Annotated in this window: 116 protein-coding genes, 1 pseudogene and 1 riboswitch (1 of these 118 running past the window's edge); of the genes and pseudogenes, 69 read left to right on the top strand and 48 right to left on the bottom strand. The window is 63.5% G+C overall.

Annotated features, from left to right (window positions below; genetic code table 11):
* The 3 genes from NCS28_RS13335 to flgA all read right to left on the bottom strand — a co-directional run.
* Positions 1-135: the 5' portion of a flagella synthesis protein FlgN gene (locus NCS28_RS13335; RefSeq protein ID WP_250514250.1), read on the bottom strand. Its footprint begins 300 nt before the window's first position; the window shows 135 of its 435 coding nt (coding positions 1-135); it begins with the start codon at positions 133-135; its stop codon lies off the left edge, out of view.
* A 99-nt stretch (positions 136-234) separates the two neighbouring features.
* Positions 235-561: a flagellar biosynthesis anti-sigma factor FlgM gene (flgM, locus tag NCS28_RS13330; RefSeq protein WP_502801189.1), complete on the bottom strand. Its 327-nt coding sequence runs from the start codon at positions 559-561 to the stop codon at positions 235-237.
* A gap of 179 nt (positions 562-740) precedes the next feature.
* Entirely contained in the window at positions 741-2,000 is a 1,260-nt protein-coding gene (flgA, locus tag NCS28_RS13325; protein WP_250514248.1) for a flagellar basal body P-ring formation chaperone FlgA, read from the bottom strand.
* A 204-nt stretch (positions 2,001-2,204) separates the two neighbouring features.
* Between flgA and flgB the strand changes: the two genes are divergently transcribed.
* From flgB to flgJ, 9 genes are all read left to right on the top strand, one after another.
* Complete coding sequence (gene flgB / locus NCS28_RS13320) at positions 2,205-2,684, top strand: flagellar basal body rod protein FlgB (RefSeq protein WP_250514247.1); 480 nt, start codon at positions 2,205-2,207, stop codon at positions 2,682-2,684.
* 9 nt (positions 2,685-2,693) lie between these two features.
* Positions 2,694-3,119: a flagellar basal body rod protein FlgC gene (gene flgC / locus NCS28_RS13315; protein ID WP_035499295.1), complete on the top strand. Its 426-nt coding sequence runs from the start codon at positions 2,694-2,696 to the stop codon at positions 3,117-3,119.
* A gap of 88 nt (positions 3,120-3,207) precedes the next feature.
* Positions 3,208-3,867, top strand: a complete 660-nt coding sequence (locus NCS28_RS13310; protein WP_284504857.1) for a flagellar hook assembly protein FlgD — start codon at positions 3,208-3,210, stop codon at positions 3,865-3,867.
* A 50-nt stretch (positions 3,868-3,917) separates the two neighbouring features.
* On the top strand, positions 3,918-5,135 hold the full coding sequence (gene flgE / locus NCS28_RS13305) for a flagellar hook protein FlgE (protein WP_250514245.1): 1,218 nt from the start codon (positions 3,918-3,920) through the stop codon (positions 5,133-5,135).
* Positions 5,136-5,178: 43 nt separating this feature from the next.
* Entirely contained in the window at positions 5,179-5,931 is a 753-nt protein-coding gene (flgF, locus tag NCS28_RS13300; RefSeq protein WP_250514244.1) for a flagellar basal-body rod protein FlgF, read from the top strand.
* Positions 5,932-5,966: 35 nt separating this feature from the next.
* Positions 5,967-6,755 (top strand): flagellar basal-body rod protein FlgG, encoded by a 789-nt coding sequence (flgG, locus tag NCS28_RS13295; protein ID WP_250477211.1) that lies wholly within the window; start codon positions 5,967-5,969, stop codon positions 6,753-6,755.
* A gap of 30 nt (positions 6,756-6,785) precedes the next feature.
* Positions 6,786-7,469 carry a flagellar basal body L-ring protein FlgH gene (locus NCS28_RS13290; protein WP_250514243.1) on the top strand — a complete coding sequence of 228 codons (684 nt, stop codon included), beginning with the start codon at positions 6,786-6,788 and terminating at the stop codon, positions 7,467-7,469.
* Between the two features lie 2 nt (positions 7,470-7,471).
* Complete coding sequence (locus NCS28_RS13285) at positions 7,472-8,599, top strand: flagellar basal body P-ring protein FlgI (protein WP_250514242.1); 1,128 nt, start codon at positions 7,472-7,474, stop codon at positions 8,597-8,599.
* A 13-nt stretch (positions 8,600-8,612) separates the two neighbouring features.
* Positions 8,613-9,662, top strand: coding sequence for a flagellar assembly peptidoglycan hydrolase FlgJ (gene flgJ / locus NCS28_RS13280; protein ID WP_250514241.1), 1,050 nt, complete (start codon positions 8,613-8,615; stop codon positions 9,660-9,662).
* 5 nt (positions 9,663-9,667) lie between these two features.
* Here flgJ and NCS28_RS13275 read toward each other — a convergent pair whose 3' ends face one another.
* The gene (locus NCS28_RS13275; RefSeq protein ID WP_250514240.1) at positions 9,668-9,931 is read right to left on the bottom strand and encodes a hypothetical protein; all 264 of its coding nucleotides are present in this window, start codon (positions 9,929-9,931) and stop codon (positions 9,668-9,670) included.
* A 10-nt stretch (positions 9,932-9,941) separates the two neighbouring features.
* Here NCS28_RS13275 and NCS28_RS13270 point away from each other — a divergent pair, with 10 nt between their 5' ends.
* Entirely contained in the window at positions 9,942-10,694 is a 753-nt protein-coding gene (locus NCS28_RS13270; protein WP_250514239.1) for a flagellar brake protein, read from the top strand.
* Positions 10,695-10,799: 105 nt separating this feature from the next.
* On the opposite strand, the pseudogene NCS28_RS13265 reads toward NCS28_RS13270, so the two are convergent.
* Positions 10,800-11,561 (bottom strand): annotated as a pseudogene (locus NCS28_RS13265) (IS3 family transposase).
* 299 nt (positions 11,562-11,860) lie between these two features.
* Between NCS28_RS13265 and flgK the strand changes: the two are divergent.
* From flgK to NCS28_RS13250, 3 genes are all read left to right on the top strand, one after another.
* Positions 11,861-13,804, top strand: a complete 1,944-nt coding sequence (gene flgK, locus NCS28_RS13260) for a flagellar hook-associated protein FlgK (protein WP_250514238.1) — start codon at positions 11,861-11,863, stop codon at positions 13,802-13,804.
* An 11-nt stretch (positions 13,805-13,815) separates the two neighbouring features.
* Complete coding sequence (gene flgL / locus NCS28_RS13255; RefSeq protein WP_250514237.1) at positions 13,816-15,051, top strand: flagellar hook-associated protein FlgL; 1,236 nt, start codon at positions 13,816-13,818, stop codon at positions 15,049-15,051.
* A gap of 314 nt (positions 15,052-15,365) precedes the next feature.
* Complete coding sequence (locus NCS28_RS13250; RefSeq protein WP_250514236.1) at positions 15,366-17,063, top strand: class I SAM-dependent methyltransferase; 1,698 nt, start codon at positions 15,366-15,368, stop codon at positions 17,061-17,063.
* A 169-nt stretch (positions 17,064-17,232) separates the two neighbouring features.
* On the opposite strand, the gene fliR is transcribed toward NCS28_RS13250, so the two are convergent.
* The 13 genes from fliR to fliF form a co-directional block, all read right to left on the bottom strand.
* Positions 17,233-18,027 (bottom strand): flagellar biosynthetic protein FliR, encoded by a 795-nt coding sequence (gene fliR, locus NCS28_RS13245; protein WP_061120242.1) that lies wholly within the window; start codon positions 18,025-18,027, stop codon positions 17,233-17,235.
* Positions 18,028-18,037: 10 nt separating this feature from the next.
* Positions 18,038-18,307, bottom strand: a complete 270-nt coding sequence (gene fliQ / locus NCS28_RS13240; protein ID WP_008352562.1) for a flagellar biosynthesis protein FliQ — start codon at positions 18,305-18,307, stop codon at positions 18,038-18,040.
* 10 nt (positions 18,308-18,317) lie between these two features.
* On the bottom strand, positions 18,318-19,088 hold the full coding sequence (gene fliP, locus NCS28_RS13235; protein WP_250514235.1) for a flagellar type III secretion system pore protein FliP: 771 nt from the start codon (positions 19,086-19,088) through the stop codon (positions 18,318-18,320).
* Between the two features lie 185 nt (positions 19,089-19,273).
* On the bottom strand, positions 19,274-19,765 hold the full coding sequence (gene fliO, locus NCS28_RS13230) for a flagellar biosynthetic protein FliO (protein ID WP_250514234.1): 492 nt from the start codon (positions 19,763-19,765) through the stop codon (positions 19,274-19,276).
* A complete protein-coding gene (fliN, locus tag NCS28_RS13225) occupies positions 19,762-20,193 on the bottom strand; it encodes a flagellar motor switch protein FliN (RefSeq protein ID WP_250514233.1) in 432 nt (143 codons plus the stop codon). The genes fliO and fliN overlap by 4 nt, the downstream gene beginning before the upstream one ends.
* Positions 20,186-21,184: a flagellar motor switch protein FliM gene (gene fliM, locus NCS28_RS13220; RefSeq protein ID WP_250514232.1), complete on the bottom strand. Its 999-nt coding sequence runs from the start codon at positions 21,182-21,184 to the stop codon at positions 20,186-20,188. The genes fliN and fliM overlap by 8 nt, the downstream gene beginning before the upstream one ends.
* A 24-nt stretch (positions 21,185-21,208) precedes the next feature.
* A complete protein-coding gene (gene fliL, locus NCS28_RS13215; protein WP_250514231.1) occupies positions 21,209-21,697 on the bottom strand; it encodes a flagellar basal body-associated protein FliL in 489 nt (162 codons plus the stop codon).
* A 776-nt stretch (positions 21,698-22,473) separates the two neighbouring features.
* A complete protein-coding gene (locus tag NCS28_RS13210) occupies positions 22,474-23,835 on the bottom strand; it encodes a flagellar hook-length control protein FliK (protein ID WP_250514230.1) in 1,362 nt (453 codons plus the stop codon).
* A gap of 34 nt (positions 23,836-23,869) precedes the next feature.
* Positions 23,870-24,319 (bottom strand): flagellar export protein FliJ, encoded by a 450-nt coding sequence (gene fliJ, locus NCS28_RS13205; protein ID WP_250514229.1) that lies wholly within the window; start codon positions 24,317-24,319, stop codon positions 23,870-23,872.
* A gap of 64 nt (positions 24,320-24,383) precedes the next feature.
* On the bottom strand, positions 24,384-25,907 hold the full coding sequence (gene fliI / locus NCS28_RS13200) for a flagellar protein export ATPase FliI (RefSeq protein ID WP_502801184.1): 1,524 nt from the start codon (positions 25,905-25,907) through the stop codon (positions 24,384-24,386).
* Positions 25,901-26,575: a flagellar assembly protein FliH gene (gene fliH / locus NCS28_RS13195; protein WP_250514227.1), complete on the bottom strand. Its 675-nt coding sequence runs from the start codon at positions 26,573-26,575 to the stop codon at positions 25,901-25,903. Before fliH ends, fliI begins: the two co-directional genes overlap by 7 nt.
* Entirely contained in the window at positions 26,568-27,563 is a 996-nt protein-coding gene (fliG, locus tag NCS28_RS13190) for a flagellar motor switch protein FliG (RefSeq protein WP_250514226.1), read from the bottom strand. Before fliG ends, fliH begins: the two co-directional genes overlap by 8 nt.
* Positions 27,553-29,334 carry a flagellar basal-body MS-ring/collar protein FliF gene (fliF, locus tag NCS28_RS13185; RefSeq protein WP_250514225.1) on the bottom strand — a complete coding sequence of 594 codons (1,782 nt, stop codon included), beginning with the start codon at positions 29,332-29,334 and terminating at the stop codon, positions 27,553-27,555. Before fliF ends, fliG begins: the two co-directional genes overlap by 11 nt.
* A gap of 244 nt (positions 29,335-29,578) precedes the next feature.
* Here fliF and fliE point away from each other — a divergent pair, with 244 nt between their 5' ends.
* From fliE to NCS28_RS13160, 5 genes are all read left to right on the top strand, one after another.
* Entirely contained in the window at positions 29,579-29,944 is a 366-nt protein-coding gene (gene fliE, locus NCS28_RS13180; protein WP_250514224.1) for a flagellar hook-basal body complex protein FliE, read from the top strand.
* Positions 29,945-30,167: 223 nt separating this feature from the next.
* Positions 30,168-30,587 carry a flagellar export chaperone FliS gene (fliS, locus tag NCS28_RS13175; RefSeq protein WP_250514223.1) on the top strand — a complete coding sequence of 140 codons (420 nt, stop codon included), beginning with the start codon at positions 30,168-30,170 and terminating at the stop codon, positions 30,585-30,587.
* Between the two features lie 28 nt (positions 30,588-30,615).
* Positions 30,616-30,945: a flagellar protein FliT gene (locus NCS28_RS13170; RefSeq protein ID WP_250514222.1), complete on the top strand. Its 330-nt coding sequence runs from the start codon at positions 30,616-30,618 to the stop codon at positions 30,943-30,945.
* Between the two features lie 42 nt (positions 30,946-30,987).
* Complete coding sequence (gene fliK / locus NCS28_RS13165) at positions 30,988-32,322, top strand: flagellar hook-length control protein FliK (protein ID WP_250514221.1); 1,335 nt, start codon at positions 30,988-30,990, stop codon at positions 32,320-32,322.
* The gene (locus NCS28_RS13160; protein ID WP_250514220.1) at positions 32,319-32,633 is read left to right on the top strand and encodes an EscU/YscU/HrcU family type III secretion system export apparatus switch protein; all 315 of its coding nucleotides are present in this window, start codon (positions 32,319-32,321) and stop codon (positions 32,631-32,633) included. The genes fliK and NCS28_RS13160 overlap by 4 nt, the downstream gene beginning before the upstream one ends.
* 132 nt (positions 32,634-32,765) lie before the next feature.
* Here the strand turns inward: NCS28_RS13160 and NCS28_RS13155 are convergent, their stop codons facing one another.
* Entirely contained in the window at positions 32,766-34,463 is a 1,698-nt protein-coding gene (locus NCS28_RS13155) for an isovaleryl-CoA dehydrogenase (protein ID WP_250514219.1), read from the bottom strand.
* 308 nt (positions 34,464-34,771) lie between these two features.
* On the opposite strand from NCS28_RS13155, the gene NCS28_RS13150 reads away from it, so the two are divergent.
* Positions 34,772-36,436, top strand: a complete 1,665-nt coding sequence (locus NCS28_RS13150; RefSeq protein ID WP_250514218.1) for an OmpA family protein — start codon at positions 34,772-34,774, stop codon at positions 36,434-36,436.
* Between the two features lie 83 nt (positions 36,437-36,519).
* On the opposite strand, the gene NCS28_RS13145 is transcribed toward NCS28_RS13150, so the two are convergent.
* On the bottom strand, positions 36,520-37,464 hold the full coding sequence (locus tag NCS28_RS13145) for a LysR family transcriptional regulator (protein WP_250514217.1): 945 nt from the start codon (positions 37,462-37,464) through the stop codon (positions 36,520-36,522).
* 111 nt (positions 37,465-37,575) lie between these two features.
* On the opposite strand from NCS28_RS13145, the gene NCS28_RS13140 reads away from it, so the two are divergent.
* The 11 genes from NCS28_RS13140 (at position 37,576) to NCS28_RS13090 (ending at position 48,888) form a co-directional block, all read left to right on the top strand.
* Positions 37,576-38,019, top strand: a complete 444-nt coding sequence (locus NCS28_RS13140) for a CidA/LrgA family protein (protein WP_250514216.1) — start codon at positions 37,576-37,578, stop codon at positions 38,017-38,019.
* 10 nt (positions 38,020-38,029) lie between these two features.
* Complete coding sequence (locus tag NCS28_RS13135; protein WP_250514215.1) at positions 38,030-38,752, top strand: LrgB family protein; 723 nt, start codon at positions 38,030-38,032, stop codon at positions 38,750-38,752.
* Positions 38,753-38,832: 80 nt separating this feature from the next.
* A riboswitch (S-adenosyl-L-homocysteine riboswitch) is annotated at positions 38,833-38,967 on the top strand.
* Between the two features lie 31 nt (positions 38,968-38,998).
* Positions 38,999-40,417: an adenosylhomocysteinase gene (gene ahcY / locus NCS28_RS13130; RefSeq protein WP_250514214.1), complete on the top strand. Its 1,419-nt coding sequence runs from the start codon at positions 38,999-39,001 to the stop codon at positions 40,415-40,417.
* Positions 40,418-40,495: 78 nt separating this feature from the next.
* On the top strand, positions 40,496-40,849 hold the full coding sequence (locus tag NCS28_RS13125; protein ID WP_250514213.1) for a phage holin family protein: 354 nt from the start codon (positions 40,496-40,498) through the stop codon (positions 40,847-40,849).
* Between the two features lie 37 nt (positions 40,850-40,886).
* On the top strand, positions 40,887-41,726 hold the full coding sequence (gene metF, locus NCS28_RS13120; protein WP_250514212.1) for a methylenetetrahydrofolate reductase [NAD(P)H]: 840 nt from the start codon (positions 40,887-40,889) through the stop codon (positions 41,724-41,726).
* A 320-nt stretch (positions 41,727-42,046) separates the two neighbouring features.
* Positions 42,047-43,678, top strand: coding sequence for an ABC transporter substrate-binding protein (locus NCS28_RS13115; RefSeq protein WP_250514211.1), 1,632 nt, complete (start codon positions 42,047-42,049; stop codon positions 43,676-43,678).
* A 125-nt stretch (positions 43,679-43,803) separates the two neighbouring features.
* Positions 43,804-44,814, top strand: a complete 1,011-nt coding sequence (locus tag NCS28_RS13110; RefSeq protein WP_250514210.1) for an ABC transporter permease subunit — start codon at positions 43,804-43,806, stop codon at positions 44,812-44,814.
* Positions 44,815-44,827: 13 nt separating this feature from the next.
* Positions 44,828-45,748 (top strand): ABC transporter permease subunit, encoded by a 921-nt coding sequence (locus NCS28_RS13105; protein ID WP_250514209.1) that lies wholly within the window; start codon positions 44,828-44,830, stop codon positions 45,746-45,748.
* 1 nt (position 45,749) lies between these two features.
* Positions 45,750-46,742, top strand: a complete 993-nt coding sequence (locus tag NCS28_RS13100; RefSeq protein WP_250514208.1) for an ABC transporter ATP-binding protein — start codon at positions 45,750-45,752, stop codon at positions 46,740-46,742.
* Positions 46,739-47,743: a peptide ABC transporter ATP-binding protein gene (locus NCS28_RS13095; protein ID WP_250514207.1), complete on the top strand. Its 1,005-nt coding sequence runs from the start codon at positions 46,739-46,741 to the stop codon at positions 47,741-47,743. The genes NCS28_RS13100 and NCS28_RS13095 overlap by 4 nt, the downstream gene beginning before the upstream one ends.
* A 44-nt stretch (positions 47,744-47,787) precedes the next feature.
* Positions 47,788-48,888, top strand: coding sequence for a TraB/GumN family protein (locus NCS28_RS13090; RefSeq protein WP_250514206.1), 1,101 nt, complete (start codon positions 47,788-47,790; stop codon positions 48,886-48,888).
* Positions 48,889-48,992: 104 nt separating this feature from the next.
* On the opposite strand, the gene NCS28_RS13085 is transcribed toward NCS28_RS13090, so the two are convergent.
* The 5 genes from NCS28_RS13085 to pxpB all read right to left on the bottom strand — a co-directional run bounded on the left by NCS28_RS13085 (position 48,993) and on the right by pxpB (position 53,310).
* Positions 48,993-49,949, bottom strand: a complete 957-nt coding sequence (locus tag NCS28_RS13085; RefSeq protein ID WP_250514205.1) for a DUF979 domain-containing protein — start codon at positions 49,947-49,949, stop codon at positions 48,993-48,995.
* Positions 49,946-50,665: a DUF969 domain-containing protein gene (locus NCS28_RS13080; protein ID WP_250514204.1), complete on the bottom strand. Its 720-nt coding sequence runs from the start codon at positions 50,663-50,665 to the stop codon at positions 49,946-49,948. Before NCS28_RS13080 ends, NCS28_RS13085 begins: the two co-directional genes overlap by 4 nt.
* A 136-nt stretch (positions 50,666-50,801) precedes the next feature.
* Positions 50,802-51,551 (bottom strand): 5-oxoprolinase subunit PxpA, encoded by a 750-nt coding sequence (gene pxpA, locus NCS28_RS13075; protein WP_250514203.1) that lies wholly within the window; start codon positions 51,549-51,551, stop codon positions 50,802-50,804.
* 65 nt (positions 51,552-51,616) lie between these two features.
* A complete protein-coding gene (locus NCS28_RS13070) occupies positions 51,617-52,657 on the bottom strand; it encodes a 5-oxoprolinase subunit C family protein (RefSeq protein ID WP_250514202.1) in 1,041 nt (346 codons plus the stop codon).
* Complete coding sequence (gene pxpB / locus NCS28_RS13065; protein ID WP_250514201.1) at positions 52,654-53,310, bottom strand: 5-oxoprolinase subunit PxpB; 657 nt, start codon at positions 53,308-53,310, stop codon at positions 52,654-52,656. Before pxpB ends, NCS28_RS13070 begins: the two co-directional genes overlap by 4 nt.
* 181 nt (positions 53,311-53,491) lie before the next feature.
* Here pxpB and NCS28_RS13060 point away from each other — a divergent pair, with 181 nt between their 5' ends.
* Positions 53,492-54,004 carry a winged helix DNA-binding protein gene (locus tag NCS28_RS13060; RefSeq protein WP_008352632.1) on the top strand — a complete coding sequence of 171 codons (513 nt, stop codon included), beginning with the start codon at positions 53,492-53,494 and terminating at the stop codon, positions 54,002-54,004.
* Here the strand turns inward: NCS28_RS13060 and NCS28_RS13055 are convergent.
* Positions 54,001-54,618, bottom strand: a complete 618-nt coding sequence (locus tag NCS28_RS13055) for a 5-formyltetrahydrofolate cyclo-ligase (RefSeq protein WP_250514200.1) — start codon at positions 54,616-54,618, stop codon at positions 54,001-54,003. The two genes, NCS28_RS13060 and NCS28_RS13055, sit on opposite strands and share 4 nt — an antisense overlap.
* Positions 54,619-54,638: 20 nt before the next feature.
* Between NCS28_RS13055 and NCS28_RS13050 the strand changes: the two genes are divergently transcribed.
* The 4 genes from NCS28_RS13050 (at position 54,639) to NCS28_RS13035 (ending at position 59,557) form a co-directional block, all read left to right on the top strand.
* On the top strand, positions 54,639-56,606 hold the full coding sequence (locus NCS28_RS13050; protein ID WP_250514199.1) for a lytic transglycosylase domain-containing protein: 1,968 nt from the start codon (positions 54,639-54,641) through the stop codon (positions 56,604-56,606).
* Positions 56,607-56,729: 123 nt separating this feature from the next.
* Positions 56,730-57,686 carry a complex I NDUFA9 subunit family protein gene (locus NCS28_RS13045; RefSeq protein WP_250514198.1) on the top strand — a complete coding sequence of 319 codons (957 nt, stop codon included), beginning with the start codon at positions 56,730-56,732 and terminating at the stop codon, positions 57,684-57,686.
* Positions 57,687-57,704: 18 nt separating this feature from the next.
* Complete coding sequence (locus tag NCS28_RS13040) at positions 57,705-58,325, top strand: glutathione S-transferase family protein (protein WP_250514197.1); 621 nt, start codon at positions 57,705-57,707, stop codon at positions 58,323-58,325.
* Complete coding sequence (locus tag NCS28_RS13035) at positions 58,322-59,557, top strand: multifunctional CCA addition/repair protein (RefSeq protein ID WP_250514196.1); 1,236 nt, start codon at positions 58,322-58,324, stop codon at positions 59,555-59,557. The genes NCS28_RS13040 and NCS28_RS13035 overlap by 4 nt, the downstream gene beginning before the upstream one ends.
* Before the next feature lie 31 nt (positions 59,558-59,588).
* Here NCS28_RS13035 and NCS28_RS13030 read toward each other — a convergent pair whose 3' ends face one another.
* Together NCS28_RS13030 and NCS28_RS13025 are read right to left on the bottom strand one after the other, a co-directional pair.
* Positions 59,589-59,783, bottom strand: coding sequence for a DUF2905 domain-containing protein (locus NCS28_RS13030; RefSeq protein WP_250514195.1), 195 nt, complete (start codon positions 59,781-59,783; stop codon positions 59,589-59,591).
* Positions 59,784-59,793: 10 nt separating this feature from the next.
* Complete coding sequence (locus NCS28_RS13025; protein WP_250514194.1) at positions 59,794-60,999, bottom strand: class I SAM-dependent methyltransferase; 1,206 nt, start codon at positions 60,997-60,999, stop codon at positions 59,794-59,796.
* Between the two features lie 13 nt (positions 61,000-61,012).
* Between NCS28_RS13025 and NCS28_RS13020 the strand changes: the two genes are divergently transcribed.
* From NCS28_RS13020 to NCS28_RS12980, 9 genes are all read left to right on the top strand, one after another.
* On the top strand, positions 61,013-61,855 hold the full coding sequence (locus NCS28_RS13020; RefSeq protein ID WP_250514193.1) for an SDR family oxidoreductase: 843 nt from the start codon (positions 61,013-61,015) through the stop codon (positions 61,853-61,855).
* 28 nt (positions 61,856-61,883) lie between these two features.
* A complete protein-coding gene (locus NCS28_RS13015) occupies positions 61,884-62,285 on the top strand; it encodes a dihydroneopterin aldolase (RefSeq protein WP_250514192.1) in 402 nt (133 codons plus the stop codon).
* Positions 62,282-63,241 carry a tRNA 2-thiocytidine(32) synthetase TtcA gene (gene ttcA, locus NCS28_RS13010; protein WP_250514191.1) on the top strand — a complete coding sequence of 320 codons (960 nt, stop codon included), beginning with the start codon at positions 62,282-62,284 and terminating at the stop codon, positions 63,239-63,241. The genes NCS28_RS13015 and ttcA overlap by 4 nt, the downstream gene beginning before the upstream one ends.
* Before the next feature lie 98 nt (positions 63,242-63,339).
* The gene (glmU, locus tag NCS28_RS13005) at positions 63,340-64,701 is read left to right on the top strand and encodes a bifunctional UDP-N-acetylglucosamine diphosphorylase/glucosamine-1-phosphate N-acetyltransferase GlmU (protein ID WP_250514190.1); all 1,362 of its coding nucleotides are present in this window, start codon (positions 63,340-63,342) and stop codon (positions 64,699-64,701) included.
* Positions 64,702-64,778: 77 nt separating this feature from the next.
* Entirely contained in the window at positions 64,779-66,596 is a 1,818-nt protein-coding gene (glmS, locus tag NCS28_RS13000; RefSeq protein WP_250514189.1) for a glutamine--fructose-6-phosphate transaminase (isomerizing), read from the top strand.
* A gap of 691 nt (positions 66,597-67,287) precedes the next feature.
* Positions 67,288-67,824: a hypothetical protein gene (locus NCS28_RS12995; RefSeq protein ID WP_250514188.1), complete on the top strand. Its 537-nt coding sequence runs from the start codon at positions 67,288-67,290 to the stop codon at positions 67,822-67,824.
* 71 nt (positions 67,825-67,895) lie between these two features.
* Positions 67,896-68,567: an RES family NAD+ phosphorylase gene (locus tag NCS28_RS12990; RefSeq protein ID WP_250514187.1), complete on the top strand. Its 672-nt coding sequence runs from the start codon at positions 67,896-67,898 to the stop codon at positions 68,565-68,567.
* A gap of 260 nt (positions 68,568-68,827) precedes the next feature.
* Complete coding sequence (locus tag NCS28_RS12985) at positions 68,828-69,448, top strand: dsDNA nuclease domain-containing protein (protein WP_250514186.1); 621 nt, start codon at positions 68,828-68,830, stop codon at positions 69,446-69,448.
* A 563-nt stretch (positions 69,449-70,011) separates the two neighbouring features.
* Entirely contained in the window at positions 70,012-70,257 is a 246-nt protein-coding gene (locus NCS28_RS12980) for a hypothetical protein (RefSeq protein WP_250514185.1), read from the top strand.
* Positions 70,258-70,327: 70 nt separating this feature from the next.
* Here the strand turns inward: NCS28_RS12980 and NCS28_RS12975 are convergent, their stop codons facing one another.
* Entirely contained in the window at positions 70,328-70,711 is a 384-nt protein-coding gene (locus NCS28_RS12975) for a GNAT family N-acetyltransferase (protein WP_250514184.1), read from the bottom strand.
* 434 nt (positions 70,712-71,145) lie between these two features.
* Here NCS28_RS12975 and NCS28_RS12970 point away from each other — a divergent pair, with 434 nt between their 5' ends.
* The 3 genes from NCS28_RS12970 (at position 71,146) to NCS28_RS12960 (ending at position 72,125) form a co-directional block, all read left to right on the top strand.
* On the top strand, positions 71,146-71,337 hold the full coding sequence (locus tag NCS28_RS12970; protein ID WP_250514183.1) for a hypothetical protein: 192 nt from the start codon (positions 71,146-71,148) through the stop codon (positions 71,335-71,337).
* Between the two features lie 272 nt (positions 71,338-71,609).
* A complete protein-coding gene (locus NCS28_RS12965; RefSeq protein ID WP_250514182.1) occupies positions 71,610-71,831 on the top strand; it encodes a hypothetical protein in 222 nt (73 codons plus the stop codon).
* 123 nt (positions 71,832-71,954) lie between these two features.
* Positions 71,955-72,125: a dodecin family protein gene (locus NCS28_RS12960; protein ID WP_502801183.1), complete on the top strand. Its 171-nt coding sequence runs from the start codon at positions 71,955-71,957 to the stop codon at positions 72,123-72,125.
* 92 nt (positions 72,126-72,217) lie between these two features.
* Here NCS28_RS12960 and NCS28_RS12955 read toward each other — a convergent pair whose 3' ends face one another.
* On the bottom strand, positions 72,218-72,919 hold the full coding sequence (locus NCS28_RS12955; RefSeq protein ID WP_250514181.1) for a FadR/GntR family transcriptional regulator: 702 nt from the start codon (positions 72,917-72,919) through the stop codon (positions 72,218-72,220).
* Positions 72,920-73,263: 344 nt separating this feature from the next.
* Here NCS28_RS12955 and garL point away from each other — a divergent pair, with 344 nt between their 5' ends.
* From garL to gudD, 3 genes are all read left to right on the top strand, one after another.
* Complete coding sequence (gene garL, locus NCS28_RS12950; RefSeq protein ID WP_250514180.1) at positions 73,264-74,049, top strand: 2-dehydro-3-deoxyglucarate aldolase; 786 nt, start codon at positions 73,264-73,266, stop codon at positions 74,047-74,049.
* A gap of 45 nt (positions 74,050-74,094) precedes the next feature.
* A complete protein-coding gene (locus NCS28_RS12945; RefSeq protein ID WP_350029786.1) occupies positions 74,095-75,003 on the top strand; it encodes a 2-hydroxy-3-oxopropionate reductase in 909 nt (302 codons plus the stop codon).
* Between the two features lie 427 nt (positions 75,004-75,430).
* Positions 75,431-76,771, top strand: a complete 1,341-nt coding sequence (gudD, locus tag NCS28_RS12940) for a glucarate dehydratase (protein ID WP_250514178.1) — start codon at positions 75,431-75,433, stop codon at positions 76,769-76,771.
* A gap of 15 nt (positions 76,772-76,786) precedes the next feature.
* Here the strand turns inward: gudD and NCS28_RS12935 are convergent, their stop codons facing one another.
* The 3 genes from NCS28_RS12935 to NCS28_RS12925 form a co-directional block, all read right to left on the bottom strand.
* A complete protein-coding gene (locus NCS28_RS12935) occupies positions 76,787-77,605 on the bottom strand; it encodes a DUF72 domain-containing protein (RefSeq protein ID WP_250514177.1) in 819 nt (272 codons plus the stop codon).
* Positions 77,606-77,611: 6 nt separating this feature from the next.
* Positions 77,612-77,878 (bottom strand): cupin domain-containing protein, encoded by a 267-nt coding sequence (locus NCS28_RS12930; protein WP_250514176.1) that lies wholly within the window; start codon positions 77,876-77,878, stop codon positions 77,612-77,614.
* Positions 77,879-77,983: 105 nt separating this feature from the next.
* Entirely contained in the window at positions 77,984-78,289 is a 306-nt protein-coding gene (locus NCS28_RS12925) for a hypothetical protein (RefSeq protein ID WP_250514175.1), read from the bottom strand.
* Positions 78,290-78,747: 458 nt separating this feature from the next.
* On the opposite strand from NCS28_RS12925, the gene arsC reads away from it, so the two are divergent.
* The 3 genes from arsC (at position 78,748) to NCS28_RS12910 (ending at position 80,983) form a co-directional block, all read left to right on the top strand.
* Entirely contained in the window at positions 78,748-79,170 is a 423-nt protein-coding gene (arsC, locus tag NCS28_RS12920; protein WP_250514174.1) for an arsenate reductase (glutaredoxin), read from the top strand.
* Positions 79,171-79,294: 124 nt separating this feature from the next.
* A complete protein-coding gene (locus NCS28_RS12915) occupies positions 79,295-79,576 on the top strand; it encodes a hypothetical protein (RefSeq protein WP_187606583.1) in 282 nt (93 codons plus the stop codon).
* 234 nt (positions 79,577-79,810) lie between these two features.
* Positions 79,811-80,983 carry a GGDEF domain-containing protein gene (locus NCS28_RS12910; protein WP_250514173.1) on the top strand — a complete coding sequence of 391 codons (1,173 nt, stop codon included), beginning with the start codon at positions 79,811-79,813 and terminating at the stop codon, positions 80,981-80,983.
* Here NCS28_RS12910 and NCS28_RS12905 read toward each other — a convergent pair.
* Positions 80,980-81,474 carry an MgtC/SapB family protein gene (locus NCS28_RS12905; protein ID WP_250514172.1) on the bottom strand — a complete coding sequence of 165 codons (495 nt, stop codon included), beginning with the start codon at positions 81,472-81,474 and terminating at the stop codon, positions 80,980-80,982. The genes NCS28_RS12910 and NCS28_RS12905 overlap by 4 nt on opposite strands.
* A 130-nt stretch (positions 81,475-81,604) precedes the next feature.
* Here NCS28_RS12905 and NCS28_RS12900 point away from each other — a divergent pair, with 130 nt between their 5' ends.
* Positions 81,605-82,003, top strand: coding sequence for a RidA family protein (locus tag NCS28_RS12900; RefSeq protein ID WP_250514171.1), 399 nt, complete (start codon positions 81,605-81,607; stop codon positions 82,001-82,003).
* A gap of 6 nt (positions 82,004-82,009) precedes the next feature.
* Here NCS28_RS12900 and NCS28_RS12895 read toward each other — a convergent pair whose 3' ends face one another.
* On the bottom strand, positions 82,010-82,606 hold the full coding sequence (locus tag NCS28_RS12895) for an alpha-ketoglutarate-dependent dioxygenase AlkB family protein (RefSeq protein WP_250514170.1): 597 nt from the start codon (positions 82,604-82,606) through the stop codon (positions 82,010-82,012).
* 181 nt (positions 82,607-82,787) lie between these two features.
* On the opposite strand from NCS28_RS12895, the gene NCS28_RS12890 reads away from it, so the two are divergent.
* A complete protein-coding gene (locus NCS28_RS12890; protein ID WP_250514169.1) occupies positions 82,788-83,189 on the top strand; it encodes a response regulator in 402 nt (133 codons plus the stop codon).
* A gap of 6 nt (positions 83,190-83,195) precedes the next feature.
* Here the strand turns inward: NCS28_RS12890 and NCS28_RS12885 are convergent, their stop codons facing one another.
* Both NCS28_RS12885 and NCS28_RS12880 read right to left on the bottom strand, forming a co-directional pair.
* Positions 83,196-84,002 (bottom strand): endonuclease/exonuclease/phosphatase family protein, encoded by an 807-nt coding sequence (locus NCS28_RS12885; protein WP_250514168.1) that lies wholly within the window; start codon positions 84,000-84,002, stop codon positions 83,196-83,198.
* Positions 84,003-84,052: 50 nt separating this feature from the next.
* A complete protein-coding gene (locus tag NCS28_RS12880) occupies positions 84,053-84,574 on the bottom strand; it encodes a hypothetical protein (protein WP_250514167.1) in 522 nt (173 codons plus the stop codon).
* A 327-nt stretch (positions 84,575-84,901) separates the two neighbouring features.
* Between NCS28_RS12880 and NCS28_RS12875 the strand changes: the two genes are divergently transcribed.
* From NCS28_RS12875 to NCS28_RS12855, 5 genes are all read left to right on the top strand, one after another.
* Positions 84,902-85,879 (top strand): AAA family ATPase, encoded by a 978-nt coding sequence (locus tag NCS28_RS12875; protein ID WP_250514166.1) that lies wholly within the window; start codon positions 84,902-84,904, stop codon positions 85,877-85,879.
* 185 nt (positions 85,880-86,064) lie between these two features.
* Entirely contained in the window at positions 86,065-87,165 is a 1,101-nt protein-coding gene (locus tag NCS28_RS12870) for an NAD(P)/FAD-dependent oxidoreductase (RefSeq protein WP_250514165.1), read from the top strand.
* 134 nt (positions 87,166-87,299) lie between these two features.
* Positions 87,300-87,617: a high-potential iron-sulfur protein gene (locus NCS28_RS12865; protein ID WP_250514164.1), complete on the top strand. Its 318-nt coding sequence runs from the start codon at positions 87,300-87,302 to the stop codon at positions 87,615-87,617.
* A gap of 197 nt (positions 87,618-87,814) precedes the next feature.
* A complete protein-coding gene (locus tag NCS28_RS12860) occupies positions 87,815-89,104 on the top strand; it encodes an MFS transporter (RefSeq protein ID WP_250514163.1) in 1,290 nt (429 codons plus the stop codon).
* A gap of 11 nt (positions 89,105-89,115) precedes the next feature.
* Positions 89,116-89,427, top strand: coding sequence for a cupin domain-containing protein (locus tag NCS28_RS12855; RefSeq protein WP_250514162.1), 312 nt, complete (start codon positions 89,116-89,118; stop codon positions 89,425-89,427).
* A 4-nt stretch (positions 89,428-89,431) separates the two neighbouring features.
* Here NCS28_RS12855 and NCS28_RS12850 read toward each other — a convergent pair whose 3' ends face one another.
* Both NCS28_RS12850 and NCS28_RS12845 read right to left on the bottom strand, forming a co-directional pair.
* The gene (locus NCS28_RS12850; protein WP_250514161.1) at positions 89,432-89,701 is read right to left on the bottom strand and encodes a hypothetical protein; all 270 of its coding nucleotides are present in this window, start codon (positions 89,699-89,701) and stop codon (positions 89,432-89,434) included.
* 61 nt (positions 89,702-89,762) lie between these two features.
* Positions 89,763-90,518, bottom strand: a complete 756-nt coding sequence (locus tag NCS28_RS12845) for a Mut7-C RNAse domain-containing protein (RefSeq protein ID WP_250514160.1) — start codon at positions 90,516-90,518, stop codon at positions 89,763-89,765.
* 44 nt (positions 90,519-90,562) lie between these two features.
* On the opposite strand from NCS28_RS12845, the gene NCS28_RS12840 reads away from it, so the two are divergent.
* From NCS28_RS12840 to NCS28_RS12825, 4 genes are all read left to right on the top strand, one after another.
* Positions 90,563-91,507 (top strand): NAD(P)-dependent oxidoreductase, encoded by a 945-nt coding sequence (locus tag NCS28_RS12840; RefSeq protein ID WP_284504841.1) that lies wholly within the window; start codon positions 90,563-90,565, stop codon positions 91,505-91,507.
* Between the two features lie 96 nt (positions 91,508-91,603).
* Positions 91,604-92,233, top strand: coding sequence for a LysE family translocator (locus tag NCS28_RS12835; RefSeq protein ID WP_250514158.1), 630 nt, complete (start codon positions 91,604-91,606; stop codon positions 92,231-92,233).
* 154 nt (positions 92,234-92,387) lie between these two features.
* Positions 92,388-92,819: a hypothetical protein gene (locus tag NCS28_RS12830; RefSeq protein ID WP_250514157.1), complete on the top strand. Its 432-nt coding sequence runs from the start codon at positions 92,388-92,390 to the stop codon at positions 92,817-92,819.
* Positions 92,820-92,826: 7 nt separating this feature from the next.
* Positions 92,827-93,192, top strand: a complete 366-nt coding sequence (locus tag NCS28_RS12825; RefSeq protein ID WP_250514156.1) for a response regulator — start codon at positions 92,827-92,829, stop codon at positions 93,190-93,192.
* Between the two features lie 232 nt (positions 93,193-93,424).
* Here NCS28_RS12825 and argC read toward each other — a convergent pair whose 3' ends face one another.
* The 3 genes from argC to NCS28_RS12810 form a co-directional block, all read right to left on the bottom strand.
* Positions 93,425-94,378 (bottom strand): N-acetyl-gamma-glutamyl-phosphate reductase, encoded by a 954-nt coding sequence (gene argC, locus NCS28_RS12820; protein WP_250514155.1) that lies wholly within the window; start codon positions 94,376-94,378, stop codon positions 93,425-93,427.
* A 46-nt stretch (positions 94,379-94,424) separates the two neighbouring features.
* A complete protein-coding gene (locus NCS28_RS12815) occupies positions 94,425-95,039 on the bottom strand; it encodes a flavodoxin family protein (RefSeq protein ID WP_250514154.1) in 615 nt (204 codons plus the stop codon).
* A 123-nt stretch (positions 95,040-95,162) separates the two neighbouring features.
* Positions 95,163-95,753 carry a YbhB/YbcL family Raf kinase inhibitor-like protein gene (locus NCS28_RS12810; RefSeq protein ID WP_250514153.1) on the bottom strand — a complete coding sequence of 197 codons (591 nt, stop codon included), beginning with the start codon at positions 95,751-95,753 and terminating at the stop codon, positions 95,163-95,165.
* A gap of 288 nt (positions 95,754-96,041) precedes the next feature.
* Between NCS28_RS12810 and NCS28_RS12805 the strand changes: the two genes are divergently transcribed.
* Positions 96,042-96,752 (top strand): response regulator, encoded by a 711-nt coding sequence (locus tag NCS28_RS12805; RefSeq protein ID WP_250514152.1) that lies wholly within the window; start codon positions 96,042-96,044, stop codon positions 96,750-96,752.
* A gap of 80 nt (positions 96,753-96,832) precedes the next feature.
* Here the strand turns inward: NCS28_RS12805 and NCS28_RS12800 are convergent, their stop codons facing one another.
* Positions 96,833-97,519, bottom strand: coding sequence for an orotate phosphoribosyltransferase (locus NCS28_RS12800; protein WP_061120316.1), 687 nt, complete (start codon positions 97,517-97,519; stop codon positions 96,833-96,835).
* Between the two features lie 233 nt (positions 97,520-97,752).
* Between NCS28_RS12800 and NCS28_RS12795 the strand changes: the two genes are divergently transcribed.
* Both NCS28_RS12795 and NCS28_RS12790 read left to right on the top strand, forming a co-directional pair.
* Positions 97,753-98,991, top strand: a complete 1,239-nt coding sequence (locus NCS28_RS12795) for an MFS transporter (RefSeq protein ID WP_250514151.1) — start codon at positions 97,753-97,755, stop codon at positions 98,989-98,991.
* Positions 98,992-99,244: 253 nt separating this feature from the next.
* On the top strand, positions 99,245-101,518 hold the full coding sequence (locus NCS28_RS12790; RefSeq protein ID WP_250514150.1) for an NADP-dependent malic enzyme: 2,274 nt from the start codon (positions 99,245-99,247) through the stop codon (positions 101,516-101,518).
* Positions 101,519-101,628: 110 nt separating this feature from the next.
* Here NCS28_RS12790 and NCS28_RS12785 read toward each other — a convergent pair whose 3' ends face one another.
* Positions 101,629-105,213, bottom strand: coding sequence for an indolepyruvate ferredoxin oxidoreductase family protein (locus NCS28_RS12785; RefSeq protein WP_250514149.1), 3,585 nt, complete (start codon positions 105,211-105,213; stop codon positions 101,629-101,631).
* A gap of 346 nt (positions 105,214-105,559) precedes the next feature.
* Here NCS28_RS12785 and NCS28_RS12780 point away from each other — a divergent pair, with 346 nt between their 5' ends.
* On the top strand, positions 105,560-105,769 hold the full coding sequence (locus NCS28_RS12780; protein ID WP_250514148.1) for a hypothetical protein: 210 nt from the start codon (positions 105,560-105,562) through the stop codon (positions 105,767-105,769).
* A 107-nt stretch (positions 105,770-105,876) separates the two neighbouring features.
* Here the strand turns inward: NCS28_RS12780 and hppD are convergent, their stop codons facing one another.
* Positions 105,877-106,980 carry a 4-hydroxyphenylpyruvate dioxygenase gene (hppD, locus tag NCS28_RS12775; protein WP_250514147.1) on the bottom strand — a complete coding sequence of 368 codons (1,104 nt, stop codon included), beginning with the start codon at positions 106,978-106,980 and terminating at the stop codon, positions 105,877-105,879.
* 146 nt (positions 106,981-107,126) lie between these two features.
* Here hppD and NCS28_RS12770 point away from each other — a divergent pair, with 146 nt between their 5' ends.
* Entirely contained in the window at positions 107,127-107,630 is a 504-nt protein-coding gene (locus NCS28_RS12770; RefSeq protein WP_250514146.1) for an Lrp/AsnC family transcriptional regulator, read from the top strand.
* A gap of 73 nt (positions 107,631-107,703) precedes the next feature.
* On the opposite strand, the gene NCS28_RS12765 is transcribed toward NCS28_RS12770, so the two are convergent.
* From NCS28_RS12765 to NCS28_RS12755, 3 genes are all read right to left on the bottom strand, one after another.
* A complete protein-coding gene (locus tag NCS28_RS12765; RefSeq protein ID WP_250514145.1) occupies positions 107,704-108,372 on the bottom strand; it encodes a GNAT family N-acetyltransferase in 669 nt (222 codons plus the stop codon).
* A gap of 221 nt (positions 108,373-108,593) precedes the next feature.
* Complete coding sequence (locus NCS28_RS12760; RefSeq protein WP_250514144.1) at positions 108,594-109,196, bottom strand: TetR/AcrR family transcriptional regulator; 603 nt, start codon at positions 109,194-109,196, stop codon at positions 108,594-108,596.
* Between the two features lie 33 nt (positions 109,197-109,229).
* Positions 109,230-110,030: a DUF1835 domain-containing protein gene (locus tag NCS28_RS12755; RefSeq protein ID WP_250514143.1), complete on the bottom strand. Its 801-nt coding sequence runs from the start codon at positions 110,028-110,030 to the stop codon at positions 109,230-109,232.
* Between the last annotated feature and the right edge of the window lie 162 nt (positions 110,031-110,192).

Here is a 110,192-nt window from a genome sequence, read left to right as displayed (position 1 = left end):
GTTCTCGATGATCTCGGGCAGCGCCGGAAGCGGCTGCGCGGCGATCAGCGCTTTTTCCTCATCGAGTAGGAGGGATTCGAAGGCCTGAACAGCGGCGACTTCTTCGGTGACAGTGGCAAGCAGGGCGTCTCTCATTGCATCGCTCGAATAGCGGTTTCACAAAAGCCGCCGGTCCGATGAACGCCGCTTGGCCACGCGCGCCTGTTTCTCACGGACGCGCAAGGGTCACTGCGTTCAGCCGCCGGTCGGCGGGGTTCTCGTTTGCAGCAGGTCGCGGGCGGTGCTCAGAATGCCGTCGGCGATCTTGCTGGCGTCCATCTTCAGGCTGCCGTCGCGGATCGCGGCCTTGATCGACTCGACTTTCGCCGTGTCGATGTCCGAGGCGTTCGATGCGCGCAGGTCCGTCGACAGCGGCGACAAGCTCACCGTCGAATTCTTCGCCGAGTTCGCGCCCGATTGCTGCGCGGTGCCCGCGGCGCCCTTCGCGTCGTTTTGCGACGCGCGTTGCAGGTTGTCTTGAAGGCCTGCCAGAGTGGTGTTGCTATTCGATTCGATTTTCACGATGTCCATTCCCGAACGTGTTGAGTCCTTTATCGGCGAGGGTGCTTGAAAACTTTACCCTGCCGGCGGACGGCCAACTGCCGTTCGGCGCGCTCATCGCCCTGGAAGCCTTGCTGGGCGGACATTTAGCGCAATTGCAACAAAATGAAACAAACGTGGGGAACCGAACATAGCCCGCTTCAGAGGGCGATTTCCACGGTCTGACTGTCCTTCACGATGCCGGTGATGATCTGGCCGCCGGCGGTTTTTACACGCACTTGCTGGCCGGGCGCGGCGTTGTTCATCGCGGTGCCTTCGGCTGAAATCGAAAAGCCGGAGCCGCCGGCGACCACGTGCACGTTCTGGCCGATCGCCACCGAACTCGCCGCGCGCAGCATGTCCGTGCGCAACGGCAGGCCCGCGGGCACCCGCGACAACGCGACCGCACCGACGGCCTGCGCCGGATCGGTGACGATGGCTTGCGGCATCGCGGTGATGTCGCCGTCGCGGGCGACGAGATCGGCATTGCTCAGCACTTCGCCCGGCGCGATCGCGCGCGCGGCCGTATAGAACGTGGCGTTGATCGACAGGCGCGCCTGCACGTAGAGCGTCCACGGGCGTTCGCCGACGCAGCGCACGCCGACGGTCATGCGGCCCCAGAGGCGCGCGCCGGTCGGCATGAACGGATCGAGCGCGGAGCAGGCCGCGAGGCCGCGCGGGAAAACAGGCGTGACCGTGATCTCGACCTTGCCCGGCAAGCCTGCCGCCTGCTGCTGCAAGAAGTTGAGCGCGGCGACGCGGATCGATTCGCCGTCCTGCATCGCGGCGGGCGCTTGCGGCAATGCTGCTGCGGGCGCTGCGGTCTGTGGATTGAAGCTCACGCGTCTCATCGGCGAAGCGGCGCCGGCGACGGGCGTCGCGGGACTTGCAGCGATGGGTTTTGCATTCGCGCCGCGAGAAACGCCATCGTCGCGCGTCACGACGACGGGCATGACATCGCGGGAAGCGGACGCAGCGGGAGCACCTGTCAGCGTTGGGGCCGCGACCGGCGCCCGCGCCGGCTTCGCTTCGCCCGCTCCGGGAATGACGATCATGCCGCTCGCGTCGTTCATCGAGTCGTCGGCGGCGTCGGCGCGGGCGTCGAGTTCGAGCGCGGCGTTGCGCATCGCGGCGTCGGCGGCTTTCGTCGCGGCGCGATAGCCGCTCGAACGCGCGATTTCTGACGCGGGCATCGCCGCAACGGGAGCCGCAGCGCGCGATACGGGCGCATTCAGGCTCTTCGCCATATCGGCTGCCGCGGCGGGATTGGTTTCCGCATTGCCCGGAATGACGATCGGACCGTCGCTCTGTTGTGCCTGCGCGAGCACGGCGACGCTCATGAAAAGCGACACGCTGGCCAGCGCGAACGTCGCTGCGACGCGAGCCGTAGGGTTCGATGCACGCTTCGCCGACCTGCTCATCAACTTTCTCCGTACCTGATCTGATTCGAGCCGCGCAAACACGCGGCGACTGTCAACGAAACGAATTCTAGATATCGGCCGCCGCGGGCAAGCGTCGAATAGAGGCCCCGTTTCCCGGTTATTCGTCGGATTAGTTATTGCGCGCCGCTCCTAAGATGCGTGTCATGCAAAAAGGCCTCGGCGCTGCCGACAGGAGAAACCGCAATGCTAGACAGACTCGACAAGGAATTCGCTTTTGGCCGTGAGGCGCTCGACGTGCGCGCGTATCGGCAGGAATTGCTGTCGTCGAATATCGCCAACGCCGACACGCCCGGCTACAAGGCGCGCGACGTCGATTTCTCGAGCGCGCTCGCGGGTGCGCTCAAGCAAGGCGGCAGCGCGACGAACAACACGACGCTGAAGATGGCGCAGCCCGTCAGCGTGAGCGTGAGCGGCGGCCTGGCCACGACGGCCAAGGGCCACATGAGCGGCACGTCGGCGCTTTCGGCATCGGGCGGTTCGAGCGACGACTACGGCAAGCTCGCCTACCGCGTGCCGAACCAGCCGTCGCTCGACGGCAATACGGTCGACCTAGACGCCGAGCGCGTGCAGTTCGCGGACAACGCGCTGCACTTCGAGGCGGGCATGACGGTGTTGTCGTCGCAGATCAAGTCGATGCTCTCTGCGATCACGTCGAACAGTTAAGGAACAGCGATGCCCTCATTGATGAACATCTTCAACGTCGCCGGCTCGGCGATGTCCGCCCAGGCGCAGCGCCTGAACGTCACCGCGTCGAACCTCGCGAACGCGGACAGCACGACCGGCCCGGACGGCCAGCCGTACAAGGCGAAGCAGGTCGTCTTCGCGGTCGATCCGCTCGGCGGCGCGCGCACGGCGTCGGGCCAGCAGGTCGGCGGCGTGCAGGTGACCGGCGTGATCGACGATCCGAGCCCGATGAAAACCAGCTACGACCCGAGCAACCCGGCGGCGAACGCGGACGGCTATGTGACGCTGCCCAACGTCGATCCGGTGCAGGAGATGGTCAACATGATTTCCGCGTCGCGTTCCTATCAGGCGAACGTCGAAACGCTGAACACCGCCAAGCAATTGATGCTCAAGACACTGACCATCGGAACCTGATCAAGACACTCAAGGACACAACGTGAGCTCCTCCAACACCACCATCGGCAGCAACGGCACGACCGTCTCGCAGACGCTGCTCGACACCATGAACGGCGCGTCGTCGAGTTCGTCGGCGTCGTCGAGCTCGGCGACGGGCGCGCAATCGGCGTCGGATCTGCAGAACACCTTTCTCACGCTGCTCGTGACGCAGTTGAAGAACCAGGATCCGACCAATCCCGCCGACAGCTCGCAGATGACTTCGCAGCTCGCGCAGATCAACACGGTGACGGGAATCGGCCAGCTGAACACGTCGCTTTCTTCGCTCGCGACGCAGCTTTCCGCGGGCCAGCAGACGCAGGCTGCGCTGCTCATCGGCGCGAACGTGCTCGCGGCGGGTAACGGCGTGACCGTGTCGAAGGGCGCGTCGTCGAGCTTCGGCGTGCAACTGGCGAACGACGTGAGCGACCTGCAGATCGTCGTGAAGAACGCGTCGGGCCAGATCGTCAACACGCTCGATCTCGGCGCGCAGGGCGCGGGCGTCGTGCCGGTGACGGGCTGGACGCCGGTCGATTCGAAGGGCGCCACGCTCCCCGACGGCAGCTACACGATCACCGCGCAAGGCACGATCAACGGCCAGCAGGCGACCGCGACGACGTTGTCGGCTTCGCAGGTGCAAAGCGTCGTGCAGATGTCGGGCGGTGCGCCGGGTCTCAAGCTCGCGAACGGCTCGACGGTCGCGCTCTCGGGCGTCGCGTCGATCCTCTGATTCCCCATTCCATTTAGGGCGAGCGCGGTCTCGTCACGGAGAAACATCAAATGAGTTACCAACAAGCACTGAGCGGTCTGGGCGCTGCATCGAGCGATCTCGACGTGATCGGCAACAACATCGCGAACGCGAACACGGTCGGCTTCAAGCAAGGCTCGGCGCAATTCGCCGACATGTATGCGAGCTCGATGGCCACGGCCGTCAGCAACCAGATCGGCATCGGCACGCGTCTTTCCGAAGTGCAGCAGCAGTTCTCGCAAGGCACGATCACCACGACCAATCAGGCGCTCGACGTCGCGATCAACGGCAACGGTTTCTATCAACTGTCGAACAACGGCTCGATCGTGTACTCGCGCAACGGCGTGTTCCATCTCGACAACAGCGGCAACATCGTCAATTCGTCGGGCCTGCAACTGATGGGCTACGCGGCGGATTCGGGCGGCGTCGTCAACAGCGCGAGCACGGTGCCGCTCACGGTGCCGACGGCGAACATCGCGCCGACCGCGACGAAGAAGATCACAGCGGCGTTCAACCTGAACTCGCAGGACGACGTCAAGGCAGCCGCCGACTTCGATCCGACCAACGGCAACACGTATAACGCGTCGACGTCCGTCGATGCCTACGACTCGCTCGGCGGCACGCAGAAAGTGTCGGTGTACTTCACGAAGTCGAGCACGAACACGTGGGAAGCGTTCGCGGGCTACGGCGATCCGGTTACGCAGAAGACGGATCTCGGCCCCGTGACTTTCGATGCATCGGGCAACCTCACCTCGGGCAAGACGTTCACGTTCACGATCCCGAACGGCGCCGACCCGACGCCCGGCGCGACCCAGTCGCTGACGCTCGATCTCTCCGGCACGACGCAGTACGGCGCGAAGAGCGGCCTCACGAACCTGCATCAGGACGGCAACAGCACGGGCGAACTGACGGGCTTCACGGTCGGCACCGACGGCATGCTGACGGGCAACTACTCGAACGGCGAAACGAAGGCGCTCGGCCAGATCGCGATCGCGAACTTCAACAACCAGAACGGCCTGCAGAACCTCGGCGGCAACGTGTACGCGCAAACGGCGGCATCGGGCGCGGCGCAAGTATCGGTGCCCGGCTCGACCAACCACGGCACGTTGCAAGGCGGCGCCGTGGAAAACTCCAACGTCGACCTGACGAGCGAGCTCGTGAATCTGATCACCGCGCAGCGCAACTATCAGGCGAACGCGCAAACGATCAAGACACAGCAGACCGTCGATCAGACGCTGATCAATCTGTAAACATCGTTCGCACTAGACGCATCAGGGAAGAAGGAAGCGATTCATGGACCGTCTGATCTACACCGCGATGACTGGCGCGAGCCAGGCGCTCGAACAGCAAGCCGTCGTGGCGAACAACCTCGCGAACGCGTCGACCACGGGTTTCAAGGCGCAGCTCGCTGCGTTCCGCCAGGTGCCGATGTCGTTCGAGAACCAGTCCGCCGATGGCACGACGCGCACCTTCGTGCTGTCGTCCACGCCGAACGCGGATTACTCGGCGGGGCCGGTGCAGCAGACCGGCAATCCGCTCGATGTCGCGATTCAGGGCCCCGGCTGGCTCTCCGTGCAGGCGGCGGACGGCAGCGAGGCGTACACGCGCGCGGGCAACCTGCACGTCGATCAGAACGGCCAGCTCGTTACGGCGAACAATCAGCCGGTGCTCGGCGGCGGCGGTCCGCTGTCGATTCCGCCGGGCGCGGAAGTGACGATCGGCAAGGACGGCACCATCTCCGCGCTGATTCCGGGCGATCCGCCGACGGCGATCGCGGTCGTCGATCAGCTGAAGCTCGTGAATCCCGATCCGGCGACGCTCACGCGCGGCGACGACGGCCTCTTCCGGACCGCGACCGGCGACCCCGCCGACGCGGACCCGACCGTGGTTGTCGCGGGCGGCGCGCTCGAAGGCAGCAACGTGAACCCGGTCTCCGCGATGGTCTCGATGATCACCAACGCGCGGCAGTTCCAGATGCAGACCAAGCTGATGGAATCGGCCGACCAGAACGAACAGTCGGCCAACAAGCTGCTCAACTTCACCTAAGCGGCGAACGCAAGCTAAACAGGACACGAAAGAACATGAATCGCTCTCTCTACATCGCCGCGACCGGCATGAATGCGCAACAGGCGCAAATGGACGTGATCTCGAACAACCTCGCCAACGTGGGCACGAACGGCTTCAAGGGCTCGCGCGCGGTGTTCGAGGATCTGCTGTACCAGACCACGCGCCAGCCGGGCGCGAACTCGACGCAGCAAACCGAACTCGCATCGGGCGTGCAGCTCGGCACCGGCGTGCAACAGGTCGCAACCGAGCGCCTCTACACGCAGGGCAATCTGCAACAGACCGGCAACTCGAAGGACGTCGCGATCAACGGCCAGGGCTTCTTTCAGGTGACGATGCCCGACGGCACGACCGCCTACACGCGCGACGGCTCGTTCCAGACCAACGCGCAAGGCCAGCTCGTCACGTCGAGCGGCTATCAGCTGAACCCGGCCATCACGATTCCGCAGAACGCGACGGCGATCACCATCGGCTCGGACGGCACGGTATCGATCACGCAGCCGAACAGCACGGCCAGCACGACGGTCGGTTCGATCCAGCTCGCGACGTTCATCAATCCGGCCGGCCTCGAAGCGCGCGGCGAGAACCTGTTCTCCGAGACGGGCAGCTCGGGCGCGCCGAACGTGTCGCAGCCGGGCCTCAACGGAGCCGGTTCGCTGCAACAGGGCTACGTGGAAGCGTCGAACGTGAACGTCGTCCAGGAACTGGTCAACATGATCCAGACCCAGCGCGCATACGAGATCAACAGCAAGGCCGTGACCACGTCCGACCAGATGCTGCAGACGCTCTCGCAGATGCAGGTTTAACGCTTCATTCGCTTCATACGAGTCACGAAGATGTCGCCTACTCAAATCCTCTCGCGTACAACGATTGCCGCGCTCGTTGCGGCGCTCGGCGCGTGCGGCCTCGTGCCGAAAGAGCCGATCATCCAGCAGCCGATGACCGCGCGTCCGCCGCAGCCGCCGATGGGCACGCGTTCTCCCGGCGCGATCTACAACGCGGGCTACGCGGGCCGGCCGCTGTTCGAAGATCAGCGTCCGCGCAATGTGGGCGATATCCTGACCATCGTGATCTCGGAAAACGTCAACGCGACGAAGTCGTCGGCGGCGAACACCAACCGCGGCGGCAACGCATCGTTCGCGGTGCCGACGACGCCGGGCATCTTCGGCGGTCTCTTCAACAACACGACGTTGTCGGCCACGGGCGCGAACAAGTTTACCGCCGCGGGCGGCGCGAGCGCGGCCAACACGTTCAGCGGCACGCTGACCGTGACCGTCACGGAAGTTTTGCCCAACGGCAACCTGATGGTGAGCGGCGAAAAGCAGATGCTCATCAATCAGGGCAACGAATTCGTGCGCTTCTCGGGCGTCGTCAACCCGACGACCATCTCGGGCAGCAACACCGTCTTCTCCACGCAAATCGCCGACGCGAAGATCGAATACTCCGCGAAGGGTTACATCGACGAAGCCGAAAACATGGGCTGGCTCCAACGCTTCTTCCTCAACGTCGCGCCGTTCTGATCATGAATCCGTTCCTTCGTTTCGTTTCGTTCTCGCTCGCGGCCGCGCTCGTCGCCGTCGGTTCCGCGCCGCACGCGCACGCCGAGCGTCTGAAAGACCTCGTCTCGTTTCAGGGCGTGCGTGACAATCCGCTGATCGGTTACGGCCTCGTCGTCGGTCTCGACGGCACCGGCGACCAGACGATGCAGACTCCGTTCACGACGCAATCGCTCACCAACATGCTCGGCAACCTTGGCATCACGGTGAATTCGGCGACGACGCAAAATATGCAGTTGAAGAACGTCGCCGCCGTGATGGTGACCGCGACGCTGCCGCCGTTCGCGCGCCCCGGCGAAGCCATCGACGTGACCGTGTCCTCGCTCGGCAACGCGAAGAGCCTGCGCGGCGGCACGCTGCTGATGTCGCCGCTGAAGGGCGCGGACGGCCAGGTGTACGCGATGGCGCAGGGCAACCTCGTCGTCGGCGGTGCGGGCGCGAGCGCGAACGGCAGCAAGGTCCAGGTGAATCAGCTCGCGGTCGGACGCATCTCGGCGGGCGCGATCGTCGAGCGCGCGGTGCCCTCGGCGTTGCAGCAGCAGGGCGGCGTCATGCAGATGGAACTGCGCGAGATGGACTTCGACACGACGCAGCGCATCGTCGCTGCGGTGAACAATCAGTTCGGCATGGGCACGGCGCTCGCGCTCGACGGCCGCACGATTCAACTGCGCGCGCCGCAGGATGCGAGCGAGCAGGTGTCGTTCATGGCGCAGTTGCAGAACATCGACGTGCGTCCGGCGCAGGCCGCCGCGAAGGTGATCCTGAACGCGCGCACCGGCTCGATCGTCATGAACCAGATGGTCACGCTGCAGAACTGCGCGGTCGCGCACGGCAACCTGTCGGTGGTCATCAACACGAAGACAGCGGTGAGCCAGCCGGGCGCGTTCTCGAACGGGCAGACGGTAGCGGCGAAGGAATCGTCGATTCAACTGAAGCAGGATAGCGGCGCGCTCAAGATGCTGAGCGCGGGCGCGAATCTCGCGGATGTCGTGAAGGCGCTCAACGCGCTCGGCGCGACGCCGGCGGATCTCATCTCGATCCTTCAGTCGATGAAGGCCGCGGGCGCGCTGCGCGCAGACCTCGAAATCATCTAAGGGACGAAGGCGCATGAACTCGAACACGACCGGCATCGCCAGCACCGCGTTGGCATCGACCGATACGACGAGCGGCTTTTCCAGCCTGTCGAACCGTTTCGCGCTCGATACGCAGGGCTTCGACGCACTGCGCGCGCAGGCCGGCGCGAATCCGCAGCAAGGGCTCAAGGAAGCCGCGAAGCAATTCGACGCGGTCTTCACGCAGATGATGCTCAAGAGCATGCGCGACGCGACGCCTTCGGACAGCCCGTTCGAATCGAACGATACGAAGTCGTTCACGTCGATGCTCGATCAGCAGCTTTCGCAGCAGATGTCGTCGAAGGGCATAGGCGTCGCGGACATGATGCTCAAGCAGCTCATGCGCAACGCGGGCGGCCAGGCGGGCGCGGACGCGAAGGGCGGCGCCGGCGCGATGAACGCGATGCAGGCGCTCGGCGGCATGTCGGGCGGCAGCGGCGACCTCGAAGCCAACGCGGGCAATCTCGCCGCGATGAACGCGATGGCGAAGGCGTATGCGGCGGCGCAGGCCGGCAAGAGCCAGGCATCGCTCGCGGGCAAGGGCTACACGGCGGCGGATTCGCTCGAAGCGCCGGCGCGCGGCAACGGTTCCGACAAGGTCAACGCGTTCGTCGACCGCCTCGCGGTGCCGGCGCAAGCCGCGAGCGCGGCGACGGGCATTCCGGCGCGATTCATCATCGGCCAGGCGGCGCTCGAATCGGGTTGGGGCAAGCGCGAAATCAAGCACGCGAACGGTGCGACCAGCCACAACATCTTCGGCATCAAGGCGTCGGGCAACTGGACCGGCAAGACCGTCGATTCGGTCACCACCGAATACGTCAACGGCCGTCCGCAGAAGGTCGTCGAGACGTTCCGCGCCTACGATTCGTACGAGGAAGCGCTGACCGATTACGCGAGCGTCATCAAGAACAATCCGCGCTATGCGCCGGTGATTCAGGCATCGCGCGATGTCGCGGGCTTTGCGCACGGCATGCAGAAGGCGGGCTACGCGACCGACCCGCAGTACGCGAAGAAGCTCATCTCGATCATGCGCCAGATCGTCTGACGCAATCAGCCGATGTTTGCGGCCGTCTTCTTGCTGAGAAAGCCTCGTACGCGCGAATTCAGCGCACGAAAAGCGATATTGTTCGGATCTTTTGCGGCAGCAAACGTTTTACGTTGGTAGGGACGGCGCACCACATACATTTTTCGCCGTGCAACCCTAAACTTTTGAACGGGTATGCCGCTAACCTGAATAATCGAAGTGCCGGACCGATTCGGTTCGGATCGACGCGCGCCGTTCGAATTCGAGCGGCGCGCGAGCACAATGAACACGGCTAGCACCATGAACACCAATCACATGCATGACGTTGCCGACGAGGACATCGCGCCGAACGTGGATTTCGGCCGGCGCAATCCGCTCGAAATCGGCGTGGGACTGCGCAATCTCGCCAATCGCGGCGACTTTCTGACGGCGCAATACGGCGACGGGCAAATCGTCACGCGTTTGCTCGACGTGGATGTGACCGCGCATCGGTTCACATTCGACTGGGGCGGTGTGGCGGAACAAAACCGCGGCGTGCTTGCATCGCAGAAGCTCGTTTTCAACGCGGCGCCGGAAGGCGTGCGCGTCGAGTTCACGACGCCGACGCCGCGCGAGACGGTGTTCGACGGACGCCCGGCGTTCGAGGCCGAGTTTCCGACGGTGCTGTATTACATGCAGCGGCGCGAGTATTTCCGCGTCGAGGCGCCGGTGCTCGATCCTTATATCTGTACCGGGTCGTTGCCGGAAGGGGAGCGGTTCCGGTTCGAGGTGCATGACCTGTCGCTGGGCGGTGTCGCGTTGCGCACGACGGATGAGCGCGTCGCGAATCTGGAAATGGGCATCGTGATTCAGGATGCCGAGCTGCATTTCAGCGCTAATGGGAAGGTTACGCTGGATATGAAGCTTGTTTCCCATCGGGAGTCGACTACGGCGAAGGGGGATCGTCGATATACCATCGGGTTCAAGTTCGTTTCGATGCCGGGGTCGGCAGAGAATACGCTGCAGCGGCTCATTACTCAGTTGGAGATGAAGCGGCGGTCGCTGGCGAAGTAGGGTTTTTTCTTTTTTTATTTCGCCGGATCCCGTGGTCGTGCCGGTCTATTGGCACTGCCCCTGTGCGGGGCGGCAGCGTAGTGGTTCAGTATTCTTGGACACCGATTACGCAGTTTCCACCTTTAATTCCTCGAACTCGGCCGGCGGCATGTGACGCGCGGCCGAGTGCGAGCGTTCCTGGTTGTAGTACGTCAAGATGTAAGTCAGCACATCGGCGAGCCTCGGTGTGATCACGGTATGCGTGCTCGCCGATGCATTCTCCTTTGAGCGTACAGAAGAAGCGCTCGACGACAGCGTTATCCCAACAGTTTCCTCTGCGGCTCATGGTCTGCACGATCTCGTGCTCCTTAAGAAACTGCTGGAACGTCAAACTCGCATAGTTGCTTCCCTGGTCCGAGTGGAACATCAATCCCGGTTCGGTACGCCGCGTTTGAAGTGCGACCCGTAAGGCGCGAATCACCAAGGACGTGTCACAGGAACCCGAGGTCGCTCAGCCGACTACACGCCGGGAATACAGATCGATCACCACAGCCAGATACATCCAGCCTTGCTGCGTCCAGATATACGTCACGTCGCCCGCCCAGAACCGGTTTTTAGAATGTCGCGCTCCCGTTCGAGCTCCGCCACTCGCTTCTCAAGTGCTCGAATTCTTACCTGTTCAGCGCTGCCGCCCTCAACTGCGTTCACTGGCGCACTTGCAACCGGTCGGCGATTGCCGATCCAGCGCCGCAACGCCGTCTCTCCAATGCCTAGCGCCTTCGCAGCCTTCGTCACCGTGTAGCCCCGCTCCAGGACCAGCGCCACCGCCTCGAGCTTGAATTCTTCCGAAAATTCTCCTTCTGCCCATTTGACACCTCGTTGGTCGATCAAAGTCTACCTTTCGAAGTGTCCAAGATTGCTAGACCACTGCACTGCCGCCCCGCACAGGGGCGACGCTAATAGACCAACAAGAAAACGGGATCCGGCAAAAAAACCAAAACCACAGAAATAAGCCATAAAACTCCCGCTCTTCCCGCAATAGCCATTGCAGCGCCCCTCCGATAATGGCCCCATCGCGACAACCGTCCACACGGCGCGCAAACGCTCAACTTCCCCGGCAATCGGCCGATATACAAAACAGCCATGCGGCAGCGCACGCTCAAACGCCGCCTCACCAGGATTCACGCATGTCCAATAACATCTTCAGCATTGGTCTTTCCGGTCTGAACGCGGCCCAGTGGGGCCTCACGACCACGGGACAGAACATCAGCAACGCCGCGACGCCGGGCTATACGCTCGAGAAAGTCTCCTATCAGGAGTCGTCCGGTCAGTTCACCGGCTCCGGCTATCTCGGCAACGGCGTGCAGGCCGTCACCGTCACGCGTCAGTACAGTCAGTACCTGACGACGCAAGTGAACAACACGCAAGCGTCGAGCAGCGCGGCAAGCACGTATTACTCGCTGATCTCGCAGCTGAACAATCTCGTCGGCGATCCGACCAAAGGCATCGCGCAAGGCATCACCAATTACTTCTCCGGCCTGCAATCGGTGGCGAACTCCGCGAGCAGCACCGCCGCGCGCCAGTCGCTGATGAGCAGCGCGCAGACGCTCGCGGATCAGATCAACTCGGCCGGCCAGCAATACGATCAGCTGCGTCAGAGCGTCAACACGCAGCTGACGAGCGCCGTTTCGCAGATCAACAGCTACTCGCAACAGATCGCCGATCTCAACAAGCAGATCAACATCGCCAGCGCGGGGGGCCAGCAGCCGAACCAGTTGCTCGATCAGCGCGATCAGCTCGTCACGAACCTGAGCTCGATGATCGGCGTGCAGGTCGTGCAGCAGGACGGCAACTACAACGTTTTCATCGGCAACGGGCAGCCGCTCGTCGTCGGCAATACGCAATACGGGCTGCAAACGGTGCCCTCGGCGGCCGATCCGAGCGAACTCGCGGTCGCGTTCCAGAGCCGCGACGGCACCACGCAAACAGCCGCGAACACGCAGTATGTCGATAACTCGGCGCTCACGGGCGGCGTGATCGGCGGTCTTATCGACTTCCGCACGCAAACGCTCGATCCGGCGCAGGCGCAACTCGGCGCCATCGCGACGAGCTTCGCCAGCCAGTTGAATGGCCAGAACGCGCTCGGTCTCGACCTGAACGGTCAGCCCGGCGGCAAGCTGTTCGCGACCAGCGATCCGAACATCATCGCCAACGCGCGCAACAAGGGTACCGGCACGCCGACGGCGACGATCGTCGATGGCACGCAACCGCCCACTAACGATTTCACCGTCACCTACGACGGCAGCAAGTACACGGTGACGGACCCGGCGTCGGGCCAGCAGCTCGGCACCATCGATCCGGCGACCGAGACGCAGAAGACGATCGACGGCCTGAACATCGACGTGTCTTCGCTGACCGGCGTGCAAAAGGGCGACTCGTTCACGATCCAGCCGACACGCGCCGCGCTCGACAACTTCAAGCTCACCACGAGCAACGGAGCGGCGATCGCGGCGGCGTCGCCCGCAGTGACGTCGGCGGCGAGCACGAACACCGGCACGGCGTCGATTACGTCGGCGACGGTGACGAGCAACGCGATGTCGTCGGACATCAACCTGAAGTACAGCGCAACGGCGAATGGCTTCACGTCGGACGTGAAGGTGACCGTCAACGGCACCGACTACAACCCCGGCGATACGATTCCCTACGACGCGATGAAGGGCTTGACGGTCTCGGCGAACGGCGTTTCCGCGACCATCAGCGGCACGCCGAAGGACGGCGACGCGTTCAAGATCGCGCAGAACAAGGGCGGCACGAGCGACGGCAGCAACGCGCTCGCGATGGCGAATCTCGTCTCGGCGAAGTCGCTCAACGGCGGCACCGACACGCTGACGAGTTCGTACGCGAACTACGTCAACACCATCGGCAACACGACCAATCAGCTCAAGGCGACGAGCACGGCGCAGACCGCGCTCCTGACTCAAGCGACGTCGGCGCAGCAATCGGTGCAGGGCGTGAACCTGAACGAAGAAGCGGCCAACCTGATTCAGTATCAGCAGCTCTATCAAGCGAACAGCAAGGTGATTCAGACCGCCTCGACGCTATTCCAGTCGCTGCTCGGCATGTTCAACTGAGGTTAAACGCGATGCGTATTTCCAGTTCCCAGTACTTCAACATGAACGTCGCTTCGATGAGCGACCAGCAGAGCACGCTCGCGTCGATGTATCAGCAGATCTCATCGGGCAAGCGTATTCTCACCGCGTCCGACGACCCGCTCGGTGCGGCGCAGGCGGTGCAGCTCACGTTGAAGAGCGGCGCGCTCGCGCAATACAGTACGAACCAGACGACGGCGCTGTCGTCGCTGCAGCAGGAAGATTCGACGCTGGGCAACGTGAGCAGCGTGCTTCAGAGCATCCAGACGCAGATCGTGCATGCGGGCGACGGTTCACTCACCGATTCGGACCGCGCGGCGGTCGCAAACACGATCCAGGGTTTGCGCGATCAGCTCTTCGGTCTCGCGAACACCACGGACAGCGACGGCAACTACATCTTCTCGGGACTCAAGGGCGGCACCGCGCCGTTCTCCAACAATGCGTCCGGCACCGGCGCGAGCTATTCGGGCGACCAAGGTCAGCGCACCGTGCAGATCAGCGAGGGACGTTCGATTCCGGTGGGCGATACGGGCCAGTCGATCTTCCAGAGCGTATCGCCGATGGAAAGCGATCCGGTGTCGCGCGCGGCCGATACGAATGCGGGTACGGGAACGATCAGCGCGGTGAGCGTGAGCGACACGAGCAACCCGGGCAATGCGAGCAAGTACACAATCTCGTTCGCGGTTTCGCAGACGGACGGAACGACTACCTATTCGATCACGTCGGACCCGGCGGACAACACGCTTCCGACGAACGTCGCCTATACGGGCAAGACCGACATCACGCTCGCCGGCCAGAAGGTGACGATCGACGGCACGCCCGCCGACAAGGATTCGTTCACCGTGCAGCCGGCGGCGACCGACAACAACGACATCTTCGCTACGCTCGACACGATCGTGAGCGCGCTCAAGCAGCAGACGGGATCGCCGAGCGCGCAGGCAGCGTTGACGAATGCGCTGACGACGGCGGGCACGAAGGTCGACAACACGTTCAACAACGTGCTGTCGGCGCAGACGGTGGTGGGTGGACGGGAGCAGCAAGTACAGTCGACGCAGACCGCGATGCAGACGAGCCAGACGCAGACGGCGAGCGATATCGCGAATTTGACGAGCATCGATCTGGTATCGGCGATCAGCCAGTACGAGTTGACGCAGAACTCGTTGCAGGCCGCGCAAATGGCGTTTTCGCAGATCCAGAAGATGTCGTTGTTCGATTACATCGGGAGTTGATCGCAGCCGGGCCGATTGCCCGGTTCGCATCGGAGAAGCATCGTTCGAGGCGTCGGACGATGCTTTTTTTTCGCCGCGCGCGACCGCCTCTTCGCGCTCGCCAAACGCTCCTCTCAGTCGAAATTTCACAAACGCCCGGGCCGTGCAATGTACATTGCGGCCGCTGACAGCGTTCCGCTTCCGGCAACGTCCGCGCGCGATTTCACGAAGCGTGCAACCTGCCGCGGGCATCGCGCGTGACGGCGCGATTCTGCCCATAATGAAAGCGCCGATGTGTTCAGCATTCCCAAGCCGTTCACAAGAGAGCGTTAACGATGGAAGAGGTGAACAGGACGATCGAGCGCCGCGCAGGCGAGTGGGTGTTCGTGCGGCGCTATCTGACTGGAGTTGGCATCGACATCGGACCGGACCGATGTCCGCTTAGGGAACGACACCATCTGTTTCCCGGGATGACGAACTTGCTCTGGTGGAATACGTCGCTCGGAGGCGAGTCACACATGGCAGGTCAGAGCGACGCGTCGTTCGACTTCGTTCACGCGAGCGTGTGTCTTGCCGCGCAGGACAATCCGGCGCAGTCCTTGTCGCGATGGCTCGATTTGCTCAAGCCCGGCGGCCATTTGCTCGTGACGGTGCCCCCAAATGACTCCGCGCTCAAGTGGCGCTTCACCATCGGCAAGCCGGCGAAAGCATCGGCGCAGTCGATCGATATCCTCGACCTCGCGCAGTCGGTCTCGCATGTCGCGCAATGCGAGCGGCTCGTCCTCGTTCGCGACGATATCGCCGACGCGGCGCCCGAAAGCGCGATCGAACTCGTCATGCGTAAGCGCGACATCGCCAGTCCACGCGATTACGCGATGGCGATGATCGCAGCGGAAAACGCACAGGCGTGCATCGCCGCGTGCGAGGAAGCCATCGCCGCTTATCCGTACCGCGTCGAAGTGATTCTTTATGCGAAGGCCGAACTTTTGCGGTGGCGCGAGCCCGAGCGTGTCGATGCGCTGCTCGCGCGTTGCGTTGAACGGATGCCGAACGACCACCTGATACACCTTCGTCTCGCGCTTCACACGATCGCGCGCGGGCGGCTCAACGAGGGATTCGCGCTGCGCGAACGTCTTGCCGAACAGTTCGGCTGGGAGCGACGCACGAAAGCGCAGCCGCCGACGGGCATCGCGAAGTGGAACGGCGAACCGCTCGCGGGCAAGCGCATCGTCATCTGGAGCGAGTTCGGGCTCGGCGATGAAGTCTTCTTCTTCCGCTTTGCGCGCATTCTTCGCGAGCGCGCGGGCGCGGCAAGCGTCGGCGTGGTTTGTCAGACGCCGCTCGTCTCGCTGTTCGAGGTATCGGGGGAAGCGGATGTGGTCATCGATGTAAAGGCGGCCGATGTGCTTCCGGCGTTCGATTACTGGATCTATCCGCACGCGATCCCCGTGTTTCTGCCACTCGATCTGGAGGCGTTGCCGCAATCGGTGCCTTATTTGCGCGCGCCGTGCGTCGGGGTGCCCGGCATGCCGCAAGTCCACGAGAGCGCGGTGAAGGTCGGTGTGGTTTTCAAGGGCGAACCGAGCCACGAGAACGACGCGGCGCGCTCGCTGCCGTCACTGTCCGTGCTCGATGATCTGTTCGCGATCGATGGCGTCGAGTTCTTTAGTCTTCAGAAGGGCGAGGGGGCGCGGGAAGCGGCGGGGTATGCGGCGCGGTTGGGTAATTTTCACGATGTCGGCGTGCTCTTGACTAGCATGGCCGATACCGCCAGTGCGATCGCTGCGCTCGATGTTGTCGTTACTGTCGATACGTCGGTGGCGCATGTTGCGGGCGCGTTGGGCAAGCCCGTTTGGTTGATGCTGCCGGCGGATGGCGATTGGCGATGGCATTACTATCGGGAGGACAGTCCTTGGTATCCGACCATGCGGCTGTTGAGGCGGCCGTCTCATGCTGACTGGAGCGAGGTTGTGGCATGTATCGGCGCGGGCCTGGTTGAATGGGCCGCAAAGCGTCGCGCGGATGGCCGGTAGACTGCTTGCCGTTTTTTGCCGGATCGCCGTGTCGCGTTGGTTTATTAGCAAAACGAACATCAGCTTTCCATGCGTCCTGGAACCGCACCTTCGTTATCTATTTGCACTTCTGCGCCTTCCACGCGCCGCACGATCGAAATCGACGAGTATCGCTGACAGGCCGCGGACATCAGAACATCCCTCGAGCCACTCTTCCCGCCTCCAAAATCCCCCCATCGAAAATCCGCTGAAAAAACGGCATGAGATTGGGCACCATAAGCTGGAGCAAAAGAAGCCCGACGAGCATCGTCACAGGAAACCCCACCTGAAAAATCCCGATCTGCGGCGCAGCGCGATTAAGAATCCCAAGCGCGAGATTCGCGATCAACAACGCCGCCACGATCGGCAACGCGAGCAGCAACCCCGTCGAAAAAACGCTGCCGCCATAACCCACCAGCACACGCCAGCCTTGCGCATGCGACGCCGCCGCGACGACATTCGCCTCGATCGGCACGCTCTGAAACGTAGCGATAAGCGCGCTCACCAACTGCAGATGCCCGTCGAAGACGAGAAACGCGAGCATCGCCAACGTATTCAGATAACGCGAAACAACCACCGCATTACCACCCGCGCGCGGATCGTAAAGCATCGCGAAGCCAAGGCCCATCTGCTGGCCGATGAACTCGCCGGCCGCATCGACGGCGGCGAACGCGATCTGCATCACCATGCCGATGGCCGCGCCGATCAGAAACTGGTTGACGATGATCCACACGCCCGCCGCGGAAAACACCGTCGCCTGCGGCATCGCGGGGAGCGTCGGCGCGACGATCAGCGAAATGAACGCGGCGAGCGCGATCTTCACGCGCATCGGAATCGCCATGTGGCTCAGCACGGGCGCGGTCGCGATCAGCGCGAGAATGCGCACGAACGGCCACAGAAACGCCGTGAGCCAGCCGTTGAGTTGCGCGTAAGTGACGGAGAACATCGAGCGAAAGTCAGCCCGTGATCGCAGGCGTGATCGTGAAAACGTGGCGCATGTAATCGAGCAGCGTCGACAGCATCCACGGACCGGCGATCACGAGCGTCACCGCCACCGCGATCAGCTTCGGGATGAACGACAGCGTCGACTCGTTGATCTGCGTCGCCGCCTGGAACAGGCTCACGACCAGACCGACGACGAGCGCAACCAGCAACAACGGCGCGGCGAGCAACAAGGCGACGTACATCGCCTGATGCGCCATCGTCATGACGGATTCGGGTGTCATGCGCGTCTCCTCAGGATACGAAACTTTGCGCCAGCGAGCCGATCAGCAACTGCCAGCCATCGACCAGCACGAACAGCATCAGCTTGAACGGCAGCGCGATCGTTGTCGGCGAAACCATCATCATGCCCATCGACATCAGCACGCTCGCCACCACCATGTCGATGATGAGAAACGGAATGAAGATCGTGAAGCCGATCTGAAAGCCCGTCTTCAACTCGCTCGTGATGAACGATGGCACGAGCAGCGAGAGCGGCACGTCTTCCGGACCGTTCATCGGCGCGGCCTTCGAAATGCGCGCGAAGAGCGCGAGATCCGATTCGCGCGTCTGCTTCAGCATGAACTGCTTGAACGGCGCGACGCCGCGTGTCATCGCCTGATCCATCGCAATCTGGCCGTCGGAGAAAGGCTTGTACGCGTCGGTGTAGGCGCGATCGAGCACGGGCGACATCACGAAAAACGAGAGAAAAAGCGCGAGGCCGACGAGCACCTGATTCGGCGGCGTGCTCGTCGTGCCGAGCGCCTGGCGCAACAGCGACAGCACGATGATGATGCGCGTGAAGCTCGTCATCATCAGGACCATCGCGGGGAGGAACGAGAGCATCGTCAGCAGCAGCATCGTCTGCACGCTGAGCGAGTACGTCGTGCCGCCGTTCGGCCCGGGGCTCGTGTTGAAGGCCGGCAGGCCCGCGGTGCTCTGCGCGAACGCGAGATACGGCATCAACCCGGCGATGACCGGCAGCGCGATCTTCAAACCACGCGCGATGTTACGACTGACCTGCATTACGTGCTCCTGCCGACGAACTCTTTCGATAGGCTGAATTGTCGGCTACGCGGATGCCGCACGATGGCGCGAACAGAGGGGAAAACCCGCGCCAACTCGTTCTATTGCGAAGCGTCCGCCGTAAACGAACATCGGGCGTTCAGTCCTTGCGGACCACGCCCGATGTATCGGTGAAACGACTGAACTTACTTGACGAACTTCTGGAGCCGCTTGTTCGCTTCGCCAGCGAGGGCGTCGCGGAACCTCGCGCCGAAGCTTCCGGACAACGACGGCGCCGCAATACCGACGCCTTCCACATCGGCCGATCCTGCTGGCATCGTGTGCAGAAGACGCACATTGCCGGGGCCTGCGCCGAGCACGAGCCACGTATCGCCCACTTCGACGACCGCGACGCGTTCTTTATTGCCGAGCGATGCGCCGCCCACCACCTTCACGAGACCGCCGCGCTTGCCGCCCTGAAAGCCGAACTTGCGCGCGAGCCACGCGCAGCCGAACACGAAGCCGATCACGACGACGAGCCCGACGAGCGTCTGCAACACCGCGCCGAAACCGAGCGACGGCACGGCGGTGCCCGCACCCACGCCCGAGGCGATCTGCGCGGCGTGGTTCACGGCATTCATGTCGGCGGCGCGCGCGAGAAGCGGCGCCGCCGACAACAAGGCGGCAAAGCGTTTCATCGATTCAACTTCCGGATACGTTCGGACGGCGTGATGATGTCGGTCAGGCGAATGCCGAACTTGTCGTTCACCACGACCACTTCGCCCTGCGCGATGAGACAGCCGTTCACGAGCACGTCCATCGGCTCACCGGCGAGACCGTCGAGTTCCACGACCGAGCCTTGCGCGAGTTGCAGCAGATTGCGAATCGCGATCTTCGTGCGCCCGAGTTCCACCGTCATCTGCACGGGAATGTCGAGAATCATGTCGATGTCGTTGCGCGTCGACGGCGCCGCCGCCTTCGACAGCGGCTGAAACACGCCCGCGCTTGCCGCGACCGGCGCATCGTTGCCGTTCTGCTCGGCGAGCGCGCTCGCCCAGTCGTCCAACAGGAGCTCGTCGTCTTTTTCCGGCGCGCCGGGCGCGTCGTTCTGCATCAGATCACTCATATCCACCTTCCTTCATCGTATCGCTCGCGCTGATCATCTTTTGCACGCGCAGCGCGTATTGACCATTGAAAATTCCGTAGCCGCATTCCATGACCGGCACGCCGTCCACTTTGGCGACGACCTGCTCAGGAATATCGATCGGCAGCACGTCGCCCGCGCGCATGTTGAGAATCTGTTCGAACGACGAGCGGATCTCGGCGAGATCCACCGTCAACTCCACTTCGGCCGACTGCACCTGCTGCGACAGCACGCGCACCCAGCGGCGATCCACTTCGAGCGCTTCGCCCTGAATCGGCGAGGAGAGCACGTCGCGGATCGGCTCGATCATCGAGTACGGCATGCAGATGTGCAGCGTGCCGCCCGTCGAACCGAATTCGATAGTGAATTGCGTCACGATGACGATCTCGTTTGGCGTCGCCACGTTGGCGAACTGCGTGTGCATCTCCGAGCGCATGTATTCGAACTGCAGCGGCTTCACGCTGCGCCACGAGGTCGCATAGTGCTCGAACACCAGATTCAGCAGCTTGCTGATGATGCGCTGCTCGGTCTGCGTAAATTCGCGCCCTTCGACGCGCGTGTGAAAGCGTCCGTCGCCGCCGAACAGGTTGTCGACCACGAAGAACACGAGGTTCGGATCGAACACGAACAGCGACGTGCCGCGCAGCGGCTTCACGTGGACCAGGTTGAGGTTGGTCGGGATCGGCAGATTGCGCGTGAATTCGCTGTACTTCTGCACCTTCACCGGGCCGACGGAAATTTCCGCCGAGCGCCGCATGAAGTTGAAGATGCCCACGCGCATGAGGCGCGCGAAGCGGTCGTTGATGATTTCGAGGCCGGGCATCCGGCCGCGGACGATGCGTTCCTGCGTCGCGATGTTGTAGGGACGTACGCCGGCGGGCTTTTTCTCGTCAGCTTCCTGATCGATTTCGCCGGTGACGCCCTTGAGGAGGGCATCGACCTCCTCCTGCGACATGAACTCTTCGTGGCCCATGACTCTTTACTCGCTGATGCGGCGTTACTGAACGACGAATTCGGTGAACAGCACCTCTTCGACGCGCACCGGCTTCTCGGCCGAGCTCGCCGCGGTCTCGACCGCCGCGCGCAGCTCGCCCGCGAGCTGCTTCTTGCCGTCGACGGTCGCGAGGTCGTCGGGGCGCTTGCCGGAGAGCAGGAGCAGCACGCGGCTGCGGACTTCGGGCATGTGCTCGGTGACGAGCAACTGGACCTTTTCGTCCTTCAGCTTGAGCGTGAGGCCGGCGCGCAGATAGTGCATGGTGCCGTCGTCGGACTGGAGATTCACCGTGAGCGATTCGAGCGGAAAGAACACGGGCGGCGGTTCGGGCGCCGGCTTCGCCGGGCCGTGATTCTTGCCGAGGAAGAAATAAGCGCCGCCGGCTCCCGCGCCGAGGAGCACGATCGCGCCGACGGCGACGATCAGGATTTTTTTGAGCTTGCCGCTCTTCGCGGGAACGATGGGTTGCTGGTTTGCGGTCGTGGTAGCCATGAATGCGTGCCTCTTTCGATAGGGTGAATTGTTGGCTATCGGCGTGTAAAGCGATGGGTCGAACAGAGGGGGCTTTTGGGGCTATTCCATTTGATTGCTTTGCCTTTACGTTTTGGTTTTGGCGTTGCTTCTGCTTTCGCCGGATCCCGTATTCTTTTTGGTTTATTAGCGCTGCCCCTGTGCGGGGCGGCAGTCACTTTCTTTGCTGCTGCAAAGAAAGTAACCAAAGAAAGCAGCTCGATACGCCCGCGGTCACACGCAGTCTAGCCACGCTTGCCAGCCGATCGTGGGCTCTGTAGAGAGTGCCCTCATAGGCCCCGTCGGGCGTGGATCGCACACGGTCTGACGAGCTAGCCCTCTAAGGACACAGGTTCAGCACGAAATAGCGCCGGCACAGCGCTACGCGCTGCCGCAGGGTCTGCAAGGGACAACATCGGTCTGCACCTGCAGTGAGATGGAGGCGTTAGTAAAGAAGGTTCGGAAACCCGATTGACCGGTCGGCCGCGAAGCGGGCTGGAGCCATTTGGTGCTGAACCGCTCCGCCATGCGACGCGGGGCGACAGACCGTGCGCGATCCAAGCCGGGTTAGTCCTATGAGGGCGACACTTAGGCAGCCCACGGTCACCTGGCAAGCATGGCCAAACTGCGTGTGACCGCGGGCGTATCGAGCTGCTTTCTTTGGTTACTTTCTTTGCAGCAGCAAAGAAAGTGACTGCCGCCCCGCACAGGGGCAACGCTAATAAACCAACAAGAAAACGGGATCCAGCGAAAAAAATTCAAGCAAACGTATCAACAAGCCCAACCGTGCGCCGCACATTCAAACTCACGCTGGAAGCGACAGAAGAACCATCCGCCCCGCCGATGCCTCCCATCGCCCCCCCCTTCGAGCCAGAGCGCTCCCGACCGCTCTCCTGCTGCGATTGCCGCCCAAACGCCGCCCCATCCGATACCGAAGCGCTCCCCAGACTGATGCCGTTCGCCTCCATCGCCTCACGCAGCTTCGGCATGGCCGCCTCGACCGCCTCACGCACCTGCGCATGCTGCGACACGAACAGCGCGTGCGCGTGGTTCTCGGAGACTTGCAACGTCACCTGCAACGGCCCGAGATCCCTCGGATTCAAAGTCAGCTCAGCGCTTTGCTGATCCGCCTTCGACAGAAACACCACCTTCTGGCTGAACGCATCGTCCCAACCGGACGCGCCCACGTGTGGTGCAATCGCCGCGCTCGTCGCCGATGCCATCGCGCCTTGCGGACTGGACACCGCCGAACCCGCCGATGCCGCCTGCGCCGCTACCGCGTGCGCGGCCGCGTCGGCGGCTTGCTTGTACGCGGCGGACGCGGCATCCACGGGCGTCGTCGCGACAGCCAGCGCCGTCGCGTCGGTCGCCTTGGCGTCCGCGTTCACGTTGTTCGTCAACACGGCGAGATTCGCGCCCTTTCCGCCCTTGGCAAACAAACCGCCCTGATCCTCGCCGTCCGCGCCCTCGCGCGCCGTCGCCGCGGAACCGTTCGCAGGCAATGCGTTCGCGGGCAATGCGTTCGGCTGCGCGTTGTTCATCGCCGCGAGCGCCGCCTGAAGCGCATCCTGCGGCGTTTTCGCGTCGCCGCTCTTGTGCGTTTCGCCAGTCGATTTGGTGTCGTCGGTCGATGCGGTCGCCGTCGCCGCGGTGGCGGCATCGGTCAGATCGGCGAGCGTGGTGTCCGTGTCGGTGTCTTCGGCATTGGCGGCGTCGGCGCGCGCTTTCGCCTGCGCCGCAGCCGCATCCGACGCGGAACCAGCCGTCTGCGCCGCCGGCTTCGATGCCTCCGCCGTGTCGGTCTTGCCCGTATTCTTCGATGCCTCTTTCGGCGCGTCGGCCTGATCGGGCTTCGCAGCGGCCTGCGTATCCGATGCGTCATCGCTCTTCGACGCCGCCGCGGAGGCGCTGTCATCCGGCTTCGGCGCGTCGTGCACGCTCGATTTATCGGCGGACGAATCGGCCAGCGCCTTCGCCGCCTGCGCGTCGGCATTGGCGCGGTCGGTGATGCTTTGCAGCGTCATGCCGAACGACGCGCCCGCGCTCGCCGCGCGCTGCGTCGCGGCCCGGCTCGATGACGTGGCGCCCGAAAGCGCGCCAGGAAGGGATACGGAGGACATACGAGTCTCGCAAATGCAATGGGTGGGTAACGGCTCAGGCACGCTCGGCGCGCATGCGCAGTATCTTCGCGGCGTGCTCGTCGGATTCGCGCTGCTCGACGCGCGCGGCCTTCTTCGCGAGCATCGCCTCGCCGCGCGCGGCCAGCACTTCGTAGCTGCCGAGCTTCTGTTTCTTGAGACGCCAGTCGGGCTTCGCCGCCTCGATGCGCTGATCGGCCATCACGAGCGCCGTGCGTTGCTGCGCGATCGCCGAATCGAGCGTATCGACGAACGCCTGGAAGTTGCGCAGCGTCTGGGCCGTCGTGCCTTCCTGCGCCGATGCCGTGAACCGCGCGTGATACTCGTCGCGATAGGCGACGAGCGAATTCAGCTGCGTCTCGACCTCGTTTCGTTCCTGCTGCAGCTTGCCTAGCTTCCTGGTGGCGGCGTCGAGTTCCTCTTCGGCAAGGCCGATGAGGGTGTTGATCGGCAGATTCTTGGACATGGCGTGGCGGTCCCGTGTGGTCTTTGGCTTTTTTGTGACGAATGCTTCGGATACTAGTCGAAAACTAATCGAACAACTGGTTCAACATCGCGATGCTCGGCTCGAACGGCGCCTGCTCGCGAAAACCCTGCTGCAAAAACGACTCCATGCGCGGATACAGCGCGATCGCGCGGTCGAGCAACGGGTCGCGCCCGCTCGAATACGCGCCCACGTTGATCAGATCCTTGTTGCGCTGATAGCGCGAAAGCATCTGCTTGAAAAGACGCACGCGTTCGAGATGCTTGTCGTCGATGAGCGCGGTCATCGCGCGGCTTATCGACTGTTCGATGTCGATGGCCGGATAGTGCCCCGCCTCCGCAAGCGAGCGGTTCAGCACGATGTGGCCGTCGAGAATCGCGCGCGCCGAGTCGGCGATCGGGTCCTGCTGGTCGTCGCCTTCGGTGAGCACGGTGTAGAACGCGGTGATCGAGCCGCCGCCTTCCGGGCCATTGCCCGTGCGCTCGACGAGCGCCGGCAGCTTCGCGAACACCGAAGGCGGATAACCCTTCGTCGCGGGCGGCTCGCCGATCGCGAGCGCGATTTCGCGCTGGGCCATCGCGTAACGCGTGAGCGAATCCATCAGCATCAGCACGTGCTTGCCCTGATCGCGGAAATATTCGGCGAGCGAGGTCGTGTACGCTGCGGCCTGCATGCGCAGCACGGGCGATACATCCGCCGGCGCCGCGACGACGACCGAACGCGCGAGACCGTCCTCGCCGAGAATCTGTTCGATGAATTCCTTCACTTCGCGGCCGCGTTCGCCGATCAGCCCGATCACGATCACTTCCGCGCTCGTGTAGCGCGCCATCGTGCCGAGCAGCACCGACTTGCCGACGCCCGAACCGGCGAAGAGGCCCATGCGCTGACCGCGCCCGACCGTCAGCAGCGTGTTGATCGCGCGCACGCCGACATCGAGCACCTTGTGGATCGGCTCGCGGTTGAGCGGGTTGATGACCGGCGCGGACAGCGGCGCATCGACTTTCGCGCCGAGCGGACCGAGTCCGTCGAGCGGACGGCCGGACGCATCGACGACGCGGCCGAGCATTTCCCAGCCGACGGGCAAGCGCTTCGCACCCGCCATCGGATCGTTGATCGGCGCGCTTTCGAGCGGATAGACGCGCGCGCCGGGCAAGAGGCCAGCCACTTCGGTGGTCGGCATCAGAAAGAGCTTGTCGCCCGCGAAGCCGACGACTTCGGCTTCGGCGGTCGGAATCGCGCTGCCCGGCGGCAACTCGATCATGCATTCGGAGCCGACGCCCATCTTCAGGCCGACCGCTTCCAGCACGAGACCGGCCGCGCGCGTGAGACGCCCGCACGGACGCAGCGGCTTCGCAATGGCATTGCGCGACTTGAGCGCGTCGAGCTTGTCGCGCCACGTATCGATGTGCGGATTGCCGGCGATATGCGCGAGTTCCGCGATGGTGCGCGCGGCGAGCTCGTCGGCCGATTCGTCGCCGGCGGATTCATCGGCGGCGAGCGGGCCGAACGATGCACGCGCGAGTTCCTGTTCCAGCTCGCTCAAACCATCCTGAGTGATTCGGCTCACCACGGCTTGTTTCTCCCCAGCGCGGCCACGACGCGCTCCCAGCGCGACACATTGGTCGCGTCGATCTCGCCGGTCGCGGCGTGGGCCTTGCAGCCGCCGCGCTCGACGTCCGGATCGGGGCGCACGGTCCAGCCCGCCGCTTCGAGTTCGTCCTTCAGATAGGCATCGACGATCGGCATGTCGGCCGGATTCACGATGAGCGTGGGCGCACCCGACAGCTCCGGCTCCGCGGCGATCACTTCGCGCGCCACGGCGATGAGCGCGGTCGGATCGAGCGCGAGATGCTGACGCACGACCTGCCGCGCGATATCGATCGCAAGTTCGGCAAGCGATTCCGCGATGGCCGCATCGGCGGCTTGCAACGCGGTCTTGAACGCATCGGCGATCTCGGCGAGACGCGCGGCCTCTGCGAGCGCTTCCTTGCGGCCGTCCTCGAAACCCTTCGCCTGACCTTGCTCGTAACCCGCTTGATAACCGAGCGCCTGACCCGCGACATGACCCTTCGCGAGCCCTTGCTGATGCGCGTCTTCCTCCACGCGGCGCAAGTGCGCTTCGAGCGCGGCCTGTTCCGCCGCGCTGTTGTCGACCTTGATCTCGACGGGATCGAACGACGCCATTTCCCAGCGCTGATACGCCGAGAGCGGAGCCTTCTGCGCGCGGGCGTCAGACATATGCGTCCTCCGCCTTGCCGCCTAGCTGGATCTGACCGTTTTCCGCGAGATTGCGCACGATCTGCAGAATCTTGCGTTGCTGCTGCTCGACTTCGGACACACGCACCGGACCGCGCGAATCGAGATCTTCGGCGAGCAGTTCGGCCGCGCGCTGCGACATGTTCGCCAGGAACTTCTGGCGCAGCGCCGGCTGCGCGCCCTTGAGCGACACGATCAGCGTCTCCGATTCCACTTCCTTCAGCAGAAGCTGGATCGCGCGGTCTTCGAGGTCGAGCAGGTTTTCGAACACGAACATCTGGTCGATGATTTTCTGCGCGAGCTCGGCGTCGTATTCGCGCACGTTCGCGATCACGCCTTCCTCGTGATTGCTCGACATGAAGTTGAGAATTTCGGCCGCCGTGCGGATGCCGCCCATCGGCGCGCGCTTCAGGTTGTCGCTGCCGGAGAGGAGCGTCGTCAGCACATCGTCTAGTTCGCGCAGCGCGGCGGGCTGAATGCCGTCGAGCGTCGCGATGCGCAGCAGCACGTCGTTGCGCAGGCGCTCTGCCAGCAGCGACACGATTTCCGACGCCTGATCGCGGTCCAGATGCACGAGGATCGTCGCGATGATCTGCGGATGCTCGTTCTTGATGAGTTCCGCGACCGCGCCCGAGTCCATCCACTTCAGACCTTCGATGCCGCTCGTATCGCTGCCTTGCAGGATACGGTCGATCAGCGCGCCGGCCTTGGTCTCGCCGAGCGCCTTCGTCAGCACCGAGCGGATGTACTCGCTCGAATCGAGCGACAGCGCGGTGTGCTGCTCCGCTTCCGACACGAATTCGGTCAGCACGTTGTCGAGCTGCTCGCGCGTCACGTTTTTCAGCGCCGCCATGGTCGCGCCGATCTTCTGCACCTCGCGCGGAGCGAGATACTTGAATACTTCGGCAGCTTCTTCCTCACCGATCGACATCAGGAGGAGGGCGGCTTTGTTCAGGCCTTCAGCGTTCATCGGACACCCAGTTCTTCACGACCGTCGCAACGATTCTCGCGTCCTGACGCGCCACCATGCGCGCGTAGTCGAGATTGCGATCGAATTTGGCCTTCTTGCTTTCATGACCGAGGAGACTCACCTCGGCATCCTTGTCTTCGTCTTCCAGCTTCTGGCCGCCGTCGAGCGACGGGCCGTCGAGCAGCGAGAGCTCATCCGGGGCGCCGAGCACGGGCGCGGCTTCGGGCGGCGGCGGGAAGGCGCGGCGCATCGCCGGCTTCACCATGCTGAAGTACAGGAACAGCCCGACGATGCCGATGCCCACGTACTTCGCCGCCTGGATGCCCCACGCGATCATCTGCGGGGTGCGCCACCACGGCACGTCCGGCGTCACGTTCAGATCGGCCGAGAACGCGCTGTTCACGACGTTCACCGAGTCGCCGCGCTTCTCGTCGAAGCCCATCGCGTCCTTCACGAGCTGCTGGACCTGCGCGAGCTTGTCGGCGGCGAGCGGCGTCATCGTGACGTTGCCCTTGGCGTCGACCTTCTTGTCGTAGTTCACGACCACCGCCACCGACAGACGCTTGATGCCGCCCGTCGCCTGCTCGTAATGGCGCACGGTGCGATCGACTTCGTAGTTGGTCGTCGTGTCCTTGCGCTGGTTCTGCGGCGTGGACTTCGCCGCCGCGCCGAGCGCGCCCGATGCCGCCGCGTCGATCGGCGCGGAAGCGGCTTGCGGCGGCTGGTTCGACAGCGCGCCCGGCACGCCCGACGCGCCGCTGCCCGCCGTTTCGCTCGATTCGCTCGATTGCTGGCTGCGGATCGCCGTGCTTTGCGGGTTGCCGTTCGGTCCGTAGCTTTCGGCGGTCTGCTCGAGCTTCGAGAAGTCGATGTCGGCGCTGACCTGCGAGCGGGCGTTGCCTGCGCCGAAGAGCGGCGCGAGGATCGCGTCGATACGCTTCTGCGTGTTGTGCTCGATCTGCTGAACGTACTTCAGTTGCGACGCGTCGAGGCCGTTGGCGGCGCTCTGGCTCGTGAGCAGGTTGCCGTCCTGATCGACGATATTCACGTTCTTGACCGGCATATCCGCCACGCCCGACGCCACCATGTGCGCGATCGCGACCACCTGGCCTTCGTCGAGCACGCGGCCCGGATACAGATTGATCATCACGGACGCGGTCGGCAGTTCCTTGTCGCGTACGAACACGCTCGGCTTCGGAATCGCCAGATGCACGCGCGCCGATTTCACCGAGGAAATCGCGCCGATCGTGCGCTCCAGTTCGCCTTCCAGCGCGCGCTGATAGTTGACCTGCTCGGCGAACTGGCTGATGCCGAACTTCTGGTTGTCCATCAGCTCGAAGCCGACCGAGCCGCTCTTCGGCAAGCCCTGGCTCGCGAGACGCAGACGCGTTTCGTGAACCTGCTCGGCCGGCACGAGAATGGCGCCGCCGCCGTCGGACAACTTGTAGGGAATGTTGCCCTGCTGGAGCGCGGCAACGATTGCGCCGCCGTCCCGGTCGGAGAGATTGGAGAAGAGGACGCGATAGTCCGGCTGGCGCGACCACATGACGAGGCCGGCGATCACCATCACCAGAATCGCGACGGCCACGATGAGCGGCACGCGCGGATTCGAGCGGAACTGGTTGAGCATCGGCACGCGCTGCGCGAAACCGCCGAAGTCGGCGCCACCCGCGAGTCCCGGGACGGCGGCCGTTGCGGCTGCCCCCGGTTGTGCGCCCGCCAGGCCCATTCTGGCGTCGGGCGTGATGAGTGAGTTGTTGGGCGTATCCATTTAGCGTCGAAGCTCCGAATCCTGAGGTTCTCCTCCCGCCGCTTCCCGCTTTCATGTAAGCGGCGGTGGAGGACTTTTCACGATGGGGATTATCCGCAGAAGATTGCAAGTCGATTCGGCGAATAGAGCGGGGTTTTCCCCGTTCTTCCCGCGCTTTGAAAAACGGCCGGCTGCTAATCTTTTTCGTACTCGGCGAACCTCCGCGAAACGCATCCCGAGCTTTCCCCTGTCACCCGGAGTCAACATGAACTTTCCGATCAATCCGCTTTCTGCCGCGCTCTCGGCCATTCAGTCGATGGCATCGCAAGCCGCCGGCGGGACTTCCGGTCCGACAAGCGCCGCGGGCGCCGTCACGGGCCAGAGCGGGACATCGGGCGCGGCAAGCGTCGGCAGTTTTTCCGATGCGCTGAAATCGTCCATCGACAAGATCAGCGACAACCAGACCAAGGCGCTCGGGGAGGCGCACGCCTTCGAGATCGGCGCGCCGAACGTGTCGCTCAGCGACGTGATGGTGGACATGCAGAAGGCGAACGTCGGCCTGCAATTCGGCTTGCAGGTGCGCAACAAGCTCGTGTCGGCCTACAACGACATCATGCAGATCTCCGTCTGACGGCGGCCTTTTCGCGATTCTCGCCCCGAATCATTGCGACGGCTCTGGAGCCTTGAGTCCTAAAGCTTTTCCGCGTTTCTCCGATAACCCCGATAACGGCACGGCGAACGATGGTTCGTCCGCCTGCACCGGTTTCGCCGGGCGCACACGGATCGGGACGAGAGGCACGGCGTCCGCTTGAAATACGCGGAACGCCGCGGCATCGCATAAGGAGAATCTAGAGATGTATTCCCCAGGACACGCTGGAGCCAACGCCTACGCACGCGTGGGCGTGCAGACAGGGGTGATGGGAGCGAGCCCGCACCGGCTGATCGTGATGCTGTATCAGGGCGCGCGTCAGGCGATCGCGCAGGCGCGCATGCACCTGCAGCAGAACAACATCGGCGCGCGCGGCACGGCGATCAGCAAGGCCATCAGCATCATCGAGAGCGGCTTGCAGCAGGCGCTCAACAAGGATGCGGGCGGCGAGATCGCGCAGCGGCTGGACGCGCTGTACACGTATATGACGCGCCGGCTGCTCGAGGCGAATCTGAAGCAGGATGAGGCGATGCTCGTCGAGATCGACAACCTGCTCGCGACGCTCGAGGAAGCCTGGGTGGGAATTGGACCGGAAGTGGCGCAAATGACCGCCGCGCCCGTTTGACGGGAAGGGCGTCGACTGCCTCGAAAGAATGAAGACGACACAAGAATATTTCGCCCACTACGAAGCCATTGCGGCGGTTTCCGGCCAGATGCTGGTGGCCGCGCGCGGCGGCGAATGGAGCGAGCTGAAGGCGCTGCAAGGCACCTACCGCGAGTTGATCGAGCAACTGAAGCAAGTGGATTCAGCCTCGGAACTCGACGAAAACGCCCGCGCGCGCAAGCTGGACCTCGTGAAGAAGATTCTCGCCGACGACGCCGCGATCCGCGATCTGACGTCGCCGAGTCTTGCGCGTCTATCGGCGCTCTTCACGGTGAACAGCCCGGCGCGCGTACTGAAAAAGATGATCGGACTGCGGTAGACGCCGTGCGCGCCGAGCCGCGGCGCATATGAGGATGTGGGCATGACTGGACTCGATTCTGCGATCGCATCGTTGCTCGCCAACCGCACCGAGCTCCTTCTGTCCGCTATCCGCGCGCCGAACGGCGTGAGCGGCAGCGGCGTCACCGGCGCGAGCGTCGGGCAGACGGCGACGCAGACGGACATGCCGCAGACCGTCGGCACGCCTGCCGGCGCGGGGGCGCCGGCGGCATCGGCGCAAACTGCATTTTCCAGCGTCGCGCGCACGCTCGACGTGATCTCGCGACTCGGCGGCGCGACACCCGCGCTGACCGGCGACGCTCCCCTCTGGCCGACGCCGCCGCGCCCGGCGAGCGCCTTCGCCGCACTCACGACCGGCCTCTTCGATACCGCTTTCTCGTCCAACGCCGCCGCCGTCGCGGCCGCGCGCGCCGCGACGCAAAATCTGCCGCCGCTGCCGGCCGCCGCGCTCGCGTCCGCGCTGGCGAAAACCGTCGACGAAAGCGGGCTCTTCTACGAATCGCATCTGGTGCAATGGCTCGCGGGCCACCGCAGCGCCGCGTCGCTCGGCAACGAGCCGCAAGCGCGCGCCGATGCGCGCTCGATGTCCTTGCCGTTCGATTTTGCGAACGGCGCGACGCCCGGCGACGCATGGCTCGACGACGCCCGCGCACCGCAATTCACGCCCGATCTGCCCGACTTTCACGGCCGCCCGGTCGCGATGCCGCAAACGCCGCAGCAGGCGGCCGCGCTCGCGGCGTCGGTGCGCGATGCGCCGCCGTCGGCGCTGTCGAATTCGCAAAGCGGCAACGCCGGCGGCGGCACGAACGCGCAAACCACGCAGCCGAGCCAGCAGGAATCTGCGTTGCAGGCATCGGTCGCGGCGGGCATCCATCCGGCGACGCTCAATGTCGTGCGCCAGCAACTCGACGTGCTCGCGAACCAGCAGTTCCGCTGGCAGGGCGAAGCGTGGCCCGGCACGCGCTTCGAATGGGAAGTGGCCCGCGAGCCGCGCGATCCCCGCGATCCGCGCACCGCCGACGATGCCGCCGACGAACGCGCATGGCGCACGCGCATCACGTTGTCGTTGCCCGCGCTCGGCACCGTCGATGCGGAACTGGTGTTGACCGGCGAGAAGCTCGTCGCGCGCATCAAGGCGGGCGATTCCGGCGCGCGCCGTCTCGCCGCCGACGGCGCCGCCTTCGCGCGCCAGCTCGACGCGGCGGGCATCGCGCTCGCGTCGCTTTCCGTGCGCTCGATGGACGGCACGACCGATCTCGCCCTTTCCGCCGACGCCGCCGCCGCCGCGAAAAAACCGGTGCGCTCGCCGCTCGAACATCTGTTGCGCCCGTCGAAGGGTGAGGGGAGCGGAGCATGAGCGGGCAGGATCATCCGCCGTATACCCGCAGACAGGCGACTGCGCTCGCCTACGACGCGGGCAACCGCGAGGCGGCGCCGCGCGTCGTCGCGAAGGGCTATGGCATGGTCGCGGAGATGATCGTGCAGCGCGCGAAGGAAGCGGGCCTCTATGTGCACGAGTCGCCGGAAATGGTGTCGCTACTGATGCAGGTCGATCTCGACGCGCACATTCCGCCCGCGCTGTATCAGGCGGTGGCGGAATTACTGTCGTGGGTGTATCGGCTGGAAAACGAGGGGCCGATGCGCGAGGGCGGGCGGGTGGTGCGGTGACTTGCCTGGGGTTCTGTGAATGGCCCGTATTCGTGTTGGTTTATTGGCACTGCCCTGTGCGGGGCTGCCGCCCCGCACAGGGGCAACGCTAATAAACCAAAAAGAACTCGGGATCCGCCGAAGAGCACTGCACTAAACGGCAAACGCCCGCGTAACGATCACCCCATGATCGAACCGCGCCGGCAACGTGCCGTAAACACGCCCGGTTTCACCGCGCCCGTCACCGAGCCGCGTTTCGATGAACGCATCAGCAACTTCCCGCGGCGCATGCCGCGCGAGCAACACGCCTTGCGCGCATAACGCCAGCTGCTGCGCAATGCGCCGCGCCGACGCTTCCCGTTCGGCCGGATCGCCCGTCAGCATGCCGAGCAGCGCCGACAGCGCCCCCGCCAGCGCCGGATGCGCGCCCGCGGTCGTCTTCCAGTCGTCCAATAGCGCGTGCGCCGCGTCCTGTTCGCGCTCGAACGCGCGCAACACGTCGAGACACATCACGTTTCCCGAACCTTCCCAGATCGAATTGACCGGCGCCTCGCGATAGAAACGCGCCATCGGCCCGGTTTCGACATAGCCGTTGCCGCCCCAGACTTCCATCGCCTCGCCGGTGAATTCGAGCGCGCGCTTGCACACCCAGAATTTCGCCGCGGGCGTCACGATGCGCCGCCACGCGCGCGCGGCGAGCGCTCCGCCGGGCGCGCCGCTCTGCTCGAATGCGCCCGCGAGCCGCATGAAAAGGACGGTCGCCGCCTCGGATTCGAGCGCGAGATCGGCGAGCACGTTGCGCATCAGCGGCTGATCGACGAGATGCGCACCGAACGCACTGCGATGCCGCGCATGATGGATCGCCTGCACGAGCGCCGCGCGCATCAGCGCCGCGCTGCCGATCACGCAGTCGAGCCGCGTGAAGTTCGCCATTTCGATGATGGTCGGCACTCCGCGACCTTCGTCGCCGATCATCACGCCGTAGGCATCGAAGAACTCCACTTCGCTGCTCGCGTTCGAGCGGTTGCCGAGCTTGTCTTTCAGCCGCTGGACCTGGACCGCGTTCTTACGGCCGTCTGGCGCGAAGCGCGGCACGTAGAAGCACGACAGACCGCCTTCGTCGGCGGTGCGCGCGAGCACGAGATGCGCGTCGCATTGCGGCGCCGAGAAAAACCATTTGTGACCGACCAGCCGATAAGCGCCGCCGCGTCCCGGCGCGCCGAGCGCATGCGCGCGCGTGCGGTTGCTGCGCACGTCGGAGCCGCCCTGTTTTTCGGTCATGCCCATGCCGATCATCATCGAATGTTTGCCGGCTTCGAGCGGGATGTCGCGCGGATCGTGCTCACGCGACAGCAGCGGCCGCTCGATGCGCGCGAACAGGTCGGGCTCGTTGCGCAGGACCGGAATGCTCGCAAACGTCATCGTGATCGGGCACAGCGAGCCCGATTCGAGCTGGCCGTGCAGATAGTAGCCGGCGCAGCGCGCGGCCATCGATCCGGCGCGCGCGGACGGCTCGAACGGCAGCGCGTGCAGTCCTTCGCGCCGCAGCCGCCGCAACAATTCGTGCCAGGCCGGATGAAACTCCACGGCGTCGATGCGCTCGCCGCGCGGACTGTGCGTCGCGAGTTCCGGCTCGTGACGGTTGGCGAGATCCGCCAGCGCGACGACGTCCGGCTGGGTCAGCGCCATGCCGTCGCGCGAAAGCGCCTCCGCGTGCCATTGCGCGCCTTCCCGTTCGACGGCGGCGGCGAGCGCCGGATCGAAGGCGAACGCGTCGTAGCCGACGAGCGGCGTCGCCTGATTCGTCACGTCGTGCGTCTGCCCGAACGGGCGATCGGCGGGATCGGACATCGTCGGTCTCCTTTGGCGCGCGAAATCGGCGGCGCGGTGACTTGTCACTGTCGGGCGGCCGCAACGGCCGTTTCACTGTCGCGCACGCCATCTCGAATTCAAGAATCATAGGCCGCACATTGATCGGGCGTGTAGAGGCATCGTTCTTTTCAGAACCGCGCACCCTTTTCTGATGCGCACTCCTAAAGCGTCGATCACTGAGACAAATCCGATTGTTAATCCTGCCCCAATGACGCGCAGGAGGCCGAACCTATAATCGGTTCGCCTATTCGGGCGGTTGCAATAACGCGTTTCACGGAAGCATTCCCATGAGCATCAACCTCAATTTACTTGTCCAGAGCGCTTTGACAGAAAGCGTGTTGCAGCATATCGCCGGGCGCATCGGTTGCGCGCCGGAATCCGCCAAGCGCGTGGTGTCGCTGAGCGGTCCGGCGCTCATCGGCGCGATGATGAACAAGGCGTCGTCGCTCGAAGGCGCGCGCAATCTGTTCGCGTCGATCATGGCGCCGGGCACGAACGCGCTCATCGCCGAAGAACTGCCGCATTTCGCCGTTCAGGACGACGGCTTCAAGACGCTCGTCGATGCGGGCGCGAATGCCGATACGGCCATCGCCTCGCACGACAGCATCAACGTGCTCGCCGAGCGCATCGCCGAATATACGGGCGTTGCGGCGAGCGCCACGCGCACGCTGATCGGCGTGGTCGGCGCGACGCTCTTCGGCGTGCTCAAGCGCCATCTCACGCAGCACAACGGCAATCCCGACCAGCTCCCTACGCTCCTCGGCCATCAATTGCCCGTGGTGCGCGCCAACATGACGGACGCGTTCGCCAATGCGCTCGGTCTCGGCTCGGTCGGCGCGTTCATCGCCGGCGTCGCATCGCGGCTTAAGGCCGTGGCGGCGCATCTCGAGCATCCGGCGACGCAGGAAGCGGCGGCGTTCTCGCAACCGCTCGAAGTGCCCGCCGCGCCCGAGCAGCACGTGAAGGAAAACGCTCGCAAGAAGAAATGGTGGTGGGTCGCCCTGGCCGCCGCGCTCGCGCTGCTCGCGGTTCTGCTCGGACGCGGCTGCTCGACGGAGAAGCCGGAGGACGCCGCGAAGCCGGACGCGCTTTCCGATTCGGGTTCAGACGCAACCGCCGCTTCCGAGACGGCGACGGCGGCATCGGCGGCCGATCAATCGTCGGCGCCCGCCGCGCTGCCCGGCAAGGACGCGACGATGTCCGCCGCCGTCGATGCATCCGGCGTTCCCACGCTGAGCGCGACCGTCCACGACGAGCAGGAGAAGCGCCAGCTGACCGACGCACTCGCAGCGAAGTTCGGCGCGAAAGAGTTCCACGCGAACATCAAGGTCGATCCGGACACGAAGCCGGCCGCGTGGATCGGCAAGCTCGACGGCCTGCTGCCGGTCCTGAAGCTGCCGGGCGCGCACGTGCGCATCGCGGGCGACAAGATCGATCTGAGCGGCCGCGCGGGCGATCCGGCGCTCGGCTGGCTGGGCAAGCTGAAGTCGTTCTTCGGCGACGGCTGGACGATCAGCGCAACCGACACCGCAGCAGCAACGAAAGCGCTGGCCGCCGCCGACGCACAGGCCGCCGCGAGCTGCGCCGCCAAAGACGCCGCGAAGAATCTGAATCTGCATCCGATCAACTTCGGCTTCGCGTCGAATGCGCTGCCGCGCGCCGCACTGGACGAACTCGCCGAATCCGCGAAGTCGCTGAAGGAATGCAACGCGGCCGGCAAGCCGGTCAAGCTGCAGATCGGCGGCTATTCGGACAGTTCGGGCGATCCGGCGGCCAATCTCCACTTGTCGGAAAAGCGCGCGCGAGCCGTGCGCAGCTATCTGATCCGGCACGGCGCGCCCGCGGATACGCTCACGGCGGAAGGTTTCGGCGACGCGCATCCGGTCGCCGACAACTCGACTCGCAAAGGCCGCGCCGCCAATCGGCGGATCGAGTTCAAGGAATTGAACTGATTCCGGAAACGTCCGTAGGCCGCTGAAAAGAACGCGCCGGTCCGCTCATCGCGGCCGGCGCATTTTGTTTTTGCCTCGGCGCGTCATGGCTGCGGGTTGTCGCTTCGCGCGCGCGGGAAGCCATCGGCCATGAAATCCTGATCGAGATTCGCGGGCAGCATTTCTCGCGCGACTTCGATCCACGCGCGCGCCGCATGCGACAGATAACCGTTGCGCCGCCAGCCGAGCGCCATGTCCCAGTGAATCTCCGGCGCCACGACCGGACGACAGGTAAATGCGGTCGCGTCGAGCCGGCGGCAATACGGCGCGGGCAAAAGCGCGATGCCGATGCCCGCCTGCACGAGCGCCGCCATGAAATCCCAGTGCCCGCTGCGGCCGACGATCGTCGGCGCGAATCCCGCCTCGCGGCACGCGTTGAGCACGACGTCGTTGAGCGCGAGGCTTTCGCCGTAGAACACGAACGGCTCGGCGGCGAGATCGGTGAGGGCGACTTCGCGGGCGTCGTCCCAGCGCGAACCCTTCGGCGCGACGAGCCACAGAATCTGCCGGCTGACGGGCAGGACGTCGAACATCGCGGTGTCGACCGGCTGCAACACGCCGCCGAGTTCGAGTTCGCCATCGATCAGCGCCGCCTCGATCGCCTTCGAGCCGCGCTCGAACAACTTGAGCTCGACCTTCGGATAGCGACGCCGGAATGCCGCGATGGCGGGCGTGAAAAGCGAGCCGCCCATCGGCGGAATGCCGATCGTCAGCGTGCCGCGCCCGAAGGTGCCGAGATCGTTCAGCTCGGCCTCCAGCCGCGCGTGCGCCGTCAGCACTTCGACGCCGCGCTGATACACGATCTGCCCGGCGTCGGTCAGCACCATCTGACGGCCTTCGCGCAGCAGCAGCGGCGAGCCGACTTCGTCTTCCAGCGCTTTCACCATCTTGCTGATGGTCGGCTGAGTCACGAACATGTGCTCGGCGGCGGCGGTAAAGCTCTTCTGCTTCACGACTTCGACGAAGTACCGCAAGGCGCGCAATTCCATCTCGGCTCCGGAATTCCAGTTCGGAATGTTTTGGATAAGGTTAATTCATTTTTATTATGCAAGGTGCGCCCATATACTCGGCTACAGGTTAACCCTAAGCCAGAGCACCCCATGTCCGCCGCCCTTACGATTCCTTCGCAATCCGCCTTCGGCCGCTTCCTGCGCGTCGCGGTTCAGTCCGCCGCGCTCGCGGCGATCTGGGTCGCGGCGGATTTCGTCGCGCGCAAGCTGGCGCTGCCCGTGCCGGGCGGCGTGGTCGGTCTGGTGGTGCTGCTCGCGCTTCTGTTCTGCGGCGGCATCGCGCCGCGCTGGGTCAAGGCGGGCGCGGACTGGCTGCTCTCGGACATGCTGCTGTTCTTCATTCCGGCGGCAGTCGCGGCCGTCCAGTACGGCGGCCTTTTCATGGAAGACGGCTGGCGGCTCGCGCTCGTCGTCGTCGGAGGGACGTTGATGGTGATGGTGGCCGTCGCGTTCGCAGTCGATCGCGCGGCGCGCCTCGAACGCCGTCTCGCGCTGCGCCGCGCGCTCGTGGCGCGGCATGGCGCGCGGGCCTGAGCACATCGACATGAACCATTTTTTCGCCGCTCTCATCGCAGACGACGCCGCGCGGCTCATCGCGGCCGGCTGCTTCGTGCTGACCGTTGCGCTGTATTTCGCGGCCAAGTATCTCTACGCGCGCTTCCGGCAGCCGTGGCTCACGCCGCTGCTGGCCGTGCCAGCGGTGCTCGCGCTCGTCGTCGTGATCGCGCGGATTCCGTATCCGGTCTATTACGCCGACACGCGCTGGCTCATGTGGCTGCTCGGTCCGGCGACCGTCGCGTTCGCGGTGCCGATCTACGAATATCGCGGGCTCATCAAGCGTCACTGGATTTCGCTTACCGTCGGCGTGACGGTCGGGATTCTGGTCGCGGTCGGCGGATCGCTGATGCTCGCGAAGCTGCTGCATTTGTCGCCGGAACTGCAGCGCAGCCTCGCGACGCGTTCGGTGTCGACGCCGTTCGCGCTCGCCGTCTCCGACAAGATCCACGCGCCGAAGGACCTGACCGCGCTTTTCGTGATCGCGACGGGCGTCTGCGGCATGCTTTTCGGCGAAATAGTGCTCGCGCTCGTGCCGTTGCGCACGCGGCTCGCGCGCGGTGCGTTGTTCGGCGCGGCGGCGCACGGCGTCGGCACTGCGAAAGCGCGCGAACTCGGCAGCGAAGAGGGCGTCGTCGCAAGTCTCACGATGATGATCGCGGGCGTCGCGATGGTCCTGCTCGCACCGCTGCTCTCGGCGTTGCCGTTCTGATCTAGAACGGCGCCGCGAAAGCCCGCGCGCGCGTCTCAGAATAGGATCGTTCCCACGAGACTTTGCTACAATCGGCGTTCGCTTCCGAGGAGCGTTGCGACGGCCAGAAAACACACGGGCCGCCAGGCTCGGCAGCATTCAATCCGGACGGTTCGAAAGCGCCACGCAATCAAGGCGCCCGCTGAGCCACCGCATTCGAACGGCGCTCACGTCAACATTTCTAGACTATTTAGAAAGGAGGGCGTGATGAACGCCGCAGTTCTCGATTCAAATTCCAAGGATTACGTCGTCGCCGACATGTCGCTCGCCGCATGGGGCCGCAAGGAACTCGACATCGCCGAAACGGAGATGCCGGGTCTCATTCAGACGCGCGAGGAATACAAGGCGCAGCAGCCGCTGAAGGGCGCGCGCATCGCTGGTTCGCTGCACATGACCATTCAGACGGGCGTGCTGATCGAAACGCTCACGGCGCTGGGCGCGGACGTGCGCTGGGCCTCGTGCAACATCTTCTCGACTCAGGATCACGCAGCCGCCGCGATCGCCGCCGGTGGCACGCCGGTGTTCGCGTTCAAGGGCGAATCGCTCGACGAGTACTGGGAATTCACGCACCGCATCTTCGAATGGCCGAACGGTCAGTTCGCCAACATGATTCTCGATGACGGCGGCGACGCGACGCTTCTGCTCATTCTCGGCGCGAAGGCGGAGAAGGACCGCTCGGTCATCGCCAAGCCGACGAACGAGGAAGAAGTCGCGCTGTACAAGGCCATCGGCAAGCATCTGGACGCGGATCCGACGTGGTACTCCACGCGCCTGTCGCACATTCGGGGCGTGACGGAAGAAACCACCACGGGCGTGCATCGCCTGTATCAGATGGAGAAGGAAGGGCGTTTGCCGTTCCCGGCCATCAACGTGAACGATTCGGTCACGAAGTCGAAGTTCGACAACCTGTACGGCTGCCGCGAGTCGCTCGTCGACGGCATCAAGCGCGCAACCGACGTGATGATCGCGGGCAAGATCGCAGTCGTGGCCGGCTACGGCGACGTGGGCAAGGGTTGCGCGCAATCGCTGCGCGGTCTGGGCGCGACGGTGTGGGTCACGGAAATCGATCCGATCTGCGCGCTGCAAGCCGCGATGGAAGGCTACCGCGTCGTGACGATGGAATACGCCGCGAGCCGCGCGGACATCTTCGTGACGGCGACGGGCAACTACCACGTCATCAACCACGATCACATGAAGGCGATGCGCAACAACGCGATCGTCTGCAACATCGGTCACTTCGATTCGGAAATCGATATCGCATCCACGCGCCAGTACACGTGGGACAACATCAAGCCGCAGGTCGATCACATCGTCTTCCCGGACGGCAAGAAGATCATCATTCTGGCTGAAGGCCGTCTCGTGAACCTGGGCTGCGCGACGGGCCATCCGTCGTTCGTGATGTCGAACTCGTTTACCAATCAGACGCTCGCGCAGATCGAACTGTTCACGCAGGGCAAGAAGTACGAGAACAAGGTCTACGTGCTGCCGAAGCATCTCGACGAGAAGGTGGCGCGCCTGCACCTCGGCCGCATCGGCGCGGAACTGACCGTGCTGTCGGATGAACAGGCGGGTTACATCGGCGTCGACAAGAACGGCCCGTTCAAACCCAACCACTACCGCTACTAATCGCGAGCGGCGGCGAAGCATCGCGCGGGGCGGGAGATTGCCCCGCGCGGCCAACACGCATCAACCGGAGATTCCTAGATGACCGTGCTGCTGACATGGCTGATCAACGCGCTCGCGCTCTTGATCATCACGTACCTGGTGCCGTCGATACACATTCGCAGTTTCGGCACGGCGCTGATCATCGCAGTCGTGCTGGGGCTCATCAACGCGATCATCAGACCCGCGCTCATCATCCTCACGCTGCCGGTGACGATCGTCACGCTCGGGCTCTTCATCCTCGTCGTGAATGCGCTGTGCTTCTGGCTGTGCTCGTCGCTGTTGAAGGGCTTCGAAGTCTCGGGCTTCTGGTCCGCGTTCTTCGGCTCGATTCTGTACAGCATCGTGTCGTGGCTGCTGTCGGCGCTGGTGTTCGGGAATCGCAATTTCGGGTGACGTTGGGGCGCGGGCGCTGCCGTCCGTCATACACATCATGAAACCGATCGAACTCTCATTCGAGTTTTTTCCGCCGAAGACGCACGAAGGCGTGGACAAGCTGCGCGCGTCCCGGGCCGAGCTGAAGACGCTCTCGCCCAAGTTCGTCTCCGTGACCTTCGGCGCGGGCGGCTCCACGCAGCAAGGCACGCTCGACACCGTGCTCGAAATGGCCGCGGAAGGCTTCGAGGCCGCGCCGCATCTTTCGTGCATCGGCTCGTCCAAGGAGAATCTGCGCGCGATCCTCGCGCAGTACCGTGAGCACGGCATTCGCCATATCGTCGCGTTGCGCGGCGATCTGCCTTCGGGCATGGGCGAAGTCGGCGAGTTGCGCTATGCGTCCGAACTCGTGGCGTTCATCCGCCAGGAGCACGGCGACTGGTTCAACATCGAAGTGGCCGCGTATCCGGAGTTTCATCCGCAATCGAAGTCGCCGCGCGCCGATCTGGAGAACTTCGCGCGCAAGGTGAAGGCGGGCGCGAATTCGGCGATCACGCAGTACTTCTTCAACGCCGATTCGTACTTCAAGTTCGTCGAGGAAACGCGCAAGCTCGGCGTCGACGTGCCGATCGTGCCGGGCATCATGCCGATCACGAACTTCTCGCAACTGATGCGCTTCTCCGACATGTGCGGCGCGGAAGTGCCGAAGTGGATCGCGCGCCGGCTCGAAGGCTTCGGCGACGATCGCGAGTCGATTCGCGCATTCGGCGTCGACGTGGTGACGGGTTTGTGCCGCCGCCTCATCGACGGCGGCGCGCCGGGGCTTCATTTCTACACGCTCAACGGGGCGTGGGCTTCGAAAACGGTTTGCGAGCGTCTCGGCCTCAAGAGCGCCTGACCTGCATCAATGTTTCACCCGCGCGGCGCTCGCTGCGCGGTTCTTTCTATCTCTGCTTGTTTTTTCGTTTTTTCGCGACAATGCCTGCAATGGCGCGCAATATTTTGTCGTCGCCCAATCACCTGAACGCATGGCCGATAACCTACCCTTATCGAAGCGCCATCGACGACAAACTCTAGTGGGGAAAACCAAGCGCGCATGTCACTTTTGTTCGTGCTAGGGTAGCGCCCGACTTCGCGCACACGCGCCGAAAAGCGGGCGGTGCGATCAAGTAAACTCGCGCTACGCCGGCCAGAAGCCGGTACTGACTTGGAGGAAACATGAACAAAAACAGCCTGTTGCGAGCCGTCCGCCGTTCGGCGCTCGCAGGCGCCGTGGCCACGGCGACGCTCTTCGCAGCATCCGCCGCGAATGCCGCCATCCCGAACAAGACGCTCGTGTACTGCTCGGAAGGCAGCCCGGCCGGCTTCGATCCGGCCCAGTACACGACCGGCACCGATTTCACCGCGAACACCTTCACCGTGTACAACCGTCTGGTCGAATTCGAGCGCGGCGGCACGAAGGTCGAGCCGGGTCTCGCCGAGAAGTGGGACGTGTCGTCGGACGGACTGACCTACACCTTTCATCTGCGCCACGGCGTGAAGTTCCAGACGACGTCGTTCTTCAAGCCAACGCGCGAATTCAACGCGGATGACGTGATCTTCACGTTCAACCGCATGCTCGATCCGAACAATCCGTTCCGCAAGGCGTACAACGTGCAGTTTCCGTACTTCACGGACCTCGGCATGGACAAGCTGATCTCGAAGATCGAGAAGGTGGATCCGTACACGGTGAAGTTCACGCTGAAGGAAGTGAGCGCGCCGTTCATCCAGAACATGGCGATGGAATACGCGTCGATCCTGTCCGCCGAATACACGGACAAGCTGATGAAGGACGGCAAGGCCGCCGATATCAACCAGCAGCCGGTCGGCACGGGCCCGTTCATTTTCCGTAGCTATACGAAGGACGCGACCATCCGTTTCGACGGCAATCCTGACTATTGGAAGCCGAACGCGGTGCAGATCTCGAAGCTGATCTTTTCGATCACGCCGGATGCCGCGGTGCGCGTGCAAAAGCTGAAGAACAACGAATGCCAGGTGATGAGCTATCCGCGTCCGGGCGACATCGCGGCGCTGAAGTCGGTGTCGAATGTCGATACGCCGTCGCAGGCGGGCTTCAACGAAGGCTATGTCGCGTACAACGTGACGAAGAAGGACCTCGGCAACACGGACGTGCGCCGCGCGCTCGACATGGCGATCAACAAGAAGGCGATCATCGATTCCGTGTATCAGGGCGCGGGACAGCCGGCCACCGCACCGATGCCTCCGACGCAATGGTCCTGGGACAAGAACCTGAAGGGTCAGACGTACGACACCGCGAAGGCGAAGGCACTGCTCGCGAAGGCGGGCTTCCCGAACGGCTTCGAGATCACGTTGTGGGCGATGCCCGTGCAACGCGCATACAACCCGAACGCGCGCCTGATGGCGGAAATGATCCAGGCCGACTGGGCGAAGATCGGCGTGAAGGCGAACATCGTGTCGTACGAGTGGGGCGAGTATCTGAAGCGCGCGCACGCGGGCGAACATGATGCGCTCCTGATCGGCTGGACGGGCGACAACGGAGACCCCGACAACTGGCTCGGCACGCTGCTCGGCTGCGATGCGGTGAAGGGCAGCAACTTCTCGAAGTGGTGCTACAAGCCGTTCGACGACCTCGTCGTGAAGGGCCGTTCGACGACCGATGTCGCCGCGCGCACCAAGGCCTACACCGATGCGCAGCAGATCTTCGCGCAGCAGCTGCCGTTCTCGCCGATCGCGCACTCGACCGTGTATCAGCCTGCCAGCAAGAAGGTGACGAACATGAAGATCGAGCCGCTCGGCTACGTGCGTTTCGACGGCGTGGGCATGCAATAAGGTTTTGCTGCGGAACACTTTTTGCACTAAACCATAACTAATCGAAAAGGTCCGGCGGCGCGGGTCGAAGAACGATCCAAGCCGCCGGACACGTTCTAGTCCTTCCAATACCGAAAAGGGCGATCATGTTCCGATTCGTTTTGCGACGCATAGGAATGGTGATACCGACGTTCATCGGCATTACGATTCTCGCGTTCGCGCTCATCCACCTGATCCCGGGCGATCCCATCGAAGTGATGATGGGCGAGCGCGGCGTGGACCCGGCGATGCACGCCGAAGCCATGAAGCGCCTCGGCCTCGATCAGCCGCTTCCGCTGCAATATCTCACTTACGTCGGGCATGCGCTGAAAGGCGATCTCGGCACGTCGATCATCACGAATACGAGCGTGATGGGCGAGTTCCTCGCGCGCTTTCCCGCGACGGTCGAGCTCTCCATCTGCGCGATGATCTTCGCGCTCGTCGTCGGATTGCCGGCGGGCGTCGCGGCTGCGCTCAGGCGCGGCACCGTCGTCGATCATGGCGTGATGGGCACCGCGCTCACCGGCTACTCGATGCCGATCTTCTGGTGGGGCTTGATCCTCATCATGTTCTTCTCGGCGAAGCTCGGATGGACGCCGGTGTCGGGCCGCATTGCGGTGGAATACGACATTCCGCACGTCACGGGCTTCATGCTGATCGATGCGCTCTTCTCATCTGATGAGGGCGCCTTCACGTCGGCGCTGTCGCATCTGATTCTGCCGACCATCGTGCTCGGCACGATTCCGCTCGCGGTCATCGCGCGCATGACGCGTTCTTCGATGCTCGAAGTGCTGCGCGAGGACTACATTCGCACGGCGCGCGCGAAGGGTTTGTCGCCGCTGCGCGTGGTCGTGGTGCATGCGTTGCGCAATGCGCTGATTCCCGTGGTGACCGTGATCGGCCTGCAGGTCGGCACATTGCTCGCGGGCGCGGTGCTGACCGAGACGCTCTTCTCGTGGCCGGGCGTGGGCAAGTGGCTCATCGACGCCATTTCGCGGCGCGATTATCCGGTCGTGCAAGGCGGCATTCTGATGATCGCGACACTCGTGATCGTCGTGAATCTGGTCGTCGATCTGCTTTACGGCGTGTTGAATCCGCGCATTCGCCATAGTCGCTGAGGTCACACAAGATATGGCTGACATTCAAAACAATCTCCCGCCCGGGGCGATCACGCCGCCGCCGTCCGGCCGCATGGTCGCCGCGCGCGAGTTTTGGGCGAACTTCTCGCGCAATCGCGGCGCGGTGATCGCGGGCCTCATCGTCGTCGTGCTGGGTCTGGTGGCGCTGTTCGCGCCGCTGATCGCGCCGCACAGCCCGATCGAGCAATACCGCGATTACGTGAAAATTCCGCCGGCGTGGCTCGAAGGCGGCAACCGCATGTTCCTGCTCGGCACCGACGAAGCCGGCCGCGACATCCTCTCGCGTCTCATGTACGGCGCGCGGCTGTCGTTCTGGATCGGCTTCGTGTCGGTGATTCTCGCGCTGATTCCGGGCGTCGTGCTCGGTCTCATGGCCGCGTTCTTCAACTGGCTCGATACGCCGATCATGCGCGTGATGGACGTGCTGCTCGCGTTGCCGTCGCTGCTGCTCGCGGTCGCCGTCGTTGCGATCATCGGGCCGGGGCTCGTCAACACGATGTTGGCAATCGCGATCGTCGCGCTGCCGGGTTATGTGCGTCTGACGCGCGCGTCGGCGCTCGGTGAGTTGCAGAAGGAATACGTGACGGCATCGCGCGTCGCGGGCGCGGGCACCGTGCGGCTGATGTTCTCGCAAGTGCTGCCGAACTGCGCCGCGCCGCTCATCGTGCAGGCGACGCTCGGCTTCTCGTCCGCGATTCTCGACGCCGCCGCGCTCGGCTTCCTCGGCCTCGGCGTCCAACCGCCGGCGGCGGAGTGGGGCGCGATGCTGGCATCGGCGCGCGATTACATAGAAAGCGCATGGTGGATCGTGACGATGCCGGGTCTGTCGATTCTGGTTTCGGTGCTCGTCATCAACCTGCTCGGCGACGGTCTGCGTGACGCGCTCGATCCGAAACTCAAACGGATGGGCTGACATGAACGATCTTCTGACTATCCGCAATTTGCAGGTGACGTTCGGCGGCACGCAGGCGGTCGATCGCATCGACCTGAACGTGAAGCCGGGCGAAGTGGTCGGCGTCGTGGGCGAGTCCGGCTCCGGCAAGAGCGTCACGATGATGGCGCTGATGGGCCTCATCGACGCGCCCGGCAAGGTCACCGCCGATCAGGTGACGTTCGACGGCAAGGATTTGCTGAAGGCGTCGGCGCGCGCGCGTCGCAGGATCATCGGCAAGGACATTGCGATGGTGTTTCAGGACGCGCTCACGAGCCTGAATCCGAGCTATACCGTCGGCTATCAGATCAAGGAAGTGTTGAGGCTGCACGAAGGCTTGCGCGGCGATGCGCTCGACCGGCGCGCGCTCGAACTGCTCGATCAGGTCGGCATTCCGGATGCGAAGAGCCGCATCAACGCGTTTCCGCATCAGATGTCGGGCGGCATGAACCAGCGCGTGATGATCGCAATGGCGGTCGCGTGCAATCCGAAGCTCCTGATCGCCGACGAGCCGACCACCGCGCTCGACGTGACGATCCAGGCGCAGATCATGGAACTGCTCGTCAAGCTGCAGAAGGAACGCGGCATGGCGCTCGTGCTGATCTCGCACGATCTTGCGGTCGTGTCCGAAGTGGCGCAACGCGTCGCGGTGATGTACGCGGGCGAGATCATCGAAACGAATCACGTGCCGACGATTTTCAGCGAGCCGCATCATCCGTACACCGAAGCGCTGCTCGCCGCGATCCCCGAGCATAGCCGCGGCGCGGAACGTCTCGCCGCGCTGCCCGGCATGGTGCCGGGCAGAGACGACCGGCCGAGCGGATGCCTCTTCGCGCCGCGCTGCAAGTACGTCGTCGACGATTGCTGGAAGGGCCGGCCGGCTCTCTTCCAGCTCGACAAGCACGATCCGGCAGTGCGCGCGCGTTGCATCAAGCCGTTGAACATCGATGTGGTGGTGGAAGGAGGCGCGCGATGAACGCCGTACCGAAGCAAATCAATCAGGACATCGTGCTTGCCGCCGACCAGCTCACGAAGTACTACGACGTGAAGCGCAGCGCGTTCAAGCACGGCACGGTGAAAGCGCTCAACGGCGTGTCGTTCGAGCTGAAGCGCGGCCGCACGCTCGCGGTCGTCGGCGAATCGGGCTGCGGCAAGTCCACGCTCGCGCGCCAGTTGACGATGATCGAAGCGCCGACGTCGGGCCGCTTGCTGATCGACGGCGATGACGTCGCGGGCGCGAGCAAGGCGAAGATCGCCGAGTTGCGGCAGCGCGTGCAGATGGTGTTTCAGAACCCGTTTGCGTCGCTGAATCCGCGCAAGACCGTCGAGCAGACGCTCGGCGAGCCGCTCGCGATCAACACGTCGCTTTCATCGACGGAACGCGCCGAGCGCATCGCGAAGATGATGCGCACCGTCGGTTTGCGGCCCGAGCATGCGACGCGTTATCCGCACATGTTTTCGGGCGGGCAGCGTCAGCGCGTGGCGATCGCGCGGGCGATGATTCTCGATCCGCAGATTCTCGTCGCCGATGAACCCGTGTCCGCGCTCGATGTGTCGATCCAGGCGCAGATCCTGAATCTGTTCATGGATCTGCAGGCGCAGTTCGGCACGAGCTATGTGTTCATCTCGCATAACTTGTCGGTGGTGGAGCATATTGCCGACGACGTGATGGTGATGTACTTCGGCGGCGTCGCGGAAGTGGGCGACAAGAAGACGATCTTCGCGAATCCGCGCCATCCGTACACGCGCGCGCTGATGTCCGCGACGCCCGCGATCTTCGAGGAAGATCGGCGCATCAAGATCAAGCTGCAGGGCGAGATGCCGTCGCCGCTCAATCCGCCATCGGGCTGCACCTTTCATCAGCGTTGCCCGTATGCGATCGAGCGATGCCGCGTGGAAGAGCCGAAGCTGCGCACGGTCGACGGGCGTCAGGTGTCGTGTCATCGCGCCGAGGAGGTCGGCGAGGGCGAGGCCTGAACCTCGTCGGGCGGGGGTTCGGCGCGTCACTCGAATGTTTTAAGATGTGGGTCGTGCCGGATTCATACGACAAGCCGCGCTCTCTGTACGCGGCGTTCGCCAAAACGACAGCCATCGTGCTGTCGTTCGTGCTGTTTACGGCCGGCGTTTCGATCTCGTCGCCGGGCTTTGCGGTGGTCGGATCGCGCACGCCGCAGGCCGCGGGCGATGCCGGTTCCGCCGCAGCGCCGTCCAATCCGGCTCCGTCTGTGCCGCCGCCGCGCGTGGATCGCTCGGACGGCACGACCGCGAGCGGCCCGGTGCGGGCGCAACCGCCGCGCATGCCCTTCTATGTCGCGACCAGGGGCGCGACGACCATCTATGTGCTCGGCACGCTGCACGTGGGTTTCGCGAGCGACTATCCGCCGGGGCAGCCGTTTCGCAAATCGATACTCGCGGCGCTCGATGCATCGCCCACGCTGGCGCTCGAAATTTCCCCGGATGAACTGCTGCTCTCACAGGACGATGTGAACCGTTACGGCATGTGCCGTAGCGAGTGTCTGATCGACTATCTGCCGGACGCGATGTGGAAGAAGGTCGAGACGCGCATGCGCGCCAATCCGGAGGCGCTGAAGGAGTTGCGGCACACGCGTCCGTGGCTCGCGTCGATGTTGATCGAAACCTATGACACGTTGAAGGCGGGGTTTCAGAGCGAGTACGGCACCGAGGCGCAATTGCAGAATGTGTATCTGCGGGCGCGGGGGAAGATCGTCGGATTGGAGACGTTGAACGAGCAGATCTCGACGTTCACGCGGCTCACCTCGGCGCAGCAGCGCGAGATGCTCGCGCAGGATCTGGTGCAGACGCCCGCGGAGAATGTCGCGGATGTGAAGGAGCTGCACAGGCTATGGCGCATCGGCGATGCGGACGCCTTGAAAGCGTGGGATGACGCGAAGAGCAGCAAGCTGGCGAGGAACGCGGCGCTGGCGGCGCAGGTCGATAATCGCGTGGTTTACGAGCGGAATCGGAGGTTCGTTGCGAGGATGGTGGGATTGGCTGGGACGGATAGGCCTGTGTTTGTCGCGATCGGGGCCTTGCATCTCGGGGGGCCGAGGGGAGTGTTGGAGTTGTTGAGGAAGCGGGGGTTCGTGGTGGTGGGGGGGTGAGCTCGCGGGCACCGGTCTGGCCAGGCCTGCGCGAAAAGAGGCGATGAAGCGCGCGTGTATCGCGGTTCCTTTCCGCGACACACGCGCAGTTGAAGCGCTGATGTTCAGATAAACATCAGCCAGTTGAGCAAAAAGATATTCACAACCAGAAGCGTAAGCGCGGTCGGCACCTGCACCTTGATCACCGCGTTCTTGTCGGGTAACTCCAGCAAAGCCGCGGGCACGATGTTGAAGTTAGCGGCCATCGGCGTCATCAGCGTGCCGCAATAGCCGGAGAACATGCCGATCGCGGCCATCGTCGCGGGATTGCCGTGGAATACGCCGACGAGAATCGGCACGCCGACGCCGCCCGTCATCACCGGGAATGCGGCGAAGCCGTTGCCCATGACCATCGTGAAGAGCGCCATGCCGACGACATACACCGCCACCGCAACCAGCCGGTAGTCCATGTTGACGTACGCGGTCGTCACATGCGCGACCGCACGGCCGACGCCCGCATCCGAGAACACGAGTCCCAGCATGCCGAGCATCTGCGGCAGCACGGCGGCCCACGACAGCGCGTCGATGAGTCGGCGCGTCTCGCGCATCGACTGACCGACGATGTCGCGCGTCATCACGCACGCAATCGCAAGTGCGATCACGCAGCCGATGCCGAAGCCGATCAGCGTCACGTTCTTCAGCTCGATCAGCGGCACGCCGCCGAACACGAGATATTTCGCGCCGAGCGTGAGAATCACGGTGACGACCGGAATCGTCAGCGCGGGTACGAAGAGCTTGTTGCCGAGCCGCACGGCGCTTTGGCGGCGCGTTTCCTCGGAGAGCATTTTCGGCTTCGCGCCCGTGACGCCGCCGAGTCCCGCGATCAGCGCCATCGCTACGACGAGCACGCCGACCACCGTCACCGGAATCCAGTCGCCGATGAGAAAGATCAGCGCATAGATCAGCCAGAACCCGCCCGCGCTGAATCGCTTCGGATGCGCCTTGTCGGTAAGAATCATCCCGCCGACGACCAGCAGGATGATGCCGACGAGATAGAAGAGGTAGTTGATCGTGAGCGTCATGCTTTCTCTCCCGCGGCATTGCGCGTCAGCGCTGCGAGTTCCCGGGCGAGCCTGCGGTCGAGCAGCCACAGGCGGAAGCCGTGGATCAGGAACGCGCAGATCGCGGTGGGGATGCCCCACACGGCGACATGCATCGGTTCCACGACGATGCCCGCTTCCTTCAGGAACGTGACCATCAGCACGATCGCGCCGAACGCGACGAAGATGTCCTCGCCGAAGAACAGGCCGACGTTGTCGGTAGCCGCCGAATAGGCGCGCAGCTTGTGGCGCGTCGCGTCGGAGAGCTTGCCGTAGCGCGCTTCGGTGGCGCCTTCGGCCATCGGCGCGAGCAGCGGGCGCACCATCTGCGGATGGCCGCCGAGCCCCGTCAGACCGACCGCCGCCGTGATCTCGCGGACGAACAGATACACGATCAGCAGTCGGCCCGCCGTCGCCGCCTTGATGCTCGAAATCCACATTTGCGCGCGCTCGCGCAGGCCGTGCCGCTCGAGCAGGCCGATCACCGCGAGCGGCAACAAAATGATGAGCGGAATGTTGCGCGTCTTCAGAAAGCCGCTGCCGATCGCGGTCAGAATGCGCTCGATGGGAAAGTGCGCCGCGAAGCCGGTGATGATCGCCGCAGCGGCGACGATCAGCATCGGATTGAAGCGCAGCACGAAGCCCGCGATGATGACGGCCACGCCGATGAGCGGCCACAAGTTGACTGGGGTTGCCATGAGTTCTCCAAACGATATAGACGTCACGCCTCGTACCGGGCGCGTGGCTCGACTACATGCGGCTCTTTCACCTTCGACGGCCGCTTGCTAAAACGCCCCATTTCCAAGGGGCGTTCAATCTCTTACGGAAAGCGTTCTACGCGTCGGCGTGCGCGGCGCGCACTTCGATGCCCGCATCGGCGAGCGCGTCGCGGATGCGTCGGGCGAATTCGAGTGCGTGCGCGCCGTCGCCATGCAGACAGATCGTCTGCGCGTTGAGCGGCACCCATTCGCCGGACACGGCCCGCACGCGCTGCTCGCGCACCATCGCCAGCGTCCGGTCGAGGACGAGGTTTTCGTCGTCGAGCAGCGCGCCCGGCTCCTTGCGCGGCACGAGCGAACCATCCGCGCGATAGCCGCGATCCGCGAACACTTCCTCGATCGCGATCAGCCCCGCGCGGCGCGCCGCTTCGACGAGTCCGCTGTTGGCAAGCCCGAACACGAGCAGCGACGGATCGAAGTCGTGCACAGCGGAGACGATCGCATCGGCGATTGCCGTGCTTTTCGCCGCCTGGTTGTAGAGCGCGCCGTGCGGCTTCACGTGCGCGATGCGCCCGCCTTCCGCCTGCGCGATCGCCGAGAGCGCGCCGAGTTGATACAGCACGCCCGCGTAGATTTCCTCGGGCGGCAGGTCCATTTCCTTGCGGCCGAAGTTCTCGGGATCGTTGAAGCTCGGATGCGCGCCGATGGCCACGCCCTTCTCGACGGCCCAGCGCACGCAATCGCGCATCGCGGTGGCGCCGCCCGCGTGCCATCCGCACGCGATGTTCGCGGAACTCACGAGATCGAGCAGCGCTTCGTCGGAGCCGCAGCCTTCGCCGAGATCGGCATTGAGATCGATTTCCATGATGTTTTGCAGTCGTTCCGTTGAATGTTGAAGTGATGCGCCGCGTCTCGCGCGCGGCTTTCGATTCAGGAGCCCGCGCGGGCGATGCGCTCCTCGTGCATCGCGATGGCCGTTTCCACTTGGCTCACGTATTGCCGCTCGTCGGCGAGCGCGTGGCGCGCTTCTTCCACCGACGTCTCGATGAAGCGCACGCCGCCGTTCAGCCTCACTTGCGCGAGCTTCCACAGATCCGCCCGGATCACCGCGCCGATCTTCGGATAGCCGCCGGTCGTCTGCGCGTCGCCCATCAGGATGATCGGCTGGCCGTTCGGCGGCACCTGGATCGTGCCGGGCAAGACCGCGTGCGACAGCAGTTCGATCTTCTCGCGCCGCTCGAGCGCCGTGCCGGCGAGGCGAAAGCCCATGCGATTGCTGTTCGGCGTGATCGTCCATTCCTCGTTCCAGACGCTCTCTTGCGCCGCGTCGCTGAAGCTGTCGTACTCCGGGCCGCGCAGCACCCGGATCGGCACCGCCCACGCGAGTCCGGGCGAATGGCGCCCGCGCCGCACGGGTTCGTCGACGAGCACGAATTTGCACCACGCCGGCGCCTTCACGCCGAACGCCGGCTCTTCCGGCGAAAACGCGATGCCCTTGTGCGGCTGCGGCACGCCTACCGGCAGACGGTCGCCGTCACGCAGCGCGCGCCCGCCGAGGCCGCCGAAGCACGCGCCGAGATCGGTCGAGCGCGAGCCGAGCATCGGCAGCACATCGATGCCGCCCGCGATCGACACATAGCAGCGCATGCCGCGCTTCGCCGCGCGCAGCGTCAGTTCCTGGCCCGCGCGTACAGGCAGGCTCCACCACGAATAGACGGGCTTGTCGTCCAGCGTCGCGCCGAAATCGGTTCCGGTGATGGCGATGCGCGTCGCGTGCTTGAAGCGCAGCACGGTCGGTCCGAAAGTCACCTCGATGCCCGCCGCGTCCGGCCTGTTCCCGACGATGCGATTGCCGATTTCCAGCGACAGCGCATCGAGCGCGCCACCGGAACTCACGCCGAGATGCCGGTAGCCGCGTCGTCCGAGATCCTGCACGGAAGTGAGCACGCCTGCGCGAATCACGTCGATCATGCGCGCACCTCCAGCGCCGTGAAGCGCACGCGGTCGCCGGGCTGCATCAGCGTCGGCGGATTTCTGGCCGGATCGAAGAGTTTCAGCTCCGTGCGTCCGAGCAATTGCCAGCCGCCCGGCGACGCCGCCGGATAGATGCCCGTCTGCGCCCCGCCGATCCCGACCGAGCCCGCCGGCACTTCGAGACGCGGTTCGGCACGGCGCGGCATCGCGAGCGCGGGATCGAGCCCGCCGAGGTAGGCGAAGCCCGGCTGGAACCCGAGAAAGAACACGACGTACTCGGCTTGCGTATGCCGCTTCACCACTTCGTCGACGGAAAGACCCGTGTGCTTGGCGAGCGCAGCGAGGTCCGGGCCGTCGGCGCCGCCGTAGCGCACCGGAATCTCGATTTCGGCGCTGTCCATGTCGGTCGTCGCCTCGGCGGCGTCCCAGCCGCGTTCCAGTTGCGCGGCGAGCGTTTCGTAATCCGCTTGGAGCGGGTCGAACACGATCGTCAGATTGTTCATGCCCGGCACCACCTCGACGACATGCGCCATAAGGCGCGCGTGTTCCGCCAGCGCCCAGATGCGGCGCTGGCAGTCGAGCGTGGCGGGCGGCGCCGCTTCGCACACGAGCGCGGCGTCGCCCAGCGGGTGAATACGTGGTCTTGTCATGCCTGAATTTGCCTTTGTGGGACGCGAAATTCGTCTGTTCGATGCGCTTCGCGCCGTCGCAGAATGTTACATTGTCAATAAATTATCAAGAAATTATCAATTCGCGTTTTCGCCGAGGCGCGCGTCGCTCGCAAAAATGACGTTGCGCTACACTCCAACGCACTGCAAATCGGTCACCGCCATGCCGCGTCATCCCACCAAGATCGTCTCGTCCGAGCATCTCGTCTCCGAAGCCAGCGCGGAACTGTCGGAATTCGAGTACGGCCTCATCATGGCGGGCAACGCGTTCAATCGCTGGATGGTGCGCTGCATGTCGGCGGCCGGCGCGAAGGACATGACGGCGGTGGAAGTGTCGCTGCTGCATCATGTGAGCCATCGCGACCGCAAGAAGAAGCTCGCGGACATCTGCTTCGTGCTGAATATCGAGGACACGCACGTTGCCACGTATGCACTGAAGAAACTCGTCGCTCGCGGCTACGTGCAGAGCGAGAAATCCGGTAAGGAAGTGTTCTTTTCCGCGACGCCGGCGGGGCGCGAATTGTGCGGCAAATATCGCGAAGTGCGTGAGGCGTGCCTCATCGAGACGCTGCGCGAAAGCGGGCTGACCAACGAGCAGATCGGCGAGGCCGCGCAATTGATGCGCAATGCATCCGGCCTTTACGATACCGCCGCGCGCGCGGCGGCATCGCTCTAGTAGATCGCGGATTCGGTGATGACCGCGTCGAGCGGCATGTCGTGCGCCTCGCGCGGCAGCGCCCCGCACTTGCCCGATTCGTACGCGATGCCGACCGTCACCGGCCGTTCTCCATTCGGCCACGCGGCGAGCGTGCGATCGTAATAGCCGCCGCCATAGCCCAGCCGGTATCGATCTGCATCGAAACCGACACACGGAATCAGCAGCAGTTCCGGCACCACGACCATTTCTTCGGCGGGCACCGGAATCCGGTAGCGGCCTTCTTTCATCGGCATGTGCGCGCTCCACGCGTGGAAGACCATCGGTGCGTGCGGTTTCACGACCACCGGCAGCGCGGCGCCGCGCGCTTCGTCGGCAGCGAGCCAGCTCGTGAGCGCGTCGCGCGCGTCGAACTCGCCCGCGACCGGCCAGTAAAAGCCGACACAGCGCGCATCGTAGCGCGCGAGCACTTCATGGATGCGGCGCGCGAGCGCCTCGTTCTTCGTGGCCTGGCCGGCGTGCCCGCTTTGCGCCTCGCGGGTCGCGAGAAGCGTGGCGCGCAGTGCGCTTTTAGGCTCGCGCTTGGGTTGATCGCAAACGTTGCGTGCTATGCTTTCCTCCGATCTCAGGACCACCTTGCGCTCCAGAAATAAAGATGTCAAAACGCCTCAAACGAGTATATCTCGCGGTCGGCGCAGCCCTTGCGGCAGCGACGCTCGTCGCCTGCGGAACGGCTTCCGCCGTCCGACCCGATGCAGATCTCCCGCCCACCTCCGACGACCGCATCTTCCTGCAGTTGCGCGATGCCGCGCGCGCGAACGATGCCGGCAAAGCCGCGATGCTCGCCGCGCAGATTCCGGACTATCCGGCGCCGGGCTATATCGAATACTTCACGATCAAGCCGCAGCTTTTCGATTCGCAAGGCCACGCGCGCATCGACGCGCCCGACGCGCCGGTGCTCTCGTTCCTGCAGCGCTACGACGGCCAGGCGATCGCGGACCGCATGCGCAACGACTATCTGGTCGTGCTCGGCAGCCGTCACGACTGGAAAAACTTCGAGCAGCAATATTCCCGTTTCGTGCTCAATGACGACACGCAGGTCAAGTGCTACGCGCTCGAAGCGCGCCTGTCGCGCGGTGAAAACGTCGCGGATGCGGCGCGCGCGCTGCTCGTCGATCCGAAATGGTACGGCGATGGTTGCGTCGATCTGATCGGCGCGCTCGCGGGTTCGGGCCGGTTCACGAGCGACGACATCTGGCAGCAGATCCGCATCGCCTACGAGCAGAACTACACGTCGACCGGATCGAACATCGTCGAGGCGCTCGGCCAGGAAAAACCGAAGGATTCGCTGCTCGACGACGCCGTCAACAAGCCGCCGCTCTATCTCGCGCGCGGCGTGATGCCCAATACGCCGGCGCATCAGTTGACGCTTCTCGCGGTCACGCGCATGGCCCGCAACGATCCGGCCATGGCCGCCGCCACCTTCACGTCCGTCGCGCCGAGTCTGACGCCCGCCGAACGCGCGGTCGGCTGGGGCACCATCGGCTATCAGGCGGCGCTCAAGCGCATGCCGTCGGCGGCGGACTGGTATCGGCTGTCGGCGAACGCGCAGTTGTCGAACCCGGCGTACGAATGGCGCACGCGCAGCGCGCTGCTCGCCGGCGACTGGAACATGGTGCGCTGGTCCATCGAGCAGATGCCGCCGAGCTTGCGCGCTCAGCCCGCGTGGGTCTACTGGCACGCACGCGCGGTGAAGCAGGCCGGCGATACGGCCACGGCGAATCAGGAATTCCAGACCATCGCGGATCAGTACAACTTCTACGGCCAGCTCGCGCTCGAAGAGCTCGGCCAGAAGATCAACGTGCCGCCGCGGACCACGGTTTCGGATGCGGAGATCGCGCAGATGCAATCGGTGCCGGGCTTCGCGCTGTCGCAGCGTTTCTATGCGCTCAACATGCGTCTCGAAGGCAATCGCGAATGGAACTGGCCGCTGCGCACCATGACGGACCGGCAACTGCTCGCGGCCGCGCAGTACGCGAAGCGCATCGAGCTGTTCGATCGAACCGTCAACACCGCGGACAAAACGAAAGCGGAACACGATTTCACGCTGCGCTATCTGTCGCCGTTCCGCGATATCGTCGAACGCGATGCGCAGAACACCGGTCTCGACATCGAATGGGCGTACGGCCTCATCCGTCAGGAGTCGCGCTTCATCATCAACGCGCGCTCGGAAGTCGGCGCGGGCGGCCTCATGCAGCTGATGCCCGGCACCGCGCAACTCGTCGCGAAAAAGATCGGTCTCGGTCCGGTGTCGCGCGCGCAGATGAACGATATCAACACCAATATCCTCCTCGGCACGAATTACCTGTCGATGATCTACAATCAATTCGATAACTCGGCCGTGCTCGCCACAGCAGGCTACAACGCCGGGCCGGGCCGCCCGAGCCAATGGCGTCAAGGCTTGCGCGCACCCGTGGAGGGCGCGGTTTTTGCTGAAACGATCCCGTTCACCGAGACTCGCGATTACGTGAAGAACGTGCTGTCGAACACTGTCTATTACGCGGCACTGTTCGAAGGCCGTCCGCAGTCGTTGAAGGCGCGTCTGGGCTATATCGCGCCCTGACCGTCCCGAAGCGAAACATCACGCCCGCGCGTCGAACGACAGGACGCGCGGGCGTTCTCATTTTCGGCCCCGCCGTTCTGCACTGAAGCCGCATTCGTCAGGCCGCGACCCAAGAGGCGAACCATGCGACACCAACAAGTAGCGCTCATCGGCGGTTCGGGTTTCATCGGCAGTCATCTCGTCAATGCGCTCGTCGATCTCGGCAAGACCGTGCGGATCGCGACGCGCCGGCGCGCCAACGCCGCGCATCTCACGCTGTTGCCCGTGGATGTCGTCGAAACCGACGTGCACGATCCTGTGCAACTCGCCGCGTTCATCGATCAGAGCGATGCGGTCATCAATCTCGTCGGCATTCTTCAAGGGCGTCGCGACGATCCGTACGGCCCCGAGTTCGCGAAGGCGCATGTCGAACTGCCGCGCAAGATCGCCGCTGCGTGCGCGGCAAAGGGCGTGCGGCGGCTCTTGCACATGAGCGCGATCGGCGCCGATTCGCAAGGCCCGAGCATGTACCTGCGCTCGAAGGGCGATGGCGAAAAGATCGTGCGCGAATCAGGACTCGACTGGACCATTTTCCGCAGTTCCGTCGTGTTCGGCCCCGAGGATAATCTGCTGAATCAGTTCGCCTTTCTGGAGCGCATCTTCCCGGTGATCCCGCTCGCGTGTGCCGATGCGCAGTTCCAGCCGGTGTTCGTCGGCGATGTGGCGAAGGCGATGGTCAACGTGCTCGATCTCGACGCCGCCAGCCGCCAGGTCTACGAACTCGCGGGCCCCGGCGTCTACACGCTGGCGGAGCTCGTGCGCTTCGCGGGCGCGACCATCGGCAAGCATTCGCGAATCATCAAGCTGCCGGAGAGCCTCGGCCGGCTTCAGGCGATGACCATGGAACTGGCGCCCGGCCAGCCCATCATCTCGCGCGACAATCTCGATTCGATGAAGACGCCGAACATCGCGAGCGGGCCGCTCGCGCCGGAACTGGGCATCGACGAGCCCGCGAGCATCGAGACGATCGCGCCGCTGTATCTGACCGGAAATTCGTCGCGCTCGCGCTTCAACGCTTTCCGCGCAACCGCGCATCGTTAAATTCTTTTTTGTGATCGCATGAAACTCGTTATCGGTGACAAGTTCAGCTCTTCCTGGTCGATGCGGCCGTGGGTGCTGCTCAAACATTTCGGCATCCCCTTCGACGAGACGCTGATCCGCCTCGGCCAGCCCGACACGAAAGCGAAGATTCTCGAAGTGTCGCCGTCAGGCAAGGTGCCGTGCCTCGTCACCGATGCCGGCGATTCGGTGTGGGAATCGCTCGCGATCGTCGAGACGATTGCCGAACTGCACCCCGGGCACGCGATGTGGCCGCGCGACGCCGCCGCTCGCGCGCGCGCCCGCAGCATCAGCGCGGAGATGCACGCGGGTTTCGCGGACCTGCGCCAGAACATGCCGATGGAAATCACCACGCACGCGCCGGGCACGGGCGCGACGCCGGGCGCGCTTGTGAACATCGCGCGCATCGAGGCGATCTGGGCGGAATGCCTCGCCAAGTCGGGCGGGCCGTTTTTGTTCGGCGAGTTCGGCATCGCGGACGCGATGTTCGCGCCGGTCGTCATGCGCTTCAACACGTATGCGCCCGAACTGAGCGCGACATCGCTCGACTATGCGAAGCGCATCACGGCGCTGCCGGCGGTCGCGGCATGGATCGACGGCGCGCGCGAGGAAGCGCGATGAACATCTACGCGGTAGGCGGCGCGATCCGCGACGAACTGCTGGGCGTGCCGGTGGTGGATCGCGATTACGTCGTCGTGGGTGCGACGCCCGAGCAGATGGTGGCGCAGGGATATCGGCCGGTCGGAAAGGACTTTCCGGTGTTTCTGCATCCCGAGACGCACGAGGAATACGCGCTCGCGCGCACCGAGCGCAAGACGGCAGCGGGCTATCACGGCTTCCAGTTTTACTATTCGCCCGACGTGACGCTCGAGGAAGATCTCGCGCGGCGCGATCTCACGATCAACGCGATGGCGCGCGAAGTGACGCCGGCGGGCGAGCTGACCGGGCCGGTGATCGATCCGTTCGACGGCGCGGCCGATTTGCGCAACAGGCTGTTCCGGCATGTCGGCGATGCGTTCGTCGAAGATCCGGTGCGCATTCTGCGGCTTGCGCGCTTCGCGGCGCGTTTCGCGGATTTCGACGTGGCGCCGGAAACCGCCGAACTGATGAAGAAGATGGTCGCCGCCGGAGAAGTCGATGCGCTCGTGCCTGAGCGCGTGTGGCAGGAAGTGTCGCGCGGACTGATGGAAAAGAAGCCGTCGCGGATGTTCGAGGTGCTGCGCGCTTGCGGCGCGCTCGCGCGGATTCTTCCTGAAGTCGATGCCTTGTGGGGCGTGCCGCAGCGCGCGGACTATCACCCGGAGGTGGATACCGGCGTGCATGTGATGATGGTGCTCGACTACGCCGCGTCGCAGGGCTTCGCATTGCCGGTGCGCTTCGCCGCGCTCACGCACGACTTGGGCAAGGCGACGACGCCGGAGGACATCTTGCCGCGTCACATCGGCCATGAGGGACGCAGCGTCGATCTGTTGCGGCCGCTATGCGAGCGCTTGCGTGTGCCGAACGAATGCCGCGATCTGGCGATGCTCGTCGCGCGTGAGCACGGCAATATTCATCGCGTGATGGAGATGGGCGCGGCGGCGCTCGTCAGGCTGTTCGAACGCTCGGATGCGTTGCGCAAGCCGGCGCGGTTTGCTGAAGCGCTGCAAGCGTGTCTTGCTGATGCGCGGGGCAGGCTTGGGCTGGAGCAGCAGGCTTATCCGCAGGCCGAGCGGTTGCGGGAGGCTTTGGTCGCAGCGCGGTCGGTGGATGCTGGCGCGGTGGCGGGGCACTTTGCTGATGAGCCCTCCAGGATCAAGGATGCCGTGCATGAAGCGCGGGTCGCGGCTGTGAAGGGGGTTTTGGGTGCATGACCTTTGTTTTCGCCGGATCCGGCGAAAACCCTCAAAGCGCCCGAGCAATAAAGGACAGCAAAACCGACAACAAAACGGTCGACATGAAAGGAAACGAATACTCCCGCCCAAAAATCCGCAACGTGAAATCCCCCGGCAACCGCCCGATGCCGAACTTCTTCAGCCACGGCAGCGAGCCGGAAAGAATCGCAAGCGCGATGAACGTCGTCAGCAGCCATCGAATCATGATCGCGCACTCATAGCGTGTGAGACCGATCGCCCGTCGCGAAGGCATCGAGCGTCCCCGGGATGCCGCGCGAAAACGCGATTACCTTGAAGAGCTCGCCCATTTCCGCTTCCGACAGCAGCTTTTGCACCGCATTCGCAGCGGGTAGGAAGCGCTTCACATCGGCCGGATCGAGATCCGCGAGCACATCGGTGATGCCGGCGTTCATCAGGAAACGCGCCTGCGACGTGAAGCCGAGCAGATCGGCGCCCGTCTCGACGCCGGCCTCCGCGATGCCGGTGAACTCCACATGCGCCGTAATGTCCTGCAAACCCGGATACAAAAACGGATCCGCATGCGCCCGATGCCGGTAATGACACATCAGCGTGCCTGTCGCGCGCTGCGCGTGGTAGAACTCGCGCCGCGGAAATCCATAGTCGATGAAAAACGCCGCGCCGCGCGTGAGCATCGTGCAGACGGTCTTCATGAACGCGAGCGCCGCTTCGTGCGTTTCGGTGACGTACTCGGCGAACGGCTCGTCGTTGGCCTCGTCGATGGCGGCATCGATCCGTTCGACCTGCGCGTCCGGCGTGATCGGCTTGTCGTCGAAGGCGAAGCGATCGTTCAGCAGCACGACGCCGCGCTCGTGCCACGCGCCGAGCTTGCGCACCACGAGCCGCACGGGCATCGCGTCGAGCACTTCATTGCCGATCACGACGCCGTCGAAGGCGTCGGGCAGCGCGTCGAGCCATTTCACCTTCGCGGCGAGAGCGGGCGCGTGCTTTTCGATGGTCTCGCGCTGGCGCGCGCGCAACTCGCCGGACAAATCGACGACCGCGTAGCTGTCGAACGGTACGTCGAGGTCGGCGAGCGCGGTCAGCAAACCCGCCGCGAGCTTGCCCGTGCCCGCGCCGAATTCCATCAATTGCCGCGTGCCGCTCTGCTGCAACGCCTGCGCGACCGGCCGCGCGAGCGTCGTCGCAAAAAGCGGGGACAGCTCGGGCGCGGTGACGAAATCGCTGCCGTCTTCCGCGCGGCGGCCGAATTTCATCGCACCGCCGCCGTAATAGCCGAGACCGGGCGCGTACAGCGCGAGGTCCATATAGCGGTCGAACGGCAGCCAGCCGCCCGCCGCGGCGATGCGTCCGCGCAGCAGGTCTGTCAGCGCTTCGGACTGCGCGAGCGCGTCGGCGCCCGGAGCAGGTAAACTATCGGTTTGTCTGGCATTCGGATTCATCCCAGTATTGTAAATGAGCGCTTCCACGCCGTTTTCTTCCGCCAACTCGCCGTCTTCCGGTTCAGTTTCGCGTTCCCGCGCCGTGCTCGTGACCGGCGCGGCGAAGCGCATCGGGCGCGGCGTCGCGCTGGAATTTGCGCGCCAGGGCTGGGATGTCGCCGTGCATTACGGCGGCTCGGAGCATGAAGCGCGGGAAACCGTCGCGGATATCGAAGCGCTCGGGCGGCGCGCGGTCGCCTTGCAGGCGGATCTCGGCGTCGAAGCCGAGGTCGTGCAACTCGTGCCTGCGTGCGTGGAGGCGTTCGGCGGGCTGAACTGCGTCGTGAACTGCGCATCGCGTTTCGACGAAGACACGGCCATCGACTTCGGTTACGCGAAACTGCTCGCCATGACCGCGATCAACGTCGCCGCGCCGCTGATGCTCGCGCGCATGCTGCACGAAATCACGCCGGCCGAAGCCGCGCATGACGATGCAAAGCGCGGCGTCGTCATCAACGTGCTGGATCAGAAGCTGTACAACATGAATCCCGATTACCTGTCGTACACGTTGACGAAGGCCGCGCTCGACAACGCCACCGTCGCGCTCGCGCAGGCGCTCGGGCCGAAGCTGCGCGTCGTCGGCCTCGCACCGGGGCTGACGCTCATATCCGCCGGGCAGACGCCCGCGTCGTTCGAGACGGCGCATCGCGTGACGCCGCTCAATCGCGCATCGACGGTCGAAGACGTGGCGCAGGCCGCGTGCTATCTCGCGAACGCGCACGGCGTGACCGGCACGACGCTCGTCGTAGATGGCGGCCAGCATCTCGTGCCGAGCCCGCGCGACGTGATGTACATGATCGGCACGCGCACGCCTTGAAACGCGCTTATTGAATATTGGAACTCACATGCTTGCCGCACTTTCGCATCCCCGGCTGACCGATTGCCGGCGGCTTTTTCTGCGCAACTACGAAGTGCGCATCAACATCGGCGTGCACGACTTCGAGAAGCGCGGCGAGCAACGCGTCGTGATCAACGTCGAGCTGTTCGTGCCGCTCGCGCTGTCGACGCCCGTCGCGGACAAGCTGTCCGAAGTCGTCGACTACGACTTCATGCGCTCGACCATCGCCGCGCGCGTGAAGCAGGGCCACATCCACTTGCAGGAAACGCTGTGCGACGACGTCGCTGCCGCCTTGCTCGCGCATCCGAACGTGCGCGCGGTGGCCGTATCGACTGAAAAGCCCGATGTCTATCCCGACTGCGACGCGGTGGGCGTCGAAGTCTTTCGCATCAAAGAGGAACGAGCATGAACGCGCGTGACACGATCGAAGCCGCAGAGGCGCCCAAGCTCACGCGCGAGGCGCTGACGAAGCGCCAGCAGAAGGAAGCGTACGAGAACAACAAGCTCTTCAAGCGCATCGCGCGGCTGGTCGGCGAGGCGATCGGCGACTTCAACATGATCGAGGAAGGCGACAAGGTGATGGTGTGCCTGTCGGGCGGCAAGGACAGCTACGCGATGCTCGATGTGCTGATGCGCCTGCGCGAGCGCGCGCCCATCAACTTCGAGATCGTCGCCGTCAATCTCGATCAGAAGCAGCCGGGCTTTCCTGAGCACGTGCTGCCGGAATACCTGAGCAAGCTCGATATTCCGTTTCACATCGAGAATCAGGACACGTATAGCATCGTCAAGCGGCTCGTGCCGGAAGGCAAGACGACGTGTTCGCTTTGCTCGCGTCTGCGTCGCGGCATTCTGTATCGCGTGGCGGGCGAACTCGGCGCGACCAAGATCGCGCTCGGCCATCATCGCGACGACATCCTGCAAACGCTGCTGCTCAACATGTTCTACGGCGGCAAGCTGAAGGGCATGCCGCCGAAGCTGCAATCCGACGACGGCAAGAACGTCGTGATCCGTCCGCTCGCCTATGTAAAGGAAGTGGATCTCGAGAAGTACGCCGAACTGCGCGAATTCCCGATCATCCCGTGCAATCTGTGCGGCAGCCAGCCGAACCTGAAGCGCGCGGAAATGAAGGCGCTGGTGCGCGAATGGGACAAGCGTTTTCCGGGCCGCGTGGACAACATGTTCAACGCGCTGTCGAACGTGGTCCCGTCGCATCTGATGGACAGCAAGCTGTTTCCGTTCGCGGGACTGCGCGCGACGGGCGAGGCCGATCCTCAAGGCGATATCGCGTTCGACGAGGAACCGTGTGCAAGCGAACCGTCAGGATCGGCCGGCGCGGTTTCAATTGTGCAGTTCGACGACCTTTAACCCCTTATCCGATAAGGCGCAGCGTGGGTTTCGCCGCATTGCGCCAAAGAGCCGGGTGATATATTGGCGGCTCGTCATACCCAGCAAGGCTTCCTGCAATGAACATCGTGATTCTGGCTGCCGGCATGGGCAAGCGCATGCGCTCCGCTCTGCCGAAAGTACTCCATTCATTGGCGGGCAAGCCTTTGCTCGCGCACGTCATCGATACGGCACGCACGCTGTCGCCGACGCGTCTCGTCGTCGTCGTCGGGCACGGCGCGGACAAGGTCCGCGAAGCCGTCGGCGCGCCGGACGTCCAGTTCGCGCTGCAGGACAAGCAACTCGGCACGGGGCACGCCGTGCAGCAGGCGCTGCCGCTGCTCGATCCGTCGGTGCCCACGCTCGTGCTGTACGGCGACGTGCCGCTCACGCGCGCGAGCACGCTCGAGCGCCTGATCGATGCCGCGGGCGCCGAGCGCTACGGCGTCCTGACGGTGAACGTGAGCGATCCTGCCGGTTACGGGCGCATCGTGCGCGACGCGGCCGGCAACGTGAAAAAGATCGTCGAACAGAAGGATGCGAGCGAGGAAGAGCGGCGCATCGCGGAAATCAACACGGGCATCGTGATTACGCCGACGCGCACGCTGGAAACGTGGCTTGCGTCGCTGAAGAACAACAACGCGCAAGGCGAGTTCTATCTGACGGACGTGGTCGAGCGCGCGATCGAAGCGGGCGTCGAAGTCGTCACCGCGCAACCCGACGCCGAATGGGAAACGCTCGGCGTAAACAGCAAGATTCAGCTCGCGGAACTTGAGCGCATCCATCAGCGCAACGTCGCGCATGCGCTGCTCGACGCGGGCGTCACGCTGATGGACCCGGCGCGCATCGACGTGCGCGGCACGCTCGAATGCGGCGCGGATGTGTCGATCGACGTGAATTGCGTGTTCGAAGGGCGCGTGACGCTGGCGGACAACGTGACCATCGGCCCGAACTGCGTGATCCGCGATGCCGTGATCGGCACGGGCACGCGCGTCGATGCGTACACGCATATCGAAGGCGGCACGACCGGCGCGAACGTCGTGCTCGGCCCTTATGCGCGGCTGCGTCCCGGCGCGAAGCTCGGCGATGAAGCGCATATCGGCAACTTCGTCGAGGTGAAGAACGCGGTGCTCGGCCACGGCTCGAAGGCGAACCATCTCAGCTATATCGGCGATTCGGATATCGGCGCGCGCGTGAATATCGGCGCGGGCACGATTACGTGCAACTACGACGGCGCGAACAAGCATCGCACGGTGATCGAGGACGACGTGTTCGTCGGCTCGGATACGCAACTGGTTGCGCCGGTGCGCGTGGGCCGCGGCGTGACGATCGCGGCGGGCACGACGGTTTGGAAGGATGTGGGCGAAGGCGAGCTCGTGTTGAACGAGAAGACGCAGGTGAGCAAGACGGGCTACAAGCGCCCGGTCAAGAAGAAGTCGTAAGGCTGAAGATTCGGCCCAACGCGCGCGGCGCATCGTGCACCGCGCTTTCGAATGCAAGTTTCAAAGGATGAACGTCCATGTGCGGAATTGTCGGCGCGGTAGCGCAACGTAACATCGTCTCGGTGCTGGTCGAAGGTCTACGCCGCCTCGAGTATCGCGGCTACGACTCGTGCGGCGTGGCCGTTCTGAGCAACGGCGAGCCGCGCCGCGCGCGCAGCGTCGCGCGCGTGTCCGATCTCGACGCGCAAGTGCGCGATTCGAATCTCGGCGGCATGACCGGCATCGCCCACACGCGCTGGGCGACGCACGGCGCGCCCGTCACCGATAACGCGCATCCGATCTTCTCGCGCGATACCGTCGCGCTCGTGCACAACGGCATCATCGAGAACTACGAATCGCTGCGCGAGATGCTGAAGGGCAAGGGCTACGAGTTCGTCTCGCAGACGGATACCGAAGTCATCGCGCATCTGATTCACAGCATGTATCGCGGCGACCTGTTCCAGACCGTGCGCGAAGCCGTGAAGCAACTACACGGCGCGTATGCGATCGCCGTGATGCACCGGAATCAGCCGCACACGGTCGTGGGCGCGCGCCAGGGTTCGCCGCTCGTCGTCGGTGTGGGCGAGGGCGAGAACTTTCTCGCGTCGGATGCGCTCGCGCTCGCCGGCAGCACGGATCGTTTCGCGTTCCTGGAAGAAGGCGATGTGGTGGAGATCGGGCTCGACGGCGTGAAGATCGTCGATCGTGAAGGCGTGCCCGCCGAGCGCGAAGTGCGCGTGGTGACGGCGTATGGCGGCGCGGTGGAGCTCGGGCCGTATCGCCATTTCATGCAGAAGGAAATCTTCGAGCAGCCGCGCGCGATCACCGACACGATCCCGCAAGCCGATCAGTTCGATCCGAGCCTCTTCGGCGAAGGCGCGCGCGACGCGTTCGCGGGCGTCGACAGCCTGCTGATCCTCGCGTGCGGGACGAGCTACTACTCGGGGCTGACGGCGAAGTACTGGCTCGAATCGATCGCGAAGATTCCGACGCAGGTCGAGATCGCAAGCGAGTATCGATATCGCGAGTCAGTGCCGAATCCGAAGGCGCTGGTCGTCACGATCTCGCAATCGGGCGAAACTGCCGACACGCTCGCCGCGCTCAAGCACGCGCAGTCGCTCGGCCACAAGCACACGCTCGCGGTGTGCAACGTCGCAACCAGCGCGATGGTGCGCCAGACCGAGTTCGCGTTCCTTACGCATGCGGGCACGGAAATCGGCGTGGCATCGACGAAGGCGTTCACGACGCAGCTCGTCGGTTTGTTCGTGCTCGCAGTGACGCTCGCGAAGATGCGCGGTCATGTGAATGCGAAGCAGGAAGCCGCGTATTTCACGCAACTGCGTCACTTGCCGGCGGCGTTGAACAGCGTGCTCGCGCTGGAACCGCAGATCATCGCGTGGTCGGAAGAATTCGCGCGCAAGGAGAATGCGCTGTTCCTCGGTCGCGGGCTGCACTATCCGATCGCGCTCGAAGGCGCGTTGAAGCTCAAGGAAATCTCGTACATTCACGCGGAAGCGTATCCGGCGGGTGAACTGAAGCACGGGCCGCTCGCGCTCGTGACCGAAGCGATGCCTGTCGTGACGGTCGCGCCGAACGATACGCTGCTCGAGAAGCTCAAGTCGAACATGCAGGAAGTGCGTGCGCGCGGCGGTGAGCTTTATGTGTTCGCGGATGCGGACACGCGCATCGTCAGCGAAGATGGTATCCATGTGATCCGCATGCCCGAGCACTATGGGGCGCTGTCGCCGATTCTGCATGTGGTGCCGCTGCAGTTGCTCGCGTATCACACGGCGTGTGCGCGTGGGACGGATGTCGATAAGCCGCGGAATCTGGCTAAGTCGGTGACGGTGGAGTGATCGATCTGGCTTGATGAGGATATTTAGCAATTTTTAATAGAAGCACTTAAAGCCCGTCCTAATTCCACTTAAAAAGTGGACATGGGTGCCCGCCAAGCCATGCCGAGCAAGGCTTAAGTGCAACTATTATTTTTTTTGCAGGGTGCGGCCTTAAGCTCGTCGAAGGCCGCAAAACGCACCCGGATTTAGCGGCGCGACTCTGCCCCGGGCCAGAATAGCCGACGATTGGGACACATCGCGTCTGCGATAAACCTTTCGTTGGCAACTCCTTCTCTGCCGTTCCCCCGCCTATTTCCGCCCAAGCAGTTTTGGGCTCATTCTCCGCCGCTTTTTCCGCCCGCTGCCAACAGCCTCACCCTAAGGGAGCCACCAAAGAGCACTTGAAACGAGTGCGCTCCACGCAGCGCCGCTCACCGCTCTTCGAAGCTTGTCAGGTGCAGAATCGGGCTTGTCAGCGGTTAATACAGAAGCTATGGGCGCTCCTTTGGCCAGGGACACCGCGTTCATTGAAGGAGTCATCGCCAGGGCCTCGAAGTCACCTCGCACCGTGGCCCGCCAGTTCTTCGAGCTCATGCGAGGCGGCCGGCGGCACTCCCTCGAACGCCGCAGCGTCGGAGCCTGGTTTCCCGGACCGGTATGATGCTGCGCTGACCATACACCGTGGTATCCATGAGAATCCCGGGGAACTGCCTTGCCTGACCACACCTGCTATGAATGTTTCGTCGATGAGCATCTCCGCGAGATGGTCCGTCGTGAGGGCGCAATCGACAAATGCCGCGCCTGCGAAGAACTACGCGAAGGCATCAGCGTTGAGCAGTTGGGCAAAATCCTTGAGCCCATTATGCGCGACTGCCTGCGCGTGGGCGATACAATCCGCGACATCAACGCCGAAGGCGAACCCTACTATCGCCAACTCGGGGACAGTCTTTCGGGCTGGGTTCAAGAGTTTCTTGGCAAGTATTACGACTTCGAAGGCGAAATTGTGGACGCCATCGTCGCAGCCGATGACTACGACCCAAGGGATGGAGATGGGCCGTTCTGGGACGACACGCAGTGCTATGAGCGTGTCCAGTATCTCCTCGGCGATTACGACGAAAGGTGGAAGGAAACGCTTGCCGATGTGAAGCATCGGAGGAGATTCTTCAGCGAGAAAGCCCGGCTGTTCTTCACGCAGCTTTTCGAGGGGGTAGAAGACCTGTACGTGCCGGGCAGGCGGCGAGCCCGGTAATACGTCGCTTGAGCGTGGGCACATGCCTTTATCGGGCGCGCGTCGTAACCAGCGTCACGAAGTTCAAAGAGATGCTCGCGGACCCTCTGAAGCACATCGGGCCGCCTCCGGCCGCTGATGCGCGAGCCGGTCGCATGAATGCCGAAGGCGTTTCCGTGTTTTACGGTTCACTGAACGCCAAAACCTGCCTTGCCGAGATGCGGCCAGCTATCGGCAGTGACATCGCTCTGATTAAGCTGAAGACCACAAGGAAATTGCGAGTCTTGGATTTCTCCCGGCTCAATAGTGCTCGGTCAAGTAGGCGCCTCAGCTTCTTTCAGCCTGATTTTCGGGTCGAAACCGCGCGGCGACAGTTTCTCAGGCTGTTGCACACGTTAATTGCGCAGCCGATTACGCCCGGCCGCGAATCTGACTACGTCATCACGCAGACGATGGCGGAGTACCTTGCGCACGTCGCCAAGCCTGCGTTCGACGGAATCATGTTTCAGTCGGCGCAGCACCGCGGCGGAACAAACCTCGTATTGTTTCCGAACGCGATGGTCAATGAGGCTGGCGAGCCGCAGGACCTCCCGCTCGCCCTCGCAGACGCTGAGGTCCGCCTCTATAAGACCCAGTCGGTTGCGTACATTCATGAGCCACAGCACGTCTATACCGCCAACGATTCGGGTGAAGTCGTTCCGATACGCAATGTCCACGTGCCTCGGCCAATCGCCGGCGATGACCCTTTTAACGGCGATTTCTGAATGTGGCGCATGGGCGGCGGGAAGGTCCACGCGTGCTGGTCGTAAGTGCACAAATATGCTCTGCGCAGGAGGACATGTTATTCGCCTTATGTTAGTCTCCCCGGACAGATGAGTATCACGCAAAAAGACGCATAATCAAGTATCTGCGAGAGGATATACGTGTGAGACGGCAAACTCGCGCGTCGGGGCATGGCCGGGCGCTGAGGCAAACGGGCACAAATTCGGGGCGCTCAAATGCGGGTCCCGACCTAGTGTCTCTCATGAGAGACCTCGCGAGCGATGAGAAGACCGGCGTCAATGCCAGTTTGGGCTTTACCTACCAACACTGGTACGCGGCGCTCCTGGCCATCGAGCGCCTCGGTGTAATGGACGACTACCTCATCATCCTTGAGTTCAAGGAAGACGTAGCCATCGTTGATTCGCCCGAGCAGCCGTCACGAGCCGAATTCCATCAGGTCAAAAAGAACGAGCAGTCCGGCATCTGGACTTTGCGCGACCTGCTCGCTACGCTCGGCCGCCATCCGCTTTCGCTCTTGCGGCCAACGCTTCTTGAGCAACGTCTTGTGCCTGCGTCGACGCTTATGACCTATCCGAATGGCCGGCTCGCTCGCGGATGTGGGCTTGTGACCGTCCGGCAACGGCCAGGTACGGCAAAGGGCGTCATGTTCGTGACTCTCGAAGACGAGACGGGAAATGTGAACGTCATTGTTTGGCCTTCTCTGCTCGAGAAGTTTCGGCGTGAAGCGCTTGGCGCGGCGCTACTTGCGGTGTACGGAACGTGGCAGTGCGAAGGCGAAGTACGACATCTTATTGCGCAGAGACTCGTCGACATGTCTCACTTGCTCGGCGGCCTAACAACGGTGAGCCGCAATTTTTGCTAAGGCAACGTGGCGAATATGGGCGGCATTTGCAACTCGGCCGCACTCCAATACGTGGAGCTGCATACCTCATGCTCGTTTTTGAGCAGTCGCGAGTCGAGATTGTCCTCCAATGTTCCGCGCGCCGTGGACAAAAATCAGTCGATAGTGCTTTCAAGTATCGCCGACTGCAATTTGCTCCTGACTGGGAAAATACCACAACTGGCGAGGAGGAAAGGCGGGTCAACATGTTGACGAACGAGGGCGCGGATGACGCCGAAGTCATCATTCGACCTACGTAGGTGGGGCCTGGCGTGTTGAGGTTCCCCGCGACGGCGGCGTCTTGGTAAAAGAAGCAAACGACCAGGACGAAGCGTTGTCGCTAGCACGACGACTATGCCCCAAAGGCCAAACTTGTCTGCTCCCCGCCGAGGAGTCTTCGGAGACACTGCACGACGAGCTTCCTCTTGCGAGCAAGCGACGAGGAGTTGATGACTTTGCCTAGAGAAGTCAGGTAAAGGCTTTGGCGGCATTCAGGCTCGCGTCGTGCTGAACGTGGTTAGCGCTCGTGTTCTCGAAGGCTGACCATGAAAATCACTTTTACTGCGCACACTGCCGCGGAGAATGGGGACAAAGAATCGCACTGTTTCCACTTTCTTGTAGAGAACGGCGGAACCGAGGCTCGAACGGACTCCATCACGCTCCGCACTGCACGAGTTCTCGTCCGTGAACTAGCGAACCGCACGGGACTGGACGCGATGATGCGGAAAATTGTCGCAACACCAGAGGCAGAGTTCGACGCTTTGGTTGGTGCTCGCTTCGAAAACCGCTAGTCGACCTTTTCTGGTGCGATTTAGTTCGAGCGCCGATTCCTTAAACCAACTGCACAGGATGCACGCGCGGCTACACTACCTTTTTCCCGAGAAAAAGGCCTTGCTCCGCCTGCAGGTCCGCGCCGGTGGAAAACGCCGGCTCGAATCCCATGCGCCAAAAAAATCGCTTTCCCAACCGGCTCGTTCTCGACATATCGACCATGAGCGTGTGGTAGCCCGCTTTCGCGGCATTCGACTCCAGTCCCGTCAGCACGGCGCGCCCGATGCCAGCGTTGGGCATTCGACTATAGATACAGACGAGCTCGGCGACGCCGAAATCGAGCCGTTTGAACGCACCACAACCGACAGCCTCACCCTTCGCGGTTCGAGCAATGAGGAAGCGCCCTCGGGCGGAGCTTATGTCACCGTGCGAGAAGCGCGACTGTCCGTCGATGCCCAAATATAGGGCTTGCATTGCTGCCATTTCGTCGAGAAGAACTCGCCCGTCATAGCACCATATTCCTTCTCGTTGAACGAGGACAGGGAGAGAAGCGGATGTCATACGAATGTCCGATGGCGACTGTTTTCTTTCGTTAGCAAGAAGGGAGCCACAGAGTCCTCTCAGACAGGGGAATCTAGCTTTTCCGCTGCATCCACGACGTGACTCTGGTTGCGAGCAAATCTGAAAGTGGCGGCGCCTCTCCGACGAATCAATTTCACGCTCGGCGTAACGCGAATGAGGATAGTCAAAGCCAAGGCTCTTCTTGTCGCACTTTTGATTGTGAAAGTCGGTCAAAAACACCGGCCGTGCCCCGAGCATGCAGAAATTATTTTTAAGGCTCCGTATGTATAAGTGCTTGCGTGCAACAATGAACACGCAGAGCCGCCACTTGGTTGGCGCGGGACATCATGCAAACACTCGAAGGCGCGGACGACGCCGAAATCGTCATTCGACCTCGCGATGCCGGCGGGTGGCGCATCGAATTTCCTCGTGGGCCCGGGATGTTTGTTGCCGTGGTCAGCCAGCAACATAAGGCACTGATGCTTGCCAGGCAGCTGCAGCCATCCGCACACATTCGCATCCTTCCTGGCCGCGATTAAGCGCAGTAATCCGCTCAGCAGCGACGGGGCAACCGCACTCTCTGTGACTGGCCGCCAACTGGAGCCAAGGCCGCGAAAAATCGCGTTTATCCGAGCCGCGGTCTTCTTTTGAAAGTCGATACCGCGTCATCTGCGGCTGCAACTTGAAGAGGTACTTGTCGCGACGGCTCTGAAAGCGACGTAACTAGCAATCTACGCGAACACGGGCCCGACTTGCCGTCAAGGTACGGCAGTTGCTGTCCAGCGCTCGTCATCTACTCGAGGAGCAAAATATGGCTGGCGACAGCGCATACAAACCAGGTGAACGCGTGAAGGTGTCGGGCATCTACTCCGTCGTCCACGACGACGGCAAAGATACGTTCGAAGTTACGTGTGTTGAGGGCGAGCACTTTCCCCCAACGCGAAGCGGCAAGGGAGCGCATTTCGAGTTGAAGTACGCCGCGACTCACTCGCACAAGCACGACGAGCTGAAGGGCACGGAAGGTCGCAGCTAGCTCGACAAAGGGCTTCGGCGCCTCTCCGTTTGACCGCATGCAGTGACGGTCCAAAGCCCAGTTCTATATCGAAGGCAGGACCAACAACCAACGGTGAAAACACATTGTGTCTTGGGAGCTCGTATGTCTGACCATGTTTACAAACTTATCGAAATCACTGGCTCTTCACTCGAGTCATCCGATAAAGCAGTCGAGGTTGCGCTTCAGAAAGCATCGGAGACCGTGAAGAACATCGAATGGTTTCAAGTGACGGAAACCTCTGACGTCAAACGCGCATCTGTAGTTATCCACTGAAACGCGCGGTGCTTGTTAACTACTACCACGTATACATACGGACTCTTTTGTTTACTTAAGCAACGTGGCCGCATTGCTCAAAACCACAGCGCTCAGGTCGCCGCGCCATGCACCTGTCTCAACCGCTCACGGCTATTACTCAAATGCATGCGCATCGCTGCACGCGCGTCGTCGGGATCCTGACGCAGGATCGCCTGATAGATCGCCTTGTGCTCGTTGAGCACGTTGCGCAAGCGCTCGATCTGATCCAGCTTCGCAATCTCCGCTTTGCCGAGTCGCGTACGCGGACTGACGCCGCGTCCCATCTGGCTCAGCACGTCATGGAAATAACGGTTGCCGCTCGCACGCGCAATCTGCAAATGAAACTCGACGTCGTGTTGCAGTACATCCGTGCTCCCACTCGACAGTTGTTCCTCGAAGCGTTTGAGCGCGACGGCAATCAGCTTGAGATGCGCGTCCGTGCGACGACCGGCGGCAAGCGCGGCGGCCGCGCCTTCCAGATCGATGCGAAATTCGATGATCGCCATGATGTCGAGCAGGCTCGACAGATCCGCGTCCGGCAGACGCACGGCTTCGCGATCCCCGGGCGCCCGAATGAACGTGCCGACGCCGTGCCGCGTTTCGACCACGTTCGCCGCCTGCAAGCGCGACACCGCTTCACGCACGACCGAGCGGCTCACCGACAGTTGCTTCATTAGCGCGACTTCGGTCGGGATTTTGTCGCCGGGACGGAGAACGCCCCGTTCGATATCCTCGAACAGGCTTGCGACGACTTTTTCGGTGAGACTGGCCATGGTGTTTCTGAAGTCAATGGAGTTTGTTGTCGGACGTCCTCCTTCAACTAGGATCGAAGCAGATTACAGGCGCTACGCGAAGGCGCTTGCGGATGTCCGACGACGCATCTTCCCGTCGGCAAGCGCGCTAGTCAATTCGGTGATCCTCGCGCATCATGGTACATAGAAATAAGACATCGTATAACAACGAACCTGATTGCACTCATGAAACCGCCTGATATGCAAGGATGTAAGGGTTAACGCCGCTGTCGATCAACTCGAAATCAGTTGTACCCTGTGTTAAGACGTCTGATGACATAACGCTCTCAGACACGCTGCTTTCGCCGTAGCCACAGGGAGGCCCCATGTCGTCTTCGTCACCGTATCAACCGCTGCCCAATTCATTCCGAACGTCGCTGCGTGAGCGCAAGAAGCTGATCGGCTGCTGGATGTCGCTGGCGAGTCCGGTCGTCACCGAACTGGTCGGCGTGGTCGGCTTCGACTGGATGCTGCTCGACGCCGAGCACGCGCCGAACGACGCGCTCACGCTCATCCCGCAATTAATGGCGCTGAAGGACAGCCAGAGCGCGCCCGTCGTGCGCCCGCAAGCGAACGATCCTGTCGCGATCAAGAAGCTGCTCGACGCGGGCTTCGTGAATTTCCTGATCCCGTTCGTCGATAACGCCGCCGAGGCCGAGCGCGCCGTCGCCGCGACGCGTTATCCTCCTCAGGGCATCCGCGGCGTGTCGGTCGGGCATCGCGGCAATCGCTACGGCACGGTTCCGAACTACTTCCAGGTGGCGAACGACAACATCAGCGTCGCGGTGCAGATCGAGAGCCGCGCGGCGGTCGAAGCGATCGACGAGATCATCGCGGTCGATGGCGTCGATGCGCTGTTCGTCGGCCCGTCGGATCTCGCGGCGGCGTACGGCCACCTCGGCAACGCCAATCATCCGGACATGCAGGCGGTCATCGCACATGTGTTCGAGCGCGCGCACGCGGCGGGCAAGCCGAGCGGCATTCTCGCGCCCGTTCAGGAAGACGCCGAGCGCTACATCGCGCAGGGCTGCACGCTCGTCGCGGTATGCGCGGATCTCGGCATGCTCAGAAACGCCGCACAGGCGGTCAGGAAACACTTCATCCCGGCGTGAGAGCGACACGCGCCATCCTCGACCGGGCCGACACCGAAAATCGACATCAAGGAGCGATACATGCAAAAGGCAGGCTTCATTGGACTGGGCATCATGGGCAATCCCATGGCGGCCAATCTTCTTAAGAACGGCGTCGAGCTCGCGGCGTTCACGCGTAGCGGCGTGCCCGCCGACCTCACGGGCGCTGGTGCCACGGCATGCGATTCGCCGGCCGCCGTCGCCGAGAAGGCGGACGTGATCTTCATCATGGTGCCGGATACGCCGGACGTCGAACGTGTGCTGTTCGGCGAGAACGGCGTCGCCGGCAAGCTGAAGAGCGGTCAGATCGTCGTCGACATGAGCTCGATTTCGCCGATCGCCACGCGCGAGTTCGCGGCGAAAGTGCGCGAGAAGGGCGCCGATTATCTCGACGCGCCCGTGTCGGGCGGCGAAGTCGGCGCGAAGGCCGCGTCGCTCACGATCATGGTCGGCGGCGCGCAAGCGACCTTCGACAAGGTCAAGCCGCTCTTCGACATGATGGGCAAGAACATCTCGCTGATCGGCGAAGTCGGCGCAGGGCAGGTGTGCAAGGTCGCGAATCAGGTGATCGTCGCGGCGACCATCGAGGCGGTCGGCGAGGCGTTGCTGCTCGCGTCGAAGGCGGGCGTCGATGCTGAAAAGGTCCGCACCGCGCTGATGGGCGGCTTCGCGTCGTCGCGCATTCTCGAAGTGCACGGCGAGCGCATGACGAAGCGCACGTTCAATCCGGGCTTTCGCATCGAACTGCATCAGAAGGATTTGAATCTGGCGCTCGCGACCGCGCAGGCGCTCGGCGTCGCGCTGCCGAACACGTCGACGTGCATGCAGTTGTTCAACGCGTGCGCGGCGCACGGCGGCAAGGCGTGGGATCACTCGGGCATGGTGCGCGCGCTCGAAATCATGGCCGATCACGAGATCGGACAGAAGGCGAAGTAACCCCTTCCGCTACTTTGATGCTGCCGGTCTTTTCCGGCGGCATCGTCTCGGCGCTTTTCGATGCGCGCGAAATGCTCGATCGCGAAGCCGCCACACTTCTCCGCAGCGATCCTCAAACCACGCGAGATCCACGTCCGCGTGCCCATGCTACGTTGTTGATGAACGATCGTAAGTGGTAGTCATCAGACCTCTTAGGTAATCCTTTTGGCCAAAGCGCTCTGCAACGGATGTTTCGTCTCATGGTCATGCCGGTAAAGGCTCAGGCCCGAAAGGGTAAACGCGCGATTGGCACGAAATGAACGCCGTCATACAATGTCATCAGACAACGTATAACGCAATTTGATTACGCGAATCGGGTCATTGCACGACCGTCACGCGGTCCCTCGCGGCGCGCACTGTCACTCGCTCATCTCACAGGATCACGCTCATGTCCACGAAAGCCCATTCCACTCCGACAATCACGGAATTGCGCGTCGTGCCGGTTGCCGGCCGCGACAGCATGCTCATGAATCTCTCCGGCGCGCACGGGCCGTTCTTCACGCGCAACATCGTAATCCTGAAGGACAGTGCGGGTAACACGGGCGTGGGCGAAGTACCGGGCGGCGAGGCCATCCGAAAGACGATCGACGATGCGCGCGCGTATGTGGTCGGGCAATCCATCGGCAACATACAGGCGGTGCTCAACAAGGTTCGCAAGGCATTCGCCGATCGCGACGCAGGCGGTCGCGGACTGCAAACCTTCGATCTGCGCACGACGATCCACGCCGTCACGGCGCTCGAAGCCGCGCTGCTCGACCTGCTCGGCCAGCATCTGGGCGTGCCTGTCGCGGCGCTGCTCGGCGAAGGCCAGCAGCGCGATGAAGTCGAAATGCTCGGCTATCTGTTCTACATCGGCGATCGCAACAAGACGGATCTGCCGTACGCGTCCGGCGCGGACGACAAGGACGACTGGGAACGCCTGCGCACCGAAGTCGCGCTGACGCCGGAAGCGGTCGTGCGTCTCGCGGAAGCGGCGCAGGCGCGCTACGGATTCAACGACTTCAAGTTGAAAGGCGGCGTGCTCGCCGGCGACGCGGAAATGGAAGCGGCCACCGCGCTGGCCGAACGTTTCCCCGAAGCGCGCGTGACGCTCGATCCGAACGGCGCATGGTCGCTCGCCGAAGCGATCCGCCTGTGCCGCGACAAGCACGACGTGCTCGCCTACGCGGAAGATCCGTGCGGCGCGGAAAACGGCTATTCGGGCCGCGAAGTGATGGCCGAGTTCCGCCGCGCGACCGGCCTGCCGACGGCGACCAACATGATCGCGACCGACTGGCGTCAGATGGGTCACGCGATCCAGTTGCAATCCGTCGATATCCCGCTCGCCGATCCGCATTTCTGGACGATGCACGGCTCGGTGCGCGTCGCGCAGATGTGCAACGACTGGGGCCTCACGTGGGGCTCGCACTCGAACAATCATTTCGACGTGTCGCTTGCGATGTTCACGCACGTCGCCGCTGCCGCGCCGGGCAAGATCACGGCCATCGACACGCACTGGATCTGGCAAGACGGCCAGCGTCTGACGCGCGATCCGCTGCAGATCGTCGGCGGCAAGGTGAAGGTGCCGGAAGTGCCGGGCCTGGGCGTCGAATTGGATATGGACGAAGTCGAGAAGGCGCATGCGCTGTATCAGCAGCACGGCTTGGGCGCGCGCGATGACGGCGTCGCGATGCAGTATCTGATTCCGAACTGGAAGTTCGATAACAAGAAGCCTTGCCTCGTGCGTTGAGACTTTGAGGCGCTGCTACTTTTTCAACCGCTCGATGAGCGCGATCGCCGCGGCGGGATTGCGCTCCTTGAAGCCGCTGATGACGTAGAGAAACACATCGCGCGACGCCGCCTTCGGGGCCGCCGTCTGGCCGAACGTCTGCAAGTCGTCCGGCGAGCCGCCCGCGGCCCACGTTTTCGCGCGATCTGTCCATTGATCGAGCGCCGCCTTCGCATAGCCGTTCGCCTGCTTGTCCGTCGTGCCCATGATGCGCGCGTAGACGAACGGCGCGGTCACGTCCGCGATCTGCGGATATTTCGAATCTCCCGCGATGACCACTGCGACGCGATACTTTTGCGCGAGCGCGACGAACGCCGCATCGCAGAAACTCTCGTGCCGGACTTCGATCGCGTGACGAATCGCGCGTCCTTCGACTTTCGCGGGCAGCAGTTCCAGAAAGCGCTCGAAATCTTCGGGATCGAACTTCTTCGTCGGCGCGAATTGCCAGTTGATCGGGCCGAGCTTGTCCTGAAGTTCGAGCACGCCGCTGCCGAAGAAACGCTCGATCGTATCGCCGGCTTCGGCGAGCACACGGCGATTCGTCGCGTAGCGCGGCGCCTTGAGCGAGAACACGAAATCGTCGGGCGTCTCGTCGCGCCACTTGATGAACGTCGTGGGCTTCTGCGACCCGTAGAACGTGCCATTCACTTCGATGCTCGTGAGCGCGCGGCTCGCGTGTTCGAGTTCGCGCTTCTGCACGAGATCTTCGGGATAAAACGTGCCGCGCCACGGCTCGTACGTCCATCCACCGACGCCGATGCGGATCTGCCCGGTCTTGCTCTTCGATGTAGCCATGAGCGCTTATTTGCGGCCGACGAGATAGCTCACGCCCTCGGGACCGTACTGCTCCGAGTGCTCGATATTCGTCGCGAGATGGAAGATATCGCCCGGGCGATAGGTGTTCACGCCGTCGCCGGTGCGGATCGTGAGGTCGCCTTCGAGAATCAGCGCCTTGGCTTCGAACGGATGCACGTGGACATCGAGCGAACCGTTCGGCTCGCGCGTCACCGTGACGGCTTCGGCGAAGCCTTCGCTGGAAAGGAGTGCGAGAAATTCGTCGCGCCGCATGATCGCCGTTCCGTGAGAAAAGGGAGTGCGCGCCCGCTCGTTTCGAACGGACGCGCGTGGGTCATGCACGCATGCTAACGCAGTTGAACCGGCTTCGTTGCCCGCTCAGTTGCCGAAGAAGATGTTGCATTGCGGCCCGCGCGTACAGGGCTTCGATGCGGCGCTGTCCATCGTGCCCATCGTGGTATTGCCGGCCGCGCCGCGCGTCATCGGTGCTCCGCCGTACGACGTGTCGCTCGATTGGTCCTGCTGCATTGCGCTTTGCTGGGGCGCGCCGGGATCGGTCCAGGTATCGGCGGTGGCCTGTCCGGGCACTTGCGCGGTGCGATAGTAAGTCTGCTGGGCCGAAGCGAGGCCCGCAGTGGCAAGTAGCGAGGCGGCGAGCGCCGCCATGGCGATACGAGATTTCATGTCGACTCCTTGATCGGAAGGCGCGCTCGCGTGACTGCCGCGTAACGCTATTCTCTGATTCGGACGGTTGATCCGCACGGAACGTGCCACGAGTGCTGCGGCGCCATGCGTAGCACGCAGGCCGGACGGATATGGCTCCGGTTCCGGCGTGGCTGCGTGCGCCGTGGCCGGTTCCCGAACTCGTTGATGTGCGATTCACGCACGGCATCTCGCCGATACGATGCAGGCGGAGCGCCGGTGCGCTTGCCGGCGAAGGGGACCCGCAGGTCCGCAGAAGACGCATGCCGCGCTGCACATTTCTTTATAGGCTGAGGATGTCCGAATGAACAGCACAATCGAGTGTGCATCCCGGATACGGTCGCGCGCGTGGCGCGAGGCTGTCGGTCGCGTCATCGCGGCTCGTTCTAGAATGCGAGCGTGCCATCACGCTCACTCCGAACCGCAGGGACATCGCGACAATGACCGTCACCATCTACCACAATCCGAAGTGTGGAACCTCGCGCAACACGCTCGAACTGATCCGCAACGCGGGCATCGAGCCGGCCGTGATCGAGTATCTGACGCATCCGCCGAGCCGCGAAACGCTCGTCGCGCTGATCGCGCGCGCGGGTCTTTCCGTGCGCGAAGCCCTGCGCGAGAAGGGCACGCCGTATGCCGAACTCGGTCTCGACGACCCGAGCCTCACCGACGATCAGCTCATCGACGCAATGCTCGCGCACCCGATCCTCATCAACCGGCCGTTCGTCGATACGCCGAAGGGCGCGCGGCTGTGCCGTCCGTCGGAACTGGTGCTCGATATCCTGCCCGAAGCGCAGAAAGGACCGTTCACGAAGGAAGACGGTGAAGTCGTCATCGACGGATCCGGCAAGCGCGTGCGGTAGAACACGTTCACGCCGGCTGACCGTTACCTGACGTTACCTTTCTGGCAGACCCGTTGCACCTGTATCCGCCATCGCTTTTTAGACTGCACTGACTCATAGAGCACTCGGTGCAAGGAGAAAGCGCATGAAGAAGAAACTTCTTGGAACGGCGATCGGGCTGGCGGGGATCGTGGCACTTGCAATGTCGGCATCGGCGAATGCGCACGTCGATGTCGCGGTGGGCGTGGGCGTGCCGGTGTACGCGCAGCCCGCCGTGCCGGTCGGCTATTACGGATACGGCGACGGTTACGGCTACCGTCGCGATGACTGGCGCGAGCGCGAATGGCGCCGTCACGAATGGCGTGAGCGCCGCTGGCATCACGAGATGCGTCGCGAGGAGCGCTGGCGCGACCGTCATGGATGGTAAGGCGTGGGAAATCGCTTGAACGGACGCGGCGGGCCGAAAGGCTGCGCCGCGTTTTTGCTTTCGACGTGCTTTTGACATGCGGCCACACGCCGCACATCGCCTTGTTCAAGGTGCGCCCGTTCGTGCCGTAAACACGTGGGCAATGTCGGATACTCGTGCTTCTTTCGCCGCGAATCCCCGTCAGCGAAACGCGCCCTCCTTCAGCACGAGCGATATACCGCCCACTTTTCAGCGATGTTCAGTCCCGTCAGCATTCTCGTCGTCACCGCGCTATCGAGCATTCTCTCGATACTGGTGCTGATTTCGCTGCTCTCGCATGCGATTGCAGGCGTGCGCCGCTGGCTGCTGGCGAACGTGCTCGCAATCGCTTCGCTCGTGCTCTTCGCCTTGCAGAACGTGGCGCCCGCGTGGCTCGGTATCGTTGCGGCAAACCAGTTGCTCGCCGCGACGATCCTGCTCATCTACGAAGGGTGCAACGATTTCTTCGATGTTCGCACGCGCCCCGCGCAGCGCTGGACCGGCTGGCTCATGTGGCTCGGGGTGATGGCGGGCATCGCGTACTTCACCTACGTCGTGCCCGATGTGCACGTGCGCGTGGTGATCGTGTCGGTGTTTCATGCCGCCTGCGATCTGGCCATCGCCCGCCGCGTGCTGCTCGCGCGCCCGAAAGATCGGCCGCGCTACAACTATCTGTTCGTCGCGGGCGCGGCCGCGCTCGGCGCGCTCGGTCATACGGCGCGCGGCGCGATCTACGCCGTGAAGCCGCCCGCGCAGGCGGCGCTGCTGCAGCCCGGGCCGATGCAGATCACGTTTCTCGCGCTCGGCATTCTCGTGCTGCCGTCGCTGTGCATCGGCCTCGTGATGATGGCGCACGACCGGCTCGCGCAGCGCCTCGAACGGCTCGCGCGCTTCGACGACCTCACCGGCGCGCTGTCGAGAAAAGCGTTCCTGGCGACGGCGGCCGAGCGTCTCGCGCGCGCCGGACAGAAACGCGACTGCGAGTATGTCGCCGTCGTCGACGTCGATCACTTCAAGAGCGTCAACGACCGTTACGGTCACGCCGCGGGCGACGAAGTGCTGCGTCATTTCGCGTCGATCGTGCGCTCGCGCATTCGCGACGGCGACGCGTTCGGGCGCATCGGCGGCGAGGAGTTTTGTCTCTTCTGCACGGCGGAGCGTATCGAGGATGTCGCCGCGCTCGTCGAGCGTCTGCGCAAGACGGTCGAAGCGACGCCGTGCGAAGTGCCCGGCGGCCTGCTGCATTACACGTTCAGCGCGGGCATCGCGGCGTGGGACGGGCGCGAGCCGCTCGCGTCGCTGATGGCGCGCGCCGACGGCCTGCTCTATGCCGCGAAGATGGCGGGCCGCAATCGCGTGAAGGCGCCCGTCGCGGGCGCACTCGCTTAAACCTCTTCGACGTCGCCGTACTGCTGGCGCTCGCCTTCCGGCTTGTTCATCCAGCGCCGCAGAAGACGCTTTTCGACGACGCGCCCGATCGTCATCAGCGCGATCATCAGAATCATCGCGATGAACGCGACGCTCCACACGCCCAGCCCGCAGACGATGCCGACGGCGGCCGTCACCCAGATCGACGCCGCCGTGGTCAGCCCGCGCACGCGGTTCTCGCGCGGATTCTGCAGGATCACGCCCGCGCCGAGAAAGCCGACGCCGGTCACGATGCCCTGCACGGCACGCGATACATCCGCTTCGTGGGAGAGCGTCATCGAGAAACCTTGCGCGCACATCGTCGCGATGCACGCGCCGAGGGACACGAGCCCGAGCGTCTTCATGCCGGTCGGCTTGCCGTGCAGATCGCGGTCGATGCCGATGATGCAGCCGATCAGCATCGCGGCCAGCATGCGCAGGACTGCATCGGCGAGAATGGGGTAGGGAAGCATCGGGTATGAGAAGGTAACCGTAAGCCGCATCATCTTCGCACGGGGCGAAACACGCGTGCAATTTTGGCGCGCTAACGTGCCGGTTGTTGTGCCGGTTCCGTTCGATACGGAAGCAAAACGAGGAGGCGAAGTGAGCCAGCAGCCCAAATTCACGATGGTCGATGACGCGCCGAAGCCCGTCGGGCCTTTCTCGCACGCGGCGGAAGCCGACGGCTGGGTGTTCTTCACCGGCCAGATGCCGACCGATCCCAATGACGACGCCGCGCCGTTGCCCGAAGGCGTCGCCGCGCAGACGCGTCGCGTGATGGACAACCTGATTCTCGTGCTGCACGGCGTGGGACTAACGCTCGACAACGTGGTCAGCGCGCGGATCTTCCTGACTGAGTTCAAACGCGATTACGACGCGATGAACGCGGTGTATCGCTCGTACTTTCTGCCGAAGCCGCTGCCGGCGCGCACGTGCGTCGGTGTGACGGGACTTGCGCGCGATGCGCTCGTCGAGATCGACTTCGTCGCCAAACGTGCGTAGGCGGCTTCATTTGCGCTTCGATGCATCGACCCAGCGGAATGTGAGATTGATGCGTTCGCCGCGCGCGGCCGGCTCCTTGGGCACGCGATGCACCCATTCCTGCTGCGTGCGTCCGCGCATGACGAGCAGGCTGCCGTGCGTGAGCGCGAGCGTGTGCGTGGCGTGCGTGCGCGCGTGGCGGAACTCGAAGGTGCGCGTCGCGCCCAGACTCACCGATGCGATCACCGGCTCCGGGCCGAGTTCGCGTTCCTTGTCGGCGTGCCAGCCCATGCTGTCGAGCCCGCCGCGATAGCGATTGAGCAGCACGCTGTTGAAGCGCGCAGCGCACGCGGCTTCGGCGCGCTCGCGCAATTGCGCGACGGCGGGCGTCCACGGCTGCGGCACGTTGCGAATGCCCGAATACACATAGACCGCGTCCGGCTCGCCTTGCCACGCGGTCAGGCGCGGCAACGGCACGCGGCCGCCGGGCGTCGTCATCGTGTCCTGCTGCCAGCCGACTTCCGCGATGAGCGCGCCCATCAGATCGGAGCCTTCGTCGGCATCGATCCAGTCCGGATGCCACACGAGGTCGGGCTTGGGGATGTCGTCGAATAGATCGAACATGGCGGCGGTGCGGGACGGCGGCGGATGAAGCATTCACGATAGCAGAGCCGTCGCGCGCCGTGATTGCGGGTTCATTTTCTTGGCGCGAACACCGCTGTGCTACATTCCCCGAATCATCTCAATAAAGTCGGGCGAGGGTCGGAATACCGGTTTCGCGCGGCGACGACTCACGGGGAATTGCATGAACACCACCGCCGGAGCAAGCGGCGGCGCGGCGCCAGGCCGCCGCGTTCTGCTCGTCGACGACAGCGACGATGCGGCGCTTGCCATGTCGATGCTGCTCGAAGCGCTCGGCCATGAAGTGCGCACGGAGCATGACGGTCCGCGCGCGCTCGCATCGATCGACGATTTCAAGCCCGACGTGGTCCTGCTCGATATCGGCTTGCCGGGCATGAGCGGTTTCGACGTCGCGCGCGAAATGAGAAAGCGCGACGCGACCAAAAGCGTGTTGCTGCTCGCGTTGACCGGTTGGGGCAGCGGCGCCGACCGTCAGGACGCGCTCGACGCGGGCTTCGATCATCATCTGACGAAGCCTGTCGATATCGCCGATCTGGAAACGCTGCTCGCGAGACCGCGAGTGTAAGCGCTTTTATTCCACGCGCAGCCGCGCCATGTACGGCAGGTGATCCGAGAGCCACGCCGTGTCCTGCGTCGGCACGAGCCATTCAACGGGCGCGAGGCCGCGCACGAACATCTTGTCGAGCGCGAGCGCGGGCGAAAACGCCGGGAACGTGCGGCCGGATTCGCCGAGCATCGTCGCGACTTCGCTCATGCCTAGTTCGCCGAAGAGCGGCACGGAGTCGTTGCGCCAGTCGTTGAAGTCGCCCGCGAGCATGAGCGGACCTTCAGGCGCTTCCTTCGCGATCCAGTGCGCGATCCAGTTCATCTGACGCAGCCGCGCCTGACGCGTAAGCGCCAGATGCGCGCACAGCAGCGTGATCGACTGACCGGCGAACGTCGCGCGCGCGACCAGTAACCCCCGCTTTTCGAAACGATGCGCGGAGATGTCCCAGCGCCCGGAAAGATCGAGCGGATGCGGCGAGAGAATTGCATTGCCGTGTCGCCACGATGGCTTGAACACGTTCGGCCCGAGCGCGATCTGCAATTCGAGCGCGGTGGCGATTTCGGTTGCCTGGCAATGCCAGACATCGTCGAGCGGCGCATTGAGCGGCTTGCCGAAGCCGCTTGCGAGCATGGGCTGCGGCATGCGCCGCGCCATCGCTTCCTGAAGGAAATAAACGTCCGCGTTGGTGGTCTGAACCCACCGCTGCATCGCCGTCCACGCGCGCAAGCCGAGCGGCGAGCGGCCCTTGTGCAGGTTCCAGCTCACCGCCGTGAAATCGGGTGTGGCCGAATGAGAGGACGGGCCTGGCGGAAGATGTTCTGGGTTTCGCATGCGTTCTTCGTCTGGAGCGGCGGCGTTCGAAGCCTATGTCGCCGCGGTTGTCATTGCGCCACCGTCGATGAACCCAGGCTCGCGCGCACTCGATACGCGAGCGACGGGTTGCTGTCGATGATCTGCCATTGCCCCCATTCGCCCGGCTTGAGCACGAGGCCCGGATGCGACCCGCTGACCTGACGCGGCACCGGCGGCAGTTTGCAGCCGGATGACGATACGCGCGTGCCGTCGTCCTGCAAGGTTTCCTGCGCGTCGATGGCGAGCGTGATGTCGTCGGCGCTCGCGTGCGTCGGCGAAACGGTGATCGTGCGTTGCAGGTCGATGTCGCCCGCGGGCTGATCCGCGCACCCGACGCGGTTTTGCACCTTGTTGTGATGCGTGTCCGTGCGCGCCTGTCCGACGTTCGTCGTGCCGGAAAATGAATCGATCTGTTGGCCGTCGCGCACGACCTGCAATTCCCAGGTCACCGGCTGCGTCGCCGTGGTTTGTGCGTGCGCGCCGAGTGCGGCGAAACAGGCGCTCGTCGCGAGCGCGAAGTTCAGAAAGGCGGTGCGTATCGTTTTATGCATTGAAAGCGGCTCCTGCGCGTGGACTGTTCGGATGGCGGCGCGCTTTGCGGGCGGCCGCTGGATCGGCGATCCTCGGCGATTTCCTTGTGACACGGCCGCGCGGATCGGGTTCAGCCTGCCCCGCGTAATTACACGATCGAGGGCAGAGCAGATTTCGAACCCGCCCGGCGTTGCGATCCCGACGATGATACTAGCGCGCGCCGATTGCGGCTTTATCGAGGAAAAGGGCGTCCGGTTTAGCAGCACACGTGTGCGACTGCTCGCTTGCACGCGGTTTTGGCGCCGATACACTGGACTCGTCGACCATAAAAAATGACGGGGTGTGACATGACGACAGCCGTGGTCAAACAGGAGCTGGCGGTGGCATCGTTCAGCAAGGTCTACAGTCTCGACGACGTGGAATCCGCGCTCAACGACCTCTCCGAAGGCGCGAGCGACGCCTTGCGCGCCATCTACGAAAAGATGCTCAAGGTGGGCAATCTGCGCTTCTGCGTGAAGCCGAACCGCATGCCGTCCATCGACGATCTCGCCGCCGATCTGCCGAACTTCGAAGAGCCGCTCGCCGATGTCCGCAAGCAGATCGCGCTGTGCCTCGAAACCGACGATCGCCTCGAACTCATGCCGATGCTGCTGCTCGGCGAGCCGGGCATCGGCAAGACGCATTTCGCGAAGCAACTCGCGCGGCTGCTCGGCACGTCCTGTCATTACGTGGCGATGAGCTCGCTCACGGCGGGCTGGGTTCTGTCGGGCGCGTCGTCGCAGTGGCGCAACGCGAAGCCGGGCAAGGTCTTCGATGCGCTCGTCAACGGCAGCTATGCGAATCCCGTGATCACCGTCGATGAAATCGACAAGGCCACCGGCGATGCGCAATACGATCCGCTCGGCTCGCTCTATGCGCTGCTCGAGCACGACACGGCGCAGACTTTCATCGACGAATTCGCCGAGGTGCCGATCAACGCGGGCAATGTCGTGTGGATCGCCACGGCCAACGACGCGCGCGCGATTCCCGAGCCGCTCCTGAACCGCATGAACGTGTACGAGATCGAGCCGCCGGATCGCGACGGCGCACGACGCATCGCGCAATCGATTTACGCCGAAATCCGCAATACCCACGCGTGGGGCGCTCGCTTCCCCGAAACGCTCGGCGACGCGCCGCTCGACGCGCTCACGCAGGCGTCGCCGCGCGGCATGCGGCGCGCGATGCTCAACGCGTTCGGCAATGCGCGCATCGACCAAAGGCATCACGTCGAGGCGCGCGACATCCAGTTGGACCGCAATTCGCGCAAGAAGGCGATCGGCTTCTGAAGATCCGTTGCTTGCGAAATTGCCAAAAAGGCCGCCAAAACCTGTCATTTTTGACATCTGACGGCCAGTTTCCTGCCTTTTTCTGCATTGCGCCGAAAAACGATTCAATCAATGTGCGTTTGTTGTGTATCGCGCAATAGTCCCGAACGTAAAATAGTTGGGATAAATCTGCGGCAGGAAAAGACATGGATCGGATCGAGTGCGTAGTAATCGGAGCGGGCGTCGTCGGACTGGCGATCGCTCGCGCCCTGGCGATGCGCGGACGCGAAGTCATCGTGCTGGAAGCGGGCGAGGGCATCGGCATCGGTACGAGTTCGCGTAACAGCGAGGTGATTCACGCGGGCATCTACTATCCGCGCGGATCGCTGAAGGCCGAGTTGTGCGTGCGCGGCCGCGACATGCTCTACGAATTCTGCCGCGCGCATGGCGTGCCGCACCGGCAATGCGGCAAGCTGCTCGTCGCAACCGCGCGCAATCAGGTGCCGCAACTGGCGGCGCTGCAGCAGAAGGGCATCGAGAACCGCGTGAAGGGACTCGAGCGCATAAGCGGCGCGCAGGCGGCGGAGATGGAGCCGCAATTGCAATGCGTCGAGGCGGTGTGGTCGCCGCTGACGGGCATCGTCGACAGTCATCAGTACATGCTCGCGCTGCAAGGTCAGGCGGAGAACCACGGCGCGAACATCGTGTTCCATACGCCGGTCGCGTCCATCGATGCGCGCGAGGGCTGCTTCATCGTCGAGACGGGCGGCGAATCGCCCGCGCGCTTGCGGGCGTCGTATCTGATCAACAGCGCGGGACTGAACGCGAACGCGATCGCGCGCAGCATTCGCGGCCTCGACGACCGCCACGTGCCGCCACTCTACTTCGCCAAGGGCAATTACTTCAGCGTGAGCGGACGCGCGCCGTTCGAGCGGCTGATTTATCCGATGCCCAACGAAGCGGGGCTGGGCGTGCATCTGACGATCGATCTCGGCGGGCAGGCGAAGTTCGGCCCGGACGTCGAATGGGTGCAGGCGCTCAACTACGATGTCGATCCGCGCCGCGCCGATTCCTTCTACGCCGCGATTCGCGCGTACTGGCCGGGTCTGCCCGACGACGCGTTGCAGCCCGCCTACGCGGGCATCCGGCCGAAGCTGTCCGGTCCGGGTCAGGCCGCGGCGGATTTCGTGATTCAGGGCAAGTCGGCGCACGGCGTGCCGGGGCTCGTGAACCTGTTCGGCATCGAATCGCCGGGATTGACGGCATCGCTTGCGATCGCGGAGCGCGTGGCGGACATGGCGCGCTAGATCGACATGCGACTTTCCGCCGTCCCTTATCTCTAACATTTGACGTCGTCGACCCGCTTCCAGGTTGTTATGCTCGGACATCGCCGTCGCCAAGAACGGCGCTTTTCCCCCAATACAACATGGAGCGAGTCACCATGAAGACATCACGTCGCGCGTTTCTCATCACCAGCGCGGGCGTCGCCTCGACGTTCGCGCTCGGCTCCCGGGCGGTCTTCGCCGCCGATGCGCCGAAAGTCCCCGAAAGCGATCCCACCGCGCAGGCGCTCGGCTACAAGGAAGACGCGAGCAAGGTCGACAAGGCCAAGTACGCGAAGTACGCCGCCGGACAGGACTGCGGCAACTGCCAGTTCTATCAGGGCAAACCGACGGACGCCTACGCGCCATGCCCGATGTTCAGCAACAAGCAGGTCGCATCGAAGGGCTGGTGCAGCGCGTATGTGAAGAAGGCGTAAGCGCGAAAGACATCACACGAAGAGCGCGCCCGGCCGAAAGGCCCGGCGCGCTTTTCTTCGTTCGCAATTCGCTTGATCGGGATAAAAAGCGTCTTTACACTCGCCAAGGCAAAAAGAGCCGCGCGTGCGCATCTTTGGAGTGACGCGAACGAAGCGCGGACAGGCCAACGCCGATCGATGCACACACAGGGGATCGCATGCCAGGAACACCATTGAACGCGCGCGCCGTGACCGCGGCGGTCATCGGCAACGCGCTGGAGTGGTACGACTTCACCGTGTTCGGTTTCATGACGGTCGTCATCGCCCGCTTGTTCTTTCCGGGCGACAACGACTACTCGTCGATTCTTCTGACCACCGCGACCTTCGGCGTCGCGTTCGTGATGCGGCCGGTCGGCGGCATCGTTCTCGGTCTCTACGCCGATCGCGCGGGGCGCAAGGCGGCGCTGACGCTCGTCATCGGACTCATGACGCTCGGCATCTTCCTGCTCGCGATAGCGCCGCCGTATTCGGCGATCGGTATTGGCGCGCCGCTCGTCATCGTGTTCGCGCGGCTGTTGCAGGGATTCTCCGCGGGCGGCGAATTCGGCAGCGCGACCGCGCTCCTGATCGAAGCCGCGCCGTTCTCGAAGCGCGGCTTCTACGGCAGTTTCCAGATGGCGAGCCAGGCCGCTTCGCTGCTGCTCGGCGCGATAGTCGGCTCGGCGATTTCGCGCGGACTTTCGCCCGAGGCGCTCGATGCATGGGGATGGCGCGTGCCGTTCATCCTCGGTCTCGTGATCGGGCCGATCGGTCTGTATATCCGCCGCAACATGACCGACACCGAAGCGTTCCTGCACGCGAAGAAAACCGCGCGCCGCGCGACGCTCGGCGAAGTGTTCCGCACGCATAGCCGTGAAGTGCTCTGCGGGCTCGGCTCGGTGATCGCGCTGACGGTGAGCGTGTATGTGCTGATCGCGTATCTGCCGACGTTCGCCGTCAAGCAACTGAAGCTGCCGTTCGAGCAGTCGTTCACGGCGTTGATCGTCGGCAATCTGCTGTTGACGGTGCTATCGCCGGTCGCGGGCGCGTGGTCGGATCGCATCGGGCGCAAGGGGCTTTCGCTGTGGTCGCTCGCGATCACGCTCGTGGTGATCTATCCGCTCTTCGCGTGGCTCGCGGCGCAGCCGAGCGTGATGCGGCTCGTGATCGTGCAGGCGCTGTTGTCGATCGCGCTCTCGGGCTACTATGGGCCGTTCGGCGCGCTCATTGCCGAGTTGTTTCCGGCGCACGTGCGCTCGACGGGGCTTTCTCTCGCGTACAACATCGCCGTCATGATCTTCGGCGGCTTCGGGCAGTTCATCGTGACGTGGCTCATTCGCGTAACCGGATCGCAGCTCGCGCCCACCTTCTATGTAATGGGCGGGATCGCGCTCTCGTTGATCGCGGTGGCGTGCATTCCGGCGACGCGCCACGCGGATGTCGATGAAGCCCGCGATTTCAACCGCTAGGCGGCAATCAAATGAAAGTGATCGAAAGTGGCAAGTTCACGGCCGGACGCGCATGGGGCGCGCTCGATATCTGCGTGATGAACGGCACGTCGTGCCGCCTGCACTGGACCGACAAGCCGTACAAATGGCACGTCAACGACGGCGAGGAAGTGTTCGCCGTGATGCAGGGCGAAGTGCGGATGCATCTGCGCGACGGCGAAGGCGAGCGCGTCGTGACGCTGCGCGCGGGCGATATCTTTCACGCGCAAGCGGGCGACGAGCATTTCGCCGAACCGGTCGGCGAGGCGCGCATTCTCGTGATCGAGAAGGAAGGGAGCGTGTGAGGCCTTAGCGCTCCAGACCGGCCTTCACCAGCAACTCGGCCAGCACTTCCGTCATTCCGCCTTCGTGCGTCTCGGCGCGCTCCTTCAGTTGCTTCACGAGCTTTTCGTCGAGCTTGCATGCGAACGGCACGAGGCCCTTGGCCTGATCGAGCTTGCGCTGCTCGCGACGATCGGTTTTCGGCGCATCCGCGCCACCCGCGCGTGCGCGGCCGCCTTGCTTCAGGTCGTTGGCCAGTTTGAATGCCTTGGTCTGTTCCAGTTGAAATTTGTTCACGCGATGCTCCAGGGGCAGGATTGAGGTCAGGGGCCGTATTGTACGGAACGCGACGACCGTCCTAGCGGCCCGCTTCCGCCAGCGCGTCGATCCGCGCGCGCATGCGCCGCCAGTGCGACCCTTCCCAGAACACGCGACGACACACGTCGCAGGTGACGAAGCGCGTATGCCGCTCGCGCACGCCGTCGGGCACGCGGCCATCGATTTCATCGGGCACGGCCGGGCGCAACGGCGCGTTGCACATCAGGCAGAGCCGAAACGCCCGTACGTGCTGCGTCAGGTCGAGGCGCTCGGAGACTTCGCGGAATTGCTCGTCGGGCTGAAGCGCGCGGACATAACAACCGCGCAACACGGTGCGGCGCTTGAGCAGCTCACGATCGCGCGTGAGCACGATGCGCGATTCGTCGTGCGCGAGCTGCTCGATTTCATCGTCGGGGAAGTTGTTGTCGTAGCGGGTGTCGAAGCCCGCGAGCCGCAGTAGTTGCGCGAGCCCGCCGAGATGCGCATCGGCGATGAAGCGCAGATCCGGTGCGCAGAGCGGCGGCCGAAGCAGCGGCGTGCCGTTCGCCATGCCTTCCGGCGCGTGACGGGCAGGATAGACCTCGATGACATCGTCGGCTTCGATCTGCGCGTCGAACCCGACCGGGCGGCCGTTCTTCACGATCAGATCGACTTCCGTGTGCGGCACGCCGAGCGCCTCGATCATGTGCTTCGTCGATGAAGACTTCGCGCACGCGCACACGAATGCGTGCCCGCGCAAGGATCGAGCGAGGAAATCGTTCAGTTCGCGATGGAAGTGAAAGCGCGCCTTGACCATGCAGTGAGTATCGCATTGCGCGCCGCTGCGCGCTTCGCGTCGATATGCTCTACTGGCGCTCGGGCCGCGCGGCTTCCCGCGCGCGGCGGGCGAACAAGGCAAAGGAGCACGCGAGCATGGACATCGGATTCATTGGACTGGGCGAAATGGGCGGCGCGATGGCGAGCAACGCGCTCAAGGCGGGGCACACGGTGCGCGTCTGGAACCGCTCGCGCGACAAGACGCGCACGCTCGCGGACCAAGGCGCGTCGGTGGTCGATACGCCCGAGCAAGCGTTCGCTGGCGACGCCGCCTTCTCCATGCTCGCCGACGACCACGCGCTGCGCTCCGTGCTCGTCGACGGCGGATTGCTCAAGCACGCGCCGAAGGGCCTCGTGCACGTCAACATGGCGACGATCTCGGCGGCGCTGGCGATCGAACTGGCCGAGTTGCATGCGCAGCACGGCGTCGCGTATGTCGCCGCGCCGGTGCTCGGGCGGCCGGACGTCGCGGCGGCGGGCAAGCTCAACATTCTCGCCGCGGGTGCGAGCGATGCGATCGATCGCGTTCAGCCGGTGCTCGATGCGCTCGGTCAGAAAACCTGGCGCGTCGGCAGCGAGCCGCAGCACGCGAACGTGCTCAAGCTCGCGGCGAATTTCATGCTCGCAGCGGCGATCGAAAGCTTCGGCGAGGCGGCGGCGCTCGTGAGCGGCCACGGCATCGAATCGCAGACGCTGCTCGACGTCATCACGAATTCGCTGTTCCCGGGGCCGGTGTATCAGGGCTACGGAAAGATGATCGCCGAGCGCCGCTACGAACCGGCGCTCTTCAAGGCGCGGCTCGGGCTGAAAGACGTGCGTCTCGCGATCGCCGCCGGCGATGCCGTGAACGTGCCGCTGCCCGTGGCGAGTGTCGTTCGCGACAACCTTGTCGATGCACTCGCGCACGGCGACGGCGAGAAGGACTTCGCCGTGCTCGGTCAGGTGGCGGCGCGGCGCGCCGGACGCTGATTCCACTTACGCGGTGTGACGAAGGCGGCGTCGTGCCCGAATCGGCGTGGGCAGACGGCATAATGCGAGTCCCGTTCTCCTCTTCGTCACGCCGCAATGAGCCTGCATCTCTGGTGGCTGTTCGTCGCCACTGTCTTCGTCGTTTCCGCGATTCCCGGTCCCAACATGTTGCTCGTCATGACGCACGGCGCGCGTCATGGCCTCAAACGATCGACGGCCACGATGACCGGCTGTCTCACGGCGCTCGTCATCATGCTGTCGGTATCGGCGGCGGGGCTTGGCGTGTTTCTCGAGGCGTGGCCGCGCCTCTTCGACACGCTGCGTCTGATCGGCGCGGCGTATCTCGTCTGGCTCGGCGTGAAGAGCTGGCGCGCGAAGGCGAGCGCCGTCGATGTCCGCGATGAAAGCGGCGCCGCGCATTCTTCCCGGCGCTTCACGCTCTTTCGCAATGGCTTTCTCGTCGCGAGCAGCAATCCGAAGGCGATTCTCTTCGCCGCGGCGCTGCTGCCGCAGTTCATCGACGCCAACCTGCCGGTCTTGCCGCAATTCGCGGTGCTCGTATCGACGTTCGCCGTCATCGAAGTGAGCTGGTACGCCGTGTATGCGGGTCTGGGCGCGCGCATCGGCGAAAAGCTGAAAAGCGCGAGCGTCGCGCGCGCGTTCAACCGGCTGACGGGCGGCGTGTTCGTCGGCTTCGGAGCGATGATGGCGCTCGTTCGTCACTGATACGTCAAACGTCTGCATGAACGGGTGCGCGGCTTGCTTGCCCTTGCAGTGCTTCATTCGCTTTCGAACATACATGCGCGGCCGGCCGGCGCATAGTCGCGCTCGACCCGGTTCGCGGCGAACGAAGAAGAACAGCTATAAAGGAGGCGCCCTCATGCATCCGACTGGCCGACGCGCCGCGTTTTTGTCGATATGTTTCGGCGTACTGGCGACGACCTCCGCGCACGCCGACGACACACCCAGCCCCTGCGATGCGCTCAAACGCATCGTGGCTGCCGCGCCGAATTTCTCGTCGCTTTCCGCAACCGATGGCCGCGCCGTCGCGCTGCCCTATGGCGACGACGCGAAGTGCGCGGCATCGCAGGCGAACTATCGATGCACGTGGACGCCGCACGGCGGCTCCAACGCCGATGCGCTGCAGGGCGTCGCAGCGGATATCGCATCGTGCCTGCCCGACGCGACACACGACCAGAACTCGCCCGCGCGCCAGCATTTCCATGTAGGCGCACGCGGCGCGCGCACCGAGATAACGGCGGCGCAGGCGGGGTCGAACCAGATGAAACTCGAAATCAACGCTTCCCGCTGAGGCCATCGTGACCAAGCGCATCCTGATAGCCGATGATGACGACGATGCGCTTTCCGGCCTCGCCAACCTGCTGACCGGCATGGGCCACGAGGTGGCGCTCGCGGCGAACGGCTCGCAAGCCGTCGACGTTGCACTGCAGTTCGATCCCGAAGTCGTGATTCTCGATCTCGGCATGCCGCTCGTCGACGGTCTCGCGGCAGCGCGGGCATTGCGCAAATTGCCGAATGGCCAGGCGCGGATGCTCGTTGCGCTGACGGGCTGGGGACAGCCTCAGCATCGGGAAATGACGCTCGACGCCGGTTTCGACGTGCATCTCGTCAAGCCGATCTCGGCGGATCAGCTCCAGTTCATTCTGTCGATGATGCAGCCCTGAGTTGCATCGACAACGTGCGTGTGCCGGGCGCAACAGCCGATGTTGCGACGCACCAATGTTCCTGATATATTTACTCCTGTCTCCTCCATGTCTCCACTGATATGGATTCAGCCCGCCAGCTTTGGCGGGCTTTTTTTCGTCCCTGCTTTTTGATGTTGCGCTGCACCGACGGACGCAAAAAAGGCCGACCCGCGTCGTGCGAATCGGCCTTTCGGTTTCCTGCGAAGCGCGATCAGCGGGCGAGGCCCGTCTCCTCATCAGCGCCGATCGCCAGATTCATGCACTGGATCGCCGCACCCGACGCGCCCTTGCCCAGATTGTCCAGACGCGCGACCGTCACGAAGCGCTCGTCGTTGCCGAACACGAAAATATCGACACGATTGGTGTCGTTGCAGGCTTGGACGTCGAAGAAGCCGGCGTCGAGGTTGCTTTCGGCGTCGAACGGCATCACGCGCACGAACGGCTCGTTGTTGTAGTACTCGGCCAGCATGTTGCGCACGTCCTGCGGCTTCGCCCGCCGTGAGAGCTGGTCCGGCGAGAAGTACGTCGTCACCGCGAGACCTTTCAGAAACGCGCCGACGATCGGCGTAAACACCGGCGCGCGCGCGAGGCCCGTGCGCACCGACATTTCCGGCAGATGCTTGTGTGTCAGACCCAGCGCGTACGGGCGCGGGCTCATGAGCTTCTCGTTGCCGCCCGCTTCGTACTCGGCGATCATTTTCTTGCCGCCGCCGCTGTAGCCGGTGATCGAATAGGCGTGCGCGTCGAAATGGGCGGGAACGAGGCCGCCTGCGACGAGCGGCTGCACCGACAGCACGAACGCCGACGCGTGGCAGCCCGGCACCGCGATGCGCTTCGACGTGCGCAGACGCTCACGCTGCGAGCGCGCGAGCTCGGGCAGGCCGTACGCCCAGTCGTCCTGCGTGCGGAACGCCGTGCTGGCGTCGATCATCACGGTGCGCGTGTTGTCGCGGTCGACGAGCGAAACCGATTCGCGCGACGCGACATCCGGCAGGCACAGGAACGTCACGTCCGACGCGTTGATGAGCCGGCGGCGCTCCTCGATGTCCTTGCGCTTCGCTTCCTCGATACGCAACACTTCGATGTCACGGCGCTGCGACAGATATTCGAAAATCTTCAGGCCGGTGGTGCCTTCCTGTCCGTCGACAAATACTTTCGTGGTCATCTCGATCTCGCTGGTTCGTGCGGGCGCTCGCCGCAAAACCGTCATTCTAGTGCGATTCCGGGGCGGGCTGATGTCCGCCGTTTTCGTCGCCCGTCCGGCTGCCGATCCAGCGCGTTGTCACTTCCGCGATGCGCGCGCCGAAGACCTTCGCCGTTTCCAGATCGCCGGGCGGCGGCGCTTCGTCCGGCGAGGCGTCCGCGGGCGACTGCGTCAGCAATCCCGTGAAACCGCCGACGAAGTTCAGATCGTTGCGCGTGGCCGCCTTCGTGTTCGACGGCATCATGCCCGTGCCGGCCCAGATCATGCCGTGCTGCATCGCCAGCGTGACGAGATAGGAGATGGTCAGGAATTTGTCGCCGTTCATATGCGCCGAATTGGTGAATCCGGCCGCGATCTTGTCCTTCCATTTCTGCGCGAACCAAGGCTTCGAACTCGCGTCCGCGAACTTCTTGAAGTCGGCGGACGGGCCGCCCATGTAGGTTGGCGCGCCGAAGACGATGGCGTCGGCGGCGTCGAGTTCGGCCCAGGCGCCGTCGTCGAGTTCGCCGACGGCGATCAGCTTCACGTTCGCGCCGGCGTCGGCGGCGCCGCCGAGCACCGCTTCCGCGACTTTCTTCGTGTGGCCGTAGCCGCTGTGATAAACGATGATGATGTTCGGCATGGTTTCCCCGAGTCGTTCTCTGCGCGCGGCTTGCGCGGACGCGTGCCGTGCGGACGGTCCGGGCCAGTCTAGCAAAGACAATTTTCCACCGAGCGGCGTGAGCGCACGGTTTTCGACTTCAGGTTAACGGCCGTATGTGAAGGTGAGCTGTGCGCTGGCGATCGCCATCGTGCGGATTTCGTGCTCGAACATGAGAGCGGGCGTGCCTTGGCGCAGGCGCAGATCGGCGCTGTCGAGCGCGTAGACGGTCACGATATAGCGATGCGGCTTGCCGGGCGGCGGGCACGGGCCGCCATAGCCGTCCGTGTCCCAGTCGTTGCGCGCCTCGATGGCCCCCAGCTTTCGCAGCGCGCCCGACGCGCTCGCGTTGTTCGGCAGGCGATCCGTGCCGGCCGGAATGCCCGCGACGGCCCAGTGCCACCAGCCGCGGCCGGGCGCGTCGGGATCGAAGATCGTCACGGCGAAGCTGCGCGTGTTGGCGGGTGCGCCGCGCCAGGAGAGTTGCGGCGAGCGGTTGCCGCCCTTGCACTCCGATTGATCGAAAAGCAGATCGCGCCCGGTAGTCTTGCCCGGCGCGAGGTCGCCGCTCGACACGGAGAACGCGGGGTCGGCGGCGGCCTCGTGCGGATTCGCGAAAACCGCCGCCGCGAAGGCGATGAGAAGTGCTGATGCGACATGGCCAGTCGAACTCACGCGTCGGCCGGTGAGGCGCATGGGCTGAACTCCTGTCAGTATCGTCGCGCGTTATAGCAGCGTTTCGCTGGCTGCAACGATGTTTTTTGTCTCAGTGATGCGCTTCTGCCAACTTGCAGTTTAACATTGCAACAAAGCTTAAAAGCCTTAAATCCTTGGGACTTAGCCGATAGCGCGTATTCGCCCGCCGGTTCGGACCTAGTGCGCAGCGCCTTGACTGCGATGACCTCTGACTCTTTAGAACGAGAAATGACTAATTCGACGCAGATTCGCGCGGCAACTAAATCGACCAAAATACAGGAGAATTAAATGAGCCAGCGAATAAAGGTCATCATCGCAGACGATCACCCTGTCATTCTGTTTGGCGCGACACAGGCGCTCAACAAGTTTCCGGAGGTGGACGTCATCGGTCAGGCGCGCCAGTCCACCGAACTCATCCAGTTGCTTCAGAAGGGACCATGCGATGTCCTCGTCACCGATCTCGCCATGCCCGGCGGCTCGTACGGCGACGGCATGCCGTTGCTCGGTTATATCGGCCGGCAGTTCCCGCGAGTGAAGCTCGTCGTGCTGACCATGCTCGAAAATCCGGCCTTGCTCAAACGTTTGCGCGAAGTGGGCGTGATGTCGATCATCAACAAGGCCGACGACATGAACCACATCGGCTGGGCGATCCAGCACGTCATACGCGGGCAGGAGTATCTCGGCCCGTCCGTGAAAGCGGCGCTCGACAGCATGGGACTTGGCACGAGCGGACAGCAGCGCAGCGGGATCCTGTCCAAACGCGAGCTCGAAGTGGTACGTCTGTTTGTCTCAGGCATGACGATTACGGAAATCGCGGGGCAATTGCGGCGCAGTATCAAAACGATCAGTACGCAGAAGAACACCGCAATGCGAAAACTCGGCATCGAGCGCGATTCCGAATTGTTTCAGTACGCGCAAAGCAATGGCTTAATGAATCTCTCGGCATATTCCGGCGACGGTTCGCTCGACGATTCGCTGCCCAATCCGAATTCGCTGTAGGCAATTCCCTTGCCAAATTAAAAAAGCCGCTGATTTCAGTCAGCGGCTTTTCTTTTTTTATTGCTTCTGGACGTAAATGTTTATTGCGGGGCAGCGGTTGCACCGCCGTGCGCAGCCGACCATTCCGCGGGCGCGTGCAGGAATTTCTCAACTTCATCGAGCGTCTTCGATTCGAAGTAGCCTTGCTCCTTCGCGACGCGCAGCACGTCCCACCACGTGGCGAGCGCGTGCAGATCGACGTCGATGTCTTTCAGCACCGACACGCTTTCCTTGAAGATGTTGTAATGAAAGAGCACGAAGCAGTGGTTCACCGTGGCGCCCGCGGTACGCAGCGCGTTGATGAAGTTGATCTTGCTGCGGCTGTCCGTGGTCAGGTCTTCGACTAGCAGCACGCGCTGGCCTTCGGTCAGCAAACCTTCGATCTGCGCGTTGCGGCCGAAACCCTTCGGCTTCTTGCGGACGTATTGCATCGGCACCATCAGGCGGTCGGCGATCCAGGCGGCGAACGGGATGCCCGCGGTTTCGCCGCCGGCGACGGCGTCGATCTGCTCGTAGCCGACATCGCGCAGAATCGTCGCTTCGGCCATCTCCATCAGGCCGCGGCGCACGCGCGGATACGAGATCAGCTTGCGGCAATCGATATACACCGGGCTCGCCCAGCCGGACGTGAAGATGTACGGTTTTTCCGCGTTGAAGTGCACCGCCTGCACTTCGAGCAGCATCTTGGCGGTGGTGTCGGAGATCGTCTGGCGATCGAAGCCTGTCATGGGCGAATCCTTGGACTTGTGTGGCGCTTGAAGAAGCGGGAGGTGGCCGCGAGGGCCTTGGCGCATGATTCGATGCAGAACGCGCCGTTTTGAACGGCGTTTTCGCATTCACTGCGCGCGTAGCCGGCCATTTTACCCGAGCAGACGAATGCGGGCGAGCGGGCTTTTTCGATCGATTGAACGGTTCGCGCGCTCGCGCGTACACTCGCGGCACTTTTCCGCCGGACACGCCGATGACGCCCGCTTCCTCCTCCACGTCTTCCGAACCGCTTTCCCGCCACGCACTGCAGGCGCTCGTCGCGTCCATGCTCGGCTACGCGATGGACGGCTTCGATTTGCTGATCCTCGGCTTCATGCTGCCCGCGATCGCCGCCGACCTGCATCTCACACCCGCGCAATCCGGTGCGCTCGTCACGTGGACGCTCGCCGGGGCCGTCGCGGGCGGCGTCGTGTTTGGCATGCTGTCCGATTACTTCGGCCGCGTGCGCATGCTGACCTGGACGATCCTGGTGTTCGCCGTCTTCACCGGCTTGTGCGCGCTCGCGCGGGGCTACGGCGACTTGCTGATTTATCGCACCATCGCGGGGATCGGGCTGGGCGGCGAATTCGGGATCGGCATGGCGCTTGTCGCCGAGGCGTGGCCCGCGCGGCTGCGGGCGCGGGTGTCTTCGTATGTGGGGATCGGCTGGCAAATGGGCGTGCTCGCCGCCGCGCTTATCACGCCGATGCTCCTGCCCGTGATCGGCTGGCGCGGCATGTTCGCGGTCGGGCTGCTGCCGGCGCTCGTGTCGTTCTTCGTGCGGCGGCACGTGGAAGAGCCCGCGTTGTTCATCGAACGCCGCGCGGCCGCAAAAACCGCCGCCGTCCGCAACCTGCCGCTCAAGCGTCTTTTCGACGACACCCGCACCGCGCGCGCCAGCATCGGCGTGATCATCCTGTGTTCGGTGCAGAACTTCGGCTATTACGGGTTGATGATCTGGCTGCCGAGCTATCTGTCGAAGACATTCGGCTACTCGCTCACCAAATCCGGCCTCTGGACCGCGGCCACCGTGCTCGGCATGGCGCTCGGCATCTGGCTGTTCGGTCTCGCGGCGGACCGTTTCGGGCGCAAACCGGCGTTTCTCGTCTACCAGTTCGGCGCGGTCGCGATGGTGTTCGTCTATTCCAATCTGACGGGCCCGGCGGCGTTGCTGATCGGCGGCGCGGTGATGGGCGTGTTCGTGAACGGCATGCTCGGCGGTTACGGCGCGCTGATCTCCGAGATCTATCCGACGGAAGCGCGCGCGACCGCGCAAAACGTGCTGTTCAATATAGGACGCGCGGTGGGCGGGCTCGGTCCCGTCGCGGTCGGCGCGCTGGCGGCGCGCTATTCGTTCGCGGTGGCGCTCGCGTTCCTCGCGTCGATCTATCTGCTCGATGTCGTCGCGACGCTCTTTCTCATCCCCGAAAAACGCGGCGCCGAACTCGAATGAGCGCATAGTCGTCGGACGAAATCGCGCTGAAACGTTGCATCGCGTCATTTCAGAGGCGCGGTGTACACTGAACGTCCCAAAAAACCAAAGGCTCCGTCCGCTCGTTCAACCCTGCGAGCGGCACGCCGCGTCTATCCGACGCGCCGAGCACATGAAACTTGGTCCATCGATTCACATTCCCGCATTCATTGCAGCACGGTCGGCGGCGGTGTGAACCCTGTTCAAATAATTCCCAAACGTCTCAGGTCAAATCATGGACGAACAACTGAAGCAAAGTGCCCTCGCGTATCACCAGAATCCCCGTCCCGGCAAGATTTCCGTTACTCCGACCAAGCCGCTTTCCAACCAGCTCGACCTGTCGCTCGCGTATTCGCCGGGCGTCGCGGCCGCGTGCATGGCGATCTACGACGAGCCGCTCGACGCACAGAAATACACTTCGCGTGCGAATCTCGTCGGCGTCGTGACGAACGGCACGGCCGTTCTGGGTCTCGGCAACATCGGCCCGCTCGCGGCCAAGCCGGTGATGGAAGGCAAGGGGTGTCTCTTCAAGAAGTTCGCGGGCATCGACGTGTTCGATATCGAGTTGGCGGAAACCGATCCGGACAAGCTCGTCGATGCGATCGCGATGCTCGAACCGACGCTCGGCGGCATCAATCTCGAGGACATCAAGGCGCCGGAATGCTTCTACATCGAGAAGAAGCTGCGCGAGCGCATGAAGATTCCCGTTTTCCATGACGATCAGCACGGCACGGCGATCATCGCATCGGCGGCGATTCTCAACGGCCTGAAAGTCGTCGGCAAGAAGCTCGACGAAGTGAAGCTCGTGTGCTCCGGCGCGGGCGCGGCGGCGATCGCGTGTCTGGACTTGCTCGTCCACCTCGGTTTGAAGAAGTCGAATACGATCGTGGTCGATTCGAAGGGCGTGATTTATGAAGGCCGCGGCAATCTGGATGCATCGAAGGAGCGCTATCAGGCGAGCACCGACGCGCGCACGCTCGGCGATGCGATGCACGGTTGCGACGTGTTCCTCGGTTGTTCGAGCGCGGGCGTGCTGAAAGCGGAAATGGTCGAGACGATGGCCGAGAAGCCGCTGATTCTCGCGCTGGCGAATCCCGAGCCGGAAATCCGTCCGGAAGAGGCGAAGCGGGTGCGTCCGGATTGCATCGTCGCGACGGGACGTTCGGATTATCCGAATCAGGTCAACAACGTGCTGTGTTTCCCGTTCATCTTCCGCGGCGCGCTCGACGTCGGCGCGACGACGATCACCGAGGAGATGAAGCTCGCCTGCGTGCGCGCGATCGCCGAACTCGCGGAAGAAACCGATCAGGGCGATGAAGTCGCGAAGGCCTACGAAGGCCATTCGCTGGAATTCGGCCCGGAGTATCTGATTCCGAAGCCGTTCGATCCGCGCCTGATCATCAAGATCGCGCCGGCCGTGGCGCAAGCCGCGATGGATTCGGGCGTCGCGACGCGTCCGATCAAGGACATGGACGCGTATCGCGAGACGCTCGGCGCCACGGTGTATCGCACGGGCATGGTCATGCGCCCGGTGTTCGCGGCGGCGAAGGCTGCGCCGGCGCGCATCGCGTTCGCGGAAGGCGAGGACGAGCGCGTGCTGCGCGCCGCGCAGTTCGTGCTGCTTGAGAAGATCGCGAAGCCGATCATCATCGGCCGGCCGGCTGTCGTCGAAATGCGTCTGCAGAAGATGGGCTCGAAGCTGAAGCCGGGCGTCGATTTCGAGATCGTGAATCCGGAAGACGATCCGCGCTATCAGAAGAGCTGGCAGGCGTATCACGAGATCGCCGCGCGTCAGGGCGTGACGCCCGAAAGCGCGAAGGCCGCGCTGCGCAAGTTCAACACGCTGATCGGCGCGATCCTGGTTCACACCGGCGACGCGGACGGGATGATCTGCGGTCTCATCGACACGTATCAGGATCACCTGAAGTTCATCGATCAGGTGCTCGGCAAGGCGGAAGGCGCGGACAACTTCGCGGCGATGAATCTGCTGATGCTGCAAGGGCGCAATCTGTTCATCAGCGATACGTACGTCAACGAAATGCCGACGCCCGAGCAACTCGCCGACATGACGATTCTGGCGGCGCGCGAGATCGAGCGATTCGGGATTCAGCCGAAGGTCGCGCTGGTGTCGAATTCGAACTTCGGCAGCGTGCAGACCGCGTCGAGCAAGCGCATGGCGGAGGCGCGCAAGCTGATCGCGGAGCGTGCGCCGGATCTCGAAATCGACGGTGAAATGCACGGCGATGCGGCGTTGTCGGAGACGGTGCGCAAGGCTGCTTTCCCGGGCACGACGCTGCACGGCGAGGCGAATCTGCTGATCATGCCGAACGTCGAAGCGGCGAACATCACGTACAACCTGCTCAAGATGGTGAGCGGCGAGGGCGTGACCGTCGGGCCGTTCCTGCTCGGCGCGGCGAAGCCGGTGCATATCCTGACGCCGGCGGCGACCGTGCGGCGCATCATCAATATGACGGCGGTGGCGAGCGCGAATGCGCGCGTAGCGAAGTAAGTTCGACGCTTCAATGAAGAACGGCGATCCGGGTGACCAGATCGCCGTTTTCTTTGGCCGACAAAAAGGCGATTCGCTTTCACGAACCGCCTTCGAACGTACTCGGCGAATCACGCCACCTGCCGCTTTTCCCCGCCTTCGTTATTCCGCCAACGCGCCAGCAACGCATTCCACTTGATCTTCGCGGCTTTCACGTTGTTTTCCTTGATGTGACCGTAGCCGCGCATCGAGTCGGGAAGATTCGCGAGTTCGACGGCAAGCTGCAGATTCTGCGCCGTCAGTCCGCCCATCAGCTCGCGCACCAAAGCCTCGTACTCGCCGATCAACGCCCTTTCCATCTTCCGCTCTTCCGTGCGCCCGAACGGATCGAGCGCCGTGCCGCGCAAGAACTTGAGTCGAGCGAGCACGCGCATCGCGGACATCATCCACGGACCGTACTGCTTCTTCACCAGATGCCCGTGCGCATCCTTCTTCGAAAAACTCGGCGGCGCGAGATGCATCTTGATCTTCCAGTCGCCCTCGAAGCTGCTCTTCACTTTTTCGAGGAACGCCGGATCGGCATAAAGGCGCGCGACTTCGTATTCGTCCTTGTACGCCATCAGCTTGTGCAGATTCTTCGCGACGGCCTCGGTCAGCGGATATTGCCCGTCGCCCGAACCGAGCCCGGCTTCCTTCGCCCGCACTTCGGCAACCAGCCGTCCGTAACGCGCGGCGTAGGCCGTGTTCTGATACTTCGCGAGATAGTCGAGACGCTTGTCGATGAGCGCGTCGAGCGCCTTCGGCGTATGCAGCGCGATCACCTTGCCAGGCGCTTCCTGAACGCCGTGCTGCGTATCCGCGAGACGGCGCACGGCTTCGGGATCGTGCGCTGCGCGACGGCCCCATTCGAACGCCGCGAGATTCTTCTCGACCTGAACCGCATTCAGCTCGATCGCGCGCATCAGCGACTCATGCCGCAGCGGTACCCAGCCCTTCTGCCACGCGAAGCCGAGCACGAACGGGTTCGTGTAGATCGCATCGCCCATCAGCGCGACGGCGAAGCGGTTCGCATCGACGAGCGCGACATGCTCGCCCGCCGCCGCGCGAATATCCGCCTCCGCGCTCGCGCCCGGAAAGCTCCAGTTCGGGTTCTTGATGAACTCGGCGGTCGGCGTCTGCGCGCTATTTACGACGACGCGCGTGTGATCGGGCTGCATCCGCGAGCCGCATTCGTTGCTCGCGGTGACGATCGCATCGCACCCGATGACGAGATCCGCCTCACCCATCGCGATACGCGTCGCGTGGATATCGGTCGGACGGTTGGCGATCTGCACATGGCTCATCACGGCGCCGCCCTTCTGCGCGAGGCCGGTAACGTCGAGCACGGTGACGCCTTTCTGCTCCAGATGCGCCGCCATGCCGAGCAGCGCTCCGATCGTCACGACGCCCGTCCCGCCGACACCCGTGACCAGCACGCCATACGGCCGCCCGATCTCCGGAAGCTCGGGCGTGGGCACGGACGGCATCGCATCGCTCGCAACGCTCGTTGCCTTCGGCTTCTTCAACTGACCGCCTTCCACCGTCACGAAGCTCGGGCAGAAGCCGTTCAGACACGAATAGTCCTTGTTGCACGTCGACTGATTGATCTGGCGCTTCGTGCCGTATTCGGTATCGAGCGGCTCGACCGACAGGCAGTTCGACTTCACCGAGCAATCGCCGCAGCCTTCGCACACCGCCTCGTTGATGACGACGCGCTTCGCCGGATCGGGGAACGCGCCGCGTTTGCGGCGCCGGCGCTTCTCGGTCGCGCAGGTCTGGTCGTAGATCAGGATCGACGTGCCCGCCACCTCGCGCAGTTGCCGCTGGATGTCGTCCAGCTTGTCGCGATGATGCACGTCGATGCCCGGCGCAAGCCCGAAGCTCGCCGTGTACTTCTCCGGCTCATCCGTGACGATGACGATTTTCGCCGCGCCTTCCGCCGCGAGCTGATGCGTGATCTGCGGCACGGTCAGCACGCCGTCGACGGGCTGGCCGCCGGTCATCGCGACGGCATCGTTATACAGAATCTTGTAGGTGATGTTCACCTTTGCCGCGATCGCCGCGCGTATCGCGAGCAGGCCCGAATGGAAATACGTGCCGTCGCCGAGATTCGCGAACACGTGCTTGTCGTTCGAGAACGGCGACTGGCCGACCCACGCGACGCCTTCGCCGCCCATCTGGCTGAAGGTGCTCGTGTTGCGGTCCATCCAGACCGTCATGTAGTGACAGCCGATGCCCGCCATCGCGCGCGAGCCGTCCGGCACGTTCGTCGACGTATTGTGCGGACAGCCCGAGCAGAACCACGGCTTGCGCTCCGCCTCGACGCGCGGACGCGCGAGCGACCTTTCCTTCGCGTCGATCACGGCAATGCGCGTCGCAATGCGCGCGCGCACATCGGCAGGCAAATCGAATTTTTCGAGGCGCGTGGCGATGGCCTTCGCGATGATCGCCGGCGACAGCTCGTAGTGGGCGGGCAGGAGCCAGTTGCCCATCGGCACGGACCATTCGCCGCCGGCGCCGTCTTTTTCGTCGAATTTGCCGTACACGCGCGGACGTTGCGCATCCGGCCAGTTATAGAGTTCTTCCTTAATCGCGTATTCGAGAATCTGCCGCTTTTCCTCGACGACCAGAATCTCCTCCAGCCCGCGCGCGAACTCGTGTGCGCCTTGCGCTTCGAGCGGCCACACGCAGCCGACCTTGTAGAGACGGATGCCGATTTGCGAGCACGTCGCGTCGTCGAGACCGAGATCGGTCAGCGCCTGACGGACATCGAGATAGGCTTTGCCGCCGGTCATGATGCCGAAGCGCGCATGCGGCGAATCGATTTCGACACGGTCCAGTTTGTTCGCGCGCACGTAGGCGAGCGCGGCGTACCACTTGTAGTCGAGCAGACGCGCTTCCTGCACGAGCGGCGGATCCGGCCAGCGGATGTTCAGGCCGCCATCGGGCATCGCGAAATCGGTCGGGAGCACGATCTTCGTGCGATGCGGATCGATATCCACCGAAGCCGACGACTCGACGACATCCGTCACGCATTTCATCGCGACCCACAGGCCGGAGTAGCGGGACATCGCCCAGCCGTGCAGACCGAAGTCGAGATATTCCTGCACGTTCGACGGAAACAGCACCGGCAGGCCGCACGCCTTGAAAATGTGCTCGGACTGATGCGCGAGCGTCGATGATTTCGCGGCGTGATCGTCGCCGGCGAGCACCAGAACGCCGCCGTGCTTCGCCGATCCGGCGGAATTGCCGTGCTTGAAGACATCGCCCGAACGGTCGACGCCCGGGCCCTTGCCGTACCACATCGAGAAGACGCCGTCGTATTTGGCGCTCGGGTACAGGTTCACTTGCTGCGAGCCCCACACGGCGGTGGCGGCGAGATCTTCGTTCACGCCCGGCTGAAAGACGACCTGGTGCCCGGCGAGATGCTTCTTCGCCTTCCAGAGCGACTGGTCGAGACCACCGAGGGGAGAACCGCGATAGCCGGAGATGAATCCGGCGGTGTTGAGGCCGGCGGCTTTGTCGCGTTCCTGCTGAAGCATTGGCAGGCGCACTAGAGCCTGGATGCCGCTCATATAGGCGCGGCCGCGTTCGAGCGTGTATTTGTCGTCTAGCGTGACGGACTTCAATGCGGCTTCTAGGGAAGCTCTTTGTTCTGCGTCTAGCGGGGCGTTCATTATGTGTCTTCCTCCACCCGAGGTTTGGGATCACCAAAGCATGTTTCGGGCCGCGGCGTCTTGTGGACGCGTAGGCCGGGACTACTAGTTTGCCGGTGCGGTGATCGTTCAGGCACTGGGACAAACCCGTTAAAAATTCCTCACTTACCTGCGCTTTGGGTTAATTCTTTGACGTTTTGACCGTCGCTGCGAGGGTTTTGTTACAGCGTGTAAATTCGACCGGTTCACGGAACCCTGCCGCTCATCTCTGTCTAAAATGGCGCTTCCGTAAATTCCCGTGCCGTCTTTTTGTGCACGTTTGGCTTCCGGAAGCAAGTCGTACACATGCAGTTAGAAGGAGATAACGATGAAACAACGCCACATCCAGAATTTCTTGATGGTATCGGCGGCCTTTTTCGCAATCAGCGCGCCGATGGGCGGCGCACGCGCGAATAATGCCGCGCCATTCGGGGCGTCGTCGGTTGCACAGGTCGCGCAAGCGCGCGTTCAGTCGGTTCAGGCCGGTGCGCAAAAGCGCCGTGAATCGGAAAGCAGCGACGACGAGACGGCGGGCTGACCCGCTCACCCTGGTCCGGAACGACTGGACGGACCGCCGGAATGAACAAAGGGACATGGACCTTCGCGGTCCATGTCCCTTTTTCATTGCCTGCGTTTGCAGCACGATCAGCCTGCGGTGGTGTCCTTCAGCACGCCGCGGCGCATCTGATCCAGTTCGATCGATTCGAACAGCGCCTTGAAGTTGCCCTCGCCGAAGCCCTGATTGCCCTTACGCTGGATGATCTCGAAAAAGATCGGCCCGATCTGATTCTCCGTGAAGATTTGCAGCAGGACTTCGTCCTTGGTGCCGTCGATCAGAATCTTGCGCTTCTTCAGTTCGGCGACCGATTCGACGTGACCCGGCACGCGGCGATCGACCAGTTCGTAATACGTGTCGATGGTGTCGAGCAGCGCGATGTTCGCGCCGCGCAGGCCGTCGACGGTGCTGTAGATGTCGCCCGTGCCGAGCGCGATGTGCTGAATGCCTTCGCCGCGATACGCGTCCAGGTATTCCTGAATCTGTCCCGCGTTCTCCGAGCCTTCCTCGTTGATCGGAATGCGGATCTTGCCGCACGGTGAGGTCATCGCCTTCGACTTCACCGCCGTGACCTTGCCTTCGATATCGAAATAGCGGACTTCGCGGAAGTTGAAGAGCCGCTCGTAGAACTCCGCCCACTCGACCATGCGGCCGCGGTGCACGTTGTGCGTCAGGTGATCGATATAGGTGAGTCCGTGGCCGACCGGGTTTTGCTCGGCGCCCGGAATCGGCTCGAAGTCGACGTCGTAGATGCTGATATCGCCGATGCTGCCCGGCTGCGCGCCGTTCTTGCCGCGCCACCGGTCGACGAAATAGATCAGCGAATCGCCGATGCCCTTGATCGCCGGAATGTTCAGCTCCATCGGGCCGGTCTTGTTGTCGAAGCCCCACGCGCCGAGGTCGAGCGCGCGCTTGTACGCTTTGGCGGCATCGGCGACGCGAAAGGCGATCGCGCAAATCGACGGACCGTGCAGGCGCGCGAAGCGTTGCGCGAACGAATCCGGCTCGGCGTTGACGATGAAGTTGATTTCGCCCTGGCGATAAAGCGTCACGTCCTTGTGACGATGCTTCGCAATCGCGGTGAACCCCATCTGCTCGAACAGCTTGCCGAGCGCGACCGGATCCGGCGCGGTGTACTCGATGAACTCGAAGCCGTCGGTGCCGACGGGGTTCTCCCAGGTCGTTGCGGTCATGCGTGTCTCCTGAATTAGATGCGGCGCGATGTGCGCGACGTGGAGACAGTTTAGTCAGGCGACGCTGGCAAAAACTTGCGAAACAAACCGGCGATTCCTAAGATTGCGCACGATGCTGCTAAATGACGGCGATGCGGAGCTACAAAATGGCTGAACTCGAACTGGACACGATAGATCGCCGAATTCTGGCGATCCTTCAGGAAAATGGACGATTGTCGAATCAGGAAATCGCGGAGCGCGTGAGTCTGTCACCGAGTCCGTGTCTGCGGCGCATTCGGCGGCTGGAGGACATCGGCGTGATTCGCGGTTATGTCGCCTTGCTCGACGCGAAGAAGCTCGGGCTCGGTCTGCTCGCTTACATCAACGTGCGGCTGGAAAAGCGCGGCGGCACGCAGGCGGCAGCGGGCACGCCGAAAGCGCCGACGCACGGTGATCTCTTTCGCGAAGCGGTGCGTTCATGGCCGGAAGTCGTCGCTTGCGACGCGATGACCGGCGAAATGGATTTTCTGCTGCGCGTGCAGGTGCGCGACATGGATGATTTCTCACGCTTCGTGCAGGATGAGTTGCTGCACCATCCGTCGGTGATCGATGTGCGGTCGAGTTTCTCGCTGGAACGCATCAAGGAAACGACGGTTCTGCCGCTGCGTTAACGACGAAGGGCGGTCAGTGCCGCCCTTGTTGGTCCCGCTCGCAACGCAATGCCCGCGCTGTTTTCGAAGTTGATTACGCGGCGTTCGCTGCTGCCGGAATGAATGCCTGGAAAACCTGCGACGCGCGCTGCGCCTGACGCTTCATCGCGTAGTCGAACACGGCGGCCTGCTCCTGCAGCATTTCGGTCACGATGCTGGTCTGATCGGCCGGCGCGAGCGAGAGGTAAGCATCCGCTTCGCCGTAAGCGTATTCGATCTTCATGCCCGATTTCTTCGCGATGTGCATCATGGTCGAGTTGCGCGACAGGCAGTGCATGTAAAGCACCGATACGTGCGTGTTGCGGCTGCGCATGGCGGCGCGTTCGAACAGCTTCGAGCCGACGCCACGGCCGCGCGCGCTTTCGAGCACTGACACGCCGAACTCCGCAGTGCGCTTATCGCCCTCGGCGGGCAGATACGCCAGATGGCCGACGCCGATCAGTTCGAGAGCGCCGCCGAACACGCCGAACACCTTGTCGTTCGAAAAATTTATGTTGCGCACATAGTTCTCGATGACGCGATCCGGCACGACCTGCCCGAAGCGCAGGAGACGGTCGTCTTCGTCGAGAGCGAAAAAGTGGGTGAGGAGACGTTCGCGGTCGGCAGCGGAAAGCTCGCGGACGAGAACCGGCGGACGCGCGTCTTTGAGCGGCTGATCGTGCGCGACGATCTGCTCGGCAGTGCGGTTGATGCTCGGTTCCATGGTCGGTTCTCCTTCATTCGTCGTGCAGCGTGCTGCAAAGCAGAATGAAGTGTAGCCGATTCCAGAGAGACGGATACGGGAAAACCCTTAAAAACGCCTAGACAGGGCGTTCTAAATATCTTCTGAAAACGAAACAAATATAGCAAAATCAGGACGTTGAGGGAGACTTCGTAGAAGCGACAATTCACCGACCGTGCAGTTTGTTGTACCGCAGCATCGGCCTAGTCGCCGTTGAGGCCGTTTTCGATCATATCGACGACCTGTTCCGCAAACTCACGATAGCCGAGCTTACCGCCCGGCTTGAGCCACGTGAACGTCCAGTTGATCATGCCGAACACCATCATGGTCAGCGCGGTCTGGTTGTCCGTGGTCGCGCGTTTCGGATAAGCCCGCGCGAGCTGACGCGCGAACGCAGCCACGATGTCCCGCTGACGATCGAGGACGATTTCGCGCTGCGCTTCTTCCAGATACTTCACATCGTTCAGAAGCGCGACGTGCCGGCTGTGCGACGTTTCGTACTCGGCGAGAAACGCGCGCACGAGATCGGCGAAAGCCTCGCGCTCGCCCAGTCCGCGCCGCTGGCTGGCGCCTTCCACTTCCGCGATGATCAGCATCAGCCGCTTGGTGTAACGGTCGAGCAGATCGAAGAGGATCGCCTCCTTGCTCACGTAATAGTGATAGAGCCGCGCCTTCGATGTGCCGCTCGCGGCGGCGAGATCGGCCATCGAAGTGCTGGGATAGCTCGTCTGGGCGAATTTCGCGGCGGCGAGTTCGAGGATCTGTTCGCGTTGCGTCTCGTGATCGGGCGCTTTGGTACGGGCCATGTAGTCGAAAAGTGCGTTCTTATAGCTATAGGTTCAGCGGCGCAGTTCGGCCTGACTGATTTCGGACGGCGTGCCGCGGATTTTAAGCCGCCCCGCCGTGACGAGTTCGCGGCAGCGCCAGAATGCGACGGAATCGGAAAGCATGAAATCGAAGCGCTGTCCCATCGCCGCGCCGGCGATCTGGCGCGCCGGCTTCCATTCAAGACCGGCGAGGTCGAGCAAGGCTTCGTCGACATCGATCCACGTTCCCGACACGAGCATGTTGTCGCGCAGGCGGCGCGTGTCGGCGTTGGCGTATTTCGCTTCCTGCCATTCGAGCGCGAGCCGGCTGATGCGAAGCACGGAAATCGGCGCGGCGGTCGGCAGCTTCGCGAGCAGTTGCTTCGGCGAAAACATGCCGACGGCGGTAGCACGGTCGGCCCGGCCGACGCGTTCGGGATCGCTGCCGTCGGTTGCGATCGTCAGATCGTCGTGAGTGAGCTTCGCTTCGTTCAGACGTTGCGGCGCATTGCGCAGATGATAGGCGACCCGTCGCAGCGTGAGCTGATCCGCAGCGCTCTGGCCGTGCCACACGACGACCTGTTCGTCGCCGCGCGCGAGGCGGCCGAAGAGCGCCTGCTGTTGTTCGAGTTCGCCTTCGAAGTCGACGGCGCTGTTCAAAACCTGTCGCCAGAACGTGGCGCGCGTGAGCGGCGATTCGTCGATGTCCCTGATCGGACCGACGGCGAGATCGTCGCGCAGCGCGATGACGCGCTCGTCGCGTTCGGCGCGCCGCAACGCTTCCGTGAGGGACTGGGCCGCGCAATCGCCATTCGTGACGTGAATCATGTTCATCGGTGTCGGGATGCCGGAAAGACGAAAGGACCGCTCGGGTGAGCGGTCCTAGTTTACGCGAATCGAATGACACCCGGCTGCGATCTAACGCTCGTCGAAACTCACGACCACCCGCTCACTCACCGGATGACATTGGCAAGTCAGCACGAAACCGTCGTCGAT

Origin of the sequence: Caballeronia sp. INDeC2 (assembly GCF_023631325.1) — a bacterium.
Taxonomy (GTDB): Bacteria; Pseudomonadota; Gammaproteobacteria; order Burkholderiales; family Burkholderiaceae; genus Caballeronia.
This window is presented reverse-complemented; position numbering and strand designations above follow the sequence as displayed.

Excerpts from the sequence above, each read along its gene's own strand:
- flgA (WP_250514248.1), bottom strand. The coding sequence starts at position 2,000 with ATGAGCAGGTCGGCGAAGCGTGCATCGAACCCTACGGCTCGCGTCGCA.
- flgB (WP_250514247.1), top strand. The coding sequence starts at position 2,205 with ATGCTAGACAGACTCGACAAGGAATTCGCTTTTGGCCGTGAGGCGCTC.
- flgC (WP_035499295.1), top strand. The coding sequence starts at position 2,694 with ATGCCCTCATTGATGAACATCTTCAACGTCGCCGGCTCGGCGATGTCC.
- NCS28_RS13310 (WP_284504857.1), top strand. The coding sequence starts at position 3,208 with ATGAACGGCGCGTCGTCGAGTTCGTCGGCGTCGTCGAGCTCGGCGACG.
- flgE (WP_250514245.1), top strand. The coding sequence starts at position 3,918 with ATGAGTTACCAACAAGCACTGAGCGGTCTGGGCGCTGCATCGAGCGAT.
- flgF (WP_250514244.1), top strand. The coding sequence starts at position 5,179 with ATGGACCGTCTGATCTACACCGCGATGACTGGCGCGAGCCAGGCGCTC.
- flgG (WP_250477211.1), top strand. The coding sequence starts at position 5,967 with ATGAATCGCTCTCTCTACATCGCCGCGACCGGCATGAATGCGCAACAG.
- NCS28_RS13290 (WP_250514243.1), top strand. The coding sequence starts at position 6,786 with ATGTCGCCTACTCAAATCCTCTCGCGTACAACGATTGCCGCGCTCGTT.
- NCS28_RS13285 (WP_250514242.1), top strand. The coding sequence starts at position 7,472 with ATGAATCCGTTCCTTCGTTTCGTTTCGTTCTCGCTCGCGGCCGCGCTC.
- flgJ (WP_250514241.1), top strand. The coding sequence starts at position 8,613 with ATGAACTCGAACACGACCGGCATCGCCAGCACCGCGTTGGCATCGACC.
- NCS28_RS13270 (WP_250514239.1), top strand. The coding sequence starts at position 9,942 with ATGAACACCAATCACATGCATGACGTTGCCGACGAGGACATCGCGCCG.
- flgK (WP_250514238.1), top strand. The coding sequence starts at position 11,861 with ATGTCCAATAACATCTTCAGCATTGGTCTTTCCGGTCTGAACGCGGCC.
- flgL (WP_250514237.1), top strand. The coding sequence starts at position 13,816 with ATGCGTATTTCCAGTTCCCAGTACTTCAACATGAACGTCGCTTCGATG.
- NCS28_RS13250 (WP_250514236.1), top strand. The coding sequence starts at position 15,366 with ATGGAAGAGGTGAACAGGACGATCGAGCGCCGCGCAGGCGAGTGGGTG.
- fliR (WP_061120242.1), bottom strand. The coding sequence starts at position 18,027 with ATGTTCTCCGTCACTTACGCGCAACTCAACGGCTGGCTCACGGCGTTT.
- fliQ (WP_008352562.1), bottom strand. The coding sequence starts at position 18,307 with ATGACACCCGAATCCGTCATGACGATGGCGCATCAGGCGATGTACGTC.
- fliP (WP_250514235.1), bottom strand. The coding sequence starts at position 19,088 with ATGCAGGTCAGTCGTAACATCGCGCGTGGTTTGAAGATCGCGCTGCCG.
- fliO (WP_250514234.1), bottom strand. The coding sequence starts at position 19,765 with ATGAAACGCTTTGCCGCCTTGTTGTCGGCGGCGCCGCTTCTCGCGCGC.
- fliN (WP_250514233.1), bottom strand. The coding sequence starts at position 20,193 with ATGAGTGATCTGATGCAGAACGACGCGCCCGGCGCGCCGGAAAAAGAC.
- fliM (WP_250514232.1), bottom strand. The coding sequence starts at position 21,184 with ATGGGCCACGAAGAGTTCATGTCGCAGGAGGAGGTCGATGCCCTCCTC.
- fliL (WP_250514231.1), bottom strand. The coding sequence starts at position 21,697 with ATGGCTACCACGACCGCAAACCAGCAACCCATCGTTCCCGCGAAGAGC.
- NCS28_RS13210 (WP_250514230.1), bottom strand. The coding sequence starts at position 23,835 with ATGTCCTCCGTATCCCTTCCTGGCGCGCTTTCGGGCGCCACGTCATCG.
- fliJ (WP_250514229.1), bottom strand. The coding sequence starts at position 24,319 with ATGTCCAAGAATCTGCCGATCAACACCCTCATCGGCCTTGCCGAAGAG.
- fliH (WP_250514227.1), bottom strand. The coding sequence starts at position 26,575 with ATGTCTGACGCCCGCGCGCAGAAGGCTCCGCTCTCGGCGTATCAGCGC.
- fliG (WP_250514226.1), bottom strand. The coding sequence starts at position 27,563 with ATGAACGCTGAAGGCCTGAACAAAGCCGCCCTCCTCCTGATGTCGATC.
- fliF (WP_250514225.1), bottom strand. The coding sequence starts at position 29,334 with ATGGATACGCCCAACAACTCACTCATCACGCCCGACGCCAGAATGGGC.
- fliE (WP_250514224.1), top strand. The coding sequence starts at position 29,579 with ATGAACTTTCCGATCAATCCGCTTTCTGCCGCGCTCTCGGCCATTCAG.
- fliS (WP_250514223.1), top strand. The coding sequence starts at position 30,168 with ATGTATTCCCCAGGACACGCTGGAGCCAACGCCTACGCACGCGTGGGC.
- NCS28_RS13170 (WP_250514222.1), top strand. The coding sequence starts at position 30,616 with ATGAAGACGACACAAGAATATTTCGCCCACTACGAAGCCATTGCGGCG.
- fliK (WP_250514221.1), top strand. The coding sequence starts at position 30,988 with ATGACTGGACTCGATTCTGCGATCGCATCGTTGCTCGCCAACCGCACC.
- NCS28_RS13160 (WP_250514220.1), top strand. The coding sequence starts at position 32,319 with ATGAGCGGGCAGGATCATCCGCCGTATACCCGCAGACAGGCGACTGCG.
- NCS28_RS13155 (WP_250514219.1), bottom strand. The coding sequence starts at position 34,463 with ATGTCCGATCCCGCCGATCGCCCGTTCGGGCAGACGCACGACGTGACG.
- NCS28_RS13150 (WP_250514218.1), top strand. The coding sequence starts at position 34,772 with ATGAGCATCAACCTCAATTTACTTGTCCAGAGCGCTTTGACAGAAAGC.
- NCS28_RS13145 (WP_250514217.1), bottom strand. The coding sequence starts at position 37,464 with ATGGAATTGCGCGCCTTGCGGTACTTCGTCGAAGTCGTGAAGCAGAAG.
- NCS28_RS13140 (WP_250514216.1), top strand. The coding sequence starts at position 37,576 with ATGTCCGCCGCCCTTACGATTCCTTCGCAATCCGCCTTCGGCCGCTTC.
- NCS28_RS13135 (WP_250514215.1), top strand. The coding sequence starts at position 38,030 with ATGAACCATTTTTTCGCCGCTCTCATCGCAGACGACGCCGCGCGGCTC.
- ahcY (WP_250514214.1), top strand. The coding sequence starts at position 38,999 with ATGAACGCCGCAGTTCTCGATTCAAATTCCAAGGATTACGTCGTCGCC.
- NCS28_RS13125 (WP_250514213.1), top strand. The coding sequence starts at position 40,496 with ATGACCGTGCTGCTGACATGGCTGATCAACGCGCTCGCGCTCTTGATC.
- metF (WP_250514212.1), top strand. The coding sequence starts at position 40,887 with ATGAAACCGATCGAACTCTCATTCGAGTTTTTTCCGCCGAAGACGCAC.
- NCS28_RS13115 (WP_250514211.1), top strand. The coding sequence starts at position 42,047 with ATGAACAAAAACAGCCTGTTGCGAGCCGTCCGCCGTTCGGCGCTCGCA.
- NCS28_RS13110 (WP_250514210.1), top strand. The coding sequence starts at position 43,804 with ATGTTCCGATTCGTTTTGCGACGCATAGGAATGGTGATACCGACGTTC.
- NCS28_RS13105 (WP_250514209.1), top strand. The coding sequence starts at position 44,828 with ATGGCTGACATTCAAAACAATCTCCCGCCCGGGGCGATCACGCCGCCG.
- NCS28_RS13100 (WP_250514208.1), top strand. The coding sequence starts at position 45,750 with ATGAACGATCTTCTGACTATCCGCAATTTGCAGGTGACGTTCGGCGGC.
- NCS28_RS13095 (WP_250514207.1), top strand. The coding sequence starts at position 46,739 with ATGAACGCCGTACCGAAGCAAATCAATCAGGACATCGTGCTTGCCGCC.
- NCS28_RS13090 (WP_250514206.1), top strand. The coding sequence starts at position 47,788 with ATGTGGGTCGTGCCGGATTCATACGACAAGCCGCGCTCTCTGTACGCG.
- NCS28_RS13085 (WP_250514205.1), bottom strand. The coding sequence starts at position 49,949 with ATGACGCTCACGATCAACTACCTCTTCTATCTCGTCGGCATCATCCTG.
- NCS28_RS13080 (WP_250514204.1), bottom strand. The coding sequence starts at position 50,665 with ATGGCAACCCCAGTCAACTTGTGGCCGCTCATCGGCGTGGCCGTCATC.
- pxpA (WP_250514203.1), bottom strand. The coding sequence starts at position 51,551 with ATGGAAATCGATCTCAATGCCGATCTCGGCGAAGGCTGCGGCTCCGAC.
- NCS28_RS13070 (WP_250514202.1), bottom strand. The coding sequence starts at position 52,657 with ATGATCGACGTGATTCGCGCAGGCGTGCTCACTTCCGTGCAGGATCTC.
- pxpB (WP_250514201.1), bottom strand. The coding sequence starts at position 53,310 with ATGACAAGACCACGTATTCACCCGCTGGGCGACGCCGCGCTCGTGTGC.
- NCS28_RS13060 (WP_008352632.1), top strand. The coding sequence starts at position 53,492 with ATGCCGCGTCATCCCACCAAGATCGTCTCGTCCGAGCATCTCGTCTCC.
- NCS28_RS13050 (WP_250514199.1), top strand. The coding sequence starts at position 54,639 with ATGTCAAAACGCCTCAAACGAGTATATCTCGCGGTCGGCGCAGCCCTT.
- NCS28_RS13045 (WP_250514198.1), top strand. The coding sequence starts at position 56,730 with ATGCGACACCAACAAGTAGCGCTCATCGGCGGTTCGGGTTTCATCGGC.
- NCS28_RS13040 (WP_250514197.1), top strand. The coding sequence starts at position 57,705 with ATGAAACTCGTTATCGGTGACAAGTTCAGCTCTTCCTGGTCGATGCGG.
- NCS28_RS13035 (WP_250514196.1), top strand. The coding sequence starts at position 58,322 with ATGAACATCTACGCGGTAGGCGGCGCGATCCGCGACGAACTGCTGGGC.
- NCS28_RS13030 (WP_250514195.1), bottom strand. The coding sequence starts at position 59,783 with ATGATTCGATGGCTGCTGACGACGTTCATCGCGCTTGCGATTCTTTCC.
- NCS28_RS13025 (WP_250514194.1), bottom strand. The coding sequence starts at position 60,999 with ATGAATCCGAATGCCAGACAAACCGATAGTTTACCTGCTCCGGGCGCC.
- NCS28_RS13020 (WP_250514193.1), top strand. The coding sequence starts at position 61,013 with ATGAGCGCTTCCACGCCGTTTTCTTCCGCCAACTCGCCGTCTTCCGGT.
- NCS28_RS13015 (WP_250514192.1), top strand. The coding sequence starts at position 61,884 with ATGCTTGCCGCACTTTCGCATCCCCGGCTGACCGATTGCCGGCGGCTT.
- ttcA (WP_250514191.1), top strand. The coding sequence starts at position 62,282 with ATGAACGCGCGTGACACGATCGAAGCCGCAGAGGCGCCCAAGCTCACG.
- glmU (WP_250514190.1), top strand. The coding sequence starts at position 63,340 with ATGAACATCGTGATTCTGGCTGCCGGCATGGGCAAGCGCATGCGCTCC.
- glmS (WP_250514189.1), top strand. The coding sequence starts at position 64,779 with ATGTGCGGAATTGTCGGCGCGGTAGCGCAACGTAACATCGTCTCGGTG.
- NCS28_RS12990 (WP_250514187.1), top strand. The coding sequence starts at position 67,896 with ATGCTCGCGGACCCTCTGAAGCACATCGGGCCGCCTCCGGCCGCTGAT.
- NCS28_RS12985 (WP_250514186.1), top strand. The coding sequence starts at position 68,828 with ATGAGAGACCTCGCGAGCGATGAGAAGACCGGCGTCAATGCCAGTTTG.
- NCS28_RS12980 (WP_250514185.1), top strand. The coding sequence starts at position 70,012 with ATGAAAATCACTTTTACTGCGCACACTGCCGCGGAGAATGGGGACAAA.
- NCS28_RS12975 (WP_250514184.1), bottom strand. The coding sequence starts at position 70,711 with ATGCAAGCCCTATATTTGGGCATCGACGGACAGTCGCGCTTCTCGCAC.
- NCS28_RS12970 (WP_250514183.1), top strand. The coding sequence starts at position 71,146 with ATGCAAACACTCGAAGGCGCGGACGACGCCGAAATCGTCATTCGACCT.
- NCS28_RS12965 (WP_250514182.1), top strand. The coding sequence starts at position 71,610 with ATGGCTGGCGACAGCGCATACAAACCAGGTGAACGCGTGAAGGTGTCG.
- NCS28_RS12960 (WP_502801183.1), top strand. The coding sequence starts at position 71,955 with ATGTCTGACCATGTTTACAAACTTATCGAAATCACTGGCTCTTCACTC.
- NCS28_RS12955 (WP_250514181.1), bottom strand. The coding sequence starts at position 72,919 with ATGGCCAGTCTCACCGAAAAAGTCGTCGCAAGCCTGTTCGAGGATATC.
- garL (WP_250514180.1), top strand. The coding sequence starts at position 73,264 with ATGTCGTCTTCGTCACCGTATCAACCGCTGCCCAATTCATTCCGAACG.
- gudD (WP_250514178.1), top strand. The coding sequence starts at position 75,431 with ATGTCCACGAAAGCCCATTCCACTCCGACAATCACGGAATTGCGCGTC.
- NCS28_RS12935 (WP_250514177.1), bottom strand. The coding sequence starts at position 77,605 with ATGGCTACATCGAAGAGCAAGACCGGGCAGATCCGCATCGGCGTCGGT.
- NCS28_RS12930 (WP_250514176.1), bottom strand. The coding sequence starts at position 77,878 with ATGCGGCGCGACGAATTTCTCGCACTCCTTTCCAGCGAAGGCTTCGCC.
- NCS28_RS12925 (WP_250514175.1), bottom strand. The coding sequence starts at position 78,289 with ATGAAATCTCGTATCGCCATGGCGGCGCTCGCCGCCTCGCTACTTGCC.
- arsC (WP_250514174.1), top strand. The coding sequence starts at position 78,748 with ATGACCGTCACCATCTACCACAATCCGAAGTGTGGAACCTCGCGCAAC.
- NCS28_RS12915 (WP_187606583.1), top strand. The coding sequence starts at position 79,295 with ATGAAGAAGAAACTTCTTGGAACGGCGATCGGGCTGGCGGGGATCGTG.
- NCS28_RS12910 (WP_250514173.1), top strand. The coding sequence starts at position 79,811 with ATGTTCAGTCCCGTCAGCATTCTCGTCGTCACCGCGCTATCGAGCATT.
- NCS28_RS12905 (WP_250514172.1), bottom strand. The coding sequence starts at position 81,474 with ATGCTTCCCTACCCCATTCTCGCCGATGCAGTCCTGCGCATGCTGGCC.
- NCS28_RS12895 (WP_250514170.1), bottom strand. The coding sequence starts at position 82,606 with ATGTTCGATCTATTCGACGACATCCCCAAGCCCGACCTCGTGTGGCAT.
- NCS28_RS12890 (WP_250514169.1), top strand. The coding sequence starts at position 82,788 with ATGAACACCACCGCCGGAGCAAGCGGCGGCGCGGCGCCAGGCCGCCGC.
- NCS28_RS12885 (WP_250514168.1), bottom strand. The coding sequence starts at position 84,002 with ATGCGAAACCCAGAACATCTTCCGCCAGGCCCGTCCTCTCATTCGGCC.
- NCS28_RS12880 (WP_250514167.1), bottom strand. The coding sequence starts at position 84,574 with ATGCATAAAACGATACGCACCGCCTTTCTGAACTTCGCGCTCGCGACG.
- NCS28_RS12875 (WP_250514166.1), top strand. The coding sequence starts at position 84,902 with ATGACGACAGCCGTGGTCAAACAGGAGCTGGCGGTGGCATCGTTCAGC.
- NCS28_RS12870 (WP_250514165.1), top strand. The coding sequence starts at position 86,065 with ATGGATCGGATCGAGTGCGTAGTAATCGGAGCGGGCGTCGTCGGACTG.
- NCS28_RS12865 (WP_250514164.1), top strand. The coding sequence starts at position 87,300 with ATGAAGACATCACGTCGCGCGTTTCTCATCACCAGCGCGGGCGTCGCC.
- NCS28_RS12860 (WP_250514163.1), top strand. The coding sequence starts at position 87,815 with ATGCCAGGAACACCATTGAACGCGCGCGCCGTGACCGCGGCGGTCATC.
- NCS28_RS12855 (WP_250514162.1), top strand. The coding sequence starts at position 89,116 with ATGAAAGTGATCGAAAGTGGCAAGTTCACGGCCGGACGCGCATGGGGC.
- NCS28_RS12845 (WP_250514160.1), bottom strand. The coding sequence starts at position 90,518 with ATGGTCAAGGCGCGCTTTCACTTCCATCGCGAACTGAACGATTTCCTC.
- NCS28_RS12840 (WP_284504841.1), top strand. The coding sequence starts at position 90,563 with ATGCTCTACTGGCGCTCGGGCCGCGCGGCTTCCCGCGCGCGGCGGGCG.
- NCS28_RS12835 (WP_250514158.1), top strand. The coding sequence starts at position 91,604 with ATGAGCCTGCATCTCTGGTGGCTGTTCGTCGCCACTGTCTTCGTCGTT.
- NCS28_RS12830 (WP_250514157.1), top strand. The coding sequence starts at position 92,388 with ATGCATCCGACTGGCCGACGCGCCGCGTTTTTGTCGATATGTTTCGGC.
- argC (WP_250514155.1), bottom strand. The coding sequence starts at position 94,378 with ATGACCACGAAAGTATTTGTCGACGGACAGGAAGGCACCACCGGCCTG.
- NCS28_RS12815 (WP_250514154.1), bottom strand. The coding sequence starts at position 95,039 with ATGCCGAACATCATCATCGTTTATCACAGCGGCTACGGCCACACGAAG.
- NCS28_RS12810 (WP_250514153.1), bottom strand. The coding sequence starts at position 95,753 with ATGCGCCTCACCGGCCGACGCGTGAGTTCGACTGGCCATGTCGCATCA.
- NCS28_RS12805 (WP_250514152.1), top strand. The coding sequence starts at position 96,042 with ATGAGCCAGCGAATAAAGGTCATCATCGCAGACGATCACCCTGTCATT.
- NCS28_RS12800 (WP_061120316.1), bottom strand. The coding sequence starts at position 97,519 with ATGACAGGCTTCGATCGCCAGACGATCTCCGACACCACCGCCAAGATG.
- NCS28_RS12795 (WP_250514151.1), top strand. The coding sequence starts at position 97,753 with ATGACGCCCGCTTCCTCCTCCACGTCTTCCGAACCGCTTTCCCGCCAC.
- NCS28_RS12790 (WP_250514150.1), top strand. The coding sequence starts at position 99,245 with ATGGACGAACAACTGAAGCAAAGTGCCCTCGCGTATCACCAGAATCCC.
- NCS28_RS12785 (WP_250514149.1), bottom strand. The coding sequence starts at position 105,213 with ATGAACGCCCCGCTAGACGCAGAACAAAGAGCTTCCCTAGAAGCCGCA.
- NCS28_RS12780 (WP_250514148.1), top strand. The coding sequence starts at position 105,560 with ATGAAACAACGCCACATCCAGAATTTCTTGATGGTATCGGCGGCCTTT.
- hppD (WP_250514147.1), bottom strand. The coding sequence starts at position 106,980 with ATGACCGCAACGACCTGGGAGAACCCCGTCGGCACCGACGGCTTCGAG.
- NCS28_RS12770 (WP_250514146.1), top strand. The coding sequence starts at position 107,127 with ATGGCTGAACTCGAACTGGACACGATAGATCGCCGAATTCTGGCGATC.
- NCS28_RS12765 (WP_250514145.1), bottom strand. The coding sequence starts at position 108,372 with ATGGAACCGAGCATCAACCGCACTGCCGAGCAGATCGTCGCGCACGAT.
- NCS28_RS12760 (WP_250514144.1), bottom strand. The coding sequence starts at position 109,196 with ATGGCCCGTACCAAAGCGCCCGATCACGAGACGCAACGCGAACAGATC.
- NCS28_RS12755 (WP_250514143.1), bottom strand. The coding sequence starts at position 110,030 with ATGAACATGATTCACGTCACGAATGGCGATTGCGCGGCCCAGTCCCTC.